The sequence below is a fragment of the Gaiella sp. genome, assembly GCF_035710885.1.
Taxonomy (GTDB): domain Bacteria; phylum Actinomycetota; class Thermoleophilia; order Gaiellales; family Gaiellaceae; genus Gaiella.
The window spans coordinates 1-112755 of record NZ_DASTCS010000048.1 but is presented as its reverse complement, the minus strand read 5'-3'; the positions used below and the strand labels follow the sequence as shown (position 1 = coordinate 112755).

Annotated in this window: 113 protein-coding genes, 7 tRNA genes, 1 pseudogene and 1 riboswitch (1 of these 122 only partly in view); of the genes and pseudogenes, 84 read left to right on the top strand and 37 right to left on the bottom strand. The window is 72.0% G+C overall.

The genetic code is table 11. From position 1 onward, the window contains the following. Positions 1-332: the beginning of a DMT family transporter gene (locus VFO26_RS12065; protein WP_325115237.1), read on the bottom strand. The gene continues 559 nt to the left of window position 1, outside the view; 332 of the gene's 891 nt are visible here — the first part of the coding sequence; its start codon is at positions 330-332; its stop codon lies off the left edge, out of view. Positions 333-375: 43 nt separating this feature from the next. On the opposite strand from VFO26_RS12065, the gene VFO26_RS12060 reads away from it, so the two are divergent. The 6 genes from VFO26_RS12060 (at position 376) to VFO26_RS12035 (ending at position 4208) form a co-directional block, all read left to right on the top strand. Beyond that, complete coding sequence (locus tag VFO26_RS12060; RefSeq protein WP_325115236.1) at positions 376-651, top strand: hypothetical protein; 276 nt, start codon at positions 376-378, stop codon at positions 649-651. Then, positions 648-1385: an SDR family oxidoreductase gene (locus tag VFO26_RS12055; protein ID WP_325115235.1), complete on the top strand. Its 738-nt coding sequence runs from the start codon at positions 648-650 to the stop codon at positions 1383-1385. The genes VFO26_RS12060 and VFO26_RS12055 overlap by 4 nt, the downstream gene beginning before the upstream one ends. Before the next feature lie 143 nt (positions 1386-1528). Continuing rightward, the gene (locus VFO26_RS12050; RefSeq protein ID WP_325115234.1) at positions 1529-2137 is read left to right on the top strand and encodes a haloacid dehalogenase-like hydrolase; all 609 of its coding nucleotides are present in this window, start codon (positions 1529-1531) and stop codon (positions 2135-2137) included. 121 nt (positions 2138-2258) lie between these two features. Beyond that, positions 2259-3245 (top strand): GNAT family N-acetyltransferase, encoded by a 987-nt coding sequence (locus tag VFO26_RS12045; protein ID WP_325115233.1) that lies wholly within the window; start codon positions 2259-2261, stop codon positions 3243-3245. 10 nt (positions 3246-3255) lie between these two features. After that, on the top strand, positions 3256-3840 hold the full coding sequence (locus VFO26_RS12040) for a glutathione S-transferase family protein (RefSeq protein ID WP_325115232.1): 585 nt from the start codon (positions 3256-3258) through the stop codon (positions 3838-3840). Next, positions 3837-4208, top strand: coding sequence for a sulfurtransferase (locus VFO26_RS12035; protein WP_325115231.1), 372 nt, complete (start codon positions 3837-3839; stop codon positions 4206-4208). Before VFO26_RS12040 ends, VFO26_RS12035 begins: the two co-directional genes overlap by 4 nt. A gap of 164 nt (positions 4209-4372) precedes the next feature. Here the strand turns inward: VFO26_RS12035 and VFO26_RS12030 are convergent, their stop codons facing one another. From VFO26_RS12030 to VFO26_RS12010, 5 genes are all read right to left on the bottom strand, one after another. Further along, positions 4373-5089, bottom strand: coding sequence for a type 1 glutamine amidotransferase (locus tag VFO26_RS12030; protein WP_325115230.1), 717 nt, complete (start codon positions 5087-5089; stop codon positions 4373-4375). 223 nt (positions 5090-5312) lie between these two features. Beyond that, positions 5313-6176: a DUF72 domain-containing protein gene (locus VFO26_RS12025; protein WP_325115229.1), complete on the bottom strand. Its 864-nt coding sequence runs from the start codon at positions 6174-6176 to the stop codon at positions 5313-5315. 63 nt (positions 6177-6239) lie between these two features. Then, positions 6240-7247 (bottom strand): hypothetical protein, encoded by a 1008-nt coding sequence (locus tag VFO26_RS12020; RefSeq protein ID WP_325115228.1) that lies wholly within the window; start codon positions 7245-7247, stop codon positions 6240-6242. 73 nt (positions 7248-7320) lie between these two features. Continuing rightward, entirely contained in the window at positions 7321-8526 is a 1206-nt protein-coding gene (locus tag VFO26_RS12015; RefSeq protein WP_325115227.1) for an ABC transporter substrate-binding protein, read from the bottom strand. Beyond that, entirely contained in the window at positions 8523-9962 is a 1440-nt protein-coding gene (locus VFO26_RS12010) for a CocE/NonD family hydrolase (RefSeq protein WP_325115226.1), read from the bottom strand. Before VFO26_RS12010 ends, VFO26_RS12015 begins: the two co-directional genes overlap by 4 nt. Positions 9963-10020: 58 nt before the next feature. Between VFO26_RS12010 and murI the strand changes: the two genes are divergently transcribed. The 3 genes from murI to VFO26_RS11995 all read left to right on the top strand — a co-directional run bounded on the left by murI (position 10021) and on the right by VFO26_RS11995 (position 12210). After that, a complete protein-coding gene (gene murI / locus VFO26_RS12005; RefSeq protein ID WP_325115225.1) occupies positions 10021-10842 on the top strand; it encodes a glutamate racemase in 822 nt (273 codons plus the stop codon). 83 nt (positions 10843-10925) lie between these two features. Next, positions 10926-11642 (top strand): ribonuclease PH, encoded by a 717-nt coding sequence (rph, locus tag VFO26_RS12000; RefSeq protein WP_325115224.1) that lies wholly within the window; start codon positions 10926-10928, stop codon positions 11640-11642. Between the two features lie 4 nt (positions 11643-11646). After that, positions 11647-12210: a non-canonical purine NTP pyrophosphatase gene (locus VFO26_RS11995; protein ID WP_325115223.1), complete on the top strand. Its 564-nt coding sequence runs from the start codon at positions 11647-11649 to the stop codon at positions 12208-12210. A 23-nt stretch (positions 12211-12233) separates the two neighbouring features. Here VFO26_RS11995 and VFO26_RS11990 read toward each other — a convergent pair whose 3' ends face one another. Then, on the bottom strand, positions 12234-13082 hold the full coding sequence (locus VFO26_RS11990) for a YihY/virulence factor BrkB family protein (protein ID WP_325115222.1): 849 nt from the start codon (positions 13080-13082) through the stop codon (positions 12234-12236). A gap of 32 nt (positions 13083-13114) precedes the next feature. On the opposite strand from VFO26_RS11990, the gene VFO26_RS11985 reads away from it, so the two are divergent. The 10 genes from VFO26_RS11985 to guaA all read left to right on the top strand — a co-directional run bounded on the left by VFO26_RS11985 (position 13115) and on the right by guaA (position 22737). Further along, the gene (locus VFO26_RS11985) at positions 13115-13459 is read left to right on the top strand and encodes a hypothetical protein (RefSeq protein WP_325115221.1); all 345 of its coding nucleotides are present in this window, start codon (positions 13115-13117) and stop codon (positions 13457-13459) included. Continuing rightward, complete coding sequence (locus tag VFO26_RS11980) at positions 13456-13635, top strand: hypothetical protein (protein ID WP_325115220.1); 180 nt, start codon at positions 13456-13458, stop codon at positions 13633-13635. Before VFO26_RS11985 ends, VFO26_RS11980 begins: the two co-directional genes overlap by 4 nt. Then, entirely contained in the window at positions 13632-14192 is a 561-nt protein-coding gene (gene pyrE, locus VFO26_RS11975; RefSeq protein ID WP_325115219.1) for an orotate phosphoribosyltransferase, read from the top strand. Before VFO26_RS11980 ends, pyrE begins: the two co-directional genes overlap by 4 nt. Before the next feature lie 69 nt (positions 14193-14261). Beyond that, a complete protein-coding gene (locus tag VFO26_RS11970) occupies positions 14262-14534 on the top strand; it encodes an HU family DNA-binding protein (RefSeq protein ID WP_325115217.1) in 273 nt (90 codons plus the stop codon). Positions 14535-14775: 241 nt separating this feature from the next. Beyond that, the gene (locus VFO26_RS11965) at positions 14776-16437 is read left to right on the top strand and encodes an exonuclease domain-containing protein (RefSeq protein WP_325115216.1); all 1662 of its coding nucleotides are present in this window, start codon (positions 14776-14778) and stop codon (positions 16435-16437) included. Continuing rightward, positions 16434-17354 (top strand): orotidine-5'-phosphate decarboxylase, encoded by a 921-nt coding sequence (gene pyrF / locus VFO26_RS11960; protein WP_325115215.1) that lies wholly within the window; start codon positions 16434-16436, stop codon positions 17352-17354. The genes VFO26_RS11965 and pyrF overlap by 4 nt, the downstream gene beginning before the upstream one ends. Positions 17355-17470: 116 nt before the next feature. Then, positions 17471-18586 carry a D-alanyl-D-alanine carboxypeptidase family protein gene (locus VFO26_RS11955; protein ID WP_325115272.1) on the top strand — a complete coding sequence of 372 codons (1116 nt, stop codon included), beginning with the start codon at positions 17471-17473 and terminating at the stop codon, positions 18584-18586. Positions 18587-18602: 16 nt separating this feature from the next. Beyond that, positions 18603-19553, top strand: coding sequence for a hexose kinase (locus VFO26_RS11950; RefSeq protein ID WP_325115213.1), 951 nt, complete (start codon positions 18603-18605; stop codon positions 19551-19553). Between the two features lie 129 nt (positions 19554-19682). After that, positions 19683-21158 carry an IMP dehydrogenase gene (guaB, locus tag VFO26_RS11945; RefSeq protein ID WP_325115212.1) on the top strand — a complete coding sequence of 492 codons (1476 nt, stop codon included), beginning with the start codon at positions 19683-19685 and terminating at the stop codon, positions 21156-21158. A 10-nt stretch (positions 21159-21168) separates the two neighbouring features. Next, entirely contained in the window at positions 21169-22737 is a 1569-nt protein-coding gene (gene guaA, locus VFO26_RS11940) for a glutamine-hydrolyzing GMP synthase (RefSeq protein WP_349259079.1), read from the top strand. Positions 22738-22770: 33 nt separating this feature from the next. On the opposite strand, the gene VFO26_RS11935 is transcribed toward guaA, so the two are convergent. The 7 genes from VFO26_RS11935 to VFO26_RS11905 form a co-directional block, all read right to left on the bottom strand. Next, positions 22771-23772, bottom strand: coding sequence for an ABC transporter ATP-binding protein (locus tag VFO26_RS11935; protein ID WP_325115210.1), 1002 nt, complete (start codon positions 23770-23772; stop codon positions 22771-22773). Then, complete coding sequence (locus tag VFO26_RS11930; protein WP_325115209.1) at positions 23769-25355, bottom strand: iron ABC transporter permease; 1587 nt, start codon at positions 25353-25355, stop codon at positions 23769-23771. Before VFO26_RS11930 ends, VFO26_RS11935 begins: the two co-directional genes overlap by 4 nt. After that, the gene (locus tag VFO26_RS11925; protein WP_325115208.1) at positions 25331-26392 is read right to left on the bottom strand and encodes a thiamine ABC transporter substrate-binding protein; all 1062 of its coding nucleotides are present in this window, start codon (positions 26390-26392) and stop codon (positions 25331-25333) included. Before VFO26_RS11925 ends, VFO26_RS11930 begins: the two co-directional genes overlap by 25 nt. Beyond that, positions 26389-27039, bottom strand: a complete 651-nt coding sequence (locus VFO26_RS11920) for a thiamine diphosphokinase (RefSeq protein WP_325115207.1) — start codon at positions 27037-27039, stop codon at positions 26389-26391. The genes VFO26_RS11925 and VFO26_RS11920 overlap by 4 nt, the downstream gene beginning before the upstream one ends. Beyond that, a riboswitch (TPP riboswitch) is annotated at positions 27023-27136 on the bottom strand. (Overlaps the previous gene by 17 nt.) Positions 27137-27211: 75 nt before the next feature. Beyond that, complete coding sequence (locus tag VFO26_RS11915; RefSeq protein ID WP_325115206.1) at positions 27212-27493, bottom strand: acylphosphatase; 282 nt, start codon at positions 27491-27493, stop codon at positions 27212-27214. Positions 27494-27511: 18 nt separating this feature from the next. After that, positions 27512-28099 (bottom strand): PIN domain-containing protein, encoded by a 588-nt coding sequence (locus VFO26_RS11910; RefSeq protein WP_325115205.1) that lies wholly within the window; start codon positions 28097-28099, stop codon positions 27512-27514. Between the two features lie 3 nt (positions 28100-28102). Further along, positions 28103-28363 (bottom strand): type II toxin-antitoxin system prevent-host-death family antitoxin, encoded by a 261-nt coding sequence (locus VFO26_RS11905; protein ID WP_325115204.1) that lies wholly within the window; start codon positions 28361-28363, stop codon positions 28103-28105. Positions 28364-28658: 295 nt separating this feature from the next. On the opposite strand from VFO26_RS11905, the gene rplM reads away from it, so the two are divergent. The 11 genes from rplM to VFO26_RS11850 all read left to right on the top strand — a co-directional run bounded on the left by rplM (position 28659) and on the right by VFO26_RS11850 (position 42743). Further along, the gene (gene rplM, locus VFO26_RS11900; RefSeq protein ID WP_325115203.1) at positions 28659-29087 is read left to right on the top strand and encodes a 50S ribosomal protein L13; all 429 of its coding nucleotides are present in this window, start codon (positions 28659-28661) and stop codon (positions 29085-29087) included. Further along, complete coding sequence (gene rpsI / locus VFO26_RS11895; RefSeq protein WP_325115202.1) at positions 29087-29482, top strand: 30S ribosomal protein S9; 396 nt, start codon at positions 29087-29089, stop codon at positions 29480-29482. The genes rplM and rpsI overlap by 1 nt, the downstream gene beginning before the upstream one ends. A gap of 73 nt (positions 29483-29555) precedes the next feature. Continuing rightward, a complete protein-coding gene (locus tag VFO26_RS11890) occupies positions 29556-30854 on the top strand; it encodes a phosphoglucosamine mutase (protein ID WP_414653089.1) in 1299 nt (432 codons plus the stop codon). Positions 30855-30914: 60 nt separating this feature from the next. Then, a complete protein-coding gene (gene glmS / locus VFO26_RS11885) occupies positions 30915-32747 on the top strand; it encodes a glutamine--fructose-6-phosphate transaminase (isomerizing) (RefSeq protein ID WP_325115199.1) in 1833 nt (610 codons plus the stop codon). A gap of 98 nt (positions 32748-32845) precedes the next feature. Further along, positions 32846-33043: a hypothetical protein gene (locus VFO26_RS11880; protein WP_325115198.1), complete on the top strand. Its 198-nt coding sequence runs from the start codon at positions 32846-32848 to the stop codon at positions 33041-33043. A gap of 163 nt (positions 33044-33206) precedes the next feature. Next, positions 33207-35819: an Ig-like domain-containing protein gene (locus VFO26_RS11875; RefSeq protein ID WP_325115197.1), complete on the top strand. Its 2613-nt coding sequence runs from the start codon at positions 33207-33209 to the stop codon at positions 35817-35819. A gap of 141 nt (positions 35820-35960) precedes the next feature. After that, positions 35961-36740 (top strand): formate dehydrogenase accessory sulfurtransferase FdhD, encoded by a 780-nt coding sequence (gene fdhD, locus VFO26_RS11870; RefSeq protein WP_325115196.1) that lies wholly within the window; start codon positions 35961-35963, stop codon positions 36738-36740. Beyond that, complete coding sequence (locus tag VFO26_RS11865; protein WP_325115195.1) at positions 36737-37765, top strand: NTP transferase domain-containing protein; 1029 nt, start codon at positions 36737-36739, stop codon at positions 37763-37765. Before fdhD ends, VFO26_RS11865 begins: the two co-directional genes overlap by 4 nt. 86 nt (positions 37766-37851) lie before the next feature. Continuing rightward, positions 37852-39801 (top strand): molybdopterin oxidoreductase family protein, encoded by a 1950-nt coding sequence (locus VFO26_RS11860; protein ID WP_325115194.1) that lies wholly within the window; start codon positions 37852-37854, stop codon positions 39799-39801. Between the two features lie 168 nt (positions 39802-39969). Next, on the top strand, positions 39970-41832 hold the full coding sequence (locus VFO26_RS11855) for an NAD(P)H-dependent oxidoreductase subunit E (RefSeq protein ID WP_325115193.1): 1863 nt from the start codon (positions 39970-39972) through the stop codon (positions 41830-41832). Next, a complete protein-coding gene (locus VFO26_RS11850; RefSeq protein WP_325115192.1) occupies positions 41829-42743 on the top strand; it encodes a 2Fe-2S iron-sulfur cluster-binding protein in 915 nt (304 codons plus the stop codon). Before VFO26_RS11855 ends, VFO26_RS11850 begins: the two co-directional genes overlap by 4 nt. Before the next feature lie 18 nt (positions 42744-42761). On the opposite strand, the gene VFO26_RS11845 is transcribed toward VFO26_RS11850, so the two are convergent. Both VFO26_RS11845 and arfB read right to left on the bottom strand, forming a co-directional pair. Beyond that, positions 42762-43523, bottom strand: coding sequence for a biotin--[acetyl-CoA-carboxylase] ligase (locus VFO26_RS11845; protein WP_325115191.1), 762 nt, complete (start codon positions 43521-43523; stop codon positions 42762-42764). A 7-nt stretch (positions 43524-43530) separates the two neighbouring features. Continuing rightward, a complete protein-coding gene (gene arfB, locus VFO26_RS11840; RefSeq protein WP_325115190.1) occupies positions 43531-43944 on the bottom strand; it encodes an alternative ribosome rescue aminoacyl-tRNA hydrolase ArfB in 414 nt (137 codons plus the stop codon). On the opposite strand from arfB, the gene VFO26_RS11835 reads away from it, so the two are divergent. From VFO26_RS11835 to VFO26_RS11810, 6 genes are all read left to right on the top strand, one after another. Next, positions 43943-44719, top strand: coding sequence for a TIGR01458 family HAD-type hydrolase (locus tag VFO26_RS11835; protein WP_325115189.1), 777 nt, complete (start codon positions 43943-43945; stop codon positions 44717-44719). The genes arfB and VFO26_RS11835 overlap by 2 nt on opposite strands. A 4-nt stretch (positions 44720-44723) precedes the next feature. Next, positions 44724-45113 carry a holo-ACP synthase gene (locus VFO26_RS11830; protein WP_325115188.1) on the top strand — a complete coding sequence of 130 codons (390 nt, stop codon included), beginning with the start codon at positions 44724-44726 and terminating at the stop codon, positions 45111-45113. Further along, entirely contained in the window at positions 45113-46468 is a 1356-nt protein-coding gene (locus tag VFO26_RS11825) for an NAD(P)H-hydrate dehydratase (RefSeq protein WP_325115187.1), read from the top strand. The genes VFO26_RS11830 and VFO26_RS11825 overlap by 1 nt, the downstream gene beginning before the upstream one ends. Beyond that, positions 46465-47532 (top strand): alanine racemase, encoded by a 1068-nt coding sequence (gene alr / locus VFO26_RS11820; RefSeq protein WP_325115186.1) that lies wholly within the window; start codon positions 46465-46467, stop codon positions 47530-47532. Before VFO26_RS11825 ends, alr begins: the two co-directional genes overlap by 4 nt. Further along, positions 47529-48203 (top strand): class I SAM-dependent methyltransferase, encoded by a 675-nt coding sequence (locus VFO26_RS11815; protein WP_325115185.1) that lies wholly within the window; start codon positions 47529-47531, stop codon positions 48201-48203. The genes alr and VFO26_RS11815 overlap by 4 nt, the downstream gene beginning before the upstream one ends. A gap of 69 nt (positions 48204-48272) precedes the next feature. Continuing rightward, a complete protein-coding gene (locus VFO26_RS11810) occupies positions 48273-49436 on the top strand; it encodes a hypothetical protein (RefSeq protein ID WP_325115184.1) in 1164 nt (387 codons plus the stop codon). Here VFO26_RS11810 and VFO26_RS11805 read toward each other — a convergent pair. Both VFO26_RS11805 and VFO26_RS11800 read right to left on the bottom strand, forming a co-directional pair. Beyond that, positions 49415-50233, bottom strand: a complete 819-nt coding sequence (locus tag VFO26_RS11805; RefSeq protein WP_325115183.1) for an SDR family oxidoreductase — start codon at positions 50231-50233, stop codon at positions 49415-49417. The genes VFO26_RS11810 and VFO26_RS11805 overlap by 22 nt on opposite strands. An 11-nt stretch (positions 50234-50244) precedes the next feature. Further along, positions 50245-51123, bottom strand: a complete 879-nt coding sequence (locus VFO26_RS11800; RefSeq protein WP_325115182.1) for a histone deacetylase — start codon at positions 51121-51123, stop codon at positions 50245-50247. Positions 51124-51159: 36 nt separating this feature from the next. Here VFO26_RS11800 and VFO26_RS11795 point away from each other — a divergent pair, with 36 nt between their 5' ends. Next, a complete protein-coding gene (locus VFO26_RS11795; RefSeq protein WP_325115181.1) occupies positions 51160-51939 on the top strand; it encodes an enoyl-ACP reductase in 780 nt (259 codons plus the stop codon). A 235-nt stretch (positions 51940-52174) separates the two neighbouring features. Here VFO26_RS11795 and VFO26_RS11790 read toward each other — a convergent pair whose 3' ends face one another. Further along, positions 52175-52702, bottom strand: coding sequence for a hypothetical protein (locus VFO26_RS11790; RefSeq protein WP_325115180.1), 528 nt, complete (start codon positions 52700-52702; stop codon positions 52175-52177). Between the two features lie 81 nt (positions 52703-52783). Here VFO26_RS11790 and VFO26_RS11785 point away from each other — a divergent pair, with 81 nt between their 5' ends. Continuing rightward, complete coding sequence (locus VFO26_RS11785; protein WP_325115179.1) at positions 52784-54376, top strand: BTAD domain-containing putative transcriptional regulator; 1593 nt, start codon at positions 52784-52786, stop codon at positions 54374-54376. On the opposite strand, the gene VFO26_RS11780 is transcribed toward VFO26_RS11785, so the two are convergent. Continuing rightward, a complete protein-coding gene (locus tag VFO26_RS11780; RefSeq protein WP_325115178.1) occupies positions 54377-55870 on the bottom strand; it encodes a serine/threonine-protein kinase in 1494 nt (497 codons plus the stop codon). Between the two features lie 97 nt (positions 55871-55967). On the opposite strand from VFO26_RS11780, the gene ade reads away from it, so the two are divergent. Next, a complete protein-coding gene (gene ade, locus VFO26_RS11775) occupies positions 55968-57686 on the top strand; it encodes an adenine deaminase (protein ID WP_325115177.1) in 1719 nt (572 codons plus the stop codon). A gap of 10 nt (positions 57687-57696) precedes the next feature. Here ade and VFO26_RS11770 read toward each other — a convergent pair whose 3' ends face one another. After that, positions 57697-58386, bottom strand: a complete 690-nt coding sequence (locus VFO26_RS11770; protein ID WP_325115176.1) for a hypothetical protein — start codon at positions 58384-58386, stop codon at positions 57697-57699. 73 nt (positions 58387-58459) lie between these two features. Between VFO26_RS11770 and VFO26_RS11765 the strand changes: the two genes are divergently transcribed. Continuing rightward, a complete protein-coding gene (locus tag VFO26_RS11765) occupies positions 58460-59071 on the top strand; it encodes a hypothetical protein (protein ID WP_325115175.1) in 612 nt (203 codons plus the stop codon). Here VFO26_RS11765 and VFO26_RS11760 read toward each other — a convergent pair. The 4 genes from VFO26_RS11760 to VFO26_RS11745 are packed head-to-tail and all read right to left on the bottom strand — an operon-like array spanning position 59061 to position 62688. Next, a complete protein-coding gene (locus VFO26_RS11760) occupies positions 59061-60668 on the bottom strand; it encodes a hypothetical protein (protein ID WP_325115173.1) in 1608 nt (535 codons plus the stop codon). The genes VFO26_RS11765 and VFO26_RS11760 overlap by 11 nt on opposite strands. Next, a complete protein-coding gene (locus VFO26_RS11755) occupies positions 60605-61066 on the bottom strand; it encodes a redoxin domain-containing protein (protein ID WP_325115172.1) in 462 nt (153 codons plus the stop codon). Before VFO26_RS11755 ends, VFO26_RS11760 begins: the two co-directional genes overlap by 64 nt. A gap of 33 nt (positions 61067-61099) precedes the next feature. Further along, entirely contained in the window at positions 61100-62311 is a 1212-nt protein-coding gene (locus tag VFO26_RS11750) for a glutamate--cysteine ligase (RefSeq protein WP_325115171.1), read from the bottom strand. Beyond that, positions 62308-62688, bottom strand: coding sequence for a RidA family protein (locus VFO26_RS11745; protein ID WP_325115170.1), 381 nt, complete (start codon positions 62686-62688; stop codon positions 62308-62310). The genes VFO26_RS11750 and VFO26_RS11745 overlap by 4 nt, the downstream gene beginning before the upstream one ends. A gap of 21 nt (positions 62689-62709) precedes the next feature. On the opposite strand from VFO26_RS11745, the gene VFO26_RS11740 reads away from it, so the two are divergent. Continuing rightward, the gene (locus tag VFO26_RS11740) at positions 62710-63516 is read left to right on the top strand and encodes a serine hydrolase domain-containing protein (protein WP_325115169.1); all 807 of its coding nucleotides are present in this window, start codon (positions 62710-62712) and stop codon (positions 63514-63516) included. Between the two features lie 57 nt (positions 63517-63573). After that, a complete protein-coding gene (locus VFO26_RS11735) occupies positions 63574-64218 on the top strand; it encodes a glutathione S-transferase family protein (RefSeq protein WP_325115168.1) in 645 nt (214 codons plus the stop codon). Here VFO26_RS11735 and VFO26_RS11730 read toward each other — a convergent pair whose 3' ends face one another. Next, on the bottom strand, positions 64219-64596 hold the full coding sequence (locus VFO26_RS11730; RefSeq protein ID WP_325115167.1) for a cyclic nucleotide-binding domain-containing protein: 378 nt from the start codon (positions 64594-64596) through the stop codon (positions 64219-64221). A gap of 20 nt (positions 64597-64616) precedes the next feature. Here VFO26_RS11730 and VFO26_RS11725 point away from each other — a divergent pair, with 20 nt between their 5' ends. Then, positions 64617-65153 carry an NUDIX hydrolase gene (locus VFO26_RS11725; protein ID WP_325115166.1) on the top strand — a complete coding sequence of 179 codons (537 nt, stop codon included), beginning with the start codon at positions 64617-64619 and terminating at the stop codon, positions 65151-65153. 176 nt (positions 65154-65329) lie between these two features. Here the strand turns inward: VFO26_RS11725 and trxA are convergent, their stop codons facing one another. Further along, positions 65330-65698 (bottom strand): thioredoxin, encoded by a 369-nt coding sequence (trxA, locus tag VFO26_RS11720; RefSeq protein ID WP_414653086.1) that lies wholly within the window; start codon positions 65696-65698, stop codon positions 65330-65332. A 54-nt stretch (positions 65699-65752) separates the two neighbouring features. Between trxA and ileS the strand changes: the two genes are divergently transcribed. Next, the gene (ileS, locus tag VFO26_RS11715) at positions 65753-68857 is read left to right on the top strand and encodes an isoleucine--tRNA ligase (protein ID WP_325115163.1); all 3105 of its coding nucleotides are present in this window, start codon (positions 65753-65755) and stop codon (positions 68855-68857) included. Between the two features lie 55 nt (positions 68858-68912). On the opposite strand, the gene VFO26_RS11710 is transcribed toward ileS, so the two are convergent. Both VFO26_RS11710 and VFO26_RS11705 read right to left on the bottom strand, forming a co-directional pair. Next, entirely contained in the window at positions 68913-69872 is a 960-nt protein-coding gene (locus VFO26_RS11710; protein ID WP_349259078.1) for a 4-hydroxy-3-methylbut-2-enyl diphosphate reductase, read from the bottom strand. A gap of 30 nt (positions 69873-69902) precedes the next feature. Next, on the bottom strand, positions 69903-70853 hold the full coding sequence (locus VFO26_RS11705; RefSeq protein ID WP_325115161.1) for an EamA family transporter: 951 nt from the start codon (positions 70851-70853) through the stop codon (positions 69903-69905). 79 nt (positions 70854-70932) lie between these two features. Between VFO26_RS11705 and VFO26_RS11700 the strand changes: the two genes are divergently transcribed. The 6 genes from VFO26_RS11700 (at position 70933) to VFO26_RS11675 (ending at position 76435) form a co-directional block, all read left to right on the top strand. After that, the gene (locus tag VFO26_RS11700; protein ID WP_325115160.1) at positions 70933-71628 is read left to right on the top strand and encodes a (Fe-S)-binding protein; all 696 of its coding nucleotides are present in this window, start codon (positions 70933-70935) and stop codon (positions 71626-71628) included. Beyond that, a complete protein-coding gene (locus tag VFO26_RS11695; RefSeq protein WP_325115159.1) occupies positions 71625-73049 on the top strand; it encodes a lactate utilization protein B in 1425 nt (474 codons plus the stop codon). Before VFO26_RS11700 ends, VFO26_RS11695 begins: the two co-directional genes overlap by 4 nt. Continuing rightward, a complete protein-coding gene (locus VFO26_RS11690) occupies positions 73033-73656 on the top strand; it encodes a LutC/YkgG family protein (protein WP_325115158.1) in 624 nt (207 codons plus the stop codon). Before VFO26_RS11695 ends, VFO26_RS11690 begins: the two co-directional genes overlap by 17 nt. Before the next feature lie 35 nt (positions 73657-73691). Then, positions 73692-73767: transfer RNA gene (locus tag VFO26_RS11685), tRNA-Pro, on the top strand. Between the two features lie 5 nt (positions 73768-73772). Next, positions 73773-74438, top strand: coding sequence for a M15 family metallopeptidase (locus tag VFO26_RS11680; RefSeq protein ID WP_325115157.1), 666 nt, complete (start codon positions 73773-73775; stop codon positions 74436-74438). Continuing rightward, positions 74378-76435 (top strand): hypothetical protein, encoded by a 2058-nt coding sequence (locus VFO26_RS11675; RefSeq protein WP_325115156.1) that lies wholly within the window; start codon positions 74378-74380, stop codon positions 76433-76435. The genes VFO26_RS11680 and VFO26_RS11675 overlap by 61 nt, the downstream gene beginning before the upstream one ends. A 31-nt stretch (positions 76436-76466) precedes the next feature. Here VFO26_RS11675 and VFO26_RS11670 read toward each other — a convergent pair. Next, positions 76467-76539, bottom strand: a tRNA-Gly gene (locus VFO26_RS11670). Between the two features lie 19 nt (positions 76540-76558). Here VFO26_RS11670 and VFO26_RS11665 point away from each other — a divergent pair. The 6 genes from VFO26_RS11665 (at position 76559) to VFO26_RS11640 (ending at position 82475) form a co-directional block, all read left to right on the top strand. Beyond that, positions 76559-77305 carry a cytochrome c oxidase assembly protein gene (locus tag VFO26_RS11665; RefSeq protein WP_325115155.1) on the top strand — a complete coding sequence of 249 codons (747 nt, stop codon included), beginning with the start codon at positions 76559-76561 and terminating at the stop codon, positions 77303-77305. 5 nt (positions 77306-77310) lie between these two features. Next, positions 77311-78840, top strand: coding sequence for an alkaline phosphatase D family protein (locus tag VFO26_RS11660; RefSeq protein ID WP_325115154.1), 1530 nt, complete (start codon positions 77311-77313; stop codon positions 78838-78840). A gap of 22 nt (positions 78841-78862) precedes the next feature. Beyond that, positions 78863-80101, top strand: a complete 1239-nt coding sequence (locus tag VFO26_RS11655; protein WP_325115153.1) for an MFS transporter — start codon at positions 78863-78865, stop codon at positions 80099-80101. A 146-nt stretch (positions 80102-80247) separates the two neighbouring features. After that, positions 80248-80320, top strand: a tRNA-Arg gene (locus VFO26_RS11650). 287 nt (positions 80321-80607) lie between these two features. Continuing rightward, positions 80608-81342: a class I SAM-dependent methyltransferase gene (locus VFO26_RS11645; protein WP_325115152.1), complete on the top strand. Its 735-nt coding sequence runs from the start codon at positions 80608-80610 to the stop codon at positions 81340-81342. Positions 81343-81578: 236 nt separating this feature from the next. Next, complete coding sequence (locus VFO26_RS11640) at positions 81579-82475, top strand: NAD(P)-dependent oxidoreductase (RefSeq protein ID WP_325115151.1); 897 nt, start codon at positions 81579-81581, stop codon at positions 82473-82475. Here VFO26_RS11640 and VFO26_RS11635 read toward each other — a convergent pair. Further along, a complete protein-coding gene (locus tag VFO26_RS11635; RefSeq protein WP_325115150.1) occupies positions 82420-83805 on the bottom strand; it encodes an FAD-dependent oxidoreductase in 1386 nt (461 codons plus the stop codon). The two genes, VFO26_RS11640 and VFO26_RS11635, sit on opposite strands and share 56 nt — an antisense overlap. A 99-nt stretch (positions 83806-83904) precedes the next feature. On the opposite strand from VFO26_RS11635, the gene VFO26_RS11630 reads away from it, so the two are divergent. Continuing rightward, positions 83905-83977: transfer RNA gene (locus tag VFO26_RS11630), tRNA-His, on the top strand. Between the two features lie 33 nt (positions 83978-84010). Beyond that, positions 84011-84082: transfer RNA gene (locus VFO26_RS11625), tRNA-Arg, on the top strand. A gap of 410 nt (positions 84083-84492) precedes the next feature. Here the strand turns inward: VFO26_RS11625 and VFO26_RS11620 are convergent. The 4 genes from VFO26_RS11620 to VFO26_RS11605 all read right to left on the bottom strand — a co-directional run bounded on the left by VFO26_RS11620 (position 84493) and on the right by VFO26_RS11605 (position 86662). Further along, positions 84493-84969, bottom strand: coding sequence for an SRPBCC domain-containing protein (locus VFO26_RS11620; protein ID WP_325115148.1), 477 nt, complete (start codon positions 84967-84969; stop codon positions 84493-84495). Next, positions 84966-85319, bottom strand: coding sequence for a metalloregulator ArsR/SmtB family transcription factor (locus VFO26_RS11615; RefSeq protein WP_325115147.1), 354 nt, complete (start codon positions 85317-85319; stop codon positions 84966-84968). Before VFO26_RS11615 ends, VFO26_RS11620 begins: the two co-directional genes overlap by 4 nt. Positions 85320-85892: 573 nt before the next feature. Further along, complete coding sequence (locus VFO26_RS11610) at positions 85893-86285, bottom strand: nuclear transport factor 2 family protein (RefSeq protein WP_325115146.1); 393 nt, start codon at positions 86283-86285, stop codon at positions 85893-85895. A 185-nt stretch (positions 86286-86470) separates the two neighbouring features. After that, positions 86471-86662 (bottom strand): hypothetical protein, encoded by a 192-nt coding sequence (locus tag VFO26_RS11605; protein ID WP_325115145.1) that lies wholly within the window; start codon positions 86660-86662, stop codon positions 86471-86473. 77 nt (positions 86663-86739) lie between these two features. On the opposite strand from VFO26_RS11605, the gene VFO26_RS11600 reads away from it, so the two are divergent. Further along, positions 86740-86973, top strand: coding sequence for a hypothetical protein (locus VFO26_RS11600; RefSeq protein ID WP_325115144.1), 234 nt, complete (start codon positions 86740-86742; stop codon positions 86971-86973). 121 nt (positions 86974-87094) lie between these two features. Here the strand turns inward: VFO26_RS11600 and VFO26_RS11595 are convergent. Then, positions 87095-87178 (bottom strand) — tRNA-Leu (locus VFO26_RS11595). A gap of 231 nt (positions 87179-87409) precedes the next feature. Between VFO26_RS11595 and tig the strand changes: the two genes are divergently transcribed. From tig to VFO26_RS11475, 25 genes and pseudogenes are all read left to right on the top strand, one after another. Then, on the top strand, positions 87410-88765 hold the full coding sequence (gene tig, locus VFO26_RS11590) for a trigger factor (protein ID WP_325115143.1): 1356 nt from the start codon (positions 87410-87412) through the stop codon (positions 88763-88765). An 86-nt stretch (positions 88766-88851) separates the two neighbouring features. Beyond that, the gene (gene clpP, locus VFO26_RS11585; RefSeq protein ID WP_325115142.1) at positions 88852-89436 is read left to right on the top strand and encodes an ATP-dependent Clp endopeptidase proteolytic subunit ClpP; all 585 of its coding nucleotides are present in this window, start codon (positions 88852-88854) and stop codon (positions 89434-89436) included. A gap of 59 nt (positions 89437-89495) precedes the next feature. Next, the gene (gene clpX / locus VFO26_RS11580; protein WP_325115141.1) at positions 89496-90770 is read left to right on the top strand and encodes an ATP-dependent Clp protease ATP-binding subunit ClpX; all 1275 of its coding nucleotides are present in this window, start codon (positions 89496-89498) and stop codon (positions 90768-90770) included. A 67-nt stretch (positions 90771-90837) separates the two neighbouring features. Further along, positions 90838-91266: a PaaI family thioesterase gene (locus VFO26_RS11575; RefSeq protein ID WP_325115140.1), complete on the top strand. Its 429-nt coding sequence runs from the start codon at positions 90838-90840 to the stop codon at positions 91264-91266. A gap of 291 nt (positions 91267-91557) precedes the next feature. Beyond that, a complete protein-coding gene (locus VFO26_RS11570) occupies positions 91558-93972 on the top strand; it encodes a valine--tRNA ligase (RefSeq protein ID WP_325115139.1) in 2415 nt (804 codons plus the stop codon). Positions 93973-94012: 40 nt separating this feature from the next. Further along, positions 94013-95107: a bifunctional folylpolyglutamate synthase/dihydrofolate synthase gene (locus VFO26_RS11565; protein WP_325115138.1), complete on the top strand. Its 1095-nt coding sequence runs from the start codon at positions 94013-94015 to the stop codon at positions 95105-95107. Between the two features lie 123 nt (positions 95108-95230). Further along, positions 95231-95743, top strand: a complete 513-nt coding sequence (locus VFO26_RS11560) for a zinc ribbon domain-containing protein (protein WP_325115137.1) — start codon at positions 95231-95233, stop codon at positions 95741-95743. 25 nt (positions 95744-95768) lie between these two features. Then, on the top strand, positions 95769-96185 hold the full coding sequence (ndk, locus tag VFO26_RS11555; RefSeq protein WP_325115136.1) for a nucleoside-diphosphate kinase: 417 nt from the start codon (positions 95769-95771) through the stop codon (positions 96183-96185). 90 nt (positions 96186-96275) lie between these two features. Next, on the top strand, positions 96276-97043 hold the full coding sequence (locus VFO26_RS11550) for a class I SAM-dependent methyltransferase (protein ID WP_325115135.1): 768 nt from the start codon (positions 96276-96278) through the stop codon (positions 97041-97043). Then, positions 97040-97615, top strand: a complete 576-nt coding sequence (locus VFO26_RS11545) for a nucleoside triphosphate pyrophosphatase (protein WP_325115134.1) — start codon at positions 97040-97042, stop codon at positions 97613-97615. The genes VFO26_RS11550 and VFO26_RS11545 overlap by 4 nt, the downstream gene beginning before the upstream one ends. Before the next feature lie 157 nt (positions 97616-97772). After that, on the top strand, positions 97773-98825 hold the full coding sequence (locus tag VFO26_RS11540; protein ID WP_325115133.1) for a rod shape-determining protein: 1053 nt from the start codon (positions 97773-97775) through the stop codon (positions 98823-98825). Positions 98826-98927: 102 nt separating this feature from the next. After that, the gene (gene mreC, locus VFO26_RS11535) at positions 98928-99866 is read left to right on the top strand and encodes a rod shape-determining protein MreC (protein ID WP_325115132.1); all 939 of its coding nucleotides are present in this window, start codon (positions 98928-98930) and stop codon (positions 99864-99866) included. Beyond that, the gene (gene mreD, locus VFO26_RS11530; protein WP_325115131.1) at positions 99863-100378 is read left to right on the top strand and encodes a rod shape-determining protein MreD; all 516 of its coding nucleotides are present in this window, start codon (positions 99863-99865) and stop codon (positions 100376-100378) included. Before mreC ends, mreD begins: the two co-directional genes overlap by 4 nt. Next, complete coding sequence (gene mrdA, locus VFO26_RS11525) at positions 100375-102387, top strand: penicillin-binding protein 2 (RefSeq protein ID WP_325115130.1); 2013 nt, start codon at positions 100375-100377, stop codon at positions 102385-102387. The genes mreD and mrdA overlap by 4 nt, the downstream gene beginning before the upstream one ends. Positions 102388-102421: 34 nt before the next feature. Continuing rightward, positions 102422-103606 carry a rod shape-determining protein RodA gene (gene rodA, locus VFO26_RS11520; protein WP_325115129.1) on the top strand — a complete coding sequence of 395 codons (1185 nt, stop codon included), beginning with the start codon at positions 102422-102424 and terminating at the stop codon, positions 103604-103606. Beyond that, positions 103603-104373, top strand: a complete 771-nt coding sequence (locus VFO26_RS11515; RefSeq protein WP_325115128.1) for a hypothetical protein — start codon at positions 103603-103605, stop codon at positions 104371-104373. Before rodA ends, VFO26_RS11515 begins: the two co-directional genes overlap by 4 nt. A gap of 70 nt (positions 104374-104443) precedes the next feature. Beyond that, a complete protein-coding gene (locus VFO26_RS11510; RefSeq protein WP_325115127.1) occupies positions 104444-104638 on the top strand; it encodes a hypothetical protein in 195 nt (64 codons plus the stop codon). A gap of 159 nt (positions 104639-104797) precedes the next feature. After that, positions 104798-107659: an Rne/Rng family ribonuclease gene (locus VFO26_RS11505; RefSeq protein ID WP_325115126.1), complete on the top strand. Its 2862-nt coding sequence runs from the start codon at positions 104798-104800 to the stop codon at positions 107657-107659. An 82-nt stretch (positions 107660-107741) separates the two neighbouring features. Then, complete coding sequence (gene rplU / locus VFO26_RS11500; protein ID WP_325115125.1) at positions 107742-108272, top strand: 50S ribosomal protein L21; 531 nt, start codon at positions 107742-107744, stop codon at positions 108270-108272. Continuing rightward, a complete protein-coding gene (rpmA, locus tag VFO26_RS11495; protein WP_325115124.1) occupies positions 108272-108535 on the top strand; it encodes a 50S ribosomal protein L27 in 264 nt (87 codons plus the stop codon). Before rplU ends, rpmA begins: the two co-directional genes overlap by 1 nt. A gap of 39 nt (positions 108536-108574) precedes the next feature. Further along, a complete protein-coding gene (gene obgE, locus VFO26_RS11490) occupies positions 108575-109768 on the top strand; it encodes a GTPase ObgE (RefSeq protein WP_325115123.1) in 1194 nt (397 codons plus the stop codon). Beyond that, positions 109756-110391, top strand: a complete 636-nt coding sequence (locus tag VFO26_RS11485) for a nicotinate-nicotinamide nucleotide adenylyltransferase (protein WP_325115122.1) — start codon at positions 109756-109758, stop codon at positions 110389-110391. The genes obgE and VFO26_RS11485 overlap by 13 nt, the downstream gene beginning before the upstream one ends. Beyond that, positions 110388-110738, top strand: a complete 351-nt coding sequence (rsfS, locus tag VFO26_RS11480) for a ribosome silencing factor (protein WP_325115271.1) — start codon at positions 110388-110390, stop codon at positions 110736-110738. The genes VFO26_RS11485 and rsfS overlap by 4 nt, the downstream gene beginning before the upstream one ends. A 13-nt stretch (positions 110739-110751) precedes the next feature. Then, positions 110752-111210 (top strand): annotated as a pseudogene (locus tag VFO26_RS17995) (group I intron-associated PD-(D/E)XK endonuclease); the annotation flags it as partial. Between the two features lie 36 nt (positions 111211-111246). Beyond that, positions 111247-111319: transfer RNA gene (locus VFO26_RS11475), tRNA-Ala, on the top strand. A gap of 145 nt (positions 111320-111464) precedes the next feature. Here VFO26_RS11475 and VFO26_RS11470 read toward each other — a convergent pair. Further along, a partial coding sequence (locus VFO26_RS11470; protein ID WP_325115121.1) for a cellulase family glycosylhydrolase occupies positions 111465-112755 on the bottom strand: 1291 nt, incomplete at its 5' end.

The window sequence follows — 112755 nt, the reverse complement described above, 5'->3', positions numbered from 1 at the left end:
GCGAGCGCGGCGAAGATCGGGGTCGCCCCGAGGATCAACCCGAGCACCGAGGCCGACGACTTCTCGAGCGCGTAGACGAACCCGATCTGGTTCACGTAGACGAGCGCGGCCGCGGCGGCCACCAGCCCCAGGTCGCGCGACTCGATCCGGACCGATCGCTCCAGCGTCAGTGCGAGCGCGACGATGACGACGACGGCCAGGCCGTACCGGCCGGCCGCGTACGCAAGCGGCTGGAAGCCGTGCGTGAGGATGTACCGGCTGACGGTGAGGTTGAGCGACCAGAGCCCGATCGTCGTGAGCAGCATCAGCTCGACGGTCGAGAGGCGGCGCATCGGGCCGACGCTACAGGCGGGGCGCCGTTAGGCTTCGCGCCCGATGACGGCGCCGACCATCGAGGACATCGACGCGCTGGTGGGGCCCGCCACCCCGCACTTCGCCTACCAGATCCGGGCCCGCGTGCGCGAGACGATCGCGGGCCTGCCCGAGGACGATCCCGTGCGCCGCTACGCGGAGGAGAAGATCGAGCTGCTCGACCGGCTGGGGCACGCGTCCACCAAGGCGGAGAACTCCGAGCCCGAGTCCCGCGAGCGCATCGGCTGGGAGACGATCCCCTCGTCCGCGCCCGAGTGGGCCCCGCTCCCGCGCCGGTGAGCGCCGCCGGCCGTCGCGTCTTCGTCACCGGAGGATCGCGCGGCATCGGCAGGTCGATCGCGCTTCGCCTCGCGCGCGACGGGGCCTCGACGGTGGCGATCGGCTACTTCCGCTCGGACAGCGCCGCCGAGGAGGCTGCCGAGGAGATCCGCGCGCTCGGCGCGGAGCCCGTCCTCGTCCGGGGAAACGTCACGTCGTCCCGTGTCGCCGAGCAGGTGCAGGCGCTCGGCCCGCTCGACGTCCTCGTCCACAACGCCGCGACGGGGGTGATCCGGCCTGCCCTCGAGACCGAGGACAAGCACTGGGACTGGACGCTCAACGCGAACGCGCGCGCCCTGCTCGGGCTCGTCCGCGTCGCCGCGCCGGCGATGCCCCAGGGCGCCTCGGTCGTCGCCCTCTCCAGCCTCGGCTCGGTGCGCGTGCTCCCGAACTACACGCTCGTGGGCGTTTCGAAGGCGGCGCTGGAGGCGCTCGTCCGGTACCTCGCCGTCGAGCTCGCCCCGCGCGGGATCCGCGTCAATGCGGTCTCCGCGGGCGTCGTGGAGACGGAAGCGCTCGAGCACTTCCCGAACCGGGAGGAGATGCTCGCCTCCGGTGCGGGCAACCCGGCCGGCAGACTTGTCACGCCGGACGACGTCGCGGGAGTCGTCTCGTTCCTGTGCTCCCCCGACGCCGAGATGATCCGCGGGCAGACGCTGGTGATCGACGGCGGCTGGTCGCTGCCCGCCGACTGATGCCTGACGATCGTGCGCGTCTGCACCAGCGAGGCAGTTGCGTCCGCGACAGCGGACGCCTTCGGGGATCTGCCCCGCCGCAGGCGGGGATCGAGCCGCGAGATTCGGCTCCGGCCGAATCCCGCCTGGCGAAGCAGGCATTGGTGCTCGACTGGGACGGGACGGCCACCGAAGTCGACACCCTGCACATGGCGATCGAGCGGTTCGGTGACCTCGCGGTGTTCCATGCGCTCGAGGACGAGCTGGACCGGCGGCTGACGCTCGACGAGGTGATCGCCGCCGAGATGGCGACGATCCGGGCCCCGCTCGAGGTCGTCGTGCGCTGGCTCCTCGAGCACGTGCGGATCCGACGTGGCCTCGCCGAGCTCGTCGAGGCCCACGACCCGCTGATCGTGTCGGCCGGCTTCCACGAGCTGATCGACCCGATCCTCGAGCGGGAGGGCATCGCGGCCCGTGTCTCGGCGAATCACCTCACGCCGGACCCGGACGGCTGGCAGACGGCTTTCCCCGCCGGTCCCCTGTGCGAGGTCTGCGGGGAGCGGTGTAAGCGGGCGGCCGTCGCCGGCCTCGGGCGGTTCGCGTTCGTAGGGGACGGCATCTCCGACCGGTGCGTCTCGCTCGCGGCGGAGCGGCGGTTCGCGCGCGCCGGTCTCGCCCGCTGGCTCGACGAGCAGGGCATCGCCTACGAGCCGTTCGACGACCTCCGCGACGTGCTCGGCGCCCTGGAGGTGCCGTCGCCACGCCGAGCCTGAGCGCGCGTGCCGCGTCCTCGAGAGGAGGTGCCGGCGACGGCCGAGGGGGATGACCGCCGCCGGGCTCCACAAAGCATAGATCCAGTGAGGCGTCTGCGGTAGACCGGGGTAGCATCCCCCCGTGAGCGTCCGCGCCGCCACGCCCGCCGACGCCGCGACCCTGGAGGAGCTCTGGCGCGCGTTCGAGCGCGAGGTGCCACCCCCGCCGCACGTCGACCACGATCCGGGGCAGGAGCTCGAGGAGATCCGCGAGATCGTAGGCTCGGGCCTCGCGTTCCTCGCGGAGGACGAGCAGGGCGACCCGGTCGGGTTCGCGCTGGCCCGGCGTACGGGCTCTCGGCTCGCCCGGCTGACGGATCTCTACGTCGAGCCTCCTGCCCGGCGGAGCGGCGTGGCCGCGGCGCTCGTGCACGCCGTCGCGGACGCGCTCGCCGTCCAGGGCGTCGAGCACCTCGACCTCGAGGTCGGGTCGTCCAACGCCGGCGCCCGGACCGTCTACCACCGCTGGGGCTTCAGCGAGGACCTCGTCGTCCTCGTCGCCCCCGTGGCGGGCCTTCGAGAGCGCCTCGAGCCGGGAAGGCACGCCGAGTCGTTCGCCTCGATCCACGTCCAGACGGACGCCGTTGTGGACGTCGAGCGTGCAGTGCGCGACTTCGCCCCGCGGATCGGCTCGCGCGGGTTCCGGATCACGGATCCGCGCAACGGCTGGGTCACCGTGTACGACGAGGTCGCGGATCACGATCCCACGGCGCGCGCCCGCCTCGCGCGCGAGATCTCGTCGCGCATGGGAGCGATCGTGGTGTCGCTCTCACTGGAGGTCGACCAGGTCGTGCGGATGGTCGCCCTCGACCGAGGCGGCATCGTGGACGAGTACCTCTCGATCCCGGAGTTCTACGGCCCGCTCCCGCCCGGCGACGTGATCGGGCTGGCCGCCAACCCCACGGTCCTGGCGCGCCTGACCGGCGCGGACCCGCAGCGGGTGAAGGACATCGCCCGCACCGGCGTGTCGCCCGCCGACCTGCCGCCGGCGAAGGTGATCCTCGCGGCTCTCGCCGAGGCGCTGGGGCTCGAGGGGGCGCTGCACGGCTACTCGACCTCCGAGGGGTAGCCTCAGCATCGTGCTGACGCTCTACGACGCCCCGCGCTGCCCGTACTGCGCGCGCACGAGGATCGTGCTCGCGGAGAAGTCGGTGCCGTACGAGACCGTCACCGTCGACCTCACGCGTAGGCCGGCGTGGCTGCTCGAGCACAACCCGCCCAACGGGCGCGTCCCGGTGCTCGAGGAGGACGGCTGGGTGCTCCCGGAGTCCGCCGTGATCGACGAGTACCTCGACGAGCGCTTCCCGGAGCCGCCGCTCCTGCCCGCCGACCCGGGCGAGCGCGCCGCCGCCCGGCTCATCGTCTTCCGCTTCGACGATCTCGGCAAGCCGTACTACGCGCTGCGCCGGGAGGAGCCCGGCGCCGAGGAGCGTCTCGCGGCGGCGCTGGCGAGGCTCGACGTCCTGCTCGGGGCGACGCCGTTTCTCACCGGCCGGGCGTTCGGGCTCGCGGACGTCGCGTACGTGCCGTGGCTGCTGCGTCTACGCCATCTGATGGGGGTCTCGCTGCGGGAGTACCCGGCGGTCGTCCGCTGGCTCGAGACGTGCTGCGAGCGGCCCTCGGTCGCCGCCGAGGTCGAGACAGTCGCGTCGCTCGCCGCATGACCGTCGTCACCACCGGCGAGCTGGCCGGGCGGCTGGGCGAGCCGGGGCTCGTCCTGCTCGACGTGAGGCACGCCGACGAGTTCAGCGGTGCTCTCGTCGCGCCGTGCGACCCGCGGCCCGGGCGCATCCCCAGCGCGAGGAACCTCGACCTCGCCGACCTGCTCGAGGCCGGAGGGGCAGAGGGTGTTCGCGCGCTCGTGGGCGCGCCGGAGGGCGCCGAGGTGATCGCGTACTGCCACTCCGGGAGCCGCTCGGCGATGGCGGTCCACGTGCTCGCCGCGGCGGGGTACGCGGCTCGGAACTACGAGGGCTCGTGGCACGAGTGGTCGCGCGACCCCGCGCTGCCCGCGGAGACCGGCCCCCCGTAGGACGCGTCTGGCGGCTTGACGTGGGTAAGGGGCACGCGCGGTTGGGGGCCAGCGCGCGGCGCATCGCCCGTCTCGCTGCTCACCGATCTCTTCGGGTATCGGCGAGCACGGATACGACCACGCTGCTTGGCGTATGCCTCCCCGCCGCGCACCCCTGACCCACATCACGCCTCGTAGGACGACGTGACGCGCGCCGCCTCCTCGAGGAACGCGAGGCAGAGCGCGCGGCCCTGCTCGTTCCACGCGGGGAGGTAGCGGTCGGTCTCCGCCACGATCTCCTCGAGCGGCTTCGGCAGCTCCGACGCGCCCTCGACGAACCAGCTGTCGAGCATCCGGCGGTCGACCTCGGCGTGGAACTGGATGCCCCACGCGCGGTCGCCGAGCCGGTAGGCCTGTCGCGCGGCTGCGCTCGCGGCGAGCTCGACGGCTCCGTCCGGGAGGTCGAAGGTGTAGTAGTGCCACTCGAACGCGTCGACGCGGCGCGGAAGGGCCCCGAGCACACGATCGGCGGCCCCCTCGTCGTTCAGGTCGACCGGGAACCAGCCGACCTCGGCCCGGGCCGCCGGCCCCACCCACGCTCCTCGTGCACGAGCCACGAGCTGCGCGCCGAGGCAGACGCCGAGCGTCGGCACGCCGGTCGCCAGAGCCCGCTCGATGAACGCCACCTCGCCCGCGAGCCACGGATGCTCGGCGTCCTGGTCGGGGTGCATCGCCCCGCCGAAGACCATGATCGCGTCCCAGCGCCGCGGATCGTCGGGGGCCGCGTCGCCCTCGGCGACGACCCAGCGGTCGAGGTGGTCACCTCGCTCGACGATCGCGCGCTCGAACAGCCCGCCCCCGCCCGTGGCGTCGGGGTGGTGGACGACGGAGAGGACGCGCATCGCGCGACAGTATCGGCCGCCTCGCTGTGCCTGGGCGAAAGCCCGGTGTCTGACACCGCTCGGTCCGCGCGGAGGGACGGAACCACGAGAACGCCCGGTGGTTCCAGGGAGATCCTCGACCGACCCTCTGACAGAAGTCGACAAGGTGTCAGACACCGATTCCTGTCAAGAGGGCCGCTCGGGCCGTGTCCGTTACCGGCGCCGCCCACCGCCCGTGCGCGCGTCAGAACAGCGTCAGCTCGGTGGGCGGCGGCTCGACCGCGCCGGACGCCGGCACCCCCGCCTCGTCGAGCAGGCCGCGAAGGATCTGCGCGCTGCGCGGCGCGAAGTCGTCGCGGTTGTTGTTGAACATCGCGTAGACCTCGCCCGACTCGTCCGCGAGACGGGCGAGCGGCTCGACCCACTCGGCCAGCTCCTCGGGCGTGTACAGCCAGTCGAACCGATCGGCCGCGATCCCGCCGCGGATGTTCCACGTCTGCGCGTTCCGGCCGTGGAACCGCACATAGGAAACGCTGTGCGTGGAGGCGGCGATCGTGGGTGACACGTTCGACGCCCGGGTGCGTGGGCTGTCGAGCGAGACGAACGCGAGCCCGTTCGCCTCGAGGAACGCCAGCGTGTCCGCCCGCTCGTTCTCCTCGGTCCACGAGCGGTGGCGGAACTCGACGAGCGGCACGAGCGGCTCCAGGCGCCCGCGCGCGCGGGCGAGCTCGGCCTTCGCCTCGTCCGACTTCTTGAACCTCGGGTGGTACTGGAGGAGCACCCCGCGGAGCTTCCCGGACAGCTCGAGCGGCTCCAGCGCTGCACGGAACAGCCGGAAGTCCTCGTCGGTCGGCTCGGCCTCGTGCCAGGTCATCGCGGCCGAGGCCTTCACGTGGAACGTGAAGCCGTCGGGAGTCCGCCGCGCCCAGCGCTCGGTGACCGCCGGGTCCGGGAGCGCGTAGTACGGAGAGTCCACCTCGACGACGTCGAACCGCTCCCCGTAGTAGCGCAATCGCTTCTCGGCCGTCGAGACGCCACGTGGGTACCAGGCCTTGAGGAGACCCTCGTCGGCCCACGAGCACGTCCCGATCCGCACGGTTGCGGCCATGGGGCTGTTCTAGTGGAAGGGGCGCCCCGCAGGGCGCCCCTTCCGGCCTCGGTGAGTGCGCCGCTAGCGGATCCGGACGGTCCCGGACGTGGCGGTGAAGCCGCTCACGGTCGGGTTGACGCACGGGACGCCCAGCGAGGAGAACTGACCGCACACGGAAGCGGCGTCCCGGCCGGCGACGACCGCGCGCGCGCGGAACGTCGTCGCCCTGGACCTCCTCGGCACTGCGTAGGTGAACGACCCGTTCGTCCTCGCGGACACGGTGGCGATGCGCCGCGCCCCGGCCAGGATGGATACGCGCGTAGCGACGCCGGCGCCGCCCTGCGTGACGCGCCCGGTGAGGCGCTTGACGCCTCTGACCTTCCGGCCGGAGAGGGTGATCCCGCCGGGCGCGATCGCGGCCGGCGAGGCGACGGTGGCCGCCTGGTTGGCGGTCCCGACTCCGGGGTTCCACGGCGTCCAGAGAGCCACCCAGGCACCCTGCACGACCGGCCCGAAGACCCCGGTCAGGGTGAGGTCGGCCCGGAGGAACTTCGAGCCGAAGGTGGCGCCGACCGGAGCAGGGAGATCGGGCGGCGGGAGGCAGAACACGAGCTGCGCCGAGCCCAGAGCCGTCTGGGCGCCGCTCGTCGGGAGGACGTAGGCGGGCAGTGGAATCGTCTGGCCGGCCGCCTGGAGTACGAGCAGCAATGTCAGCTGCGGCGTCGCGCCCAGGGTGCACTGCGCCTGTGCGACCGGTGTGACGGCGCCCGGAGGCGCGACGACGATGTCGCCCGCGAGCGGAAGCAGGGCGCCTCCGAGCTGGAGCGCGCTCACCTGCGCCCTGGCCGTGCCGACCTTCGTCCCGGGTGCCGCGGTGGCCGTGACGGCCGTTCCGTTGGGGATCACGATCGCCGCTCGCGCGGTCGCATCGTCCCCGACGGCGGCTGACGCGACGAGCCTCGTGACGTTGCCGGCCGCGTACGACACCGACAGCTTCGGCGTCGTGTACGCCGCCGTGGCGGCGGCCGTGACCGCGAGCGCGGCAAGCGCCGCGAGCGCGACGAGGGCCGTGCGTGTCCGCTTTCTCATCGTTTCTCTCTCCTCTTCGTCGAGTGCTCGTGGGTGAGACGTGCCGGGCTGCGGCGAGTTGGAGCGACCCGGCTCAGCGCGCGGCGAAGGGCCCGGCGGTGCGGACCCACTGCCGGTTGTCGTAGCGGTACAGGTACACCGTGTCGACCGAGAACGCGTCTGCCGCCGACGTGCGCAGGCGGGTTCCCGGCAGCAGGAACGGGTTGGCGGTCGTGCTCAGGCTCCTGGCCGCGCGCAGCACGCCGGCCCGAGTGAGGCTCTTCCCCGCACGCCGCAGCGTGTCGACCATCGTCCAGGCGACCGTCATCCCGTACCAGTGGTAGACGTCCGTCGGCTTCGCGCCCGGCGCGAACCGCTTCAGGATCGAGCGGTAGAGCGCGACCGTGGGATCCTTGCGCCACACGGGATCGCTCGGGTTCTTCACGAACGCGATCGCTCGAGCGCCGCGGGTCAGCCCGGGCGCATTGGCTCGCGCGATCGCCATGATCGTCGGCTCGATCGACACGGACGCGAGGTAGAGCTGCGGCTTCCAGGCGAGCTTCTGCGCGGCGACGATCGCCTGGATCACGAACTTCGGCGTGGCGAAGAGCATCAGCGTGTCGGCCCCGGACGCCTTCAGGCGTGCAATCTGGGCGACGACGTCGGTCGACGTCAGCTCGTAGGGCTCCGAGGCGACCACCCTCGGCCCCCGGCCGGCGAGCGCGCGCGAGAGGCCACGCGTCATGTCCTTGCCGAGCTCCGTGTTCTCGAGCAGCACCGCGACCTTCGCCCGCGGCCGGCCGGCGGCGATGTCGCGCCCCAGCACCGCGCCCTCCCCCCGGTAGCTCGGCAGGAAGCCGACCGTCCAGGGGTATCGGGCAGACGCGCCGCCGAGGGCCTGCGAGCCGTCGCCGACGAAGAGCTGCGGGACCTTCTGCGCGTTCAGGTAGTCGCGGATCGCGAGGTTGTTCGCCGTGCCCACCGCGTTGAAGATCGCGAAGACCCTGTCCTGCTCGACGAGGCGCCGCGTCAGCTGCACGCTCTGGGCCGGGTTGTAGGCGTCGTCGTAGTAGCGGTACTCGATCTTCCTGCCGTTGACCCCGCCCTTCGAGTTGACGTAGTCGAAGTAGGCCTTCGCGCCCGGGCCGACGGTGCCGAACGCCGCCGCCTCCCCGGAGAGGGGGACGGTGCCGCCGAGCAGGACCGTCGTCCCCGACACGCCCGGCTCTTCGAGCGCCCCCGCGGCGGCGATACCCGTCGTGACGAGCGCGGCGAGAGCCAGAACGAGCAGCCGTCTCATCCGGAGATCGGGGTCGACAGCTCGGGGATCCGCAGCTTGCCCGTCGTGACGCGGAGCCTGGCGGTCGACGGGAACGGCAGGTCGAGGTAGAGGAGGTTGCCGGCGCTCTGGGCGAGTGACGAGGAGCCGATGGTCAGCGTCAGGCGCGAGCCCCTGGGCAGGAACGTCGCCTGGTCGGAGAGCGCGATCCGGTACGTCCGCGTGCCCGACCGCGCCGGGACGCCGCCGCCCGCGACGACGATCTCCCTGCCGGCGGGCGTGCGCGCGCTGAGCACGGCCACGATGCGCGACCACCCGCCCGAGGTCGTCGCGGTCACCTCGACGGTGGGCGAGCCGAAGACCTCCATCGCGCGCGTCCTGGCGGGCAGCGGGAAGCTGTAGCGGCCGGACTGGGCGATGCTGCGCCCGGCAGGGATCGTCACGTGGCCGAACGCCACCGGCCTGCGGACGACCACCTTCGGAAGCCCGGCGAAGCGCCGCGGCCGGCCGCGCCAGCGCTCCGGCGCGACGGCGACGGGGCGGGTGAGCTGCGCGGCGGTGTCGCCGCGCAGGAAACGGTCGAACCAGCGCGTTCCCTCGCTGAGCATCGCCGGGGTGTCCGCGGCCGCCGCCGAGGAGGGGGCATGGCCGTGGAGGCCGACCCAGAGCTTCTTCGGGCCGGCAAGGGCCGCGTACGCGCGCTTCGCCTGGTCGAGGCCGAAGGCGAAGTCGCGGCGGCCCTGCATCAGGAAGACCGGGGTCCTCACGCCTTTCAGCGCGGAGATCGAGGAGCGGGCGGCCGCGAATGGCCGCACCCCCGAGAGGTCTCCCCGGAACGCCGCGTCCCGGATCGCGACGACCTCGGGGTCGACGCGCTTCGGGTCGAGCCCGGACAGGAACCCGGTGATCACCCCGGTCTTGGCGAGGCCCTGCGGCGCGAGCGCGTGGAGGAGGTCGGTCCACGAGATCGAGATCTCGAGGGCGGCCCACGGCACTCCGGCGGCCAGCGAGTTCCAGGCGGCCCCGCCGCCGTAGGAGACGCCCCAGCCGCCGATCCGCGCGCCGGCGACATCGGGCCGGTCGCGCAGCCAGCCGAACACGGCCCGCACGTCGGCGATCTCCTTCGGCCCGTCGATCCCCACGAGGCCGCCCGAGTCGCCGTGGCCCCGCGCGTCGTACGCGAGCACGGCGTAACGCTCGCCCATGATTCCCATGGACTGCGCGACCGAGAGCATCCCCGCGCGGTTGCCGCCGAGGCCGTGCATGTAGACGACGGCCGGCCAGCCGCCCGGAGGGGGAGGCCCGTCCGGCAGTGCGAGCGTGGCGGCGAGCTGGGTCCCGTCGGCCGAGGTGATCGTCGCCTCCTGCCGCGAGAACGCGCCGGCGGGCGCGGAGGCGAGCAGCGCCGCGGCGAACGCGAGCACGGCGAGCAGCGCCCCTCTCGAGAACCCCGACACTGCGGCAAGGGTAGCCCACACCTGTGAGCGCTCTGGGGCCGTCCGTATCATCCGCGCGATGGACGGACGGCCGATCGGCGTCTTCGACTCCGGGGTGGGCGGTCTCACGGTCCTCCACGAGTTGCTCGTCACGCTCCCGCACGAGGATGCGGTCTATCTCGGCGACAACGCACGCCTGCCGTACGGGCCCCGCCCGCTCGCAGAGGTGAGGCGCTTCGCACTCGAGGTCGGTCGCCATCTCGAGCGCGAGGGCGTGAAGCTCGTCGTGGTGGCGTGCAACTCGGCGACCGCCGCGGGGCTGCCCGACCTGCAGCGGGCGCTGGAGGTCCCCGTGGTGGGCGTGCTCGAGCCCGAGGCTCATGCGGCCGCCCTCACGACGCGCAACCGCCGCGTCGGGCTGCTTGCGACGGAGGCGACCGTCGCGAGCGGGCGGTACGAGGAGCTCGTCCGCGCGCACGACGCCGGGGTCGAGGTGATCGCGGTCCCGTGCCCGCGCCTCGTCACCCTGATCGAGGGCCCGGACCCGTTCGCCGAGGAGACGACGGAGGCGGTGCGCGAGGTCGCCGCGCCGCTCAAGGAGGCCGGGGTCGACACGGTGATCCTCGGCTGCACGCACTATCCGATCCTGCGACCCGTCTTCCAGCGGGTCTTCGGCCGCTCCGTCACGCTCGTCTTCTCGGCGGAGGAGACGGCGCGCGAGGTCGCCGAGACGCTCGAGCGCAAGGGAATCGCGAACGGCGAGGACCGCGAGGGCTCGTACCGGTTCCTGACGACCGGCGACCCCGCCGCCTTCCGGGAGATGGGGAAGCGATTCCTGCAGCTGCCGATCCGCGACGTCGAGCACGTGACGCTCGCCGCAGCCGCCCCCGCGGCGGCCTGACGCGCACCACTTGACGGCGCACGCGGAGCGGGGGCGAGATATATCTCGCCCGCGACAGCGCATCGCGACCGCGAAGGGATGAGATGAAACGCCACGACGGACGCAGGCCCGATGAGCTGAGGGAGCTCGACCTCCAGCCGGACTTCCTGGAGCAGCCGCACGGCTCGGTGCTCTACGCGCAGGGGAGGACGGTCGTGCTGTGCACCGCGACCGTCGAGGACGAGGTGCCGCGCTGGCTGCGCGGGAAGGGCAAGGGCTGGATGACGGCCGAGTACTCGCTGCTTCCCGCCTCGACGGGGGAGCGGACGCAGCGTGCGGTCTCACGCGGGCGGCCCGACGGCCGCACGGTCGAGATCCAGCGCCTGATCGGCCGCGCGCTCCGCAGCGTCTGCGACTTCCAGGCGCTCGGAGAGCGCACTCTCTGGCTCGACTGCGACGTGCTCCAGGCGGACGGCGGGACGCGCTGCGCGGCGATCACCGGCGCCTACGTCGCCGCCTTCCGCGCCCTCGACCGGTTCGCGCTGACCAAGGCGCTGCCGTCGTCGGTTGCCGCGGTCTCGGTCGGCGTCGTCGACGGGGAGCCCGTGCTCGACCTCGACTACGTCGAGGACTCCGCCGCGGAGACCGACATGAACGTCGTGCAGGCCGCGGACGGGCGCCTCGTGGAGGTGCAGGCGACGGCCGAGCGGGAGCCCTTCTCGCGCGAGCTCCTCGACCGTCTCCTCGACCTCGCCTCGGGCGGGATCGCCGAGCTCGAGGCCGCCCAGCGCGCCGCGTGCGAGGCGCCGTCGCTGCTCTGACCCCGTGACCGCGCCCCGGACGCTCGCCCTCGCCTCCCGCAACCCGCACAAGCTCGAGGAGCTGCTGCGCGCCCTGCCCGGCTGGGAGATCGCGCTCGTGGGCCGTGACGACCCGCCGCCCGAGAACGGCGCCACGTTCGAGGACAACGCCCGCATCAAGGCGCGCTGGGGTCGTTTGCACGCGCCGCCGGGCTCGTGGGCGGCCGGTGAGGACTCGGGGATCGAGGCGACGGCGCTCGGCGGCGCGCCGGGCGTCCACTCCGCCCGGTGGGCCGCCGGCGACCCGGTCGGGCGCATGCTCGAGGCGCTCGCCGGAGAGGAGGAGCGTGGCGTGCGCTACGTCTGCGTGGTCGTGGCGGTCGGCCCCGACGGTGGGGAGGTCGTCGCCCGGGGGACGCTCGAGGGCACGATCGCCCGCGAGGCAGCGGGGAGCGCGGGGTTCGGGTTCGACCCGATCTTCGTGCCGGTGGGGGAGACCCGCACCGTCGCCCAGCTGGGAGACGACTGGAAGCGGACGCATTCGCACCGAGCGCAGGCTGCGGCTGCGCTCGCGCTCGCCGTCTCGTGAGCGCGGCGCCCGGCGGCTACGCGCTACGCCGCCGGAGGGACCCGGGCGAGCGGGGCCGACCGCTTGGGCTGCACCTGCCGGCCGGTGACGCCGTAGGCGAGGACGTAGTTCAGCGCGGCGCCGAAGACGATCACGTTGGCCATCACGTAGAGCCACACCAGGAGGAGGAACGTCGTCCCGAGCGCCTGCAGGGCGACGACCTCCGACGAGAGGAAGACGAAGAGCGGCAGCGACTGGAGGGTGGCGACGAGCACGATGGCGCCGACGATCGCCCCCGGCAGCACCTCGCGCCGCGTGAGGCGGGCGTTCGGGAGCCGGTGGTAGGCGGAGACGAGGAAGGCGAACACCGCAGCGCCCGACGTGAGGATGGTCAGCGCGAGCGCCACCCACCGGTTCGAGACGACGTCGCTGGCGTAGCGGCGGAGGAGGTCGTAGCCCAACGTCCCGACGGTCAGGCCCGCGAACAGGACGACGAGCGCGCCGCTCATGTAGACGACCGCGAGCCCCTTCCCGCGCAGGAACGGCCGGTTCGGGCGGCCGTAGAGGATGTTGAAGGCCGACTCGAGCGCCGAGAAGAGCGAGAGCGAGCTCCAGAGCAACGCGATGCCGCCGACCACCGAGAGGGTCGCCGCGTTCTTCTGCACGGCATCCACGACCTTGACGATCGAGTCCACGGACTGGTCGGGGAAGACGTCCTCGAGATACGAGACGAGCGCGCTCGACGAGTCGGCCTGGTCGAGGAAGCCGAGCACGGACAGCGCGAGGAAGATCAGCGGCACGAAGGAGGCGAGCGCGAAGTAGGCGACCATCGCGGCGAGGTGGGTGCCGCGCTCCGTGAAGAAGCGGTCGAAGGTGGCCCGGATGGCTCGCATGAACCGGCAGTTTGCTAGCTTCGAGCGCCGGCATGGACGCCTCCGCCGCTCTCTCCGAGCTCGTCGGGCTCTCGACACAGGTGGTCGAAGCCGTGATCACGGGCACCGACGGGAAGGTCGAGGCCGCTCACGCGGCGGGCGACGATCGCTCACGCGAGCTCGCGGCGGCCGGGGCGGAGCTGCTCTCTGCGGCCGCCTCGATCCGCCCGGGCACGCCCGTGGAGCGTGTGCACGTCGACCTCGAGCGGGGCTCGCTGGTCGCGGTCCGCGACCCCGAGCGGACGATCGTGGCCACGACCGTGCCCGAGCCGACGGCGGGGCTCGTCGCCTTCGACCTCCGCACCGCCCTCGGCCGCCTGCGAGGTGACGCGGGGTGAAGCTCCTCCTGCTCGTCGCCGCCGGTGTCCTCGGTCTGTGGCTCACCCGTCGGGGCGGTCGTGCGAACGGACGCCGCGTAGCGGTCGCGTGGGAGGACGGCTCCGAGCTCGAGCTGGGCGCAGGCTCGGCGGAGGGCGAGCGGCTCGTGGGGATCGCCGGGAAAGTGCTCCGGTGACGGTCGTCGACGAGCTCGGGCACCGACTCCTCGACGTCGCCCTGCTCGAGGGAGAGTTCACGCTCCGCTCGGGCAAGACGTCGCGCTGGTACCTCGACAAGTACCGCTTCGAGACCGACCCGGTCCTCCTGCGGGAGATCGGGGAGCGTCTGGCGTCCGCGATCCACGATGTCGAGCCGGATTCCGTCCGGCTCGCCGGGCCTGCGCTCGGGGCAGTCGCGCTCGCGGCTTCGGCCGCCATGGCGTCCGGGCTGCCCTTCATCATCGTGCGCGGTGAAACCAAGGGATACGGCACCGGGAACCGCATCGAAGGACCGCACGAGCCGGGCGAGCTCGTGTGTCTCGTCGAGGACGTCGTCACGTCGGGCGGCGCCCTCTGCGAGGCGGTGGAGGCCGTTCGCACGGCCGGGCTCGTCGTCCGGCATGCCGTGTGTGTCGTCGATCGTGAGGAGGGCGGCGCAGACGCCCTCGCACGGCTCGGCGTGCGACTCGCCTCGCTCTATCGTGCGGGCGACTTGCTTGCGGCGCAGAGGCACGAGATGAACCCGCATGGTTGAGCCGAAACCGTCCGGGCTATAGGCTCGGGCGGGGTTCGACAAGAGACCAACGACCAGGGAGGATCGAACGTGACCAAGCAGGAGTTCGTGGATGCCGTCGCCGACAAGGCCGGCCTGACCAAGCGGGACGCCGGCACCGCAGTCGACGCGGCCCTCGGCGTGATCGAGAGCACGCTCCGAAACGGCGATTCCATCACGTTCACCGGCTTCGGCAAGTTCCACGTCACCCGACGCGCCGCCCGCCAGGGCGTGAACCCGCGCACGGGCGCGCCGGTGCAGATCGCCGCGGCCAACGTCCCGAAGTTCTCGGCCGGCTCGCAGCTCAAGAAGGCTGTGAACTGAACGGTTAGTCCGCGGGACGGAGATCCGCCGAGCGGATTTCCGTCCCGCCGGTCGACATCGCCCGCGAAGCAGGAATCCGCCGAGCGGATTCCTGCCGCGGGGATCCCCGCCTTCGCGGGGCAGATCCCTGAAGGCCTCGGCTTCGCCGCCGCAACCGCTGCGTAGCGGCGAGTCGGCCCTGAACGAGCGGCGGCAGAGCCCCGACTGGCGTGCGAACGTATGTTCGCCTAGGATGTGCTCGATGCAGCTGTCCTTCGATGCGGCGGACCGGCTCGTCGAGCTCGTCGAGGCGAGGCGCGGGCCGGTGGCCGCTGAGGAGGCCGCGCGTGTCCTCTTCGCGCTCGCGAGCGCGCCGGCGGCGCTCGCCCGCTCGCTCCTCGACGACGTCGTCACCGGGGACGCACGACTCTCCTGGCGCGGGACGGCGGTCGGTCTCGCCGCGCCGCCGGGTGCAGACGTCCCGCTCGAGCACGCGCACTTCGTCGTCGTCGACCTCGAGACGACCGGCCTCACACCGCGCACCGATCGGATCTGCGAGATCGGCGCACAGCGCGTGCGCGAGCTGGAGCTCGTGGACGCCTTCGAGACGCTCGTCGACCCGGGCACGACACTCCCGCCTGCCGTGGCCTCGCTCACGGGGATCCGCCAGGACGCGCTGCGCGGCGCGCCGCGGCCGGACGTCGCGGTCCGTCGGCTGCTCGCGTTCTCGGGCGACGCCGCGATCGTCGCCCACAACGCGCGTTTCGACCTGGCGTTCCTCGACCGCGAGGTCGAGCGCCTCACCGGCCGGCGCATCGCGGCGCCGGTGGTGGACACCGTGTGGCTCGCCCGCAGGCTGCTCGGCGAGCGCACGCGGCGGGTCGGGCTCGCCACCCTCGCGCACTTCTTCGGCGTGCCCACCCAGCCGTGCCACCGCGCGCTGCCCGACGCGCGGGCGACCGCCGAGATCCTCGTGGTGCTCGTCGGCCTCGCGCAGGAGCGGGGGGCGAGGACGCTGGCGGATCTCGTCGAGCTCGCGGCGCCGCGCGCCCGCCGCCTCCACGTCAAGCGCTCCCTCGTCTCGGGCGCTCCGGCCCGGCCTGGCGTCTACGTCTTCCACGGGTCGGGCGGGCTCGTGCTCTACGTCGGCCGCGCCCGCGACCTCCGCGCCCGCCTCCGCTCGTACTTTGCGGGAGGGAGGCAGCGACCCGCGGTCGAGGCCGCGCTCGGCGCGCTCGAGCGCGTCGAGTGGCGCGAGACCGGCTCCGAGCTCGAGGCCGCGCTCGAGGAGCTCCGCCTGCTGCGCGAGCTGCGCCCGCCCGCCAACGCCCGCGGCACGCGGCCCGACCGCCACGTCTACCTCCGCCGCCGCGGCGGGAAGTGGGGTGTGGGCACCGAGCCCACGCCGTTCGGGCCCCTTCCCGGACGACGCCTCGCGAGCACGGCCGCGCGCGCCCTCGAGGGACACGAGTCCGACGACGTCGCGGCGGCGATCCCGATCGTCCGCGGGCGGCTCCGCCGCCTCGGGCAGCAGCTCCGCTTCGAGGACGCGGCCCGGCTGCGCGACCGGCTCCAGGCGCTCGAGACGGCTGTCGAGGCCCTCGCCGAGCTCGACCGTCTGCGCCGCCTCTCGGCCTGCGTCGTCGTACCGGCCAGGCAGCCGGGGTTCGTTCGCGCGCACGCGATCGCGTGCGGGCAGGTTGCCGCGGTTCGCCTCGTCCCGCGCGGGCCGGGAGCCGCGCACGAGGCCTCCTCGCTCGTCGCCGACGCCGAGCGCGCCTCCCGCTCGACCGCGCCCGAAGACGCCGACGAGCTCCGCCTCGTCGCTTCCTTCCTGCGGCGCCCACCCCCCGAGCTCCGCGTCACGCGGCTCGATGCGACAGCGATCTGCGCTCTGGTGGACGGGATACCCTTGGCCGCGTGACGAGCGACGCCGCAGGCGCTCCCACGCCCTTCGCCGATCGTCTCGCAGATGCGGTCGAGCGCAAGCGCTCGCAGCTCGTCGTCGGGCTCGACCCGGTCGTCGACCTGCTTCCTGTCGAGCTCCGTGGCGAAGCCGCCGCCGGGCGAGCCGCTGCGGCAGGAGCGGTCGAGAGGTTCTGCAAGGGGATCGTGGACGCGGTTGCCCCGTACGTCGTCGGGGTGAAGCCGCAGGTCGCGTTCTTCGAGGCGCTCGGCAGCGACGGCTGGCGGGCACTCGAGATCGTCTCGCGCCACGCGCGCGAGGCGGGGCTGCTGGTGATCGCCGATGCGAAGCGCTGCGACATCGGCTCGACCGCGCGCGCGTATGCCGCCGCCTTCGTCGAGTCGCGCGACGGCGAGCCGCCGCTCGCGGACGCCGTGACCGTCAGCCCCTACCTCGGCCGGGACTCGGTCGACCCCTTCCTCGCCGCATGCCGCCGTGACGGGGCCGGGCTGTTCCTCCTCGTCCGCACCTCGAACGCGGGCGCGGCAGAGCTCCAGGACGCGGTGCTCGCGGACGGGCGACCGGTGTGGCGCCACGTCGCGGAGCTGGTCGACCAGTGGGGCGAGGACTTCGTCGGCGCGCGAGGGCTGTCGAGCGTCGGCGCTGTCGTGGGTGCGACGGTTCCTCGCATCGTGGGCGAGGCGCGCCGCGAGATGCCGCGGGCGATCATCCTGCTGCCCGGCGTTGGCGCCCAGGGCGCCGGTCCAGCGGACGTCGCGCGCGCGTTCACGAGCGGCCCGTCGAGTGCACTCGTCAACGCGTCGCGATCGGTGATCTACGCGTACCGCGACGCCCCACCCGACGACTGGCGGACCGCCGCCGGCGCGGAGGCCGCGCGGCTCTCGGCCGCCGTGTGGTCGGCGGCCGGGTGGTGAGCCTGGACCGCGCGCGGATCGCGCGCGTCCCCACACGAGCCCCTGCGCGTCGCCCGGGGTATGCGCGTGCGCCCGGGATGAGACGGCATCAGGGGTCGCTACCCTGGGGCAGCGTGATGCGCCTCGGTCTCGCCGTCGCGGTCCTCCTGCTCGCGATCTGCGCACCCGCCAACGGGGCTGCACCCCCCGTCGAGGCCCGTGCCTACCTCGTCCAGAGCACCGTGGACGGGCACACCCTCGCCGCGCGGGACGCCGACGGCCCCCGTGCGATGGCGAGCATCACGAAGCTGATGACCGCGCTCGTCGCGGTCGAGCGGGTCTCCCTCGGTGATGTCGTCACGGTGCCCGCAGCGGCCGCCGGCGTCGGCGAGTCGACGCTCCACCTGCGGGCCGGTCAGCGGGTCACCGTGCGCGACCTGCTGATCGGCACGCTCGTCCCCAGCGCGAACGACGCGGCCACCGCGCTCGCCGTCGCCACCGCCGGGACGGTCCCGCGGTTCGTCGCACTGATGAACGCCAGGGCGAAGGAGCTCGGGCTCACGGGAACGCACTACCGTAACCCGCACGGGCTCGACGAGGCAGGGCATGTCTCGACCGCGCGCGATGCAGCCTCGCTCCTCCGCGCCGCTCTTCGTGTCCCGGCGATCCGCCGGTACGCAGGTGCGTCGCGGGCGACGCTCTCGAACGGCCGGGTGGTCGAGTCGACCGACAACCTGATCGGTCGGCTGCCCGGGTTCGTCGGCGGCAAGACCGGTCACACGACGCTCGCGGGCTGGTCGCAGGTCGCGTTCGCGCGCGTGGGCCAGGTCGGCGTCACGGTCGCCGTCCTCGGCGCCCCCACGGAGGCGCAGCGCGACCGCGATCTCACGGCCTTGCTCCGGTTCGGGCTCGAGAGCTACCGCACAGCGCGGGTCGTCGACCCGTCGCGGACCTACGCGAGGGTGCCGGTGGGCTGGGGAGAGAAGCCGGTCCGGCTCGTGGCGCCGCGCGCCGTCGACCGGCCGACCTCGACACACCGGCCGCTCTCCGAGCGCGTGGTCGTGCCCGCCGTCGCCGCGCTGCCGATCGCGTCCGGGCAGCGCCTGGGCACGCTGGTCGTGAGGGACGGCCCGCGGGTGGTCGCGCGCTCTCCGCTCGTCGCCGACCGCGCGCGCCCCGCGCCCGGGCTCGGCGCCAGGGCCGGCTGGGTCGCCCGACGCACCGTCCATCATCTCGTGGGGCTGCTTCCTTGAGCCCGCGGAGGGTCGCATGATCGTCACCGTCACGCTCAACACCGCGCTCGACCGCTCGCTCACGGTCCCGACCCTGCAGCTCGGCCAGCGCCACCGCGCGAGCGCGGTGCTCACGCTCGCCGGGGGCAAGGGGATCAACGTCGCCCGCGCGCTCAAGCGCCTGGAGGTCCCCGTCGTCGCCACCGGCCTCGCGGGCGGCCGCACAGGCACGCGGATCGTGGAGGAGCTGACCGGAGAGGCGATCCTCAACGACTTCGTCCGCATCCGGGACGAGTCGCGGACGTCGACGCTGCTGGTCGACCCGACGTCCGGGAGGCAGACGGAGATCAACGAGTGGGGGCCGAAGGTCACGGAATCCGAGCTCGGGATCCTGATGGACAAGCTCCGCTACCTGTCCCGCGGCGCCGACGCCGTCGTCTTCGCCGGCTCGCTTCCCCGGGGGGTTGCCGAGGCCTTCTACTTCGAGGCGGCACGCGAGCTCGCGCGGCGGAGTGTCCGGGTGGCGCTCGACACCGAGGGTGAGCCGCTGCGGCTCGGCCTCGACGCGGAGCCCTGGCTCGTCTCTCCGAACCAGCACGAGGCGGAGCAGCTCGTCGGGCAGGAGCTCTTCGACGAGGAGGACTTCGTGATGGCCCTCGACGCGATCGCGGAGCTCGGTGCCCGCAACGTGCTCGTCACGCTGGAGGACGGCGCCTTCGCCCTCATCCGCGAGGACCGGCGGGTGCGCCGGTACCGCGCGGTCGTGCCGCGGCTGGAGCCGGTGTCGGGCGTGGGAGCCGGGGACGCGTTCCTGGCGCAGTGGCTCACGTGCCGTCTCGACGGCGTCGAGGCCGAGGAGGCCCTGCGTCTCGCCGCCGCCGCGGGAGCCGCGTCGGTGCTCGACGTCGGCGCGGGCCGCTTCGACCCGGCCGAGGCGCGCCGCGTGGCGAGTGCGGTCGAGGTGCACGAGCTCCAGGCGGTCGGTTAGTCCCGCCGCGGTACGCCCGCCTTCGGCGGGGCCGATCGCTGAAGGCGGGCGCTTCCGCGGCCGCGAGTACCTCGAAGCCGGTGCCCGTGCGACGGGCCCCGCCGGACGGGTTGGTAAGCTCGCTCGCACTTGGGTGACACGCAGGAAAAGTTCGCGAAGGAGGGCCTCACCTTCGACGACGTCCTGCTCCTGCCGGCCGAGTCGGCCGTGCTGCCCAACGACGTCGCCACCGCGAGCCGGCTGACGCGCACGGTCGCGCTGGAAGTGCCCCTCGTCTCGGCCGCGATGGACACGGTCACCGAGGCGCGGATGGCGATCGCGCTCGCGCGGCTCGGCGGGATCGGAGTCCTGCACCGGAACCTCTCCATCGCCGATCAGGTGGCCGAGGTGGACAAGGTGAAGCGCTCCGAGGCGGGGATGATCGTCGAGCCCGTCACGCTCTCGCCGGATGCGCTCGTCGGGGACGCGCTCGACCTGATGCAGCGCTACCGGATCTCCGGGATCCCGATCACGGACGCCGACGGCCGGCTCGTCGGGATCCTCACGAACCGCGACCTTCGCTTCGGTGTGCCCTCGACGATGCGCGTGTCCGACGCGATGACGCGCGAGGGCCTGGTCACCGCCCCGGTGGGCACGACGCTCGAGGAGGCGCAGGCGATCCTGGGCCGCCACCGGATCGAGAAGCTCCCGATCGTCGACCTCGACGGGCGCCTCAAGGGGCTGATCACCGTCAAGGACATCTCGAAGCGGGAGGCGTATCCGCTCGCCACGAAGGACGAGCGGGGTCGGCTGCGCGTCGCGGCCGCGGTCGGGGTGGGCACGGACGCGCTGGAGCGCGCAGAGGCACTGGTCGACGCCGGGGTCGACGCGCTCGTCGTCGACACCGCGCACGGCCACTCCCTGGGCGTGGTCGAGATCGTGCGGGCGGTCAAGGACACGCACGACGTCGACGTCGTGGCAGGGAACATCTCGACCGCCGAGGCGGCCGACGCACTCATCGACGCAGGGGCCGACGCACTCAAGGTCGGCCAGGGCCCTGGATCGATCTGCACGACCAGGGTCGTCGCGGGCGTCGGGGTTCCGCAGGTCACGGCGGTCGCGGACGTCGTCTCCGTCGCGGCGGACCACGGCGTGCCCGTCATCGCGGACGGCGGGATCACGTCCTCCGGCGACGTCGCGAAGGCGATCGGCTCCGGGGCGGACACCGTGATGCTCGGCTCCATGCTCGCGGGCACGGACGAGGCACCGGGCGGGGTGATCGTCGTCCAGGGTGAGCGCTTCAAGGAGTACCGCGGCATGGGCTCGCTCGGCGCGATGAAGGCGCGCTCCTTCTCGAAGGACCGCTACTTCCAGGGAGACGTGGAGGACGTCGCGGAGCTGATCCCGGAGGGGATCGAAGGGCGCGTCCCGTACAAGGGGCCGCTCGGGCCGATCGTCCACCAGCTCGTGGGTGGGCTGCGGCAGGCGATGGGGTACTGCGGCGCTCCGACGATCGAGGCACTGCAGGACGCGCGCTTCGTCCGCATCACCGGTGCGGGCCTGCGCGAGAGCCACCCCCACGACGTCACGATCACGAAGGAAGCACCGAACTACCGCCGTGGCTGAGACCGCCGAGGTGATCGCGTTCCCCGGCGGTGAGCCGGCCCCCGAGGAGCGGCCGGTCCTCGTCCTCGACTTCGGCGGCCAGTACAGCCAGCTCATCGCCCGGCGCGTGCGCGAGGCGCGCGTCTACTCGGAGCTCGTCTCGCACCGGCTCGGAGCCGAGGAGCTCCGCCGGCGCAACCCGTCCGCGCTGATCCTCTCCGGCGGCCCGGCCTCCGTCTACGCGGAGGGCGCCCCCCTCGCCGACCCTGGCATCTTCGAGCTGGGCGTCCCGACACTCGGCATCTGCTACGGGATGCAGCTGATGGCCCGCGAGCTCGGGGGCACGGTCGAGGCGAACGACGTCTCGGAGTACGGCAAGGCGGACGTCGAGCTCGACGGGTCCGCAGCGCTGTTCCACGACCTTGCCACCGAGCAGGTCGTGTGGATGAGCCACCGCGACTCGGTCACCGCCGCGCCCGCCGGGGCGCGCGTCACCGCGTCGTCGGAGACGACGCCCATCGCTGCCTTCGAGGACCCCGGCCGCGGCCTGTACGGGGTCCAGTTCCACCCCGAGGTCGTGCACACGCCGCAGGGACAACGGATGCTGGAGAGCTTCCTCTACGACGTCGCGGGCACGCCGCCCGCGTGGACGCCCGCCGCCGTGATCGAGGAGCAGGTCGCGCGGATCCGCGCCCAGGTGGGCTCCGAGCGCGTCATCTGCGGGCTCTCCGGGGGCGTCGACTCGGCCGTCGCCGCGCTCCTCGTGCACAAGGCGGTGGGCGACCAGCTCACCTGCGTCTTCGTCGACCACGGTCTGCTGCGCGAGAACGAGGCCGAGCAGGTAGTGGAGACGTTCGGCCACCACTTCCACGTGCCGCTCGTCCACGTCGACGCGCGCGACCGCTTCCTGACGCGGCTCGAGGGTGTCAGCGAGCCGGAAGAGAAACGTGCGATCGTGGGCGAGGAGTTCATCCGTGTCTTCGAGGAGGAGGCCCGGAGGCTCGGTGACGTGCGGTTCCTCGTCCAGGGCACGCTGTACTCCGACGTGATCGAGTCCGGCGGCGACGTCGGCGTGGCCGCGAAGATCAAGTCGCATCACAACGTCGGCGGGCTCCCGGCCGACATGAGCATGGAGCTCGTCGAACCGTTGCGAGCGCTGTTCAAGGACGAGGTGCGCCGCGTCGGCGAGCAGCTGGGGCTCCCCGAGCGCATGGTGTGGCGCCATCCGTTCCCGGGGCCCGGCCTCGCGATCCGGATCATCGGCAACGTGACGCAGGAGCGCCTCGCGATCCTCCGTGCCGCAGACGCGGTGCTGCTCGAGGAGGTTCGCAGGGCCGGCCGCTACCGCGAGCTCTGGCAGTGCTTCGCGGTGCTCCCGGCGATCCGGTCGGTCGGCGTGCAGGGCGACGAGCGCACCTACGCCTATCCGATCGTGATCCGGGCGGTCACCTCCGAGGATGCGATGACGGCGGACTGGGCGCGGCTTCCCTATGACCTGCTCGACACGATCTCGAGCCGGATCGTGAACGAGGTGCCCGGCGTGAACCGCGTCGCGCTGGACCTGTCGTCGAAGCCCCCCGCCACGATCGAGTGGGAATGAGGGAGTAGGCGGAGCGCAACCTCGGCTCGCGGATCAGTAGCCTCGGGCCGGTGCGCCGTCGGGCGCGCGCTCCCGGCCCTCCGCCGGCCAGACGGAGACCTCGACGACGCCCGCGGGGTCGATCTCGACACCGACGTGCGAGCCGACGCGAGGCGTGCCCACTCCGACGACGACGGACTCGAGCGCCGTGCCGTCGTTGCGTCGCAGGCGGACCCGGACGACCGCTCCGTCGCGGTCGGCAGCGGTGACGACCGCGTCGTCGCCCTCGACGATGCGAACCGCCTCGGGTCGCGTCACCGTGGCGCGGTCCCCGTCGCGCACGACGTTGTGGATCCCGAGGAAGCGCGCGACCCAGTCGTCGGAGGGGCTCGCCCAGAGCTCGTCCGGCGCGGCCACCTGGGCGAGGCGACCCTCCCGCAGGATCGCGATGCGGTCGCCAAGGGCGAACGCCTCGCCCACGTCGTGCGTGACATGGACGACGGTGAGCCCCAGCCGCTCGAAGAGCGCTCGCAGGTCGGCCTGGAGGCGCTGCCTGAGCGGGCCGTCGAGCGCACCCAGCGGCTCGTCGAGCAGCAGCACACCCGGCCGGGGGGCGAGAGCCCTGGCGAGGGCGACGCGCTGGCCCTCTCCGCCCGAGAGCGTCGTCACGTCTCGGCGCTCCGTGCCCGCGAGACCTACGAGCTGGAGCGCCTCCGCCACCCGTGCGGCCTGCTCCGCGGCGGGGAGCCGGGCCACGCTGGGGGCGAACGCGACGTTCCCCGCCACGTCGCGGTGCGGGAAGAGGGCGGCGTCCTGAAACACGAGGCCGATCCCGCGGCGGTGCGGGGGGACGCCTGTGACGTCCGTCCCGTCGAGCAGCACGCGCCCGGCCGTCGGCGGCTGGAGGCCGGCGATCACGCGCAGCACCGTGGACTTGCCGGAGCCGCTGGGGCCGAGCAGCGCCAGGCGCTCTCCCGATCGGACGTCGAGCGAGACGTCCTCCACGATCGGGAGACCGTCGATCGTCACACCGACCTCCTCCAGGGTCACCCTCACCGCCTGCCTCCGAGCAGGAGCGATCGCTCCGAGAGGAGCGCCACGGCGGCGACGATCGCCATCAGGACGACGCACAGCGCCATCGCGGTGCCGACGTTCTCGGCGCCGGGGCGGCCGAGGAAGCGGAAGATCGCCACCGGCACGGTCGGCCAGTCCGCCCGTGCGACGAAGACGGTCGCGCCGAACTCGCCGAGCGAGACCGCGAAGGCGAGCCCCGCGGCGACCGCCAGCGGCCGCGCGAGGAGCGGGAGCTCGACGTGGCGTCGCACCTGCCCGGGCGTCGCGCCGAGCACGGCGGCCGCCTCACGCAGGCGGGCGTCGACCGCACGCAGCGCGGGGACGAGCGAGCGGACGACGAACGGCAGCGCGACCAGCGCCTGCGCCACCGGGACGATCGCGGGCGACGAGCGGAGGTCGAGCGGCGGGTCGTCGAACGCGAGCAGGAAGCCGAAGCCGAGCATCGCCGCCGATGCCCCCAGCGGAAGCATCAGAAGCGCGTCCAGGCCGCCGCGCCCGCGCGCCACCGCCACGGCAGCGGGGATCCCGACGGCGAGGGCGATCGCCGTCGCGCCCGTCGCGAAGAGGAGCGAGTTTGCGATCGCGTGCCAGGGCGCGACGAAGAGGGCCGGGGTCTCGTCCGCGAGCGACGTGAAATGGTCGATCCCGTAGCCGTCGCCGACGCTGAGCGAGCGGAGGACGAGCGCGAGCGGAGGAAGCGCGAGGAGCGCTAGCGATCCCGCCACGATCGCGCCCACGACGAGCCGCTCGCGCCCCACGGGCCGGGGAGCCGGCCGCCCTCGCGCGCGCCCGCCCCCGAGCCGCCGTTCCAGCCGTCCCGAGACCAACACGGTCGCAGCGACGGCGGCGAGTTGCAGCAGCGCGAGGGCCGCCGCGGTCCGGAGGTCGAACAGCCGCGCAGCCTGGTTGTAGATCTCCGACTCGAGAGTCGCGTAGCGCGGCCCGCCCAGCACGACGATCACGCCGAACGACGTGAAGCAGAAGAGGAACACGATCGACGCGGCGGAGGCGAGCGCCGGCCCGAGCAGCGGGAGGGTCAGGCGCAGCTGCCTGTCGACGGGCGGCGAGCCGAGCGTCGCGGCGGCCTCCCAGAGGCGCTCGTCGAGGCCGGCCCAGAACGCGCCGACGATCCGCACGACGACGGCCACGTTGAAGAAGACGTGCGCCAGGAGGATTGCCCAGACCGAGCGCTCGACCCCGTCGGGGAGCAGGGCGATGAACGCCGTGGCGACGACGACGGTCGGCAGGACGAACGGGACGAGGACGAGCGCCTCGACGGCCGACCGGCCCCGGAACCGGAACCGGGAGAGCGCCCAGGCGAGCGGCAGCCCCACGAGCAGCGTCAGCGCCGTCGAGACCGTTGCCTGCCAGAGCGTGAACCACGCGACCTCTCTCGTCAGGTCGCTGGTCAGGACGTCGAAGGGGAGATCGACACTCCCCTCGACGACGAGGCTCCGCTCGAGAATCGCGACGAGCGGCCAGAGGAAGAAGACGGCGAGGAACGCGACCGGAAGCGCGGCGGTCGCGGCGTGTCGCGCCCTCAGCGCACGACGAGCTCGGTCCACCGGTCGACCCAGCGGTCGCGGTTCCGGTCGATCCGCTCGGCGGGGAGCTGCAGCGGATCGGCGGGCGCGACCGCGTGCTCGACGAACGCCTCGGGAAGCTCGACCGCGTCTCGCACGGGGTAGACGAACATGGATCCCGGGACGTCCGACTGGAACCGCTCGGAGAGCATGAAATCGATCAGCTGCTTCCCTCCATCCTCGTTCCGCGCGCCGCGAAGGATGCCCGCGTACTCGACCTGGCGGTAGCAGCCGTCCTCGACGGCGGCCGTCGGGGAGGTCTGGAGGGGCTTCGACGCGAAGATCACCTCGGCGGCGGGGCTCGTCGCATACGAGACGACGATCGGCCGTTTGCCCGGGCTGCCGGCTGCGCCGGAGAACTGCTGCGTGTACGCCTCCTCCCAGCCGTCGACAGCGAGCACGCCGTTCGCCCGCAGATCGCGCCAGTACGCCTGCCAGCCCGGGTCGCCGAACGTCGCCACCGTCGCGAGGAGGAAGGCGAGCCCCGGCGAGGAGGTGGCGGGGTTCTCGACCACGAGCAGGTTGCGGTAGCGGGGCAGGCGCAGGTCGGCGAGGCTCGTCGGCGGGGCGATGCCGTGCTCGGCGAACCACGCCCGATCGACGTTGAGGCAGACCTCGCCGTGGTCGACGGGAGTGACGTGCGGGTCGGGCTCTTCGAAGTCGGGCTCGAGCGCCGCGAGCTCCGGGGAGACGTACTCCTCCAGCAGGTCGCCCTCGAGGGCGCGCGAGAGGACGGAGTCGTCGATCCCGAAGATCACGTCCCCCTGCGGATCGCCTGCCGTGAGGAGCGCGCGGTTGAGCGCCTCGTTCGCGTCACCCGCCTGGAGGATGCGAAGCGACAGGCCGCTCTCCTTCTCGAACGCCTGCCTGACGCCCTTCGAGACCGCGAAGGAGTCGTGCGTGACGAGCACGACCTCGGTCGGCGCGTCCCCGCCGCCGCACGCCGCTCCGACCAGCACTGCCGCTGCCACCACGGCCGCGCCGAGGGCGTTCGGGAGGAGACGCTCCACCAGACTCACCCCGAAGCACCCTTCGACCAGTCGGGACGCACCGCGAAGAGGACGCCGCTCACGACACTGACGGCCGCCTGCGCGCCTGTGAAGACGTTCGAGACGCCCCGCGTCGCGCCGGGCTGGAGCGTCTCGCCGGCGAGCGGGTACTCGAGGCCCGTGGTCGTCACGCCCGTTGCCGGGCCGGCGGGCGCGAGCAGGGTCACGATCTCGCCCGCTGCCCCGGTGAGCGTGCGTTGCCCCTGCACGACGTGCACCAGGGCCTCTCCGACGAGCGCGTCGACCTCGAGCTCCGCGTATCGCTCCGATCCGAGCAGCAGCAGGGAGGCGAGCAGGTGGTCGAGGCGGCCGTCGGCGCTGGCGACCACGAGGATCCGCCGCGCGCCCAGGAGGACGGCCTCGTCGAGGGCGAGCTCGAGGTCGGTTGCGTCCTTGGCGACCGGGTGACGCACGATGCGCGTGCCGACGTCCCCGGCCGCGGCCAGAGCGTCGGCCGAGACGGAGTCGAGGTCGCCGATCACGACGTCTACCTCGACCCCCAGCGCGAGCGCGCGATCGAGGCCGCCGTCGGCTGCGATCACGGTCGCAGCGTCGGGCAGCGGCAGCGAAGGCCCGGCCCCCGAGGCGATCACTACGACGTCCGGTTTCGTCAGCACGTTCCTCCGCTGGCATTACCCAGGTCAGGTTCTACGGGTCGGCGGCACGTGTAGCCGCCCTCTCAGCCCGGTCGCCCGAGCTCCCCGGTTCGCTCCCGACGATCCTACCGCGCCTCGTGACCGTGGCGCCAGCCTGCGGCGCGCCACACACCCGCCTTCCGGCGGCTCGGCGCTACCGCGACGGCGTGACCGCGAAACCGCTCTCGCCCGTCGGCGTCCGCTCGCCGACCTCGATCCCCTCGACGTGCGCGCCGGGCGGCCCGTGCCCGAACCAGGCGACGAGCGTCTCGACGTCCTCGAGCGGTCCCTCGAGCTCGGCCTCGACCGCCCCGTCGGCCCGGTTCCCGACCCATCCCGAGACGCCGAGCTCCATCGCCCGCCGGCGGGCGCTCTCGCGGAACCAGACCCCCTGCACGCGACCGCGCACGACGACGCGCCGGCGGACGACCTCCATTGGATCAGAACTCGTGTGTCAGCGGCCGAGGGTCGTCTCGTCCGCCGGGCGCGCGGCGCGCTCGGCGGCTGCACGGGCCCGCGCCTCGAGGCTCGGGACCACGCCGGGATGGCGAACGGTGCCGTCGCCTCCGCGCCACGCGAGCTCGTCTCCATTCGCCTCGGCACCCTCGGCGACCTCGTCCACGAGCGCATCGAAGTCGTCGGGCTCGAGCCAGTTCTCGATACGCAGGCCGGGCACCCGGTCGAACAGGCGTGCGCTGCCCGTCACGAGGGTCATGTCGCGCGCGAGCACGATCGAGGCGATCCGCAGGCTCGGCTCGTCCAGCCTGACACCGACCTGCTCGAGCTGCCCGCGCAAGGCGCCGTAGACCTCCGCCGCGTCCTCGTCGAAAGGGATCACCGTCTGCGCGGCGGCGATCAGCTCGCGAAGTCGGGGGATCGTCTCTCCGTCGCCGTTCCGGGCAGCGGCGTACGTGATCTCGGCGACCGTCACGGCCGTGGTGCACTGCTCGGATGCCGGCGTCCGCGCGAGCCGCCGGACGAGCTGCATCGGCGGTTCCCGGAGGAGGGCGGCGGCGAGGACGTCCGTGTCGAAGCAGTACACCGGCTACTCGACCTCCGGAGCCTCGCGCTCGCGGGCGACCGAGCGCGTCGCGACGACTCCTGCGACGACCTGGTCGAGCTCGTCCCGCCCCGCCAGCGCCCCCGCGAACGCGGCCAGTCCGAGCGGGGAATCCTCCTGGTCGGCCGGCACGGGCACGATCGCGGCAACCGGACGCCCGCGGCGCGAGACGATCACCTGCTCGCCCTCGCTGACGCGGTCGAGGATCTCGGCGAAGTTGCGTTTCGTGTCTGCGACTCCCGGCATCGAGATCATGATGACACCCGCCGCACTGGCTGGTTGTCAAGTCGGTGAGAAGCGCGGGCGTGCAGGCACGAGACCCCTGGGCGTCGACGCCTCCAGACCCCAAGGGGCTCCATCACCGGGGTATCCCTCCGCACGGCGCGCCCCAAACCCCTCCCCGCCGAGGATCGCCGGGCGGTCGTGACGCAGCAGCCCCTGCGAGCCGGGCACCTTTCCGCCAGCCTCCGCGGGTCACCGTCCCGGCGGAGGCTGCTACACTCCGCCGCCGGCGGTCACCTGACCGCCCTCTTTCCGAGCGATGACGACTTACACCGCCAAGCCGGGCGAGATCCAGCGCGACTGGTACGTCGTGGATGCCGAGGGCAAGACCCTCGGCCGCCTCGCCACTGAGATCGCCGACACGCTGCGCGGCAAGGGCAAGCCCCAGTACACGCCGCACGTCGACACGGGCGACTTCGTGATCGTCGTGAACGCCGAGAAGATCCACGTCACCGGCAAGAAGCTCGACGACAAGCTGGTGCGCTGGCACTCGGGCTACCCCGGCGGGCTCAAGGAGCGGACGCTACGGGAACAGCTCGAGCGGCGCCCCACCGAGGTCATCCGGAGAGCGGTGAAGGGAATGCTTCCGAAGAACAGGCTGGCCGCGGCGCAGCTCCGCAAGCTCAAGGTCTACGCAGGCCCGGAGCACCCGCACGCGGCGCAGTCACCGAAGGCTCTGGAGGTCTGATGGCCGAGCTCGCCTCGTACCGTGGCACCGGCAAGCGCAAGACGTCGGTCGCGCGCGTGATCCTCCGTCCCGGCGACGGGGCCACGTGGATCAACGGACGTTCGCTCGAGGACTACTTCCCGCGGGCCACGCACCGGACGCTCGCGCTCGCGCCGTTCAAGGTCGCCGACGCGGAGGGTCGCTACGACCTGCGCGTGCGCGTCCACGGCGGCGGGGTCAGCGGCCAGGCAGGCGCCGTGCGGCACGGGATCGCGCGGGCACTGGTCGAGGCGGATCCCGAGCTTCGCGTGCCGCTCAAGCGGGAGGGCTTCCTCACCCGGGATGCACGCCAGGTCGAGCGCAAGAAAGCCGGCCTGCACAAGGCGCGCAAGGCGCCCCAGTTCAGCAAGCGCTAGGTCTTTCGCTCCGTCGGGAGCGGCCGAGCGCGAAACACTCGCGGATCTCGACGTGTCGGACCACAATCTGCACATGGGAGGGGTCGTGGTGCGGGAAGGCGCTGCCGTCCGGCGCTGGTTCGGCACGGACGGCGTCCGGGGCATCGTCGGCAGCTCGCTGACCGAGGAGCTCGTGGAGCACGTCGGCCGTGCGGCGACCCTCTGGTCCGGGCGCGGGCGGGTGCTCGTCGGCCGCGACACGCGCGGCTCGGGGCCTGTCCTCGAGGCGGCGCTCACCCGGGGCATCGTCGAGGCCGGAGGGACAGCGGTGCTCGCCGGCGTCCTCCCGACCCCGGCCGTCGCGCTGCTCTCGCAGGACCTCGGCCTGGTGGTCTCCGCCTCGCACAACCCGCCCGAGTACAACGGCGTGAAGGTCTTCGACCGGGAGGGCCACAAGCTCACGGACGGCGACGAGCTCGAGATCGAGGCGTTGCTCGAGACACGGGGGCCCGGTGGAGGCGCGATCGAGCGCGCGGCCGACGCCGTGGGCGGCTACGTCGACCACGTCGTCGAGCACTTCGGCTCCGACCTCGCCGGTCTGCGGATCGCGGTCGACTGCGCGAACGGCGCGTTCTCCGCGATCGCCCCGGACGTCTTCGAGCGCCTCGGCGCGGAAGTCACGGCGCTCGCGGCAGCACCGGACGGCACGAACATCAACGCGGGCTGCGGCGCCACCGACCTGGCGATGCTCCAGTCGACGATCCGTGCCGGCCGCTACGACCTCGGGGTGGCCTTCGACGGTGACGGCGACCGGATGCTCGCCGTCGACGCCGACGGCGCGGTCGTCGACGGCGACCAGATCCTCGCGGTCTGCGCGCTGGCGCTGGGCGTCGAGCTCGTGGCGGTGACGACCATGACGAACCTCGGCTTCCATCGCCTGATGGAGGAGCGCGGCGTGCGCGTCGTGACCACGGACGTCGGCGACCGCTACGTGCTCGAGGCGCTCCGCCGAGAGGGTGGCGTCCTCGGGGGGGAGCAGTCCGGCCACCTCATCGTGCTCGACGGCCATGTCACCGGTGACGGGCTCGCGGCCGCGCTCACGCTCTGCCGTTCGCTCGCGGGCCGGTCGCTCGCCGAGGCGGTCGCGGTCATGCCGCGCTACGCCCAGGCGAAGGAGAACGTGCCGGTCGCGCGCCTCGAGGTTCCCGCGCGCGTCGTCGACGAGGTCGAACGCGTCAACGCCGAGCTCGACGGCCGCGGACGCGTGCTCGTCCGACCCTCCGGTACGGAGCCGCTCGTGCGCGTGCTCGCCGAGGCCGAGCGCGCGGAGGAGGCCGCGGAGCTCTGTGCTAGCATCGCCAATCTTGTCCGGCAGGAGGCCGGCGTCCGATAAAAGCCCTGCAAAGCGGGTGCATCCGCCAGGGCATGCGCGTCCGGGCGAAAAGGAGGCCAGATGTGCGGGATCATCGGATACGTCGGGCCGCGGGAGTGCAAGCCCCTTCTTCTCCACGGCCTGGAGCGCCTCGAGTACCGGGGCTATGACTCGGCCGGGATCGCGCTGCTCGAGGCGAACGGCCTCACTTACACGCGGGCGGTCGGGAACCTCCAGAACCTGAGGGAGCGTGCCGGGACGACAACGTCTCCTGCGACCACCGGGCTCGGTCACACGCGCTGGGCCACCCACGGGGGCGTCACTGAGGAGAATGCCCATCCTCTGGCGGCGGAGGAGGTCGAGAAGCTCGCCGTCGTCCTCAACGGGATCGTGGAGAACTACCGCGAGCTGCGGGAGGGCCTCACCGAGGAGGGCCACGTCTTCTCCTCCGAGACCGACGCCGAGACGGTCACCCACCTGATCGAGGACCACTACGACGGCGACCTCGTGGAGGCCGTCCGCCAGGCGTACTGCGAGCTCGAAGGGCACTACGCCTTCGTGGCGATCCATCGGGACCACCCGGGCCTCCTGGTCGGGGCCCGCCATCAGTGCCCGATGGTCGTCGGGCTCGCCGCCGGCGAGACCTACCTCGCGTCGAACGCCGCCGCGTTCCTGCGCGAGACGCGGGAGGTCCAGTTCCCGTCCGACGGCGAGATCGTCGCCGTCACCCCCGAGGGGTCGAGGTTCTTCCGGGCAGCCGACGGGTCGCCTGTCGAGCACGAGGTCGTCGAGCTGGACTGGGACGACGAGGGCGCCGAGAAGGCCGGCTTCGAGACCTTCATGCTGAAGGAGATCCACGAGCAGCCCGACGCGGTCGCCGAGACGATCGGCGACCGCCTCCGCAAGGGGAGGCTCCAGCTCGAGGGCCTCGGGATGGACGACGAGGAGCTCCGGACGCTGCGCCGCATCGTGATCCTCGCCGCCGGCACCGCCTACCACGCCGGCGTCGCGGCTCGGTACGCGATCGAGGAGTGGGGTCGCGTACCGGTCGAGCACGACATCGCTTCGGAATGGATCTATCGGAACCCGGTGCTCGACGCCGACACGCTCGTGATCGGCATCTCGCAGTCGGGCGAGACCCGCGACACGATCGAGGCGATGAAGCTGGCCCGCTCGATGGGGGCACACACCGTCGCGATCACGAACATGATGGGCTCGCAGATCACGCGCGAGGTCGACTCGGTGCTCTACACGCGCTGCGGGATCGAGATGGCCGTGGCCGCGTCGAAGACGTTCACGGCGCAGCTGAGCCTCCTGTTCCTCGTCGCGCTCAAGCTCGCGCAGGTACGGGAGACGCTTCCCGCCGGCGAGCTCGAGTACATCGTCAACGCCCTCTACGGCCTGCCGGCGAGGATCGCGCAGTTCCTCGAGGGCAACCATCCGATCGACGAGATCGCGCGCCGCTTCCACGACAGGCCGTTCTTCCTCTACCTGGGTCGCAACATCGGCCTCCCGGTCGCACTCGAGGGCGCGCTGAAGCTGAAGGAGCTCTCGTACATCCCGACCGAGGCGTATTCGGCGGGCGAGATGAAGCACGGGCCGATCGCTCTCCTCGACGAGTCGACGCCGGTCGTGGTGGTGGCGACCCGGATGGAGGTCGTCTACGACAAGCTCGTCTCGAACATCCAGGAAGTGCGTGCCCGTGGCGCGCACGTGATCGCGATCGCATCCGACGGGAACGAGGACATCCAGCACCATGCGGACGACGTGATCTACGTCCCGAAGGCGCCCGCGTTCCTCTCGGCGATCCTCGCGGTGATCCCGTTGCAGCTGCTCGCCTACCGCATCGCGCGGCTCCGCGGCCTCAATGTGGATCAACCGAGAAATCTTGCCAAGACGGTGACGGTCGAATGACCGTTGACGTCTCCGCCGAAAGTGCGTCGCGTGAGCGCGTCGCGCTGTCGGCGGCCGAGCCCCGGAACCTGGCCAAGACCGTGACCGTCGAGTAGCCGATGGACGACGAGACCATGCTCGATCCGTTCGCGGACGGCGTTCTGCAGCCCGAGGAGCTCCAGGGCGATCCGCCTCCGGAGCAGCCGTTCACCTGCGCCTCCTGCGGGCTCGGGATCGGTGACGAGGCCGAGACGACCTGCCCGGCCTGTGGCGCCGATCTCACCGCGCCGGGCGCGCTCGTGCCTGCGGGCGGCTGACGCCGCCACGCCGCGGTTGCTCCGGCCGGACGACCATCGGCCCGACGGCACCGGGCGGGCGCCCGCATCGGCGGCCGGGGATCCGCGCGAGTAGGATCCCGCGCGACCGTTGGCCGTCAGCCACCCAGGGGAGAGAACGATGCGACTGCGTCTCGTCATCGCCATGACCACGTTCGTCTGCGCGCTCGTCGGCGCGCCCGGGGCCTTCGCAGCCTCGAGCGACCTGTTCATCTCGGAGTACGTCGAGGGCTCGAGCAACAACAAGGCGCTCGAGATCTTCAACGACACCGGCGCAGCCGTGAATCTGGCGGCGCAGTCCTACAACATCCAGATGTTCTTCAACGGCAACCCCGTCTCGACCCTCACGATCAACCTGGCCGGCACGGTCGCCGACGACGACGTCTTCGTGCTCGCCCATGCGGACGCGGTGCTCCCGATCGTGCCCGACCAGACGAACGGCGCCGGGTGGTTCAACGGCGACGACGCCGTCGTCCTCCGCAAGGGCACGACCGTGCTCGACGTGATCGGGCAGATCGGCTTCGACCCTGGGACGGAGTGGGGTACCGGGCTCACGAGCACGGCCGACAACACGCTCCGTCGCAAGAGCACGATCGTCGCCGGTGACCCGACGGGCAGCGACGCGTTCGATCCCGCCGACCAGTGGGACGGCTTCGCCCAGAACGCTTTCGACGGGCTCGGAGGCCACACGGTCGTCGGCGACGCACCGTTCGTGGCGAGCGCGGTCCCCGCCAACGGAGCGACGGACGTGCCCGTGGGCGCGGACGTCGAGATCACGTTCAGCGAGCCGGTGACCGTCGCCGGCGCCACGTTCTCGATCTCGTGCGCCGCCAGCGGCGCCCACGCGTTCACACTCTCCGGGGGGCCGGCGACGTACACCCTCGATCCCGCTGCCGCCTTTGCGCTGGGCGAGCGGTGCGCCGTCACCGTGGACGACGCCGGGGTGTCCGACGTCGATATGGACGACCCGCCGGACACGATGGCGGCCGACCACGTGTTCAGCTTCACGACGGTGCCGCTCCCCGCGCGCATCTTCGAGATCCAGGGGGCGGCGCACCTCTCGCCGCTCGACGCGCGGGTCGTCTCCGGCGTCCCGGGCGTGGTCACCGTCGTTCGGCCGAACAGCTTCACGATGCAGGACGCCCTCGGTGACTCGAGCGACGCCACGTCTGACGCCATCCTCGTCTTCGGCACCGGCATCGGAGGGTCGGTCTCGGTCGGGCAGGCCGTCACCGTCGCCGGTGTCGTCAGCGAGTTCAGACCGGGCGGCGCGGCGACGAACCTGACGACGACGGAGATCGTCTCTCCCGTCGTCACGCCCGGTGGCCCGGGCGCGCCGATAACTCCGACCGTGCTCGGCCTGGGCGGCCGGACGCCGCCGACGACCGTGATCGACGACGACGCCACCGGAGACGTCGAGACGAGCGGCGCCTTCGACCCGGCGACGGACGGGATCGACTTCTACGAGAGCCTCGAGGCGACGCTGCTGCGGGTCGACGACCCGGTCGTCGTCGGGCCCACGAACGGCTTCGGCGAGCTCTGGGTGCTGGCCGACAACGGCTCCGGCGCCGGCGTCCGCACGATCCGCGAGGGCGTCGTCATCAGCCCGGGCGACTTCAATCCCGAGCGCATCCAGCTCGAGGACGACATCCTGGGGCCGGGCGCGACCCCGTCCGCCAACGTGGGCGACCGCTTCACGACGCCTGCCGTCGGCGTCCTCGACTACAACTTCGGCAACTTCGAGCTCCAGCTCACGTCCCCGCTCACGCGGGTCGACAAGGGCCTCGTGCGCGAGGCTGCGCGGGCGCAGCGCCCCGACGAGCTGGCGATCGCGACGTTCAACGTCGAGAACCTCTCGCCGGTCGATCCGCCCGAGAAGTTCGCACGGCTCGCCGGGCTGATCGTCGACAGCCTGCGGGCGCCCGACCTCGTGGCGCTCGAGGAGATCCAGGACAACGACGGGCCGAGCAACACCGAAGTCACGGATGCGTCGCTCACCCTCCAGCAGCTGATCGCGGCGATCCAGGCGGCCGGGGGCCCGACGTACCGGTTCCGCCAGATCGATCCGGTGGACGACCAGGACGGCGGTCAGCCCGGCGGGAACATCCGTGTCGGCTTCCTCTACCGCAGCGATCGCGGCCTCGAGTTCGTCGATCGGCCCGGGGCAACCTCCGTGACGCCGAACGCCGTCACGGGCACGAACAACAAGGTGCAACTCCGCTACAGCCCGGGCCGCATCGACCCGGCCAACGCGGCGTGGGCGGCGAGCCGCAAGCCGTTGGCTGCGGAGCTCCGCTTCCGCAACAAGACGATCTTCGTGATCGTGAACCACTTCAGCTCGAAGGGCGGCGACCAGCCCCTCTTCGGCCGGTTCCAGCCGCCCGCCAGGGTGACGGAGGCCCAGCGACACCAGCAAGCACAGGTCGTCAACGACTTCGTCGACGAGATCCTCGGCGCATTCAAGAACGCCAGAGTCGTCGTGCTCGGCGATCTCAACGACTTCGAGTTCTCCGAGACGCTGCAGATCCTCGAAGGAGGCGTGCTCACGAACCTCATGGACACCCTCCCGAAGGCCGAGCGGTACTCGTACGTGTTCGAGGGGAACTCACAGGTGCTCGACCAGGTGCTCGTGAGCCGCAAGCTCGACAAGCGGACGACGTCGTACGACGTCGTCCGCGTCAACGCGGAGTTCTTCGACCAGGCGAGCGACCACGATCCGCAGGTGGCTCGCTTCCTGTTCGACGACGAAGACGACTGACGTAGGGGACTGACCCCGTAGGGTCTGTCCCCCGCGGCGTTCTCGCCCGGCGAGTGCCTCGCGGGGGTCAGTCCCCTACGGAGACAGTCCCCGTGGTGATCTCGCCGAGCTCCGAGGAAGGCGGCCGTCTACGCTCACGCCGTGGAGGTGCCGCCGCACGCGACTCGACGCGCGCCCGTCCGTCGGATGCCCGGAGGCGCCAGCGAGGACGACCGTCTCGCGGTCGAGGAGCCGCTGGAGATCCGGATCAACGGCACCGCGGTGGCCGTCACGATGCGCACGCCCGGGCACGACGAGGAGCTCGCGCTCGGCTTCTGCCTGACAGAGGGCCTGCAGCCGGTCGCCGCCCACCCGCCCGAGGACCTCGCCGCGAACGTCGTCGAGGTGGAGGCGCCCGACGCCGACCTCGGCCGGGTCCAGCGGTCGTTCTACACGTCGTCGTCCTGTGGTGTCTGCGGGAAGGGCGCGCTCGAGGCGGTCGCGGTGGACGCGCCCCGGGTCGACAGCGACCTCGCGGTGCCGTTCGAGGTCGTCTCGACGTTGCCGGGGCTGCTCGGCGCGGCTCAGGCGACCTTCGCGCTCACCGGAGGCCTCCACGCGACGGGGCTCTTCTCCGCCGGCGGTGAGCTGCTCTGCGCCCGCGAGGACGTCGGCCGCCACAACGCGATGGACAAGGTCCTGGGCTGGGCCTTCGGGGAGGGGCTCCTGCCACTCTCGCGATCGATGCTCTGCGTCAGCGGGCGGCTCTCGTTCGAGCTGGTGCAGAAGGCAGCGGTCGCGGGCTGCCCCGTGCTGGTCGCGGTCGGCGCGCCCTCCTCGCTCGCCGTGGAGCTCGGCGCCGACCGGGGGATCACGCTCTGCGGGTTCGTGCGGGACGGCCGGGCCGGGGTGTACACCGAGCCCTCGCGCATCCTCGCGTGACGACCGCTCCGGACGGGCAGGGGCCCGGGAGCGTGCCGCTCAGCGGCGTCCTCCTGGTGGGCGGCGGCTCGACGCGGTTCGGCTCACCCAAGGCGCTCGCGCGTCTGCGGGGAGAGACGCTCGCGGAGCGGGGGCACAGGCTCCTCGCCGAGGCCTGCGACGAGGTGCTCGTGGTCGGCAAGGCCGGCGAGCTGGAGGGGCTGCCCTACCCGGTCGTCGACGACGGCGCCGCGGGGCGCGCGCCGGTGCACGGGGTCGTCGCGGGGATGCGTCGCGCGCGACACGACGTCGTCGTCGCGCTACCCGTCGACGTCCCGCTCGTCACGCCCGGGGCGCTGCGCGCGCTCGGGGACGCGCGCGCGGTTCCCGACGCGGACATCCCGCTGCCCGGTGCGTACCCCGGGGAGCTGCTCGGCGTGCTCGAGCAGCGCGTCGCCGCGGGGAAGCTCTCCCTGCGGGGGGTCAACCCGGTCACGCTTCCGCTCCCGGAAGGATTGCTGGCGGACGTCGACGTGCCGGAGCGGCTCGCAGAGCTGGAGCGGCCCGGGCACGCACTCGTCGTGGGGGCCACCGGGATGCTCGCAGGGCTCACCCGCGAGCTGGCGGCGCGCGGCCACCCGGTCACCTCGATCGCACGCCGCCCCGCCGGGCTGGGCACCGCCGTCACGTCGGTGCCGCTCGACTATCGCGACAGCGAGGCGCTTTCGGCGGCGCTCGCCCGGGCGGTGGAGGCCCGCGGGCCGCTCGAGCTGGCGGTCTGCTGGATCCACACCGACGCACCCGCCGCCCCGCAGCTGGTGGCGGCGGCGCTCGCGCCGGGGGCGCGGCTCGTGCAGGTGTTCGGCACGCGAGTCTGGCCGCTCGAGGATGTCCCGTTGCACGTCGCCTACCGCAAGGCCCTGCTGGGCTCCACGGAGGGGCGGTGGCTGACCCATGACGAGATCTCGGCCGGCGTGCTCGAGGCCGTCGACGCGGACCAGCCGACCCGGGTCGTGGGCGAGCGGGACGATCGAGTGGCCCACTGAGTCGGCATCGGCCCTGCTCGTGCCGCCTGCGGTAGCGGCGGGCACAGGGGTAGATTGGCAGCACCAGGGTCGGAAGGAGCCAAAGCATGCCCAAGCTTCAAGGTCGCCTCACCACGCCGCTCGTCCGTGACGGAGACGGGCTCCGTCCGGCGTCGTGGGACGCGGCGCTCGACACCGTCGCCGCCGCGTTCGCGCAGGCCCGCGAGACGGATGCGTTCACATCGTTCGGGATCTTCTCGTGCTCGAAGGCGACGAACGAGATGAACTTCCTGGCGCAGAAGCTCGCCCGTCAGGTGATGGGCTCGAACAACGTCGACTCGTGTAACCGCACCTGACACGCGCCCAGCGTCGTCGGTCTGGCGACGGTGTTCGGAGCGGGCGGCGGCACGTCGTCGTACCGCGAGATCGAGGAGACGGACGTGATCCTCCTATGGGGCTCGAACGCCCGGGAGACGCACCCGATCTTCTTCCACCACCTCCTCCGCGGGGTGCGGAACGGGGCGCGCCTGTTCGCGGTCGATCCACGCCGCACCAGCTCGGCGCAGTGGGCGGACCGGTGGCTCGGGCTCGACGTCGGCTCGGACATCGCGCTTTCGAACGCCATGGCGCGCGAGATCATCCGGGCCGGCCTGCACAACCGCGAATTCGTCGAGCGGGCGACCGAGGGGTTCGCCGAGTATGCGGCCTCGGTCGAGCCGTTCACGCTCGAGGAGGGGGAGCGCCTGACGGGCGTCCCTGCGGACGTGATCCGCGAGACGGCCCACGCCTATGCGCGGGCCGACCGGGCGATGATCTGCTGGACGCTCGGGATCACCGAGCACCACAACGCCGTCGACAACGTGCTGGCGCTCATCAACCTGGGCCTGTTGTGCGGCCACGTCGGACGCTACGGGTCGGGGCTCAACCCTCTGCGGGGGCAGAACAACGTCCAGGGCGGCGGCGACATGGGGGCGATCCCGAACAAGCTGCCGGGCTTCCAGGACATCGAGCGCGACGCCGAGGCCCGCGCCCGCTTCGAGGCCGCGTGGGGGACGCCGATCATCCCCAGGTACGGCTGGCACCTGACGCAGATGTTCCACGCGATGGAACGCGGCGAGCTCCGGACGCTCTACGTGATCGGCGAGAACCCAGCGCAGTCGGAGGCGGACGTCAACCACGCCCGCCGGCTCCTGGGCGCCCTGGACTTCCTCGTCGTGCAGGACATCGTCATGACGCGGACGGCCGAGATGGCCGACGTCGTCCTGCCGGGCACCGCGTCGTGGTGCGAGGCGGAGGGAACCGTGACGAACAGCGAGCGGCGCGTGCAGCGGGTGCGCAAGGCGCTCGACCCGCCCGGCGAGGCCCGCGACGACCAGTGGATCCTCGCGGAGCTGGCACGGCGGCTCGGGCACGACTGGGGGCACCCCACCTCGGAGGAGGTCTGGGACGAGCTCCGCTCGCTGTCGCCGATGCACCGCGGGATGCGCTACGACCGGCTGGACGCGCTCCGGGGGATCCAGTGGCCCTGCCCCGACGAGGATCACCCCGGATCGCTGTTCCTCCACGGGCGCCTCTGGGCCGAGCCGGTCGGGGGGCCGCTCGCTCCGTTCAGCCTCGTCGAGGCGCGGCCGCCGTTCGAGGCGCTGGACGCCGACTATCCCATCCGGCTGACGACGGGACGGCGTCTCGAGTCGTTCAACACCGGTGTCCAGTCGGGCCGGTACCGCTCGCCGCTCCACCGCGGCGAGTCGCTGGACCTCTCGCCGGAGGACGCCGAGCGGCTCGAGCTCTCCGAAGGCGAGGTGGTGCGCGTCTCGTCGCGGCGCGGCTCGGTCGAGGCGCCGGTGCGGGTCGATGCCTCGCTGCGCGCCGGGCTCGCGTTCATGACGCTGCACTTCCCCGACGAGGTCGATGTGAACCAGCTCACGATCGATGCCACCGACCCGAAGTCCGGCACTGCCGAGTTCAAGGCCGCGGCCATCCGGGTCGAGAAGCTGGAGCCGGCTCCGCTTTCGCTCGAGACCCATGCAGCTGAGCCGGTCGATGTCGTCTCGTAGGGGCCCGATGCAGGTCATCGGCACGCGCGCCCGGGTGCCCGCCCGCGGCGCATCGCGGCCGTCTCGCTGCTCACCGACACCGTCGTGGATCGGCGAGCACGGACGCGGCCACGCTGCCTGGCGCATGCCATCCCCGCCCCGCACCACCGACCGACGCCACGCCTCTCGATGGACCTGAAGCTCGTCCCTCACGCCGACGCGACCCCGGGCGAGCGTGCCGCGCTCGATGCGGCGCTCGGAGCGCCCGCGTCGGGGTGGGAGGGCGGCGCGCGGGAGGCCGGCGCCGCCGGCAACACCGCGGCGGGCGGCCACTCCGCCCGCGCCAGGCGCCACCTGCTGCTTCCGGCGCTGTGGGCGCTCCAGGAGCGGATCGGCTGGATCAGCCCGGGCGGCCTGAACGAGATCTGCCGAAGGCTGACCGTGCCGCCGGCGGACGCCTACGGCGTGGCGACGTTCTACGCCCTCTTCGCGCTCGAGCCCAGGCCGGCGCGGGTCGTGCACGTCTGCGAGGACATCGCCTGCAGGTGTTGGGGCTCGGAGGAGCTGATCGTCCGGCTCGAGGCCGGCTTCGGACCGGAGGGCGAGCTGTCGGAGGACGGGTCGGCCACGTGGCTTCGCAGCCCCTGCCTGGGCCAGTGCGACCGCGCACCCGCCGCGATGCTCGCGGTCGCGGGAGACGATCCCCTGGAGCGCGCCCAGGCGCCGGTCGACGCCGCCACTCTCCTCGAGCTCCTGGCGGGGGGCGAGCCGCGGCCGTCGCCGTCTGGTCCGCTCCCGCAGGCCGGTGATCCATCGCTCCGGCTCCTGCGCCGCGTCGGGTCGGTCGACCCCATCAGCCTCGACGGGTACCGGGCGCACGGCGGCTACGCCGCGCTCAGACGGGCCTTCGAGCTCGGGCCGGAGGGCGTTCTGCGCGAGGTGAGGGACTCGAAGCTCGTGGGCCGGGGCGGGGCGGCCTTCCCCACCGGTGTGAAGTGGGAGGCGGTCGCGCGCCAGCCCGTGCGGCCCCACTACCTGGTCTGCAACGCCGACGAGTCCGAGCCCGGCACGTTCAAGGACCGTGCGCTCATGGAGGGCGACCCGTTCGCGGTCGTCGAGGCGATGACCCTTGCCGCGTACGCGACCGGCTGCGAGCGGGGGTACGTCTACATCCGGGGCGAGTACCCGGAAGCGCGGCAGGCGCTCGAGGACGCCCTCGCCGAGGCTCGCCGGCGCGGGTTCCTCGGGGACGACGTGATGGGCGAGGGCTTCGCGTTCGACGCCGAGATCCGCCGAGGGGCGGGCGCCTACATCTGCGGCGAGGAGACGGCCATCTTCGAGTCGATCGAGGGGAAGCGAGGCGAGCCCCGCAACAAGCCTCCCTTCCCCGTCGACGTCGGCCTCTTCGGCAAGCCCACCGTCGTCAACAACGTCGAGACGCTCGTCAACGTCCTCGATGTCGTGCTCGGCTCGGGACCGTCCTTCGCCGAGATCGGGACCGAGGGCTCGACGGGGACGAAGCTGCTCTGCGTCTCCGGGCACGTCCTGCGGCCCGGCACCTACGAGGTGCCGTTCGGTGTGACCCTTCGCCACGTGCTCGACCTCGCGGGCGGCGTACCAGGAGGTCGAGCGCTGCAGGCCGTGCTGATGGGCGGCGCGGCGGGCGCGTTCCTCGGGCCGGACGAGCTCGACGTGCCGCTCACGTTCGAGGGGATGCGGGAGGCGGGCGCGACGCTCGGTTCCGGCGTCGTGCTCGTGCTCGACGAGACGGTCGACCTACCTCGGATCCTGATGCGCATCGCCGCCTTCTTCCGCGACGAGTCGTGCGGCCAGTGCGTCCCGTGCCGTGTCGGGACGGTACGCCAGGAGGAGGCGCTGGCCCGGCTCCTCTCCGGCGAGGCCCGGGGGGGAGTCGAGCGGGAGCTGGCTCTGATCGGCGAGCTCGGCCAGTGCATGCGCGACGCATCCATCTGCGGGCTCGGCCAGACGGCCTCGAGCGCCGTCGAGTCGGCGATCCGTCGGCTCCGCGTCTTCGAGGGGGAGCCGGCATGACCGAGCTGCTCGCGCCGCAGCGCATGATCGAGCTCGAGATCGACGGGGAGCCCGTCCGCGTGTTCGAGGGCTCGACCATCCTCGACGCCTGCACACGGCTCGGAATCGATACGCCGACGCTCTGCTACGGCGAGACCCTCGAGCCGGCGAACGTGTGTCGCGTCTGCGTCGTCGAGGTCGAGGGCTCTCGCGTGCTCGTGCCGTCCTGCTCGCGCAAGGCGGAGCCGGGGATGAAGGTGCACACCGACTCCGAGCGGGTGCGCCTCTCACGCAGGCTCGTGCTGGAGCTGCTCGCCTCGTCGGTCGACCTCTCGACCACGCCGGTCGCGCCCGGCTACCTGGGCCGCTATGGGGCCGCGCCGGAGCGCTTCGGCCCCCAGGCAGCACCCACCCACGACCGCGATCGCGCCCGAACGGGGCACCACGTCGAGCCGGACGGACGGACGGCGGCCACCGTCCACCAGCCGGTGAAGGTCGACAACGAGCTCTACGTCCGGGACTACTCCAAGTGCATCCTCTGTTACAAGTGCGTCGACGCCTGCGGCGAGCAGCACCAGAGCACGTTCGCGATCCACGTCGCGGGGCGCGGCTTCGACGCGCGGATCTCCACCGAGCTGGACACGCCGCTGCCGCAGTCGGCCTGCGTCTACTGCGGCAACTGCATCGCGGTCTGCCCGACGGGTGCGCTCATGTTCCGCTCGGAGCACGAGCTTCGGTCGGCGGGAGAGTGGCGTGAGGACGAGCAGGTCGTGACCGAGACGATCTGCCCGTACTGCGGCGTCGGGTGCTCGCTCGAGCTCCACGTGCAGGACAACCGGATCGTCAAGGTCACGAGCGCGGCCGACCACGACATCACGCTCGGCAACCTCTGCGTCAAGGGTCGCTTCGGCTTCCCTCACGTGGAGGGCTGACACAACGGATCGCCGTCCCTACGGGCCGCCGAGCTCCACCTCACCGCTCCCCACGAGCGTCGTCGATCCGTCCGGGCGGCGGAGCGTGAGCCGGCCGTCGGGAGCGATGCTCCCGGCCGTCCCGGCCTCCCCGGCGACCCGGACATCCCGTCCCCGGAGGACGTTGCGCGCCTCGAGCTCGTCGAGGAGCGGGGCGAGCCCCGATCGGCGCCACGCGTCGTAGCGGTGCTCGAGGATCTCGAGCAGCGACGCCAGCAGCGTCGCGCGGTCGAGCGCGCGACCCGAGGCGGTCAGCAGCGAGGCTGCCGGCAGGCGCGTCTGCGCCGGTAGCTCGGCCTCGGTCTGCAAGACGTTGACGCCGATCCCGCAGACGACGGCGCCCTCGGAGGCCTCGATCAGCACGCCGGCCACCTTGCGCCCGGACACCAGGACGTCGTTCGGCCACTTGATGCTCGCGGCGTCCCGGTCTTCCTCGACCGACTCGGCCACACAGAGCCCGGCCACGAGCGAGAGCTGCTCTGCGGCCGCACCGGGAGGGGGCCTCAGCAGGAGGGAGACGAGGAGCGATCGCCCGGGCGAGTCGTCCCAGCGGCGACCCTCTCGCCCGCGACCTCCGGTCTGGTGCTCCGTGACGGCGACGGCCCCCTCCGGCAGGTCGCTGCCACGCAGGACGTCCTGCGTGGAGGAACACGACTCGCTCCAGAGGTAGGGCTCTCCGAAGCGCCCCCGGAGCAGGGGGCGAACCGCGGCGGCCGTCAGTGGCGTGGATTGGATGGACACAAGCCCCCTAGTCTGGCGGCGGCGGCGCTCGGTGGCGCTTGAGCTGGGCCCGGCGGCGCTTCTCCGCCAGCCGCCGTTCGCGTGCTGCTCCCGTCGGCCGTGTCGGAACGCGCCGCCGCTCCAGCCTGAGGGCCGCGGCGAGCTTCCCGACGAGCCGTTCGACGGCGAGCTCGCGGTTCCGCGCCTGGCTCCGCTCGTCCTGGGCCACCGCGCGGAGCACGGGGCCCGCGCGGGACACCACGCGGCGCTTCTGAGCCGGGGTCAGGGACGGGGAGGCCTCGACGTCGAACACGGCCTCGACGCGGGTCTCCGCCTTGTTCGCGTGCTGCCCGCCCGGACCGGACGAGCGGGAGACCCGCAGCTCGATCTCGTCCGGATCGACGGAGACCGAGCGCGTGACACGAATAGACTCCCGCCCCATGGCGTGCATTCTCCTGGACGTCGACGGAGTGCTGCACGTCTCCGGGGAGGCGATCCCCGGCGCGGCGGCCGCGGTCGCCGCCCTCCGCGAGTCGGGGCACACCCTGCGCTTCGTGACGAACAACTCGACGATGCCGCGCGCGCAGCTCGCCGAGGAGCTTCGGGCGCTCGGGTTCGAGCTGGCCGACGACGAGTTGCAGACCACCGCCCGCACCGCGGCGCGGGAGCTCGCCGGCAAGCGCGTCTTCGCGCTCGTGATGGCGGGCGTCGTCCCGGATCTCGAGGGAATCGAGCTCGTGGGCGAGGGCGCGGAAGCGGTGCTCATCGGCGGCTGCGACGAGACCCTCGAGCCCAACCAGGTGTTCAGCTACATGAACCTCGCCCGCGCCTTCGCCGAGATCCAGATGGGGGCGGAGCTCTACTGCCTGCACAAGAACCGCTGGTGGCAGACGAGCCGGGGGCCGCTCCTCGACGCGGGCGCGTTCGTCGCAGGGCTCGAGTACGCGACGGGCGTCGAGGCCACCGTGCTCGGCAAGCCGAGCCCCGCGTACTTCGCGGCCGCCCTCGACGCCCTGGGCGCAGAGCCCGAGCTGACGTGGCTGGTCGGCGACGACGCGGAGGCCGACGTCCGTGCCGCGCAGCTCTTCGGCATGCGCACCGCGCTCGTCCGGACGGGCAAGTTCAGGCCGGACACGCTCGAGCAGCTCGACGTGACGCCCGACGTGGTGCTGAGCTCGGTCGCGGACCTGCCCGACTGGCTCGAGCGAACGCTCTGACGTGATGCCGGTCCGGATCGGGACGGATGTGATCGAGATCGAGCGGATCCGGCGGGCGCTCGAGCGGCCCGGGTTTCGCGACCGCTGCTTCACGCCCGACGAGCAGGCGTACTGCGAATCGCGTCGCAACCCCGCGGAGTCCTACGCCGCCCGGTTCTGCGGCAAGGAGGCGGTCGGCAAGGCGCTGGGCTGCGGCGTGCTCTTCACCTGGAAGGAGATCGAGATCGTCGGCCCGCCGAAACCCGGTGTGACACTCGCGGGCAAGACGCTGCGCTGGGCCGAGAAGGTCGGGATGCGCGAGATCGACGTCTCCCTCACGCACTCGCACACGATCGCCGCCGCCACGTGCGTCGCGGATCTCGAGTCGCCGCCCGTGCGCCGCCCGCGTCCGTGATGCACGAGCCGCTCTACACCGCCGCCGAGATGCGCGCCGCCGAGGAGCGATTTCCCGGCTACCCCGAGACCGCGGGCGAGCTGATGGAGCGCGCCGGCGCGGCGGTCGCGACCGAGGTGCTCCGCTCCTACCCCGACGCCCGCCGATTCGCGGTCGTGTGCGGCGGAGGGGCGAACGGCGGCGACGGCCGCATCGCGGCCCGGATCCTCCGCGTCGCGGGAAGGGACGCAGTCGAGACGGACGACCCGTCGGGGGCGGAGGTCGTGGTCGATGCGCTGTTCGGGACCGGCTTTCGCGGCGCGCCCCGGCCCGAGGCGGCGGCCATGATCGAGCGAATCGGGGCGAGCGGAGCCCCGGTCGTGGCGGTCGACCTGCCGTCCGGTGTCGACGCCTCCACCGGCGAGGTCGCCGGCGCGGCCGTCGAGGCCGACCTGACCGTCACCTTCCACGGGAGCAAGGTCGGGCTGGTCGTCTCGCCCGGCAGGTTCCACGCGGGGAGGGTCGCAGTCGCCGACATCGGGCTCGAGCCGGCCCCGACCGCGATCGTGCGGGCCACTCCCTCGATCCTCGACCGGGTCCCGCGGCGGAGCGAGCGCGACACGAAGTTCACCGCCGGGTCGCTTCTCGTGGTCGGGGGCGCACCGGGCACAACCGGCGCAGCCGTCCTCGCCGCGACGGGAGCGCTGCGTGCCGACGCGGGGTACGTCACCCTGGCAGTCCCCGCGCCGTGCCTGGGCATCGCGGAGAGCCTCGCCCTGGAGCCCGTCAAGCGCGGCTTCGAGTGGGCGACCGCCGTGGAGACCCTCGACCCCGAGCTCGAACGCGCGTCCGCCGTCGCCCTCGGGCCCGGCATCGGCCGCTCGGAGGAGGCCCGCGCGCTCGTCAGGGCGGTGCTGTTGCGAACGCCTCTTCCCGTGGTCGTCGACGCGGACGGCCTCTTCGGCCTGGAGCCGGTCGGTCGTCCGGGGCCGCTCGTGCTGACGCCCCACGCGGGCGAGCTCGCGCGCCTCCTGGACGAGAGCTCGGAGTGGGTGTCGGCGCACCGCCTGGAGGCAGCCGGCCGCTGCGCGGAGCGGTTCGACGCGGTCGTGCTGCTGAAGGGCCCAGACACGATCGTGCGGGCTCCCGACGGTCGGGCGATCGTGTGTGACACCGGCCCGCCCTCGCTCGCGACTGCCGGCACGGGCGACGTGCTCACCGGCGTCGTCGGCGCGTTCCTGGCGAAGGGCCTCGACCCGGTCGACGCGGCGGTCGCCGCAGCCGTCGCCCACGGTCGAGCTGCCGGAGCGGTGCCGCACCAGGCGGGGCTCGTCGCGTCGGACGTCGCCGCCGCACTACCGTCCGTGCTGACATGACGCTGACTCGGCCGCGTGTCGCCGAGCGTCGCGAGAATGGAGGCGTGGCCCGCTCGCTCGTCACCATCGACCTCGGCGCAATCCGTCACAACGCGCGCGTGCTCTGCGAGGCGGTCGCTCCCGCCGAGCTGTGGGCGGTCGTCAAGGCGGACGGCTACGGGCACGGTGCGCTCGACGTCGCCGGCGCCGCCCTCCAGGGCGGCGCCAGCGCGCTCTGCGTTGCCACCGTCGGCGAGGCTCTCCCGCTGCGCGATGCGCAGCCCGAGACCAGGATCCTGGTGCTCGGCCCGACCGATGAGGGTGACGTCGCGACCGCACGCGAGGCGGGCCTCGAGCTGGTCGTGTCCGACGAGCGACTGCCCGAGGGCGTCGCCGTCCACGTGAAGCTCGACACCGGCATGGGCCGATGGGGGCTCGGCGAGCTGCCCGAGCCGGGAGGCGCGGTGGTCGGCCTGATGACGCACCTCGCCACCGCGGACAGCGACCGGTCGTTCGCGATGGAGCAGCTCGAGCGGTTCCTCCGCGCGACCGAGCCCTACGCCTCCCGCTACGTCCGCCACGCGGCCAACAGCGCAGCGGCGCTGAACGCGCCCGAGACGCATCTGGACGCCGTCCGCTGCGGGATCGCGTTGTACGGGGTCGATCCGGAGGGAGTCGACGCCACGCGGTTCGGGCTGCGCCCCGCGCTGCGGTGGGAGTCGGAGCTCGCGCAGATACGACAGCTGGCGCCGGGTGACTCGACCGGGTACGGCCGGCGGTTCGTCGCGACGGAGGAGACCTGGATCGGGATCGTCCCCGTCGGATATGCCGACGGCTTCCGGCGGGACCTCACCGGGACGGAACTGGTGGTGGCAGGCGGCCGCGTCCCCGTCGTGGGGACGGTCTCGATGGACGCGCTCGCCGTCCGGCTGCCCGGTCCGGTCGACGCCGGTGAGCCCGTGACCCTCGTCGGCGACGGCGTGACGCTCGAGGCGCATGCGGTCGTCGCTGGCACGATCGGCTACGAGCTCGCGTGCGGGATCCGGGTGCCGCCCGGGCGAGGCGCGAGAGAGGTTGTGCGATGACCGGGCCGGTCGAGCATCGACGCGCTCTCCAGGCGGAGCGCCACGACGACCTCCAGGCGCGGCTGCGGAGGCTGCTCGCTCCGCTCGGAGGCGACGAGCGGGCGCTCGACGTCGGCTGCGGAACGGGCGCGCTCGCCTACGCTCTGGCGCCGCTCGTGGGCGAGGTCGTGGGTGTGGACTCCTCGGAGGAGCTCCTCGCCGCCGCCCGCGAGAACGCACCCGAGGGATGCACGTTCGTGCCGGGCGACGCGACGGCGCTCCCCTTCCCGTACGGCGACTTCGACCTCGTCGGGTGCATGCGCGTGCTCCACCACGTCCACCGGCCCGAGCTCGTCGTCGCCGAGATCGCACGCGTCACACAGCCCGGCGGCCGCATCCTGCTGGTCGACCAGCTCGGCGACGTGGACCCGATGCGAAGCCTCGAGCTCGACCGGTTCGAGCGCGCCCGCGACCCGTCGCACACCCGCCTCCTCCCCGACGCCGACATCCGCGGGTACCTCGAGGCGAACGACCTCGTCGTCACCGCCAACGAGATCGTGCGGGAGCGGAGGGAGATGGGCCGCTACCTCGATCTCGTGGGGCTGGAGGGAGAGGAGCGGGAGCGCGTGGCGAGGATGGCGCCCGACCCGCACGAGGTCGAGGTCGGCTGGTACGTCGCCCGCAAGGCCTGATCCGGCTTGCGCCTGACAGACTACGGATCAGTAGTCAGCATGACACCTTCGCGGTAGTCTGTGGGGCGCATGATCGAAGACGTCAACCCGTTCGTCTACTCGCACCCGGTCTCGCCGGAGGACGTCGTCGACCGTGAGGAGGAAGTCCGCGCGCTCCTGCGGAACGTCGTCGGAGGCCACTACGTCCGGCTCTACGCACCCCGCAAGTACGGGAAGACGAGCCTGCTCAAGCTCGCCCTCCACGAGGGTGAGCGGAACGAGGGGCTGATCCCGGTGCTCGTCGACCTGTACCGGGTGTCGTCGATCGCCGACGTCACGGTGCGCCTCGAGCGTGCATATGCGAAGCAGCTGAAGGGCGAGGTGAGGCGACGCGTCGAGGCATTCCTGCAGCGCACGGGCGTCGGCCTGTCGCTCGGCGCGTTCGGCATCAGCGCGCGGCTCCAGCTCGAGCCGACCCGGGACGTGCTCCCCGCGCTGCACGCGCTGCTCGAGCTGCCGCTCCGGCTCGAGGCAGCGGGCGGCTACCGCGCCTTCGTCGTATTCGACGAGTTCCAGGACATCGGGCGGATCGAGGGCCTGGACGGTCTTCTGCGCAGCCACATCCAGCACCACGGCGAGGTCGCGTCCTACGTCTTCGCCGGCTCCGAGCCCGGGCTCATGCGGCTCCTGTTCGAGACGAAGGACCGGCCGCTGTACGGCTCGGCCGTGCCGATGCGCCTCGGCCGCCTGGCCGACCCCGACATCGCCGCATACGTCGCCGCGCGGTTCGAGGCCACCCGACGGTCCGCGGGCGAGGCCCTCAACCCGTTGCTCGGGGCCGCGCAGGGCCACCCGCAGCGGACGATGCTCCTGGCACATCGCCTGTGGGAGGAGGTGCGACCGGCGGCGGACGCGACGCTCGCGGACTGGGAGGCGGCGGACGCGGCCGCGATGCGGGAGCTCGAGCCCGAGTTCGACGCCCAGTGGCGCGGGCTCGACACGTCGCAGCAGAAGACGCTGCGGGCGATCCTCCTCGGCTCGGGGTCGCCGTACCGCTCGGCGGCGCTGCGGCGGCTCGAGCTGACCAAGGACGTCGTGCGGCGGGCCCTGCCGCGTCTCGCGGCGACGGCCGAGATCGAGGAGCGCGAGGGGGGCGGCCACGCGATCGTCGACCCGCTGTTCGCCCGGTGGATCGAGCGGCTCAACGACCCGCCGGACGAGGCCGACGAGGGCTACACGGAGCCGGACCGGTAGTCGGACATTCCCGCGAAGCGCGCGATCAGGCCCGGCGCGAGAACCTGGACGACGGAGATCGGGCGGTACGGGAACCACGGCACCGTGATCTCCCGCTTGTCCTTCTCGACGGCCCCGACGACCGCTTCCGCGACCCTCGGCGGCTGGATCACGAATCGCCCCAGGAGGCGGCTCTTGAGGACTCCCTTCTGCGGGAACCCCTCGGTCTCGACGAAGCCGGGCATCACCGAGTGGACGCTGATCCCGGTTCCCCGCAGCGCGTACGCGAGCGAGCGCGAGAAGGCGAGCTGCGCGTGCTTGGAGGACGCGTACGCGCCCGACGGCGCGAATGCGACCGTCCCTCCGACGGAGATGATGTTGACGACGTGCGCGCGGCGGTCGCCGGACGCCGCCGCCCACCGGAGCCCGGGGAGGAGCGCCCGGGTGCACCAGACCCCGCCCAGGTAGTTGACGTCCATCACGCGGCGGATCAGCTCCGGGTCGACCGTGAGGAACGTGCCCCGCGCCGGGATCCCCGCGCTGTTGACGAGGAGGTGGATCGCCGGATGGCGCTCGAGGACGCCGGCCGCCATCGCCTCGACGGCCTCCCGGTCGCTCACGTCACAGACCTCGACCTCGCCGCCGAGCTCCTCGGCGAGCGTGCGGAGTCGATCCTCCCGCCGCGCAACGAGGACGCAGTGCCAGCCCTTCTGGCCGAGCAGGCGCGCGATCGCCTCACCGAGCCCGGAGGACGCGCCCGTCACGACGGCGATCCGGCCGCCCGAGGCGGCCGGATCGGTGGCGGGCGTATCGCTCATCTCGGAGCACCCTAAGCGAACACGCGCAAGGTGTTCACGTTGATCTCGACCGTGTCGCGGACGTCATTCGCGTACCCACCGGCGAGCGTCACGCAGATGGGCACGCCGCCGGCCGCGAGCATGTCCCGGACGAGGAGGTCACGCTCGCGCAGACCGGCCTTCGTGAGCGACAGCCGGCCCAGCCGGTCGCCCTCGTACGGGTCAGCCCCTGCGAGCACGAAGCAGAGCTCCGGACGCGCCCGCCGCAGCGCGGCCGGGAGCACCTGCGTGAGCTCCGTGAGGTACCGCTCGTCGCCGGTGCCGTCGGGGAGATCGACCTCGATGTCGCCCGGCACGCGTCGGAACGGGTAGTTGCGCCATCCGTTCACGGAGAGGGTGAACGCATCCGCGTCGGCGGCGAGCAGAGCATGCGTGCCGTCCCCCTGGTGGACGTCGACGTCGACGATCAGCGCGCGCCGCACCAGGCCAGAGGTCCGGAGCTCGCGGAGCGCCGTCACCACGTCGTTGAAGACGCAGAAGCCGCGACCGGCGTGCGCGAACGCGTGGTGCGTCCCGCCGCCGAGGTTCGCCGCGACACCGTCCTCGAGGGCCGCGTGCGCCGCCATGATCGTCGCCCCGGTCGAGCGGCGGGAGCGCTCGACGAGCTCCGGCGACCACGGGAGCCCGAGCGCCAGCTCCTCGCGCCGTGCGAGGAGGCCGTCGCGCACCCGCTCGACCCAGTCCTCGTCGTGCGTGCGGCGCAGCTGATCCCAGCCCGCCGCCTCGGCCTCCTGCACCTCGACGGACGCGAGCTCCTCCGCTGCCTCGCGCACGAGGCGGTACTTGTCGAGCGGGAACCGGTGCCCGGCCGGCAGCGGGTACGTGAACAGGTCATGGGCGAACGCACGCACGACGGGACCGTAACGACGCGCAGTAGGATCGCCGCCATGCCGGGGCGGTTCGAGGGCAAGCAGGCGCTCGTGCTCGGGGTCGCCAACCGGCGCTCGATCGCCTGGGCGATCTCCGAGCGGCTCGCCTCCGAGGGTGCCCAGCTCGCCTTCACGTACCAGGGGGAGCGGATCGAGAAGTCGGTCCGGGACCTGGCCGCCACCGTGGACGCGAAGCTGGTGACGCCGTGCGACGTCCGCTCCGACGACGACCTCGACCGCGTGTTCGACGAGACCGCGGAGGCGTTCGGCGGCGGGCTCGACGTGCTCGTCCACTCCGTGGCGTTCGCCGCGGCGGAGGACCTCGAGGGCCGCTTCACGGACACCCCGCGCGACCGGTTCTGGATGGCGGTCGACATCAGCGCCTACTCGCTCGTCGCCTGCGCCAGGCGGGCCGAGCCCCTGATGGCGGCGCGCGGAGGCGGCTCGATCGTGACGATGACGTACCTCGGCGGCGTCCGCGCGGTGCCCCACTACAACGTGATGGGCGTCGCGAAGGCGACGCTCGACGCGTCGATGCGCTACCTGGCGTGGGACCTCGGCCAGAAGCAGATCCGGATCAACGCGATCTCCGCCGGACCGGTGCGAACGCTCGCCGCCCGCTCGATCGCGGGGTTCACCACGATGGAGGAGCTGTTCGAGCAGCGTGCCCCGCTGCATCGCACCATCGACTCGACGGACTGCGGGGCTGCGGCCGCGTACCTCCTCTCGGAGGACGCACGGAACGTCTCCGGCACGACGCTCTACGTCGACGCGGGGTACCACGCGATGGGCATGTAGGCGTCAAAGCGCACCAGGCTCCCTCGCTCGGATCACCCGGCCCCCCCGCGCGGGCTGAGTCACGATGAGCGAGCCCGCTGCTGCCGACGCGCTATCGAGCGGCGCCACGGTCCGCCAGAGCCGCTCCCTTTGCCGGCGAACCGGCATTCCGCTCCAGAGACGAGGGCCACATCTCGAGAAGGCCCACTCTGCGTGGGCCTTCTCGAAGAAGTACCGGGTCCCGGATGGGAGCCCCCTAGACGGCCGTGATCTCGCAGACTTGGAGGAACACGTCGCCGGCAGCGACGTGGAACGGGCCGAAGCCGATCAGCCCGACCGGCGTGAACACGATCTGGATCGGCCCGGTGAACTCGGTGAGACTTCCGACGCCGACCACCTCGCCCGCTGCCAGCGCCTCGAGCTCGATGTTCGGCAGGCGTGTCACCCAACCTTGAGCCGGACCGTCCCCGATCTGTTCAGGGTTCGACCACTCGTCAGTCACGTCGACAAGCGTCGGCGTGCCACCAGCCGGTCGCGCGACGCCCTGCATCGTTTCTTGCTTGAGTAGGAAGTTCTGCATCAGGCCGTACGTCCCGGTCACGAAGGCGAAGTTCTGCACGCTGATCGGAGCGCCGGCGGGAACCGTCGCCTGACCGTTGTTGCGCGCGCACTCCTGAACGTCGACGACGTACGGGTCGACTGCCCAGGCCGCAGGCGCAACCGTCCCAGCAAACACTCCGAGACTGAGTACGACGAGCGCTGCGACGAGATTCCGACTCCTCATGTGCGCCTCCCTTCCTCTCGACTGGCTCGAGGATCGAACCGCCGGCTACCGAAGCGCTATCGACCGACTACCGTCCGCCCGGTGCTCGAATTCCGCATCCTGGGGCCGCTCGAGGTCGTGGGAGACGACGGCCCCATCTCGCTCGGCGGGCCGAAGCAGCGCGCGACCCTGGCGATCCTGCTCCTAGACGCAAACCGCGTCGTCTCGGTCGACCGAGTCGCGGACGACCTGTACGCGGGAGCGACTCCCGTCACCGCCGTGACGCAGGTGCAGCGGCACATCTCCGAGCTCCGCAAAGCGCTTGGCGCGTCGACTATCGAGACCCGTTCGCCCGGATACGCCATCCGACTCACGCCCGAGCAGCTCGACTTGAAACGTTTCGAGCGCCGTGCCGAGGAGGCAGGCAGAGCTCGCGCACAGGGAGACGCGCGAGCGGCTGCAGGCCTCTTTGCAGAGGCACTCGACCTCTGGCGCGGTGCGCCGCTCGCCGACCTCGCTCACGAGCCGTTCGCACAACTCTCGATCGAGCGGCTCGAGGAGATCCGACTGGCCGCGCTCGAGCAGCGGATCGCAGCCGAGTTGGCGCTCGGAAGCCATTCGCAGCTCATCGGAGAGCTTGAAGAACTGGTCGCCGAACATCCACTCCGTGAGCGCTTCCGTGGACAGCTGATGCTCGCGCTCTATCGGTCGGGCAGACAAGCGGAGGCGCTCAGCGTCTACCGCGAGACACGAGAAGAGCTGGTCGAGGAGTTCGGCATCGAGCCAACGCCGGCGCTTCGCGAGCTCGAGCGAGCGATCCTGACGCAGGATCCGTCCCTCGACCTCGAGCGCACCGTCCCGCAAGTATCCGCAGCAGGGGCGGTTCTCGTCCTTCCCTCGACGCTGGCCGGAGTCGACGCGCTCCTGGCCATCGCCGAGCCGCTTGCGGGCCGTGACGCCCGCGAGGTGATCGTCACCCGCCTTCTGACTGCCGTGGAAGGGCTTAGGGACGAGACGGCGGCGTTGAATGCGCGGCGCGAGTCCATTTCCGTCCCCTCGCGTGTTGCCGCATTCACCACTCGGGACGCAGTTGGCGATCTGGTGCGGCTCGCCGCTACACACCACGTCGAGCTCGTCCTCATGGACGCTCCGCCGGGGATCGAGAAGCAGCCGCTCGCCGATGAGGTGACCGCGATCCTCGACCGCTCTCCGGCGGTGGTTGCGCTGTTAGCGGGCTCTGCGATCGATCTCACGACAGGATCTGGAGTGTTCGTCCCATTCGGGGGCGCCGAGCACGATTGGACTGCGCTCGAGTTGGGAGCCTGGCTCGCCTCGGCTGCCGCCGTGCCGCTCACGCTCGTCGGGACGCACGAAGTTCCGCGCCACGCAAGACGCGACGCCAGCCGTTTGCTAGCGGACGCGTCGCTCGCCGTGCAACGCGTGGTTGGTGTCGAGACGACGCCGCTCCTCGCAGGGGCGAGCAGCGAGTCGCTCGTCGCGGCGGTCGAGACCGCCAGCGCCGTCGTCGTGGGCATCTCACCGCGCTGGCGTCGGGAGGGAGTCGGCGCTGCGCGGCGTGCGCTCCTCGGCCGCTGCAACGTGCCTGTCCTACTCGTCCACCGAGGCCTGCGGCCGGGCGGTCTCGCGCCGCATGAGAGTCGCACGCGGTTCAGTTGGTCGATCGAGGCGAGCTGACTACGGCGTGCACTGAGGCGTCTGGTTGCCCGTGACGAAGCCGGCAAACGGGCGTCCGCCGAAACTCTCATCCGCCCCCGGAGCGCTGCCGTCGAACAGCCCCACGGCCGAGACGTACGTCGCCGGGACAGGCCGTTCGCCCGGTGGCGGAGGTGGCCCGGACGCCGCGAAGAGGAGGTTCTTGCCGACGTCGTACATGAAGTGCTTCCTTCCGATCGTGCCGTAGTAGTCGGGTTGCACTCGGTCGCCGTAGGCTGCTTTCAGTTCCTCGATCGTGGAGCACGGACCGATGCCCTCCGTGGTCGTGTACTCCTCGTTCCAGGTGACGATGATGGTCGCGGTGCCCTCGGGTCCGTCGGGGAAGAAGGCCCAGACCTTGTCCTCGAACGCGAGCGTCGCGTACTCGCTGCTGGGCGCACCCGGAATGTCCGGCGGCTGATTCACAGGAATCGCATGGCCCAGGATCTTCTCGTACTCAGCGCGATGAAGACCGAGCCGTGCCCCTGCGATCGATGTCTGCGTGATCGCGGGTGGCCGCGGCGGCGAAGCGCTCCGCACCAGCAGGGTGCCTCCGACCGCGGCTCCTGCCGCGACGATCCCCGCGACGGCCACCGCCAGTCGCCTCCTGCGGCGCCGCCGGGGTGCCAGCGTCCGTCCCTGCAGCGCGGCGCGCGCGGCCTCGACCAGCTCGGCGCACGTCGAGTACCTCGCGGCGGGCGACTTCGCGAGCGCGTTGGCGAACACGCCGTCGAATGCCGCGGGGAGCTCGGGCGCGAGATCGGAGAGACGTGGCGGCGGCTCGTTCAGGTGCGCGAAGACGACCGAGAGCTCGCTCTCGCGGTCGAACGGCCGACTCCCGGCCAGGCATTCGAAGAGGACGCAGCCGAGCGAGTAGACGTCGGCTCGGCCGTCGATGTCGCCGCCCTCGATCTGCTCCGGTGCGATGTAGTCGATCGTGCCCACGAGACCACGGTCCGTTGTGAGGCTGCTGGCGGCTGAGAGGTGACGAGCGAGCCCGAAGTCGCACACGTATGCGTGCTCTCTGTCGGGCCCGTCCTGGATGAGGATGTTGGCGGGCTTCACGTCCCGGTGCACGAGCCCCGCCGCGTGCGCATCGTCGAGGGCCTCGGCGACCTGCCCCACGAGGTCGATCGCGCGCTCCGGATCCAGTCGGCCTTCCCGCCGGAGACGCTCGCGCAGGTCGACCCCCGCCACGTGGTCCATCGCGAGGTAGAGGACGCCGCCTTCCTCGCCCGCGTCGATGATCCGAACGACGTGGGGGTGATCGAGACTCGCCGCGAGCTTGGACTCCCGCAGGAAGCGCCGTCGAAAGCGCTCGTCCTCTGCGAGATCGACGGCAAGCACCTTCAGGGCGATGCTCCCCCCTCGCCTCGTATCCTCCGCCATGAAGACGCGTCCCATGGCGCCTTCCCCAATCAGTGACTCCACGCGGAAGTCGGCGACGACCGAGCCGGTGGCGACGGGCGGCGACATCCCTTGTGAAAGCTTGGCAAGCGAACACGCGAGTCTCAAGCTCCCCCAAGCCGGCGATAGGCATCTAGCTGCTCGCGCTGTGGTTAAGGTCCACGGGATGCCCGGGCTCGCCCGCCGTCTCGCCGTCGCTCGCGGGGACGAGCCCGCCGACCTCGTCGTGCGCGGCGGCCGTGTCCTGTCGGCCTTCACCCGCGAATGGCTCGACGTCGACATCGCCGTCGTCGACGGCGTGATCGCCGGCCTCGGCTCCTACGAGGGCTGGGAGACCGCCGACGCCGACGGCCGGTACGTCGTCCCCGGCTTCATCGACGCGCACATGCACATCGAGTCGGTGAAGCTCCTCCCGGACGAGTTCGCGCGCCTCGTCCTGCCGCTCGGCACGACCGCGGTGGTCGCGGATCCGCACGAGATCGCGAACGTCCTCGGCTCGGACGGCGTCCACTGGCTGCTCGACGCGACCTCGGGCCTTCAGCTGGAGGTGTTCTTCACGGCGCCATCGTGCGTGCCGGCGTCCTCGTTCGAGTCACCCCGGCGGCCGCTCGCGCTCGGCGACCTCGAGGCGCTGATGCGGCGCCGGCGGGTCATCGGGCTCGCCGAGATGATGAACTTCCCGGGGGTCATCGCCGGAGCCCCGGAGGAGCTCGAGAAGCTCGCGCTGGACGGCGCCGCGCACGTGGACGGCCACGCGCCGGGGGTGCTCGGGAAGGAGCTTCAGGCCTACGTCGCGGCCGGCATCCGCTCGGACCACGAGGCGTTGACGGTGGAGGAGGGTCGCGAGCGGCTGCGCGCGGGGATGTGGCTGCTCGTCAGGGAGGCGTCGATGGCACGCAACCTCGAGGCGCTCCTCCCGCTCGTCGCCGAGTACGGCCCGGGCAGGATCGCGTTCTGCACCGACGACCGCGACCCCGAGGACATCGTCGACCGCGGCCACGTCAACGGGATGGTGCGCGACGCGGTCGCGGCGGGGATCGAGCCCGCGGACGCCGTGCTCATGGCCTCGCTGCACCCCGCGCAATGGCACGGGCTCGCACGGCACGGTGCGATCGCGCCGGGCTACGTCGCCGACCTCCTGGTGCTCCCCGACCTCGAGCGGTTCGTGCCCGACGTGGTCCTGAAGCGCGGGCGGCCGCTCGAGGACGTGCCGCGGAGAGAGGTGCCCGACTGGGTCCGGCAGACGGTCCGCGTGAAGGCGGTCACACCCTTGGACTTCGCGATCCCGTGGGAGGGCGGTGCCGCCCGTACGATCGGGCTCGTCGCGGATCAGGTCCTGACCGAGTCGCTCGAGCGCGAGCCGGCCGTGGTCGACGGGCTGGCGGTCTCCGACCCGGAGCAGGACCTCGTCAAGCTCGCCGTCGTCGAGCGGCATCTGGCGACAGGGCGGATCGGGCTCGGCCTCCTCTCCGGCTCCGGGATCATCCGTGGAGCCCTCGCGTCGACCGTCGCCCACGACGCCCACAACCTCGTGGTCGTCGGCGTGGGTGACGAGGACATGGCGTTCGCGGTGCAGCGGCTCGCCGAGATCGGCGGAGGGATCGTCGCGGTGGACGGTGGCGAGGTCGTCGCCGAGTGCCCGTTGCCGGTGGCAGGGCTCCTGTCCGACCAGCCGCTCGACGTCGTCGTCGCACAGAGCCGTGCCTGCAACGACGCGGCGCACGAGCTCGGCTGGACGGGCCACACGCCGTTCCTCACGCTCGCCTTCCTCGCGCTCTCGGTGATCCCGTCGCTCAAGCTGACCGACCGCGGGCTCGTGGACGTCGACGCCTTCGAGCTCGTGTCACTCGAGGCGGGGGAGCCGAGCGGGCTCCCCCGCCGCTAGACGATCGCGGTTACCTCAGGCTCTTCTGCTTGGCGATCGCGCCGGAGAGCAGGTCGCCCGTCATGAACATGTGGGCATAGGCGGCGCGGTAGGTGTCGGCGGCCTTCGCGTAGTTCCCGCTCGCGTACGCGTCGAGCTGGTTCTTCAGCTCGAGAACGTGACCGAGGAGGTCGTTGCGCACCGCCAGCTTCGGGAGCCCGGTCGCACCGGCGAGGAAGTCACCGTGCCTCACCGTGTACGTCTTGAGGTTCGCGACTGCCCTGTTCTGGCCGGTCGCGTCCTTCTTCGCGAGAGCCACCGTATAGTCGACGAAGAACTTGACGTGAGCCCGCCACTGGAAAGGGCCGTCGAGGAACGTCTTCGCGGCCTTGGCGCCGTAGATCGAGCCGATCGCCTGCGACAGCGCGACCGAGTTCCGGTCGAGCGCCTTGGCTGCGGCCGGGAAGCTCTTCGAGCCGGTGACACCGAGATTGGTCGCGTTCATCGCGAGCACGGCGTGCTCGCCCAGCAGCCGGTTCAGGGTGTTGCGCAGATCGGACGCGGTGAGAGTCGTCGCGGTCGCGGCGCCTGTCGAGTGCGTCCGGTGCGGCGCCTGGGACATCGTCTCGCCTCCCGTCCCGCCGTTCCCCGCGGTGGCGGCGATCACGCCGACCACGGCGGCCGCGGCGGACGTCGCGATGACGAGGGTCGTGCGGCGCATGGGGTCTCCTTCCGTCGAGGTCGCCGCTTGTTCGTCGTGTGTGCCCGGTCGGTTCGGCGTGCAAGGATGAGCTGTGGCCGAGTCGGCGGAGGAGCTCTACGCTCGTGCCCTCGAGGCGGCCGACGACGAGCGCCGCTTACCGGTGCCTCCGCTCTCGGAGTGGGAGACCTTTCCCTTCGAGGGAGAGATCCGCGTCCGGCCGCTACGCCCACCCGGCGACGAGCCGTCGCGACTCGGGGAGGACGCGACCGATTGCTGGCGATGCCGCCAGGGCGAGGAGGACGCGATCTGGAGCGACGAGCGCTGGCTCCTGACGCCGCTCCAGAAGCCGAGCGGGATGCCGGTGATCGTGCTGCTCCAACCGCGTGAGCACTGCGATCTCGGCGACATGCCCTCTCATCTCGCCGCCGAGCTCGGGCCGTTGATGGTCCGGGTCGAGCGCGCCGTCGACCGAGTCGGCGAGATCGGGCGGGTGCATGTCGGCCGCTGGGGCGACGGCAGCGCGCACCTCCACTTCTGGTTCATCGCCCGCCCCGCGCGGATGCCGCAGCTGCGGACGAGCTTCGCCGCGATCTGGGACGACATCCTGCCGCCGCTCCCCGAGGCGCTCTGGCGGGCGAACCTCGCGGTGGTGGCGCGCGCCCTGGCAGAGGGCGGCGGTCGCACGCACTTCCCTATCGGCTGAAGGTCGCTATCGGGCCGTCGCGCGCGAGCAGCCGCCAGCCCTCCTTGCGGAGCCTCGACTCCGCCCGGCCCGCGCAGCCCCGCGCGAAGAAGGCGCTCTGCGCATACAGGCCGCGGTGGACGGTGACGAAGCGCACTCCGATGTCCGGCGGGACCGTCCCTCGCCCGCACGAGAGCCCGCGCAGCCGCCTCGCGAGCCGGTCCGCGGCTGGAGGAGCGAGCGTGGAGTAGCCCTGCGGTCGCTCCCTCGGGCTCTGGCGCGCATAGCCGAGGTACGCGCTCCCGAAGTGGACGTCCGGGCGGAACACCGGGAGCTCGAGCAGGCGACCGTCGCCGCGGATCGCGGCATACGCGGAGCTCGGGGCATCCGCCGCGACGGCGCCGAACACGGGCACGCGCAAGTCGATCGCCAGCACGACGACCGCGATGACCGCTGCGAGCGGCGACACCAGCTCGTGTCGATTCGACACGAGCCCCGAGAGGGCCTCGAAGCCGAACGCCGCGAGAGCGGCGATCGCGAGGCAGGCGATCGGCATCAGGCGCTCGGGGACCCGGGTGGCATCGAGCCCAGGGATGCGGTGCCAGAGCGTCTCGTACCCGGGAAGGTTGACGCCCAGCGCCAGGAGGCACGGGACGAGCGCTGCCACCCCGAGCAGGACCGCCAGCCCTCGCTGCGGTCGGCTGGCCAGGAGCCAGAGCCCGGCCAGTGCGACGATCGGTGTGAGCCAGCCGACGAACACGAGCTCCTCGATTCCGCTTCCCACGCCGCGCGTGACGAGGTCGGCGAGCTCGGCCGAGTAGCGCTCGACCTGCGCGAAGGAACGGCCGGTGCCGATCGAGCCTGCGACCGCCCAGCGCTCGACGGCGATCCCCGCCAGGACAGCTGCCGCAGCTCCGGCACCCGCCTTCCACCAGTCGGCGCGCGGCAGCCGTGCCCAGGCGTAACCCAGTGCGAGCGGGATCGCCCCGAGCGTCAGGTGGAGCTGTCCCGAGAGCGGCAGGGCCGCCAGAGCGACCCCCGCGAGCACGAAGCGGCGCCGTTCGAGTGCGAGGAGCAGAGCGGGAAGGAGGAACGCGACGAGCCCGAGGAGGTGCCCTGTCGACTGGCCGACGCGGTACGGCATCAGGCAGAAGACCGCCCCCCCGACGAGCGCCGCGGGCGCGGATGCACCGAGCGAGCGCAGCCACCAGCACGCGGCCCCGCCCGCCAGCACGAACGTGAGCAGCACGATCAGGTTGTAGGCCCAGACGTCGTCGAGCACGGAGCGAAGCGGCCAGTACGGCAGGCCGAGCAGCCACCCCTGGAGGCTGGGCGGCGCCTCGGCCTCGGGCCGGAACGAGTAGGGGTCCGAGATCGGGGACGCGCCGCGACCGAGCTGGTGCCCGACGAGCCAGAAGGCCCAGCCGAGCTGGAGATGGTCGCCGGCGGCCGCCTGGCCGTGACCGGCCGCGGGACGCGCGAGATAGTGGCCGTCGGCGTGTCGGACCGCGGGCCACGCGGCCAACAGCGCGCACGCGGTGTAGAGGGCGAGCGCTAGGAGGACGAGGCCGAGTCGAGGATGGCGGCGACGTCCGGCAGCTCGCTCCCCAGGCTCCACGACGCGACGACCGTATCGCCCCGGACGAGGAACGCGCTCCGCTCCGCCCGCGGCAGGCCGTTCCACTCGGACAGCACCCCGAACCCGCGCGAGGCCTCGGCGAGTCGGTCTGAGATGAGCGTCACCGTCTCGCCCAGGCCGAGCGCCTCGGCGAAGGCCCGCTGCGACCACGGCCCGTCGAGAGACACGCCGAACGCGCGGATACCCGCAGCGTCCAGGGCGTCGTGTCGATCGTGCAGCAGCCGTAGCTCGCTCGTGCACGTCGGCGACCAGTCGAACGGGTAGAAGCAGAGTAGGGCGTCGCGGTCGCCCGAGATCGCCCGCACGAGGGGCACAGGCCCCTCGCGCGCGTCGGTCCACACCCTCGCGGCGGGGATCGCGTCTCCAGGCCCGAGCATCACCCTGCAGCCTACGGCCGGCTGCTCCGGCGGTCAGCCGGTGGAGGGGCCCGTGTGGGCGGGCAGGGCCTCGGTCGCGTCCGCGATCGCCCGCACGACCTCGACGATGTCCCGGTTCGCGTTGAAGACCCGCAGCTGGCCCGTCGCCGAGTTGCCACGCGCGAGCAGGTCCTCGATTCCCTCCAGCTCCCGCTCGGAGCCGAGCTCGCGCGCGTGCGGCTCGAGCTCGCGCAGCGTCCGCCGGAGGAGCTTGGAGACGGGGACGCGGATCCGCCGGCCGGTGTCGAGGTCCATCACGGGGGCCTCGAGCCCGTACCGCGCCGCGAGCCACTTGTTCTCGCTCGTGAGGATCCGGTGGTGGGTGGGGATCTCCTCGCCCGCGTCGTAGCGCTCGCTCAGCTGCTTCACGAGCGCCTGGCAGTAGGCGGCGATCGCGACCGCGTCCTCGATGCGGGTGACGGCGTCGCAGATCCGCACCTCGATCGTGCCCCACTTGGGGTGGGGGCGGATGTCCCACCAGATGTGCGTGTAGTCCGCGATGCATCCGGTGCGCTCGAGCTGACCGACCACGGACGCGTAGTCGGCGTAGTCACGGAAGCGCGGCGGTGGCCCCGAGCGGGGGAAAGCCGAGAACACGATCTGGCGGCTCGACGCGAGCCCGGTCGGCTCCCCGCGCCAGAAAGGTGAGCTCGCGGAGAGTGCGAGGAGCGGCGCGAGGTGCGGGAGGAGCCCGTTGACGACCTGGATCGCCTTGTCGGGGTCGTCCACCGCGACGTGGATGTGCATCCCGAAGATCAGCTCGCGCCGCGCGACGTACTGCAGCTGGTCGATCAGCGCGTGGTAGCGGTCCTTCGCCGTGATCCGCTGGCGCTCGAAGAGGCTGAACGGGTGTGTCCCGGCGGAGCCGACCCGGAGCCCCTGGTCGCGCGCGACGTCGCGGACGTACCCGCGCAGGGTGGCGAGCTCGTGCATCACGTCGCCGGCGGTCTGGCACACGGGTGTCGCGATCTCGAGCACGGACTGCATGAGCTCCGAGTTGAGCCGGTGCGCCAGCTCGTCCCCCTGGATCGCGTCGAGCACGGTCTCGATGTGCTGCACGAGGTCGAGGCTCGTCGGGTCGAGGAGCATGTACTCCTCCTCGACACCGAGCGTGTACGGATCGCTGGCGCCGAAGTTGTGGTCGAGCACGCTTGCTGCGAGCACACCGGCGAGCCCGGTGATCGACTCGGGGAGGACCTGTTTCACGGGATGACCGCCTCCGCCTCGATCTCGACCTTCCATGCGGGGTCGAGCAGCTGTGCGACGACGCAGGTGGCCGCCGGCCGGACGTCGCCGAACGCCTCGCCGTGGGCGCGCGCGACGCCGGCCCAGTGGGCGGCGTCGGTCACGTAGATGTTCGTCCGCACGACGTGCGCGAGGCCCGAGCCTGCGCGCTGCAGCGCCTCGCCGATGATCTCGAGGCAGAGCGCTGCCTGCTCGTACGCCCCGTCGGGCGGGGACGATCCGTCCGGGGGGATCGGCGCCGTCCCCGCGACGTGGACACGATCGCCCACGACGACCGCGCGCGAGAAGCCTGCGACTCCCTCGAACGGCGAGTGCCCCGTGATCAGCGTCCGTTCCATGGGGGCTTAGTATCGCCCCCCGTGCGTGCCCTGCACCAGATCGACGCCTGGGCGGTCCCGTTCGCGGCGGCAGGAGTGACCCGTGCGGACGGTGTCGTCGCCACCCACGGAGACAGCCGCCGAGCCCTGCGGCTGGCCTCCGTGTCGAAGCCGGTCGCGGCGCTCGCGGCGCTCGTCGCCGCCGAGGAGGGCGTGCTCGACCTCGACGAGGCGGCGGGGCCGCCGGGCTCGACGGTGCGCCACCTGCTCGCCCACGCCTCCGGGCTCCCGTTCGAGGGCGAATCGCCGATCGCGCGTCCCGGGCGGAGGCGGATCTACTCGAACGAGGGCTACCGCGTCCTCGGGGGCCACCTCGCCCGTCGCGCGGAGATGCCGTTCGCCGACTACGTTCGCGCCGCGGTCGTGGAACCGCTCGATCTCGACCTCGACCCGAGCGGCCATCCCGGCGCGGGGATGCACGGCTCCCTGGACGACCTGCTCACGCTCGGGCGCGAGCTGCTCGAGCCGCGGCTCGTCGCGCCGGAGACGCACGCGGAGATGGTGAGCGTCCAGTTCCCGGGGCTCGACGGCGTCCTCCCGGACTTCGGTCGCTTCAGCCCGCTCGACTGGGGCCTCGGCGTGGAGCTCAAGGGCGCGAAGGCGGGGCACTGGTCGGGAACGCTGACCTCCCCGCGGACCTTCGGCCACTTCGGCGGAAGCGGCACGTTCCTCTGGGTCGACCCGGACCGCGCGGTCGCCTGCGCTGCGCTGACCACGAGGCCGTTCGGCGAGTGGGCGAAGGCGGCTTGGCCGAGGCTCTGCGACGCCGTCCTCGAGGAGCTCGGGTGATCTCACGGGCCGGAGCTCCACGCCGTTTCACTCGTCGTGGAAGGTGAGGATTCGCGCGTGAGGCTCTACGACTATGCGGCGTCGGCGAACTGCCTGAAGGTGCGCATCCTCCTGCGCCAGCTGAACGTGCCCTACGAGCGGATCGACGTCGACATCTTCGCCGGCGACACGCTCACGCCGGCGTACGCCGACGTCAACCCACTCCGGACGACGCCCGTGCTCGAGCTGGACGACGGACGCCGGCTCCCCGAGTCGAACGCGATCCTGCTCTACCTCGCCGGGGGGACGCCGTTCTTGCCGGAGGACCGGTACGACGTCTCCCGCGTCGTGGGCTGGCTGCTCTTCGAGCAGACGGACGTGATGATGACGATGGGCGGGCTGAGGTTCCGCCTCGCGACCGGGAGGCTCGCCGCCGACGACCCTGACGCGCTGAGGAGACGCCACGGCGCAGAGGAGGCGCTGCGCTTCCTCGACGACCACCTCCGGTCACGGGAGTTCCTCGTCGGCGAGCAATACACGATCGCGGACATCGCCGTGTACGGGTATGCGCACGTCGCGCACGAGGCCGGCCTGGGCATGGACGGCTACCCGTCGGTGGCGCGATGGCTGGCGCGTGTCGCCGCGCAACCGGGGCACGTGAACGACCTCGCTCCGTACCCGCCGAACGCGCGGCCGGGCGCCGGGGCCTCGATCTACGACTGATCACTCGTCGTCGGCGAACAGCGGGCGCAGCAGCTCGTCGAACGTCTCCCGGTCGCAGCTCGCGACGACCGAGGGGAGCATCGTCGTGATCGTGGCCGTGCGGGGAACGCCCATCGCCAGCGCGACCTCGCCGAAGGTCTCGCCCGGGCGCAGCATCGAGCGGGCACCGCGGCTCACCTGCGTCACGGAGGCGAGCCCCGAGAGGAGCACGTAGAAGCGGTCGCCCTCCGTCCCCTCTTCGACGATCGTGCTTCCGCCGGGGACCTCCTCGCGCGTCATCCTCTCCGCGAGCCGGGCGAGCGTCTCTCCCGGGAGCGACGAGAGCAGGCCGACGCGCGACAGCTCGGTCACGGACGCCGGGACGTGCCGCGGGCTCACGGCGATACCGTAGCCCGTGCATGGCGATCCTCCACGGCTGGCGCACCTGCCCCCGTTGCGCGGGCTCGCTCGTCAATCACGGCGCGCGGGCGGTCTGCACGGCGTGCGGCTCGGTCTACTACGCCAACTCCGCGCCCTGCGTCAGCGCACTCGTCGAGGACGAGGCCGGGCGGGTGCTGCTGTCGCGGCGCGCCGTCGAGCCGTTCCTCGGGCTGTGGGACGCGCCCGGAGGCTTTCTCGAGGAGGGCGAGCACCCCGCCGACGGGTTGCGGCGCGAGCTCCTCGAGGAGACGGGGCTCGCCGGGGAGCCGGACAGCTTCATCGGGATGTGGATGGACGTGTACGGCGATGCGCCGGACGCCGCTGCGACGCTGAACCTCTACTGGACCATGCGCGTCGGCGCAGGAGAGCCGGAGGCGGCAGACGACGTCGCCGAGCTCCGCTGGTTCGGGCCCGACGAGCTGCCCGCGTCAGACGAGCTCGCCTTCACCACGGTGAAGGACGCGCTCGCTGCCTGGCGCTTGGGGACTGGCCCTGCAGGGGCCTGTCCACCGTGACGCTCCCGCCGGCGATCCGGCAGCTCCGGCAAAGCCCTGGCGCACCTCGGTGAAGCGGGGCCGGGTCAGTCCCACCGGGGACAGACCCAGCCCAGGGGTCAGTCCCCTGGCGGGACAGACCCGCGAAGAGCCGGCGTTCACCGGCTCTCCGCGGGGAGGGATCGTGAGGAGAGTCTCTAGACCGCGAGACCGAGCGAGCGCTCGATCGCGCCCTTCGGCTGTGCGCCGATCACGGACGCGGACGGCTCGCCGTCCTTGAACAGGATGAGCGTCGGGATCGAGGCGACCCCGTAGCGCTGCTGGAGCTCTTGCTCCACGTCGATGTTGACCTTCACGAGCTTCAGCTCGGTCTCCCGCTCCGCCGCGATGCGGTCGAGCACGGGGGCGACGGCGTGGCAGGGGCCACACCATTCGGCCCAGAAATCCACGAGGACGGGCTTGTCGCTCTTGATGACCTCCTGCTCGAAGGTCTCGGTCGTCACGTCGAGTGCCATGTTTCCTTCCGTTTCGATGTTGCTCGTATCGCCGTTGTCGAGCAACGGCATACCCCGTTATCTACAACGACATGCCCCGGAAAACCCTTCCCTAGAATCGACCGCATGTTCGCACCCCTCCCGGACAAGCCGGATCATGACACGCTCGAGCAGGGCATCCTCGACCTATGGGAGCGCGAGCAGACCTTCTCACGGCTCCGGGCGCTGAACGCGGACGGCCCCCGCTTCAGCTTCGTCGACGGACCCGTGACCGCGAACAAGACGCTCGCCGTGCACACCGCGTGGGGGCGGACGCTGAAGGACGTCTTCCAGCGTTACAAGGCGATGCGCGGATACCACCAGCGCTACCAGAACGGCTTCGACTGCCAGGGGCTCTGGATCGAGGTCGGCGTGGAGCGCGAGCTCGGCCTGAACTCCAAGCGCGAGATCGAGGAGTTCGGCTTGGCGGAGTTCGCCCGGCGATGCAGGGAGAAGGTGATCTGGTCCGCCACCGAGCTGACCAAGGGGTCGAGGCGGCTCGGCCAGTGGATGGACTGGGGCGCCGACTACTTCACGTTCAGCGACACGAACATCGAGTACATCTGGAAGTTCCTCGAGCTCATGCACGAGCACGGTCGCGTCTTCGTCGGCCATCGCTCGACGGAGTGGTGCCCGCGCTGCGGGACCTCGCTCTCACAGCACGAGCTCTCGCAGTCCGGCGTCTACCAGGAGCGCTCCGACCCGTCGCTCTACGTCAGGCTCCCGCTCCGCGACCGCCGGGGCGAGTCGCTCGTGATCTGGACGACGACGCCCTGGACGCTGCCCGCGAACGTCGCCGCCGCGGTTCACCCCGAGGCCGAGTACGGTCTCCGCCCGAACGGCGAGTGGGTGATGGTCGCCCGCTTCCCCGAGGAGCCCTTCACGAGGACGGTGCCCGGCAGCGAGCTCGTCGGGCTTCGTTACGACGGGCCGTTCGACATGCTGGCCCCGGCGTCCGGTGTCGAGCACCGCGTGATCCCCTGGGACGAGGTGTCCGCCGAGGAGGGAACCGGCGTCGTGCACATCGCACCCGGCTGCGGCGCGGAGGACTTCGAGCTCTCGCGCACGCACGGGCTCCCTGTGCTCACGCCCGTGGACGAGTCCGGCCGCTTCTACGACGAGTACGGCTGGCTACACGGCCTCTCGACCGGTGACGCCGCAGACCAGATCGTCGGCGACCTTGCGGAGCGTGGGCTGCTCGTCCACGCGGGCCTGTACGAGCACCGCTACCCGCATTGCTGGCGCTGCGACACGCCGCTCATCTTCCGCATCTCGGACGACTGGTTCCTCGCCGTCGACGACCTCCGGCAGCCCCTGCTCGACGCGAACGCGACGGTCGAGTGGACCCCTGCCTACATGGGCAAGCGCATGGACGACTGGCTCAGGAACATGGGGGACTGGAACATCTCGCGGCGCCGTTACTACGGCCTGCCGCTCCCGTTCTACCCCTGCGCGTGCGGGCACCTGACGGTGATCGGCTCGAAGGCGGAGCTCGCGGAGCGCGCCACGGGACCGGTCGACGGGCTGGAGGAGCTGAGGCGACCATGGGTCGACGAGATCCGGATCCGCTGCGAGGCCTGCGGTGAGGAGGTCGAGCGGGTCACGGAGGTGGGTGACGTCTGGCTCGACGCGGGGATCGTCCCGTTCTCGACGCTCGGCTGGGAGAGCCCGGTGTACGTCCCGGAGGGATACGCGACCGGCGCCGCGAGGGGGCTGACTCGCGCAGACCTCCCGGACCACGCCTACTGGGAGGAGTGGTTCCCGGCCGACTGGGTCTCGGAGATGCGCGAGCAGATCCGGCTCTGGTTCTACTCGCAGCTCTTCATGTCGGTCGCGCTGACGGGCCGCGCGCCGTTCCGCCGGGTACTCGGCTACGAGAAGATGCTCGACGAGACGGGCCGCGAGATGCACGGCTCGTGGGGGAACATGATCGACGCGCAGGACGCGTTCGCGCGCATGGGCGCGGACGTGATGCGCTGGCAGTACTGCGCCCAGCCGCCAGACCGGAACCTGCTGTTCGGCTTCGGGCCCGCGCACGAGGTCCAGCGGAAGCTGCTGACCCTCTGGAACTCGGTCACGTTCCTCGTGCAGTACGGCAACGTCGAGTCCTTCACGCCTCGCTCCGAGGACCTGGAGGGCCCCGGCGGCGAGCTCGCGCCGCTCGACCGCTGGCTCGTGGAGCGCACGCGGCAGCTCGTCGCAGAGGCGACCGAGGCGTACGAGCGCTGGCTGACCGTCGACGTGATCCGGTCGTTCGAGTCGTTCCTGGACGACCTCTCCAACTGGTACATCCGCTGCTCACGCCGCCGGTTCTGGGAGGGCGACGAGTCCGCGCTGCGCGTGCTCTGGCACGCCTTGGCGCAGTCGCTCCGAGTGATCGGGCCCGTGCTCCCGTTCCTCGCGGAGCACCTCTGGCAGGTGCTCGTCCGGAAGCCCTGCGAGGGCGCTTCCGACTCGGTGTTCCTCACGGGCTGGCCTTCGCCGAGCGAGCCCGACGTGGCCGTGCTCGGGGCGATGGCCGACGCGCGCCGGATCGTCGACCTTGGCCGTGCGGCGCGGTCGGCGTCCGGCGTCAAGCTCCGTCAGCCGCTCCCCCGCCTCGTCGTCGAGGGGGTCGAGCCGCCCGAGGAGCTCGTCGCCGTCGTGCGCGACGAGCTCCGGGTGAGGGCGGTCGAGCTCGGGCACGTCGAGGCCGCGCTCGTGGTCAAGCCGAATCTCCCCGTGCTGGGGCCGAAGCTCGGCAAGGAGCTCGGCGGGGTGCGGGCAGCGCTCGCCGCCGGCGAGTTCGAGGACCTGGGTGACGGCCGCTTCAGGGCGGCCGGCCACGAGCTCTCGCCGGACGAGGTGCTCGTCGAGCGTTCCGGGCGCGACGGATGGGCGATCGCCTCCGCAGACGGAGTGACCGTCGCCCTCGACACGTCGCTCGACGAGGCGCTGCTCCGGGAGGGCCGGGTCTACGAGCTGATCCACCTCGTCAACTCGATGCGCAGGGAATCCGGTCTCGCGCTCACGGACCGGATCTCGCTCACGATCCCCGCGCACGCCGCCGACCTGCTCGAGCACGCCGAGTGGATCAAGGCGGAGACGCTCGCCGTCTCGCTCGAGGTCGAGGGCGACCAGGTGGCCTTTGCCAAGGCGCAGTCTGTCCCCACGGAAACCGTCCCCACGGGGTCTGTCCCCGAAGGGGAGTGACCCCCGCGAGCGTCACGGCGGACAGACCCCTGCGAGCGTCACAGACCCCTGCGGGTCAGTCCCCGGGTTGGGGCTCCGCCAGCGCGAGCTCGCGCCGGAGCTCGACCGGGAGCCTGAACGTCACGTCCTCGTCGACCATCCGGTGCGATTCGATCCGCTCGACGCCGCGGGCCCTGAACCAGTCGCACACGCGCGTCACGAGGTGCTCGGGCGCGGACGCCCCGGACGTGATCCCGACCGTCTCGACCCCGTCGAGCCAGGCCGCGTCGATCTCCGCCTCGTCGTCGATCAGGTGCGAGGGGACATCGGCAGCGCGGGCGACGTCGACCAGCCGGTTCGAGTTCGACGAGTTGCGCGAGCCGATCACGAGCAGGAGGTCGATCTCGCCGAGCATGTCCTTCACGGCCCACTGGCGGTTGGACGTCGCGTAGCAGATGTCCTCCTTCTTGGGGCCGACGATCTCCGGGAAGCGCCGCCGCAGCGTGCCGATGATCTCGGCGGTCTCGTCCACCGAGAGCGTTGTCTGCGTGACGTACGCGACCGGGGTGTCCTCGGCCAGCTCCAGCGTCTCGGCCTCGGCGACGTCCTGGACGAGGATCGTCGCATCGGGTGCCTCGCCCATCGTGCCGACGACCTCCTCGTGGCCCTCGTGGCCGATCAGCAGCACCGTGTAGCCCGCGGCCGCATACCGCTTCGCCTGCACGTGCACCTTCGTCACGAGCGGGCAGGTGGCGTCGATCACGTCGTGCTCGAGCGTCCGCGAGTGCTCGTGCACCGAGGGGGCGACGCCGTGCGCCGAGTACACGACCGTCGCGCCGTGCGGGACGTCGGTCTCCTCCTCCACGAAGATCGCGCCCCGCGCCTCGAGGTCGCGCACGACGTGGATGTTGTGGACGATCTGCTTGCGCACGTACACCGGCGCGCCGTAGTGCTCCAGCGCACGCTCCACCGTTTCGACGGCGCGCTCGACCCCGGCGCAGTAGCCCCGGGGCGAGGCGAGCAGCACGCGCTTCACGCTCATCGACCGACAGGGTACTGCCGTCCGTCAGCGCGAGGTCTGCGCGAGGACGACGCCGAGCAGGACGATGACGCCGCCGGCGAGCTGCGCTGCGGAGAGGGTCTCCCCGAGCCAGGCCCACGCGACGATCGACGCGAGCAGCACCTCGAGCATCGACACCGTCGCGACCCGGGTCGCGGGAAGGTGGTGGAGCGCGCCCAGCGAGAGGGCGAACGGCAGGATCGTGCCGGGGACGACCACCCAGAGACAGAGCGCCCACACGGGTGCGCTCGCCGACTCCAGCGGTCCGTCGAGCGGGACCGTCGCTCCGAGCTCGTCGAAGGGAAAGCTCCACCACGGCTGGAGCACGGCCCAGAAGACGGCCGCCACCCCGAGCGAGAGGCAGGTGAGCGAGAGGGCGTCGCGTCGCGCCGTCTGGTGCTCCCCCGCGAGGTAGTAGGTGGCGAGCGCGCCGGCCGCGAGCAGCCCTGCCACGACGCCGACGGTGTCGAGGCGGAAGTCCTGCCACACCTCCGCCACTCCCACCAGGCCGACGAACGCGAGGGCCAGCGCGGCCCACACCCTCCTGCGCACCGGCTCGTGCCACACGAGCCGGGCCCAGAGCGCCACCAACACGGGGGCCGTGAACTCGAGCAGGAGGCCGATGCCGATCGGCAGCCGCTCGATCGAGACGAGGTAGAGCCACTGCACGAGCGCGAACCCGACGATGCCGTAGAAGACCAGCAGCGCCAGCTCGTCACGGGGGACCCGTAGGCGCCCCGGGGCGGTGACCGCCAGCACCGCGGCGAGCCCGAGGAACGCGCCCGTGGCGCGGAGCTCGGTCAGCCGCACGCTCGTGACGCCGCTCTGGGTGAGGATCACCTTGGACACCGTCCCGTTCACCGCGAACAGGGCGGAGGCGGTGGTGACCATCGCGTACCCGAGCCGCGGGTGCGGTCGCCCGGCCGGTCGCGCGCCGTGGAGGACGATCTCCGTCACGGCGGCAGGCTAGTGACGCCGATGCCCGGTGCGGTGGGGTAACGGCCCCAATGATCGATGATCGATTACGCTCGCCGCAATGACCGTTGCGCTGTTCGTGACCTGCCTGGCGGACACGCTGTATCCGGCGGTCGGCAGTGCGACGGTGAGGCTGCTGGAGCGGCTGGGGGTGGGGCTCGAGTTCCCGCGGGCGCAGACGTGTTGTGGCCAGCTGCACCTGAACGCGGGCTTTCCGGACGTGGCCGCCACGCTGGCACGACGGTTCGTGGACGTGTTCGACCGCTACGAGGCGGTGGTCTCGCCGTCGGGGTCGTGCGCCGCGCACGTGCGCGTCCATGTGCCCGAGCTGGCAGTGGACTCCGGGGGCGTCGCCGCGCGCACGTGGGAGCTGTCGGAGTTCCTCGTCGACCGTCTGGGGGTGAGCGACGTTGGTTCGGCGTTCGTGGGCTCGCTCACGTACCACCCGACCTGTCACTCGCTTCGGCTGCTGGAGGTTGGGGAGCGGCCGGAGACCCTGCTGCGGGCGGTGCCCGGTGTCGAGCTGCGCCCGCTGGCGGAGGCGACGGAGTGCTGCGGCTTCGGCGGGACGTTCGCGATCAAGAACGCGCATGTCTCGTCGGCGATGCTGGTCGACAAGCTGCGACGCGTGGAGGAGACGGGCGCGGACGCGGTGTGCGCGTGCGACGCGTCGTGCCTCTTGCACATCCGCGGCGGGCTCGAGCGGCGGGGAAGCCCCGTGCGTGCGGTGCACCTCGCGGAGGTGCTCGCCTCGTGAGCGCCGCCGCGAGCCGCTCTGCGGTGCCGGTCCCGTTCGAGGAGGCGGCCTCGGCCGCGCTGGAGGACGCGCAGACGCGCGGGAACGTGCTGCGCGCGACGACCTCGATCCGCGCCAGGCGGGCGGTGGTCGTGTCCGAGGTGCCGGACTGGGCGGAGCTGCGCCTGGCGGGGGAGGCGATCCGCGACTCCGCGCTGGCGCGACTCGACGAGCTGCTGGTCGCGCTGGAGGCGGCGGTGGCGAACGCCGGTGGGGAGGTGCACTGGGCAGCCGATGCGCGCGAGGCGAACGAGATCGTCGTGCGTCTCGTATCTGCCACCGGTGCGCGCGAGCTGGTGAAGGTGAAGTCGCTGACGACCGACGAGATCGGGCTCAACGACGCGCTCGCCGCCGCCGGGATCACGCCGCTCGAGACCGACCTGGCCGAGCTGATCGTGCAACTCGCCGGGGAGCGGCCCTCGCACCTGCTCGTGCCGGCGCTGCACCGCAGCCGACGCGAGATCGCGGAGCTGCTGCGCGAGGCGCTCGACCGGCCCGACCTCCCCGCCGACCCGCCCGCGCTGACCGCGGCGGCGCGCGAATACCTCAGGGCCGCGTTCCTGCGCGCGCGGGTCGCGGTCTCGGGTGCCAACTTCGCGGTCGCCGAGACGGGCACCGTCTGCGTGGTCGAGTCGGAGGGCAACGGTCGGATGTGCACCACCCTCCCGGACGTGCTCGTCACGGTGATGGGCATCGAGAAGGTGATCGCCGAGTGGCGCGACCTGGCGGTGTTGCTGCAGCTGCTGCCGCGCTCGGCGACCGGCGAGCGGATGAACCCCTACACGTCGCTGTGGACCGGGGTGCGCCGCGGCGACGGCCCCTCGGCCTTCCATCTCGTGCTGCTCGACGCCGGCCGCACCCGCGCGCTCGCCGACCCGGAAGGCAGGCCCGCGCTGCGCTGCATCCGCTGCTCGGCCTGCGTGAACGTGTGCCCGGTCTACCGCCAGACCGGCGGGCACGCCTATCCCACGGTCTACGCCGGCCCGATCGGGGCGATCCTGCAGCCGCAGCTCGACGGCGAACGCGGAATCAGCGCGTCGCTGCCCTACGCCTCCAGCCTCTGCGGCGCCTGCGCGGACGTCTGCCCCGTCCGCATCGACATCCCCCGGATCCTCGTCCACGAGCGTGCGAAGGTCGTCCGCGGCTCGAAGCCGGGGCTCGAGGGCCGCGCGTTGCGCCTTCTCGCCCGCGCGTTCACCAGCGCCGAGCGCTACGAGCGGGCCCAGGGGGTTGCGCGCGCGCTCCAGCGGCCCGCCCTCCGCGACGGCCGCCTGCGCTGGCTCCCCGGGCCGCTCGCGGGCTGGGGCCGCTCCCGCACCCTGCCCGGGGTCGCGGAGCAGACCTTCCGAGAATGGTGGGAGGCACGTGGACAGCGGACGTGACACCGTCCTCGGGCGGATCCGGGACGCGCTCGCAGACCAGCCCCCGGCCCCCGAGATCCCACGCGGCTACCGCACCACCGGGCACCGCTCGCCGACCGAGGTCGTCGAGCTCTTCGTCGAGCGGGTCGCAGAGACCGGCGCGGTCGTCATGCACGCCGCCGACCCCGCCGCGGCGGCGGCCGGCGCGCTGGCCGAGCGCGGAGCATCGCGCGTGACGGTCGCGCCCGACCTCGACGCCTCGCTCCGGCCCGCCGGCTTGGAGGTCGTCGAGGACCACGACCTCCCACCCGCCGAGCTCGACGCGCTCGACGGCGCCGTGACGACGTGCGCAGCCGCCTGCGCGGAGACCGGCACGATCGCCTTCGACGGCGGAGAGGGCCAGGGCCGCCGGGCGATCACGCTGGTGCCCGACCTGCACGTCTGCATCGTCCGCCCCGCCCAGATCGTGGAGACCGTGCCGGAGCTGTTCGACGGCCTCGCGGCGTCCGCCCGCGAGGGCCGGCCGGTCGTGCTCGTCTCAGGCCCCTCCGCCACCTCCGACATCGAGCTCGAGCGGGTGGAGGGTGTTCACGGGCCGAGGCAGCTCGTCGTCGTCCTGCAGGTGTGATGCGGGCCGCCGGCGGCCGTAGACTTGTCCAGGCACGGGGTGTAGCTCAGCCTGGTAGAGCGCCCGGTTTGGGGCCGGGAGGTTTCGTCGGTTCGAATCCGACCACCCCGACTCGGATGGGTCGTGCTCTCCCCGTGCTGGTGACGGCCGTCGTTGCGGCGCTCGCCACCACCGCGATCGGGTCTGCCGCGTCCGCGCGCGAGCCGTCCTTTCGCGGGACGGTCGCGCCGCTGCCGGCCGCGCTGCGCGCCTCGATGACCGGCGTGTCCTGGCGACCCGGCTGCCCGGTGGGGCTCGACGACCTTCGGCTCGTACGCGCGAGTCACTGGGGCTTCGGGGGTCGGGTGAAGACCGGGCGCATCGTCGTCCACCGTGACGTCTCCCGCGACGTGGTCGCGGTGTTGCAGCGCCTCTACGCCGCCGGGTTCCCGATCCGGCGCATGGTTCCCGTCGACGCGTACGGCGGCAGCGACTTCCGCTCCATCGAGGCGGACAACACCTCCGCCTTCAACTGCCGCTACGTCGACGGCACGACGAGCTGGTCGGAGCATGCCTACGGCCGGGCGATCGACCTCAACCCGATCGAGAACCCGTACGTCACGTCCGGCGGCACGACCTCGCACCGCGCGAGCGCCCGGTTTCTCCGGCGCACCCCCTACCGCGCAGGGATGGCCGTCGAGGGCGGTGTCGTCGTGCGCGCCTTCGCAGCGGTGGGCTGGTCGTGGGGCGGTCGCTGGTCGGGCGCCAGGGACTACCAGCACTTCTCCGCGAGCGGACGGTGATCGGCGCCCTCGCGCTCGGCGCCGGGGCGATGCTCCTGGCGGTCGGAGCCGTGCGCCTGTCGGCCCTGTTGCGGCCGAACGGCACCGCCTCCTTTCTCCTGGGGGCGTATGTCGCGGCCTGGCTGCAGCTCGTCGTCGTCCTGTGGGCGCTGTCCGTCTTCGGCTGGGTGACGAGGTGGGGCCTGCTCGCCGGCCTTGCGCTCGTGTGCGGCGCGCTCCTGCTCGACACACGGGGATGGAGCGACGTCGGCGTCCGTCTGCGGGACGGAGCGGGCGCGCTGCGCGGCGCTCTCGCGGACCCCGCCTGCGCGCTCCTGGGCGTCGCCGTCGTCGCCGGGCTCGGCTACGCGGTCGCGCTCGGCCTCGGCACGCCGCAGAACGACTTCGACACGATCTTCGACCACCTGTGGCGTGCGGGGCTGTGGCGGCAGAACCAGGCGGTCGGGTACCCGGAGTGCGCATGCGCGCCGTACGTCAACGCGTATCCACCCCACGGCGAGATGGGCGTTCTGGCGACGATGGTGCTCGGCGGCTCGGACCGCTACGTGGGCCTCGTCCAGGCGTCCGCGTTCGTCGCGCTCGCGATCGGCGTGATCGGGGCCGGGCGCGCGATCGGGCTGGGCCGCTCCGAGGCGCTTCTCGGCGGGCTCCTCGTGGCGACGCTTCCCGTGATCGCGCTGCAGGCGTCCACGGCGCAGAACGACCTCGTCGCCGCGTCGTTCCTCGTCGCGGCGGTCGTCCTGCTCATCGACCGCGGGCGCGCGATGCCCTGGCTCGCCGGCGCCGCGACGGCGCTCGCCGTGGGGACGAAGGTGACCGCCGTGATCGGGATCCCCGTACTGGTCGTCGTCGCGCTCCTCGCCTCACCCACGCGCCGCGGCCAAAGGCTCGCAGCGGTGCTGGTGGGCGCGGCAGCGGGTGCGTACTGGTACGTCGGCAACTGGTGGCAGGCGGGAAGCTGGGACGCCGGGTTCCCCTACGAGACCGTCGAGCCGGGGGTCGTGGCGGCCGTCGCCCGCGGGCTGCGGTCCGCTGCTCAGCTCGTGGAGCTCCCCGGCGCGGTGGGCCGCGACCGCTGGCTCTACGGCGTCAGCGCCGCGCTGCTGCTCGCCGGCCTCGTGGCGGTCGTGTCGCGTCGGCGCGGCCGTCCCGCGCTCGGGCTCGGTGCGCTCGCGGCGCTGATCGCCGTTCTGCCCGTGCTCACCCCGGACGTGCGCCGCTATGTCGACGAGGCGTACCTCGAGCTCTGGCGGGCCGTCGGGCGGGACGACCTCGCCGTCTCGATCGGGCGGGACATCACCCGCTCCGCCTCGAACGTCACGTGGTACGGCCCCCTCGGCGCGCTCCTGCTCGTGGCGGGGCTCGTCGGCGCGGCGGTCGCGGCCCGGCGCGGCGCGATCCACCCGTTGGGAGTGGTGTTCGCCCTCGCGCCGGTGTACTGGATCGCGGCGCTCGCCGTCGTCCTCTTCTACCAGGACGCGGCGGGCCGGTTCCTGATGGCCCCGGTGGCGCTCGCCGGCGCGACGTGGGGACTGGCGGCGCGTGCGCGGCCCCTCGCGTGGGGGCTCGTCGGTATCGCGGTGACGGCGCTCGTGCTGGCGGTGCTGAACGACACGAAGCGGCCGTCGGGCCTGCCGCTGCTCGAGCGGCCGGCGCCCGCGAGCCACTGGTCGACCCCGCGGTGGCAGGCGCAGGGGAGCGAGGTGCACGTCCCCGACCTGATCCGCTTCGTCGACGAGCGCGTGCCCGAGAACGCGCGCATCGGCTTGGCGATCACGCCGAGCGACCCCGGCTACGTCTTCTTCGGGCCGGCGCTCGACCGGAGGCTCGACCTGCTCCGCGCGGGCGCTCGCGATGCTCCGAGCGCGGCGTGGGCCTTCGTGAGCCCGGCCGGGAGGTCCTCGCTCGCGCCGCGGCTATGCCCGGCATGGCAGCGCGAGGCCGCGCGGCCGTCCGGCTGGGAGGTGTACCGGCGCGCCCCTGGGCGCTCCTGCTGAAGCAGATCGGAGGCGGGACGCCGAGTGGTGAAGCGGGCGACCGGGCTCGAACCGGCGACATTCAGCTTGGAAGGCTGACGCTCTACCAACTGAGCTACACCCGCGTGGAAGTAGCGTAGCGCCGTGCCACCCGACGCATGGTCGTGGAGCGCGGAAGCTCTGGTGCCGGTCGCGCTCGCCGCCGTCTACCTCACCGCGACGCGTCGGTCCCGCCGACCCTGGCGGACAGCGGCGTCCGTCGCCGGTTGCGGCCTGCTCGTGGCGGTGCTCGTCACGCCGCTCGACACGCTGGCGCGCGAGTACCTCGTCTGGGCGCATCTGCTCCAGAACGTGGTGCTCGCGGAATGGGCCCCGCTCCTGCTCGTGCTCGGCATTCCCCCCGACCTCGCCGGGCGGCTCTCTCGCCGTCGTGCCGTCGCGCTCCTGACGCACCCGCTCGTGGCGCTTCCGCTCTGGGTGGCGACCTACGCCGCCTGGCACGTGCCGGCGCTCTACGACGCCGCGCTCCGCCACCAGCACAGCCTCCTGCCCCTCGAGCACGCGACCTACGTCGTCTCCGGAATCCTCTTCTGGTGGTGCGTCTGGCAGGACGCACCGCACAGGCTCTCGTCCCCCGCCCGGGCCGGATACGTCTTCGCGGCGTTCCTCCTCTCGGCGCCCCTGGGGCTGGTGCTCGCGCTCGTCCCCAGCCCTTTGTACGAGTTCTATGCCGATGCAGCCGAGCGTGTCTGGGGGCTCTCGCGCCTCGAGGACCAACAGCTCGGCGGGATGACGATGGCGGGAGAGCAGTCGATCGTCTTCTTCGTCGTCTTCGCGCTGTGGTTCACGCGCTTCCTCTCCGAGCAGGAGCGTCTCGAGGAAGTAGCGTGAGCGGGGTGAGCGTGCATCGCGGTTCGGCTGCCCTCGCAGCCCTCGCACTCGCCGCCGCGGCGGCCGCCGTCGCGACCGCCGCGGCGCCGCCGGGATTCCGCTACGGAGTCGCAGCGGGCGAGATGACGTCGAGGTCGGCACGGCTCTGGACACGCGCTCCGCGAGCGGGAGCCGTTCTCCTCACGGTCGCCGTGGCCGACGGCTCGAGCGCAAGAGCCAGAGCGTTCGTCGTCCGCGCCACCGCGGCGCGCGACCTCACGGTGCAGCGCACCGTCGCTGGGCTGCGCCCCGGGACGGTGTACCGCTACCGCTTCTCCCAGCGTGACCGGGCGAGCCCGATCGGCTTCTTCCGGACTGCTCCCGCACCGGGGGCCTCGGCGACGGTCCGATTCGCGATCACGGGTGACGCGGACGCCACACCCGGCCCGAACGGGAAGCCCGGGTTCAACGGCTTCGAGACGTACCGCGCGATGGCGCGGGCGCACAACGACTTCAACATCAACTTCGGCGACACCATCTACTCCGACTCCGAGATCGGCGGCGCTCCGATCGCGCGCACGGTCGCACGGAAACGCGCCAAGTACCTGCTCGGGCTCGCCCTTGCCCCGCTCCGTCAGCTGCGTGCGTCGGCGGGCCTGTACAGCGGTTGGGACGATCACGAGTTCGTCAACGACTTCTCGCGCGCGGAGCACGGCACCGCGATCTACCGCGCCGGCGCGCGTGCGTTCCTCGAGTACACGCCCGCCTCGTACACGGCCCGAACGGGCCTCTACAGGAGCTTCCGGTGGGGCAGGAACCTCGAGCTCTTCTTTCTCGACGGGCGGAGCTTCCGAAGCGCAAAAGCCACGGCCGTCTGCGGCGGGGACATCGCGCCTACGGCGCCCACGGCCGTTCGCCAGGCGTTCGCGACGCTCGCCCCGACGCTGGCGCGGCCGGTCCCACAGGCGTGCCTCGACTCTCTCGCCTCGCCGCAGCGGACCCTGCTGGGCGCGGCCCAGCTCGACGCGTTCACGAAGGCGCTCCGGGCGTCGACCGCGACGTTCAAGGTGGTCGTCAACCCCGAGCCGCTGATGCAGCTCTACGCGCTCCCGTACGACCGCTGGGAGGGGTATGCGGCCGACCGGGCCCGCGTCCTCGACGCGCTGCAGGCGGTGCGGAACGTCGTCGTCCTGACGACCGACACGCACGCCCACCTGGTCGGGGAGATCAGGCGGGAGACCTTCGGCCCGCAGGGGCCCCAGGGGACGGGGATCTGGGAGGTGGTCACAGGCCCCGTGGCGACGAACACGTACGCGAAGGAGATCGACTCGTTCCTCGGCGCGCCCGGCTTCGGCGCCGTCGTGACGGGCGCGTTCTTCAAGCCGGCACCGCCACGCGGGCTCGGGCTTCTCTGCGCGCAGACGGACCAGTACGGGTACGCGCAGGTCACGGTGACGCGGGCGACGCTCACCGTGCAGCCGAGGACCGCCTCCGGTGGCGTCGTGGTCGACGCGTCCGGGGGCCGCTGCGCCCCGCTCGTCGTCCGCGCGTCGTGAGCACGGGCCCGAGACAGGCGCGGTGAGCGGGAGGAAGCACTTCAGGGAGCTGCTCGGGCTCCCGCACGCGAAGGCGATGGTCGCCTGGTCGCTCCTCGGCCGGCTTCCGCTCGGGATGACGCCGATCGCGCTGCTCTTCCTCGTCCGCGGAGAGGGTCACGGATACGGCGCTGCGGGGATCGTCGTCGCCCTGCACGCCGTCGCGGTGGGGATCGGCGCGCCGATCGCCGGACGACACGTCGACCGGGCCGGCCCGGCCCCGGTACTGCGCATGCGCGCGATCGCCTATCCCGCGCTCATCGGCGCCGTCGTCGTTCTCGCCGTGCTGGACGCGAGCATCGTCGCCGTCGGCGCCGCTGCGGCCCTTGCCGGACTGGCGCTCCCGCCCCTCTCGTCGACGGTACGGATCGTGTGGCCGCGGATCGCACCGGGCGGCCTCCGCTCGAGCGCCTACGCGCTCGAGGCCTCGCTCCAGGAAATCTTCTTCGTCGGCGGTCCGCTGCTCGCCGCCGGCCTGGCAGCGGTCGAGCCTGCGGCGGCCGTCGCGGCGGTGGGCATCGCCAGCTGCGTCGGCACCAGCGCGACCGCGCGTCTCCCGCCCGTCCGGACCACGCCGGCCTCCCGTGCGACCGGCGCGGGCCTGCTCGGCGCTCTCGGGTCGCCCGGGGTCCGGACCGTCGTGCTCTACGCGGCTGCGATCGGCGTCGGGTTCGGCGCGGTCGAGCTCGCGATGCCGGCCTTCGCGGAAGACCGCGGCGCGCGCGAGCTGGGCGGCATCGCGCTCGCGTGCTTCTCGGCGGGAAGCCTCCTGGGCGGCCTCGCGGCGGGGATGCGTCCGCCGCGCAGCGACCTGCGCCGGTTCATCGGGGGTGGGGTCGTGCTCGCCGCTGCGCTGCTCGGGCTGCAGCTCGCAGTCTCGATGCCGACGCTCTACGTCCTCTCGTTCCTGGCCGGGCTGCCGATCGCCCCCACGATCGGAGCCCTCTACGCGCTCATCGACCGCTCCGCGAGGGCGGGGACGGCGGCGGAGGCGTTCGCCTGGTTCGGCACGGCAGTATCGATGGGGATTGCCACGGGCTCGGCGACGGGAGGCGCGCTCGTCGACGAGCGCGGCGTGCGCTGGGCGTTCGGCTTCGGCGCGGCGGCCGCCTTCGCCGGCGCGTTTCTCGCATGGGTCCGGCGCGGCACGCTGCGGGCATCGTCTCCGGTGGGTGCCGAGGAAGCCGAACCGGCATCGACGCTGCTCACCGAGCGCACGTAGAGGGAACCCTGGTTGCCCGGTGCGCTCCGTCCGCCGGCGGCGACGCGCAGCGCGCGTTGTCGGGCGGCCGGGGAATTGAATCGCCCTCCGGCCGCCGGTCTCGCGTGTCCACCGAGGGCCCGAACCAGTGTCTACGCTCCCTCCGAGCGCCCGTAGCTCAGGGGACAGAGCGGCGGACTTCTAATCCGCGGGTCGGAGGTTCGAATCCTCCCGGGCGCATCCGGATCCATCGGACTGGGGAGCCCTTTTCCCGCGCGCATGGCGGCGGCAACCGAGACGCGCAACAAGCGCGTTCGAGCGCTTCCGGACTGCGCCGACATCCCTGGGCGCGAGCTTCGACGACCTGGAGTGCCCGCGTGAGGACGTGACCTGCCTCACCCCCCAAACGGCTCGGCGCCCTGCATCTGCAGCCTTGGGCCGACGGGTGCTCTCCGCGCTTGGAACAACGCTCACGGGGTGATATGCCACGCATCGCGGCGGCGTCCGGCCTCCGTCGGGAATCGGTGATGGCAGACGATCCGTACTACCGGCGTGATCTCGCCCTCGTCCACCACCTCGGTTTCGGGTTCCACGCCGACGCATGTGCGCCCGGCATCCTGGCGTTGCTCGAGCCGGTGCGCACGCGAGGCGGTGTGGTCGTCGAGCTCGGGTGCGGGAGCGGGCTGCTCACGCGCCACCTCGTCGACGCCGGGCATCACGTGATCGCGACCGATGCGTCTCCGGCAATGCTCGCCCTCGCGCGGCAGACCGCCCCCGATGCGCATTCCGTGCTGCAGGTCGTCTTGCCCGACGATCCGATTCCCGACGCTGATGCGATCGTCGGTGTCGGCCACGTGCTCAACTACCTCCCCGACGAAGCATCGGTGGATCGAGCGCTGGTCGACATCGCGGGCGCGTTGCACCCCGGCGGCGTGCTGGCAATCGACCTCTGCGACCTCCACTGGGGTGAGGCGCGGCGCGACGCGGCCGGCGCGGGGAGGATGGGCGACGGCTGGGCGATCGTCACCGAGTTCTCCGTGCCCCGTCGCGACCGGTTCGTGCGGCAGATCGCGACGTTCTTGCGAAACGCCGACGGCTCGTGGCGTCGCGACGACGAACGGCACGACAACGTGTTGATCGACACGGCACGCGTCCCGGGCCTTCTCGCGGAGCATGGCGTCGAGGCGACGGTCGACGCGTCGTTCGGCAGCGAGCGACTCCCCGCCGGTCTCTACGCAATCAAAGGACGCCGTGCGGCTTGAAGGCGGCCGTCGGGTCGGTGAGGTCCGGACGAGTGCAGTTCGCTCGGTTGTCGTGCGACCACCGCTGAAAGGGGGACGGTGGTGATGTCGGGCTGACCTAGGGGATCCTGACCCCCCGAGGTCGAGACGTCTCGGCGTCGGCGAGTTCTACGAGAGGCTGCCGGCGGCGAGATCATCCTCACCCGACCGGTACCCGCCGCCGGACGCGCGGTCGAGTGCCGAAGTACGCTCGTGCCGTGCTCGTCGGCCTGGTCGGATCCGGTGCGATGGGGAGCGCGCTCGGCGCCCGGCTCCGTCAGGGTGGGGCGCGCGCCCTCGTCGCGCTCGACGGAAGGAGCGAACGCTCGAGGCAGCTCGCACGCGACGCCGGGCTGGAGAACGTTGGCACGCTCGTGGCGCTCCTCTCCCGGGCGGACGTCGTGCTCTCCGTCGTGCCGCCGAAGTCGGCCGAGGAGGTCGCCGCCCGCATCGCGGAGGCGACCGGGGATGCGCAGCCGCTCATCGCAGACCTCAACGCGATCGCGCCCGCCGCCGCCCGACGCGTCGCTGCAGTGCTCGCCGAGGGCGGGCTCGACATGGTCGACGGATCGATCTCGGGGCCGCCGCCGCGCGCGTCAGGGACGACGCGGGTCTACCTCTCCGGCCCGCGAGCCGCGGAGATCGCGGCGCTGCCCTTCGACGGGGTGGATCGGGTCGTGGTGAGCGACGTCGTCGGTGCCGCCTCGGCCGTGAAGATGTGCACGGCGTCGGTCTACAAGGGCCATGTCGCCCTCCTCACGCAGGCACTACGAGCCGCCGAGGCGCACGGTGTCGTCGACCACGTGCTGGGCGATCTGGCCGGGACGGGGCTGGCCGATCCGACCCGCACGGGCGCGACGCTCGCCAGGGCGTCGGCGAAGGCATGGCGATACGTCGCCGAGATGGAGGAGATTGCCGACACGCAGGCGGCCGCCGGCCTCACCCCCGAGCTCTTCCGCGCGCTCGCGTCCGTCTACGCCGAGCTGGCGGGGCGAGCCGTCGCGGCCGCGCCGGAGGACGTGCCTGACGACATGCCGCTCGTGGACGTCCTCCGGCGTCTCAGCGAGGAAGCCGAAGGCCCAGCCGGCGCGGCATTCCCGCCACGAGCCGGATGAGAAAGGAGGCGCGGCCCCCGGCATCGTCCGCGCGATCGGAGCGGACGAGGGCGGACCTGATCAGCGAGCCTCCCGCCCAGCGGAACGGCTCGGGCGGCATGAGCTTGCGCTCCGGCTCGACGAGCGCGAGCCGCGTGAGCCCGTCCCGACGGTCGAGCGCGAGCCGCGCGAGGATCTCTCCGCCGAGGTAGGACGGCCCCACGCCGTTCCCGGTGAAGCCGAAGCCGTGGTGTACGCGACCGCGGGTGCCGAAGATCGGCACGTGGGTGGGGGAGACGTCGATCGGGCCGCCCCACGCGTGGGTGACGCGGCGCCCGCGGAGCTGCGGGAAGAACCGGTAGAGGTCGTCGCGCGCCGTCCTGACGGCGTCGGGGTCCATCTCCAGGCGCGACAGGCGGCGACCCCCGAAACCCATCCGCCCGCCGCCCCAGCCGAACGCGATCCGCCCGTCGCGCGTCGTGCGCGTGTAGTGGAGCAGCGTGCGCCCGTCCGCGATCGGCTCGCCGCCCGTCCAGCCGAGCTCGTCGATGACCTCCGGCACGGGCTCCGTCACGACCATGTGACTCGACGCAACGGCGTGCGCGAGCCGGAAGCCCGGGAAGCCGGCGGTCGCGCTGTTCACCGCGAGCACGGCAGTGCCCGCGCGAACCGAGCCGCCGGGGGTCGTGGCGACGGCCTCGGCCGTGAGGCGGCGCGCCGTCGTCCGTTCGAAGAGGCGCACACCGACGTCCAGGGAACGTGCACGGAGCCCGAGCGAGAGACGTGCGGGATGGACGGTGGCGGAGGTCCGCAGGACAGCACCTCCGAGGAAGCCGGCGTCGCAGCGTGCGCGGACCTCTTCGGCCGACGCTGGACGCACCTCGTCCGGGACACCGAGCGCTGCACAGGCCTCGATCGCATCGTCGAACGAGTGGAGCTGCGCCTCGCTCGTCGCGACGTAGATCGTCGGCGCGGCCCGGTACCACGCGTCGACGTCCTCGTTCTCGCACCACTCTCCGATCCCGCGCACGCCGCGCTCGGAGGCTCGCGCGACCTCGAGCGCTCGCGGAGCTCCAACCCGGTCGCGCAGGATCGGCAGGTCGTCCCAGAGCGTCGAGACGAAGCCACCGTTCCGTCCGCTCGGCCCGTGCCCGGCGAGACCTGCCTCGAGCACGACCACGTCGATCCCCGGCTCGAGCGCCTTCAGGTGCCAGGCTGTCCAGAGGCCGAGGTAGCCCGCGCCGACGACGACCACGTCCGCCGTCGTGTCACCCTCGAGCGGCCTGGTCGCCTCGACCGGCCCGGCCTCCTCGAGCCACCAGCCGTAGCGCGTGTGCCGCACCCCTTCCACCACGCGCGAGCGTAGTGCAGGCAGAAGCCCGCCTCGGCATGGAGGCCGGCCGCGGCCGGTGTGCCCCCGGGCAAGCGGCTATCCTGCGTCTCCCGCGCGGTGGCGGTAGCTCAGCTGGTAGAGCCCCGGGTTGTGGTCCCGGTGGTCGCGGGTTCGAGTCCCGTCCGCCACCTCTCCGACGCTCGCGTCTACGATCGAACCCACCGGCCCCGTAGCTCAGCGGATAGAGCGGCAGGCTTCGAACCTGCGTGCGGAGGTTCGACTCCTCCCGGGGCCATTTCGCCCAGTGTCCATCCGCCACCCGCATGGCGCCCAGGGTCATTCGTCCGAGAAGTGCGGAAATCGCGGTTCCGTGCGGCCCCCGGTGCGGCCCTCGGAACGAGCCACCCGAGCGGCCTGGCTCCCGGAGCTGCCTGACCCTTCGGGACATCTCGACAAGGCGACGATCCGGTGCGAGCGTTTAGCTCGGGCCGGGCGTCCCGCGAAGCGTCGGCGCGTGACGGCGTTCGGATCGTCCGCCCGGCCCGCGCAGCTCCCGCGCCGCCAGTATGACCCGTAGTCGGACGCTCCATCGGGCGTTTGCACGTTCGGCAACCTCGAGACCGACCATGTAGACATGGCGATTGACTGGGCCAAGATCCAGCCCAGCTCGATGGCCACCGCCGCCGCGCCCCTGTTCCGGCTGAGCTAGAGCAGGGCGTCCATCTGGCCGACGGCCTGGCGCAGGCCCTCCTCCATGCCCATCTTCAGCATCTCCTCCATCTGCTCGAGGGAGGGGAACTGGTCGAACAGCTCCATGCGCGTGCCGCCCTCGTGCTCGAACAGACGCATCCGCAACTGCCCGGTCTTGTCGGTGAGCGGCTTCCCGTCGGCGTCGCCGAAGCCGTCCTCGATCGTCAACCCGCGCGGGGCGTCGACCGTGCCGATGCGCCACCAGCCATGGTGCTTGTCCCCCTCGGGGCTGGTCATGTAGTACGTGACCAGCGCTCCCGGGGTGAGATCGTGCTCGACGAACGTCGCCGGGTACCCCGGCGGGCCCCACCAGCGCTCGAGCTTGCGCGGGTCCGCCCACAGCTCCCAGACCGCCTCGACCGGCGCGGCGAAGTCGGCAGTGAGGGTGAGGGTGAGCGCCTCGGTGTCCTTTTCGATGGTGGTGACGGTCATCGGGGATCTCCTTGGGTGTTCGGGGTGTCCAACAGGTCGGCCATGCGGTCGGCACGCTCGCGCCAGGTGGCCTCGAGCGCGTCCAACGCCCGCCGGGCGCGAGCGACGGCGACGGGATCGGTGCGGACGAGCTGCTCGCGGCCGTTGCGCGCCTTCGTCACGAGACCGGCGCGTTCGAGCACCGCCACGTGCTTCTGCACGGCGGCGAAGCTCATGTCGTAGCCGTCGGCCAGGCGCGAGACCGACAGCTGGCCATCGGCCGCGCGGCGCAGCAGGTCGCGGCGCGTGGCGTCGGCCAGGGCGTGGAACACGCGGTCGATCTCAGCCTCGATCAGCTCATCTACAACCATCTGGTTGTACGTTAGCACGCCGAGCTAGATTCGTCCACGCCATGTGTGGGATCGCCGCCATCGTGCGAGCCTACGTTGCCAAAGTAGAATCCAGAGTGAAGCCATGCCGTACACACGCAGGAGGCGGTCGCCCGAGCCAGCACCGCGTGTCCCGGCGACGACGGCGATGCTGACCGCCGAGGCGTTCGAGACATGCGTTCGTCGGTTGGGCCAGTGAACGTCTCCAGGCACGCAGCCCGAGGTCGCACCGTGGCCGTCGCGGCCCTGAGGCCCGTTCGAGATCGCTGAGCGATGAGTACGACACGAACGTCAAGTCCAACAGTTCACGTAGCCGAGCGACACAGACCAAAGGAGACTCGAACATGCCGCGCTACCTGATCTCGTTCGACGACGGATCGATGGACCACATCCCCGAGGAGGACTGGCCGATGGTCGGTGAGGCGTCGCACGCAGTGGTCCGGGAGATCAAGCAGGCGGGGGCGTGGATCTTCGGCGCCCGGAGGCAGCCGGTGGGTCGCCGGGAGTCGTGCCGGATGTCGCACGCAGCCTCGCGCGGAGGCGCGACGCGTGTCTCTACTCGGCCAGCGCTTCCATCAGCGGCGACGGGTCGTAGTACACGTCGATCGCAGTTATGGAGCCGTCGGCGCCGATCCGCCAGCTGTCGATGCCGTCACAGCTCGCCGTGTTGCCTGCGTGTGTTTCGGCAGTGAAGGTCCATCGAGCCCCGACGCCGTGGTCGGTCTCGAACACCTCGCGTGTCGTGAACTCCATGCTCTTGAGCGCAGAGAAGACCTGGGAGAGAGAGGCGCGGAAGGTGTCGGGCGACATCGGCGGCTGCCCTGGGTAGTGGACGACGGCGTCGGGCGAGAGGCGCGACAACGCACGCTCGGCATCGAGACTCCTGAGGCCCTCCAGATACGTGGCGACCGCGTCCTGCGTCGTGGACCGTTGGATCGTCTGGGACATGCCCGTCTCCTTTCTGGCTGTCAGCCGTATGGAGCGTGGCACGGAAGGGAGGTTGTGTCATGAGGAGAATCACCCATTTGCGCGCAGAAGTTCCGGGGGCCAGGCCTGACCCACGCCTGGCTGGGTCGGATCCACGTCAGTGCCGCCGCGCGAAACGCCGCTTACCGGGAAGCCGATGACCCTGCTCAGTCGGGCGACCGCATCAGAGCCGCGAGGTAGGCGATCGCCGCCGCGACTGCGAGCGACACCTGGAGGGTCCGCCAGCCGGTGCTCGCGGGCGCGAGGAAGCCGGTCGCGGCCGAGGCGACGACGAGCGCCACCGCGACGCGGCCGAGCACGCCCAGGCGACGGCGGTACCAGGGCACCCGCTCGCGCATGCCCCGCAGCCTGCCAGGACAGCCGAACGAGGTCATCGGGCGTGATGTCCGTCCGGACCGGGTCCTACGCTCCGGCCATGACCGTGGGAATCGTCGTCTTCGGGCTCGTGTTCCTCGCCGGGCTCGCGATCGGGACGAGGACACGCCGCCCTCTGGCCGTCGCCTGCGTCGTGGTCGGCGCGTTCTGTGCGCTGCTCGTGATCCAGTCGAACGAGCCGTTCGTCGCCTTCGCGTCGTTCGCGCTCATCGTGCTCTCGGGGCTGGTCGTCGACTCGGTTCGCGAGACGGTGGGGCTCTTGCTCGGCCGCTAGCCGCGTCAGCGCTGGGGTCGATTCAGGCCGCGGAAGGGGCCGCCTCGGTGGTCTGCCCGCCGGAGGCTGATCTGCCGTGATCGCGATCTGCCCATGCGGACCCGCTTCCGCGGAGGGACAGTGCGGGCGAGAGGGATCGAACCTCCAAGGGCCGAAGCCCACCGGGACCTAAACCCGGCGCGTCTGCCAATTCCGCCACGCCCGCGCGCTCGGAGCGTAGCGCCGCATGGGGATGGGGTTGCGGCGGCTCGCCGCTGCCTGCAGGGGGTGGCCCCGCCGGGAGGCGGGGGATCCGCCTTGCTGAGAGTGGAGCACCGAACCTCACCGGCAAACCCGGAGCGTCTGCCGTGCCGCCACGCCCGCGCCGACCGAGCGTAGCGCTACGACGGGTGCGCATCCCGGCGGCGTCCCGCACGTCAACTGCTTGAATCAGGACATGGCCCAGGTGGAGGAGCTCGGCGGCAACCGCGTCCGCCTCACGGTCGACGTCTCGCCGCACGAGCTCGAGCACGCCGTCGAGCACGCCGCCTCCGACCTCGCCGGCTCGGTCAAGATCCCCGGCTTCCGCAAGGGAAAGGTGCCGCGGCAGGTGCTGCTCGCCAACGTCGGCCGCGACCGCCTCTGGGTCGAGGCCGTCGAGTCGCACATCGGCGGCTGGTTCTGGAACGCCGCCGCGCAGTCGCGCCTGCGGCCGGTCGCGACGCCCGAGTACGACTTCGAGCTTCCCGCGAACGAGAAGGAGCCGTGGAAGTTCAGCGCGACGGTCGAGGTGCAACCGACGCCGGAGATCGTCGACTGGACGACCCTCGAGGTGCCCCGGGCGGAGGCCGTCGTGCCCGAGGAGCTCGTCCAGGCGGAGCTGGATGCGCTGAGAAGCTCCATCGCGGAGCTCGTGCCCGCCGACCACCGTCCCGCCAGTGAGGGCGACACGGTCGTGGTCGACCTGGCCGGCGCCGACGGCGAGGGCCAGTCGGACACCGTCGTCGAGCTCGGCACCGGCCGGCTCGTCCCGGAGATCGAGTCCGCGATCGTCGGCGCGAGCATCGGTGACAAGCGAACGGTGCGCTACGAGCTCCAGGACGGGTCCGAGACGACCGTCGACGTGACCGTCAAGCACGTCAACGAGAAGGTGCTCCCGGAGGCCGACGACGAACTGGCCCGATCGGCCAGCGAGTTCGACACGCTCGCCGACCTGCGAGCCGATATCGAGGGGCGGGTGCGGGCCGCCGTCGAGGAGCAGATCGACAGCGCGTTCCGAGCCGCGGCGGTGGACGAGCTGGTGCGCGCCTCCAACGTCCAGGGCGCAGGCCCGCTCGTCGAGGCGCGAGCCCGCGAGCTCCTGAACGGCTTCGTTCGCTCGCTTGCGAACAGGGGCGTCTCCCCCGAGGCGTACTTCGAGGCCACGGGTCAGTCGCCCGAGCTGCTCACGGCGCAGATCCGCGCCGAGGCGTCGCAGTCCGTAGCGCGGGAGCTGGCGCTCGAGGCGGTCGCGCAGAAGGCGGGCATCGTGGTCTCCGACGACGAGGTCAAGGACCTGATTCGCGAGCAGGCCGCGGCCTCCGGGGACGACCCGGAGGACGTGATCGAGGACATCTGGGCGCACGGGCACCAGGAATCGCTCCGTGAGGACCTCCGGCTGCGCGCCGCGCTCGACCGGCTCGCCTCCGAGGTGAAGCCGATCGCGCCGGAGGCCCATGCCGCGCGCGAGGCGATCTGGACGCCGGACAAGGAGAAGCCCGCCGGCGAGACGAAGTTGTGGACCCCCGGCGATCCCGTTCCGCAGGATCGCTGACGAAGGAGACCGAGAAAGGACGCGATGGTCGCGACGGAACGATTGAGCTCCTCCAGCCGGTGCCCGACCGGAGGGCGGGAAACGGCATGAGCCCCCTGATCCCGATGGTGATCGAGCAGACGTCCCGCGGAGAGCGGTCGTTCGACATCTACTCACGCCTGCTCAACGAGCGGATCATCTTCCTCGGCACACAGGTGGACGACCAGATCGCGAACCTCATCATCGCCCAGCTCCTGCATCTCGAGTCCGAGGACCCGGACAAGGACATCAACATCTACATCAACTCCCCCGGAGGGTCGGTCTACTCGGGGCTCGCGATCTACGACACGATCCAGTTCATCAAGCCCGACGTCGCGACGACGTGCGTCGGGATCGCGATGAGCATGGGCGCGCTGCTTCTCGCGGGCGGCGCCGAAGGGAAGCGGACGGCGCTGCCGAACTCGAAGATCCTCATCCACCAGGTGTGGGGCGGCTACCAGGGCCAGGCAAGCGACATCGAGATCCATGCAAGGGAGACAATCGCTCTCAAGCGCAAGCTGGAGGAGATCATGGCCCACCACACGGGCCAGGACGTCGACAAGGTGCGCACGGACATGGACCGCGACTACTTCATGACCGCCGAGGAAGCGACCGAGTACGGGATCATCGACCGCGTGATCGTCCACCGCTGAGCCCGGCAGCGTCCGACCGGGTAGCCGAACTCGCAAAATCGGAGTAAAAGAGGAGACCAGTGGCCCGAGCGAGCGAGGGGAACGAGCAGCTGCTCTGCAGCTTCTGCGGGAAGAGCCAGCGTCAGGTGAAGAAGCTGATCGCGGGTCCCGGCGTCTACATCTGCGACGAGTGCATCGATCTCTGCAACGAGATCATCGACGAGGAGCTCACCACTCCCGCGACGCTCGACCTCGACAACCTTCCGCGGCCCCGGGACATCTACTCGGTGCTCAACGACTACGTCGTCTCCCAGGAGGAGGCCAAGCGGACGCTCGCGGTGGCGGTCTACAACCACTACAAGCGCGTCCGCATGGGCCAGACCGACGAGGCCGACGTCGAGCTGCAGAAGTCGAACATCCTGCTCCTCGGGCCGACCGGCTGCGGCAAGACGCTGCTTGCGCAGACGCTCGCGCGGATCCTCAATGTCCCCTTCGCGATCGCGGACGCGACCGCGCTCACCGAGGCCGGCTACGTCGGCGAGGACGTCGAGAACATCCTCCTCAAGCTGATCCAGGCCGCCGATTTCGACATCAAGAAGGCCGAGACGGGGATCATCTACATCGACGAGGTCGACAAGATCGCGCGCAAGGCGGACAACCCGTCGATCACGCGCGACGTGTCGGGCGAGGGCGTCCAGCAGGCCCTCCTGAAGATCCTCGAGGGGACGGTCGCGTCGGTGCCGCCCCAGGGCGGGCGCAAGCACCCGCACCAGGAGTTCCTCACGATCGACACGACGAACGTCCTCTTCATCTGCGGAGGCGCGTTCGCCGGGCTCGACAAGATCATCGCCCGGAGGATCGGGAAGAACGCCGTCGGCTTCGGCGCCGAGGTGCGCTCGAAGCATGCGGAGGAGTCGGCCGAGATGCTGTCGCAGGTGATGCCGGAGGACCTGATGAACTTCGGCCTGATCCCGGAGTTCATCGGCCGACTGCCCGTCGTGTCGGCCGTCCACCAGCTTCGGCGCGACGACCTCGTCCGGATCCTCACCGAGCCGAAGAACGCGCTCGTGCGCCAGTACCAGCGGTTCTTCGGCTACGACACGATCGAGCTCGTGTTCACCGACGACGCGCTGTGGGAGATCGCCGACCGCGCGCTCGAGCGCGAGACCGGCGCGCGCGGGCTTCGCTCGATCATCGAGGGCGCGCTGCTCGACGTGATGTTCGAGCTCCCGTCCCGGCGCGACGTGTCGAAGTGCGTGATCACGCGCGAGACGATCTCGCGGGGCCTCAACCCGACGCTCGTGACGCACGGTGTCCCCGACGAGCTCGGGGCAGTCGCCGACGGAACCGCCTGAGCTCCACTCCGTGACGGAGTCGCGGTCTCGCACCTTCACGTGGTCCGATCCGGGCGAGGCGCTGGCCATGGCGGCCGGGCTCCCGGGGCTCGAGTTCCTGCGGCGCATGCTCTCCGGCGAGATTCCGTATCCGCCGATCGCCGAGCTGATGGGGATGCGGCTCGTCGAGGTCGAGAAGAGCCGTGTGGTCTGGGAGGCGGTGCCGGGCGAGGAGCATTACAACCCGATCGGGACCGTGCACGCGGGCTTTGCGACCACCCTGCTGGACTCCGCGATGGGGACGGCGTTCGTGTCGCTGTCCGAGGCCGGCAAGCGCTGGACGACGCTCGAGCTGAAGGCGAACTTCACGCGGTCGATCACCGCCGAGACCGGGCCCGTGCGCTGCACTGCCACGGTCGTGCACGGCGGTCGGACCGTGGTGACCACCGAGGCCCGCCTCGAGGACCGCCAGGGGAGGCTGCTCGCCCATGCCACGAGCACGATCCTCGTCCTCTAGCGGTGGGGGACATGTTTCGCCCACCAGCCCCCTTCTTCAGCGAAGTTCACTGGCGATCCGAGCGTGGCCTCTCGGCCGGCAAAGCCGGCCTTCGGCCGCAACAGCTTGCGCATGCGTGGACCCTCCAAACCCCGGTGTCGGACTTCAGTCCGACAGCTGCTTCGTTGGCTAGCCTGAGGCGATGACCGCGGCGCCGAGGAGACCCCGCTCGTTCCCCGTAGCCGGGCGGCGCACGCGCGGGCGCTAGCCGAGCCCGAAGCGCCGCGTCGAGCCTCCTTACACTCCGCCGCGATGGACTCGCTCTACAACCCCACGGCCGTCGAGAGCCGCTGGCAGGAGACCTGGGAGGCGGAGGGCCTCTACGCGGCCGGCGCGGGCCGCCGGCGAGACGACTCGTTCGTGATCTGCGTGCCGCCCCCGAACGTCACGGGCGAGCTCCACATGGGGCACGCGCTGAACGGCTCGATCCAGGACGTGCTGATCCGCTGGCACCGCATGCGTGGCTTCGACACGCTGTGGCAGCCCGGGTACGACCATGCCGGCATCTCCACGCAGAACGTGATCGAGAAGCAGCTCGTGGCCGAGGGCACCTCGCGCCGGGAGATCGGCCGCGAGGCGTTCCTCGAGCGAACGTGGCGCTGGCTCGACGAGACGGGCAAGACGATCATGGGGCAGTACCGCCGTCTCGGCGCTTCGCTCGACTATGCGCGCGAGCGCTTCACGATGGACGACGGGTACGTCGAGGCGGTCATGACGTTCTTCGTCCGCCTCTGGGACGCGGGCTGGATCTACCGCGAGAACCGGATCGTCAACTGGTGCCCGCACCACCAGACGGCGATCTCGGATCTCGAGGTCGAGCACGTGGAGATGGACGACACGCTCGTGACCGTCCGCTACCCGTTCGCCGAGGGGGAGGGCGGGATCTCGGTCGCGACCGTGCGCCCGGCGACGATCCTCGCCGACGTCGCGGTTGCGGTCCACCCCGACGACCCTCGCTACCGGGATGCGGTCGGGCGCGAGGTCGTCGTGCCGGTGGTCGAGCGCCGCGTGCCCGTGATCGCGGACGCGCGCGTCGATCCGGAGTTCGGCACGGGTGCGCTCAAGATCACGCCCGGCCACGACCCCACGGACTTCGAGATCGGCCGCGACCACGGGCTGGAGGTGCTCACGGTGATCGGCCCGGACGGGCTCATGACCGCCCCCGGCTTCGAGGGCCTCGATCAGCGCGCCGCGGACGCCCGGGTCGTCGAGTGGCTCGAGGAACGCGCGCAGCTCGAGGGGCACGAGCCGTACCGCCATTCCGTGGGGACCTGCGAGCGTTGCCACTCCCGCATCGAGCCGCTCGTCTCGCCGCAGTGGTGGTGCCGGATGGACGAGCTGGGCCGGCCTGCGATCGAGGCGCTCCGCGAGCGCAAGGTTCGCTTCCACCCGGAGAGCCAGCACCGCTTCGCGATCGAGTCGCTCGAGCAGGCGCCGGACTGGTGTGTCTCCCGCCAGCTCTGGTGGGGCCACCAGATCCCGATCTGGACGTGCCCGGACGGCCACCGCACCTGCACGTGGCCGCCCCCCGACGCATGCTCGGAGTGCGGGTCCGGCCGCCTCGAGCGCGACCCCGACGTGCTGGACACCTGGTTCAGCTCCGCGCTCTGGCCGTTCGCGACGCTCGGCTGGCCGGGGCCGACCGACGAGCTGGAGCGGTACTACCCGGGTGACGTCAACGTCACCGCCCGCGAGATCATCCGGCTCTGGGAGAACCGGATGATCTTCTCGGGCCTGTTCCTCCTGGGTGAGATCCCGTTCACCGACGTGATCATCACCTCGACCGTTCTCGCTGCCGACGGGCGCCGGATGTCCAAGAGCCTGGGCACCGGGGTCGACCCGATGGAGCCCATCGAGGGTCACGGCGCGGACGCCACCCGCTACGGCCTGCTCAAGATCTCCTCCACCCAGGACGTGCGCTACTCGCTCGGTGCCATCGAGGAAGGGCGCAAGCTCGCCAACAAGCTGTGGAACGTCGCGCGCCTGATCCTCCAGCAGACGGAGGGCTCGACCCCGGAGGCCCGGCCGAGGACGCTCGAGGAGCGATGGATCCTCGCGCGGCTCGACGCGGCCCGGGCCGAGGTGGAGGACGACTGGGCGCGCTTCGACTTCTCGGCCGCGACGGGCGTCCTCTATCACCTCACCTTCGACGACTTCTGCGACTGGTACGCCGAGGCGGTCAAGCCACCCCTCTACGACGGTGACGCCGACTGCCGGGCGACGGCGCTCCGGGCGCTCGAGCTCCTCCTCGCTCTCCTCCATCCGCTGCTGCCCCACGTGACGGAGGAGATCTGGTCGCACCTGCCGGCCCGCGAGGGCCGCCTGATCGTCTCCGCCTGGCCGGAGCCCGACCCGACCGAGGCGGAGGCCCTGGACGCGCTCGACCGCGTGCAGGAGGCGGCCCAGGTCTTCCGCCGGAGTGGTGTGCAGGTCGAGCTCGAAAGCGACGAGGAGCGGCGCATCTTCGCCGCCGTCGTCCGCCCCGAGCGCGCCCGGGCCGCCGGCGACGTCGAGTCGGAGCTCGCGCGGCTCCGGAAGGAGATCGAGCGAGCCGAGCGGATGCTCGCGAACGAGCGGTTCGTCGCGAACGCCCCGCCCGAGGTCGTCGACGGTGAGCGGGCGAAGCTCGAGCGCTACCGACGCGAGCTGGAGCTCCTGGGCGCCTAGTGCGTCCTCCGGCCGCACTCGGCGCCTAGAACGGCGGCCCATGACGAACGTCGACTGGCTCGAGAGCCTTTCGCCCTGGCCCCGGGAAGGATTCGGCACCGACCGTATGCGCGCGCTCCTCGCGCAGCTCCGCGATCCCCAGGCGGGCCTCCCGGCCGTGCACGTCGTCGGCACGAACGGCAAGTCGACGACGACGCGGATGGTCGAGGAGCTGCTCACGGCCGGCGGCGTGCGAGCGGGGGCATACCTGTCGCCGCACGTCCGCTCGTGGGCGGAGCGCGTCCGGGTGGCCGGTGCCGAGGCCGACCTCGAGGCTGCCCTCCACGTCGTCCGCCCGCCCGCCGAGCGGCTCGAGGCGACGCAGTTCGAGGTGCTCACCGCTGCCGCGTTCGTCGCGTTCCGGGACGCCGCTGTCGAGGCGGCGGCGGTCGAAGCCGGTCTCGGGGGCCGACACGACGCGACGAACGTCCTCGACGCGACGCGGGTCGTGGTGCTCACGAACGTCTCGCTCGAGCACACGGACGTGCTGGGCGCGACGCGGGAGGCGATCGCCGCCGAGAAGCTCGCGGTCGTCCGCCCAGGGTGCACGGTCGTCGTCGGCGAGCCCGAATGGGAGGGTCCCGCGCGGGCGGCAGGCGCCGGAGAGGTGATCGTCGAGCCCGGCGGCTCACCCGCGCTCGCGGTCGCCGCCGCGCGCGCGTTCCTGGGGAGGGAGCCCGATGCGTCCGCGCTCGAGGGCGTGTCGCTGGCGGGACGGCTGGAGCGGCGATCGGGCGAGATCCGTGACGGGGCGCACAACCCCGAAGGCGTCCGGTGGCTCGTGGAGCATCTGCCCCGCGACGACTATACGGTCATGGCGTCGATCCTCGCCGACAAGGACGTGGACGGGATGCTCGAGGGGCTCGCAGGCGTGGGGAGGCGGTTCGTTGCGTGCCGTTCATCGAGCCCGCGCGCGCTGCCGCCGTCCGAGCTCGGCGATCGCGCCCGCCCGCTGTTCGACGTGGTCGAGGTGCGGGACGACCCCCACGACGCGCTGGCCGTCGCGCATGCGCTCGGCGAGCCCGTGCTGGTCACGGGGTCGCTCTACCTGCTCACCGACCTCGAGGCCGGCTCCGGCGCGGGGGGGCGACCGTGACCAGGGCCGGCGAGCGGTTGACGGTGCTCGCCTTCGCCGCCGTCGTCCTGCTCCTGATCGTGGGAACCGCGTTTGCCGTCGGGTATATCCTCGGAAAGCTCCTCCTCTGACGTAGGGGTTGCCGTGTTCTTCGCCGCAGACAGCTTCTTCGACTCGGACGCGTGGAACGTCGCGCAGAACCTCGGGTTGTTCCTCGGCCTCGTGTTCTGGGCCGCGACGGTCTACTGGGTCTACAAGGACGCCCGCCGCCGCATCGAGGATCCGTGGCTGGTGGCGATCGCGACCCTGCTCGGCGCGATCCCGCCGTTCCTCGGCCCGTTGATCTACATGCTGTTCCGGCCGCCCGAGTACCTCGAGGACGTCCGTGAGCGCGAGCTCGAGATCCTCGCGATCGAGGAGCAGCTGGCGGAGCGGGATCTCCGCTGCCCCGTCTGCCGCGGCACGGTCGATCCCTCGTTCCTCGTCTGCCCCGTCTGCACGACGCGCCTCAAGCAGGCGTGCGAGGCGTGCGGCTCGCCCCTCGAGCCGATCTGGCAGGTCTGCCCGTACTGCGCCACGCCGGTACCGCCCGGCATCGTGACGGGCGAGGAGGTCCTCCAGCCGCTGCGCCTCCGCCGCTCCCGCCGCGCCGACTGAGCGGCGCCGTCTACGCTTCCCCGCCATGGCGGTCGAGACCACGCTCGTGCTCGTGAAGCCGGACGGCGTCCGGCGGGGCCTGTGCGGCGAGATCGTCGCGCGCTTCGAGCGACGCGGCTACGAGCTGCGGGCGGCCCGCCTCCTCAGGGTCTCGAAGCCCCTTGCGCGCGAGCACTACGCGGAGCACCGCGGCAAGCCCTTCTTCGCCGACCTCGTCGACTTCATCACCTCGGGGGCCGTCCTCGCGCTCGCCGTGCGCGGGGAGGACGCGATCGCCGGTGTCCGCGGGCTGATGGGCGCCACGAACCCCGCCGACTCTGCCCCGGGGACGATCCGCGGGGATCTCGCGACGCTCCTCTCGGAGAACGTCGTGCACGGCTCCGACTCGCGGAAGAGCGCGCGTCGCGAGCTCCAGCTGTTCTTCCCCGACGGGCTCGTCTGACGCCGGAGCGTGCGCGACGCGTCGGGCGGAGCCCGGCCTCGACGCGCGCTCGGACGCCGGCCGCCGATTCCCGCTCACTACGATCTCGATGTGAGCGGCCTCTCGGACGACGCCCTGCGCAACCGCGACGGCTGGACGAAGGCGAACGTGGACTACACCGACGCCCAGGCGAGCGAGGCGTGGTCGCGGGTGGAGATCACGTGGGGCGTCTTCGGCGTGCCGGAGGCCTCCCTCGCGAGCCTGGGTGAGGTGGACGGCCTCGACGTCGTGGAGCTCGGCTGTGGGACCGCCTACGTCTCCGCCTGGCTCGCGCGCCGGGGCGCAAGACCGGTCGGCGTGGACGTCACACCCGCGCAGCTCGAGACGGCCCGTCGGTGCCAGGCGGAGCACGGTCTTGCCTTCCCACTCGTGGAGGCGAGCGCGGAGGACGTGCCCCTTCCGTCGGAGAGCTTCGATCTCGCGGTCTCCGAGTACGGCGCGAGCATCTGGTGCGACCCACACCGATGGTTGCCGGAGGCGCATCGGCTGCTCCGTCCCGGCGGTCGCCTGTGGTTCCTCCGGAACAGCACGCTCTCGATCCTCTGCATGCCCGACGATGGGCCGCCGGGCGAGAAGCTGCTTCGCCCGCAGCGCGGGCTCGGGCGCCTGGCGTGGCCGGGCGACGAAGGCGTCGAATGGCAACTTCCCCACGGGGAGCTCTTCCGGCTCCTCCGCAGAACCGGCTTCGACGTGGTCGACCTCGTGGAGCTCTACCCGCCCGACGACGCCGTGGCCCACGAGTACTACGACGCGTTCTCGCTCGAGTGGTCGCGACGGTGGCCGTCGGAGGAGATCTGGGTCGCGACGAAGAGCCGGTGAGGCCGACGCTGGTCCTCGCCTCGACGTCGCCGCAGCGGCGGACGATCCTCGAGCAGCTCCGGATCCCCTTCGTCGTCGAGGCGCCGGTCTACGAGGAGCACGACCCGCCGGACGCGGACCCGGTCGACCTCGTGCGGGCGCACGCCGTCGGTAAGGCCCGCTCCGTGCACCAGATGGGCAACATGACACTCGGAATCGACACGACCGTGCACTCCGGGGGCCGCGTCTACGGCAAGGCGGCCGATGCCGAGCAAGCGGGCGCGATGCTGCGTGAGCTCTCGGGCCGCACGCACACCGTCCTCTCCGGCATCTGCCTGATCACACCGGAGGACGAGGCGGTGGAGCACGCCGAGACGCTCGTCACGTTCCGGTCGCTGGACGAGGCTCTTGTCGCCGGGTACCTCACCGGCGGCGAGTGGCGGGGCCGCGCCGGTGCGTACGCGATCCAGGGCCTCGGCGGCCGCTTCGTGGAGCGGATCGAGGGCGACTACCTGAACGTCGTCGGCCTCCCGGGCGCCCTCCTCGTCGCGATGCTCGAACGGTTGGCACCGACGCTTCTTCGCAACACGTAGCACCGGCCTCGCCCGACCTCGTCGTCGGAAAGGTGAGCCGTCGCGGCGAACGGCGATCGGTCGGCCTGCAGGCCAGGATCGCTGCGACGTTAAACCGAAGGAGGAACTCGCGGGAGACCAGGGGTTCCCGCACGCCGAAGCTACACTCAGCCGACCGATGGGCGTCTTTCGTTCGATGACGGGCTTCGGCGGCCGAGACATGGCCGTGGACCTGGGCACGGCCAACACGCTGGTGTACGTCCGCGGCCGCGGGATCGTGCTCTCCGAGCCGTCGGTCGTCGCGATCGACCAGCGGACCGGCGACGTGCACGCGGTGGGCGTCGAGGCGAAGCGGATGCTGGGCCGGACACCCGGCTCGATCTCCGCGATCCGCCCCCTGAAGGACGGCGTCATCGCGGACTTCGACGTCACGGAGCAGATGCTGCGCCACTTCATCCAGAAGGTGCACCAGCACCGGTTCGCGCACCCGCGGGTCGTCGTCTGCGTCCCCTCCGGCGTCACCGGTGTCGAGAAGCGCGCGGTCGAGGAGGCGACGCTCTCCGCCGGCGCGCGCCAGGCCTACCTGATCGAGGAGCCGATGGCCGCCGCGATCGGAGCCGGCCTCCCGGTCGCGGAGCCCACCGGGAACATGATCGTGGACATCGGCGGCGGCACGACCGAGGTGGCCGTCATCTCGCTCGGAGGGATCGTCGTCTCGCAGTCGCTGAGGGTGGGCGGGGACGAGATGGACGAGGCGATCGTCAACCACATCAAGAAGGACTACAAGCTGCTCGTCGGCCAGCAGACCGCCGAGGAGATCAAGCTCGAGATCGGCTCGGCGCACCCGATGGCCGAGGAGATCCAGGCCGAGGTGAGAGGGCGCGACATGCTGACCGGTCTCCCGAAGACCGTGATCATCACCTCGGAGGAGATCCGGCGCGCGCTCGACGAGCCCGTCTCGCAGATCGTCGACGCGATCAAGTCGACGCTCGACAAGACACCGCCCGAGCTCGCGGCCGACATCATGGACCGCGGCATCGTGCTCGCCGGCGGCGGGGCGTTGCTGCAAGGCCTCGACCAGCGGCTCCGACACGAGACGCAGATGCCCGTGCACCTCGCCGAGAGCCCGCTCACGTGCGTCGCGGTCGGCTCGGGCAGGAGCCTCGAGGAGTTCGAGGCGATCCACCGCTTGAACCGCAGTCGCGCCAGGCGCAACGGCAGCAGACGGTAGCGGCTTCGCTCGCGCCGTCGCGGCGACCGCGGCCGGTCGGCCCCGGGCCGCCGAAGGCGGGATGAGGCGGAGGCCCTCCCAACCGGCGGGTACCATCCGCGGGTGCCCCGGAACCGCACCGCACGGACGGCGGTGCTGGGCGTGAGCGTCCGGCGCCCCGCGGAAGGCAAGCCCTCGACACGAACCACCGCCGCCCTCCGGCGCAGGCTCGTCGTGGGGGGCCTCGTGCTGCTGTCGCTCGTGCTCGTCACCGTCTCCTTCCGCGAGGACGGCGACGGCCCCGTGGCGAGCGTGCAGGAGGGCGCGGCCGCCGTGCTGCGGCCGTTGCAGGTCGCGGCCGACCGGGTCGCCGAGCCCTTCCGCGACGCGTACGGATGGGTCGACAGCCTCTTCGGCGCACGCTCCGAGGCCGCGCGCCTCGAGAAGGAGAACGAGCTGCTGCGCCAGGAGATCGCCGAGCGTCGGCTTGCCGTCCGCGAGAACGCGCGCCTGCGCCGGCTGCTCGCCTACCGCAACGGGCCGCGCTTCCCCGAGGGCTACAGCGGGCTCGCGACGGCGGTGATCAACCGGCCGGCGGGGGCGTACGCGCAGGCCATCACCGTGGCGGCCGGCCGCAGCGACGGGGTCAGGGTCGACGACCCGGTCGTGACACAGGACGGTCTCGTGGGCAAGGTCAGCCGGGTCAGCTCGCGCACCGCGCGCGTGACCCTTCTCACCGACGAGCAGAGCGCGGCGTCGGCCCTAGACATCGAGACCGACGCCTCCGGCATCGTCCGGCCCGGGCAAGGACCGCGCGCTCCGCTTCGCCTCGATCGTGTTCCCAAGGAGGCCGTCGTCCGCGTGGGCGACACGATCGTCAGCTCGGGCTGGAGCTCCCCGCGCCTCTCGTCCCTCTACCCGAGAGGGATTCGCATCGGCAGGGTCACGAGCGTGGGCCGCACGGACACCGACCTCTACACCCAGGTGCAGGTGACGCCCTTCGCCGACCTCGGCGCGCTCGAGGCCGTGCTCGTCCTGATCCCGGAGGACCGCGCCCGGTGAGCGTCGCCCTGCGCGCCGCCCCGCTCGTGCTCGTCGCGGCCGTCGTCCAGGTGACGACTATCAGCGGCACCCGGTTGCTCGGCGCGGAGCCGGATCTGCTCCTCGTGACGATCGTCTGCCTCGCGCTCGTGTCCGGCTCGATCCCCGGCGCGGTCGCGGGGTTCGCGGGCGGGCTGCTCGTCGACGTCATGACCCTCGGCACGCTCGGCACGTCCTCCATCCTCCTCACGCTGGCGGGCTACTGGGCGGGCCGGTACGGCGAGACGACCGGTCGCGGCCGCGCCTACGCGCCGGCGCTCGCGGCGTTCGCCATCTCGCTCGCGGCCACGATCGGTGGGGTGACGCTGCACTTCCTGCTCGGCCAGCCCGTCTCGGCCCGCGACGCCCTCATCACCGCGTTGCCGAGCGCGCTCCTGGCCGCCGTGCTCGCCCTCGGCGTGATTCGCATCTGTCGTGCCGTGCTCGCCGAGCCGCCGGGGTTCGAGCGCTCGCGTCAGGTGGAGCTGGTGTGAGCTCGCACGCGCCGTACGGAGAGCCGCGCGCATCCTCCACGCGCTTCCTCCCGCCGGACCCCGGTGTCGAGGCGCCCTACCGGCTGACGCCCGGGCTCGCGTTTCGCGTGGGGATCCTCGGGATCGTCGCGCTGGCGGTGTTCGCGGTGCTCTTCTTCCGGCTCTGGTCGCTGCAGGTCCTCTCCGGGGACACGTACCTCGCCGCCGCCCAGGGCAACCAGCTGCGGACGATCCGAATCGAGGCGCCGCGAGGCACGATCCTCGACCGCCGCGGCCGGGTGATCGTCGACAACATCGCCGGGACGGCCGTGAAGCTCTGGGTCGGCGACCTGCCGGCCAACGGCCGCTACGACGTGATCAAGCGCCTCGCTGCGGTCCTGAACGTCCCGACCGCGCGGCTCGCCAAGGAGGTCGACGCCCGCATCGCCGATCCTCTGAACCCGATCACGGTGAAGACCGCGGTCGGCGAGGACCAGGTCGCGTACCTCTACGAGCACCAGTCGGAGTTCCCGGGCGTCCAGATCCAGCAGACGTACCTGCGCCACTACCCGTACCAGTCGCTCGGGGCGCAGATGCTGGGGTACGTCGGAGAGGTGTCGCAGGGGGAGCTCGACCGGCGGCCCAAGCTCTACCGCCCGGGGGACAAGGTGGGCAAGGCCGGCGTCGAGGCGAGGCTCGACGAGTACCTCCGCGGCGAGGCCGGCCAGGCCCAGATCAGGGTCGACTCCATGGGGCGCCCGCAGGGGCCGCTCGAACCGCGCCGCGAGGCCCGGCCGGGGAACGCGGTGCGCCTGACGATCGACATCGGGCTCCAGCGGGCCGCGGAGCGGGCCTTGCGCCACGGGATCCAGACGGCGCGAGCGAACGAGTCGTACTACGCGAACGGCGGCGCCCTCGTCGCCCTCGACCCGCGCGACGGCGCCGTGCTCGCGATGGCCTCGACGCCCACCTACAAGCCGTCCGTGTACGTCGGGCGCGTCGATCCCAAGAAGATCCAGCCGCTCCTGGATGCCGAGGCCGCGAAGGACGCGAACTACCCCGGCATCAACCGCGTCACGAGCGGCGAGTACCCGCCCGGCTCGACGTGGAAGCCCGTCACCGCGCTCGCGGCGATGCAGGAGCACATGCTCGAGCCCTACCAGTCGCTCCAGTGCACGCCGACCGCGACCTACGGGCTCGACGAGCAGGAGTTCCGCAACTGGGACCCCTACGTGAACCACCCGATGATGCTCCCCGAGGCGCTCGCGCGGTCCTGCGACACCTACTTCTACCAGGTCGGCTACCAGTTCTACCTCGGGGGAGACAGCGGCCGGACACGGATGCAGCAGTGGGCGCGCCGCTTCGGCTTCGGCGCTCCTGCGGGCATCGACGTCGGGTCGGAGGAGGCCGGTCTGCTCCCCACGCCGGCGTGGCGGAAGCAGACGTTCAAGAGCGACTGGGATCGCGCGTGGAACCCGGGTGACTCGATCCAGCTCGCGATCGGCCAGAAGGACGTCTCGGTGACCCCGCTCCAGATGGCCCGCTTCTACGCCATGATCGCGAACGGCGGCAACCTCGTCACGCCGTACGTCGTCTCGCAGGTCGAGACCGCGGCTCCGAACGGCCAGGCCCCGGTCGTCCTCCGCCGCTGGGCCCCGGACCCGCCGGAGCCGGTCGGGGTCGATCCGGCGGCGCTGCAGGTGATCAGGGACGGGCTCTACTCGGCGACCCATTCGTCCTTCGGCACGTCGTCCGGCGTGTTCTCGAGCTTCCCCATCCCCGTCGCCGGCAAGACCGGCACCGCGGAGAAGGTCGTCCCGATCCCGGGCTACCCGCCGGGGCATCTGGAGGACCAGTCGTGGTGGTGCGGCTTCGGGCCTGCCCAGACCGAGGTCGCGCGCATCGTCGTCTGCGCGGTGATCGAGAACGGCGGCCACGGCTCCACCGCCGCCGCGCCCGCCGCGCTGCGCGTGTTCGAGAAGTTCTTCGGGGTGAAGGGCGGCTACCAGACCCTGGTGGAGACGGACTAGTGCCCATTCGGGCAACGCACTCGATGGGGCGCAGATGATCGTCGAGGCGGGACGCCAGAGGATCCCGGTCCGGCGTCGGGAGGCCGTCGATCTCGCCGCGGTCGTGCGCCGGCTCGATCTCGTGCTGCTGCTCGCGGTGGCCGCGCTCGTGGGCTACGGCCTCTGGGCCGTCGCGGGGATCACCCGCTTCGACGTCCCGGGCGACCCCGACTACTACGTCGTGCGGCAGGCGATGGCCGCGGCGCTCGGAGGTGTCGGGCTCGTCGTCGCGACGATCGTCCCTCCGTCCCTCTACCGGCGCCACTGGCGTACCGTCTACGTCGTCGCGATCGCCGGCATGGTCTTCGTCTTCGCCTTCGCGGAGGCGATCCGCGGCTCGAAGCGCTGGATCGAGCTCGGGCCGATCCAGTTCCAGCCGTCGGAGTTCGGCAAGGGGCTGTTCGTGCTCGCGGTCGCCGGCTTCCTCGTCGAGCGCCAGCACGACCTCGGCCGGCTGCGAACCGTCGCGACCGCGATCGCGCTCGGCACGGCCCCCATGCTCCTGGTCTTCCTGCAGCCCGACCTCGGCACCGCCCTCGTCTATGCGGCCGCGCTCGCGGCAGTCCTCTTCGTGGCGGGTGTCCGCTGGCTCCACCTCGCGCTCCTCGGCGGGCTGGCGGCCACCCTGGTGCTCGGGATCCTCTGGTTCCTGCCCTCGGCGGGCATCGAGGTGCTCAAGCCGTACCAGACCGCTCGGCTCACGGGCTTCGCGAATCCCGACGCCGATCCGAGCGGGCTGACGTACAACGTCACGCAGTCGATCACCGCGGTCGGCTCCGGCGGGATCGACGGCCGCGGGGTGGTGGAGGCGAGCCAGACGCGCTTCGACTACCTCCCCGAGCATGCGACCGACTTCGTCTTCGCCTCCTTCGCCGAGCAACGAGGGTTCTTCGGCGCCGCGATCCTGCTGCTTCTCTACCTGCTGGTGGTGTGGCGGGGCCTCCGGGTGATCACCGTGGCCGGAGACCTCTACGGCGCCGTCGTGGCGGGTGGGATCGTGTTCGCGTTCCTCTTCCAGGTGTTCGTCAACGTCGGCATGACGATGGGCGTCGCGCCGGTGACGGGGATCCCGCTCCCGTTCGTGACCGTCGGCGGATCCTCCATGGTCGCGAACCTCTTCGCCGTCGGGATCCTGCAGGCGATCCACGCCCGCGGGCGGACCGGGGACATGCTCCGGTGACGCCGCTCGGCTTCCGGGCAGGCGATGTCCTCAAGCTCGCGCGAGAGGCGCAGAGCTCCTCGCCGCGGGGCCCGCTGCTCGTGACCGGAGTCCTCGCCGAGCGGCTCGCGCGGGAGCTCTCGGTCGGCGGAGATCCGGCGCTCGTGCGCACGGAGGGGGATCCGGCGGAGGCTTCCGCACTCGTCCGCGTCGTCGCGGGGGCGGCGACGGCCGAGGACGAGCGCGCCCTGCGCGCCGCGACGCGGGCGCTGGTCCCGGTCGTCGCGGTTCAGCTCGGCGACCCCGACGTGAGGCTGCCGTACGTGCTCGCCACCGACGTCGTCGTGTGCGAGGCGGGCAAGGGCTTTCCCGTGGGCGAGATCACGCGCGTGCTGGCGGGTGCGCTCGGGCGGGACGGAGCCGCCCTCGCGTCCTCGCTCCCGGTCCTCCGCGACGCGGTGCAGGAGCGACGCGTCGCGGACGGCGCGCTGACGGCGGGAGCCCTCGCGATGACCGGAGGCGACGCTCCCCGCCTGCCCGCGCTGGCGCTCGCCCAGTCGCGCACGCTCTCCGATCTCGCCGTCGCCGGCGGCGCGGCCGCTCCGGGCGAACCGCGTGCGGCCGCACAGGCAGTGGCGCCTGCGCTGGGCGTGGCCGTCGCCACCGGGCTTGCCGCCCGGGCGCTCGTCCGCCGTCTTCCGATCCGGAACCGGCTGCTCGAAGGTGCCGTCGCGGCGGGGGCCACGTACGTGCTCGCGATGGTCTTCCGCCGCATCCCCCGCGGGTAGCTCGGCGCCGCTCCGTCCGGCCCGGGTCCTAGGATCGCAGCCGATCACGGTCCCAACGCGGAGGTCGACGGTGCCTGACACCGAGCTCGCAGAGGAACTGCTTCAGATCGAAGAGGCGGACGCCTGGTTCGAGTATCTCGAGTCGACCCGGGGGCAGGGGGAGGGGCGTTACCGGGAGCTCGAGCCCTGGGCATGGGCCCGGCTCACCCAGCGGCTGCGGGCAGTTCGCGCGCGCCGGGCGCGTCTGCGCCCCGCTGCCGCCTAGACTGTCGCCCCGCGAGACGACAGCGCCCGTGCCGTGGCCGGGCGCGCTGCTAGCCTTGCAGCAGGCCGATGGCCGCTGATTTTCACACCCGACGCTGCGCGAGGCGCTCCGCACGAGCGGTCGTGCGCCCGCGCGCGCTTACACGAGGAGACTTGAGGATTGCCCTGGTTTCGGTTTCGACGACGCAAGGACGAGGAACAGGCGGCCGAGGCCGCCGCAGCCCTGGAGGAAGCGCCCGCTCCGGCTGAGGAGCCGGCCGCCGACGAGCCGGAGGAGGACACTCCGGCGACCGATGCGGCCGCCGCGCGAAAGCGCCGCCGCCGCGGAAGCCGCGGTGGCCGCGGCCGCCGCAAGCCCGGCGCGGGCGCGGAGACGCCCGAGAAGCCCGACGAGCCGACAACGGTGCGGGAGGCGGCGCCCGCGGCGAAGCAGAGGGGGCCGGAGCGCAGCTCGCGCAAGACCACCACGCAGCGCTCGGGCGGCCGTGAGCGGCGACGCCAGCCGGCACGGCGGGCACCCCTCCCCGAGGCGAAGCGCGAGCTCTTGATCTCGGTCGACGTCGGCGAGCAACGCGTCGCGCTGCTCGAGGACGACCGCGTCACGGAGGTGTACCTCGAGCGGCCCGAGCGCCGCTCGATCGCCGGGAACATCTACCTCGGCACCGTCGACAACGTGCTCCCGGGGATGGAGGCCGCGTTCGTCGAGATCGGGCTCGAGAAGAACGGCTTCCTGTTCGTGGACGAGATCGTCGTCCCCGAGCTCGAGGGGAAGCGGCACGGGAAGAAGATCACCGACCTCATCCAGCGGGGCCAGCAGGTGCTGGTGCAGGCCGTGAAGGACCCGATGAAGACCAAGGGCGCGCGGCTCACGACGGAGATCTCGTTGCCCGGGCGGTTCCTCGTGTACGTGCCGAACGGCGAGGGCCTCGGCGTCTCCCGCCGGATCGAGGATGCGGAGCGGACGAGGCTGAAGGAGATCCTCAAGGGGATCGCCCCCGCCACCGGCGGCGTGATCGTCCGCACCGCCGCGGACGGAGCATCCGCAGAGGACATCGAGCGCGACCTCGTCTTCCTCCAGCGCCTCTGGAAGACGATCCAGGCGCGAGCGAAGGTCGCGTCGCCCCCCGAGCTCGTCTACGAGGAGGCGGAGCTCCCCCTCCGCATCGTCCGTGACCTCTTCGCCGGCGACTTCGTCGCCGCGCACGTCGACTCCGACCGCGCCTACAAGCGCATCGTCGGATACCTGAAGAAGACGTCGCCGCACATGGTCGAGCGCGTGCACCGAACGAAGGAGAAGGAGCCGCTGTTCGAGCGATTCGGCGTCGAGCAGGAGATCGCGTCGACGCTCAACCGACGTGTCGACCTGCCCTCCGGCGGTTACCTCATCTTCGACTACGCCGAGGCGTTCACGGTCATCGACGTGAACACCGGCAGCTTCGTCGGCTCCCGGTCGAAGAGCTCGACCCAGCGACTCGAGGACACGATCGTCAAGAACAACCTCGAGGCGGTGAAGGAGGTCGTCCGCCAGCTCCGACTGCGGGACATCGGAGGGATCATCGTCATCGACTTCATCGACATGGCGAACCCCAAGAACCGGCAGGCGGTCGAGGAGGCGCTCCGGACCGAGCTCGAGCGCGACCGGACGAAGACGTTCGTCGTCGAGATCTCGCCGCTCGGGCTCGTCGAGATGACCCGGCAGAAGGTCACCGACGGCCCTCGCGAGGTGATGACCCGGAAGTGCCCCACGTGCGCAGGTGACGGCATCGTCGTCTCCGACGCGACGGTCGCCATCCAGGTCGAGCGACGGCTGCGCTCGCTCGCGGCGGCCGGTGCCGGCTCACGCGTACAGGCATACCGCATCGAGCTCCACCCCAGGACGGTCTCGCTCCTCGCCGGCCCGGGCGGCGCCAGGCTCGCGGCCCTCGAGGAGGCGACGAGGCGGCGTTTCTACCTCGTCCCCGCCGAGGGCCACGTCCACAACGACCACTTCGAGGTCCTCGCCGAGGGCCGCAGGGACGATCTCGCGCCCGCGGCGTCTCTCGAGCAGGGGGCCGAGGTCGAGCTGAAGCTCGTGGAGATCGACCTCCACGACGCCACCTCGGCCGTCGGCAAGCTCGACGGCCACGACGTCGTGGTCGCCGACGCGGCAAGGCTGGTGGGCAAGAAGGCGACCGTGCGGATCGGTCTCGTGCTCGACGGGCGGGCGTTCGCGACGCTCGTGGCCGCCGCGCCGGTCAGCGCGCCGATCACGTTCGAGAGCGAGGCGGAGAAGCCGACCCGCGCGCCGGCCCGCCGCAAGGCCGACGAGCCCGCGATCGAGCAGGCCGACGACGAGGCCCCGGAGCGGGACGATGCGGCGGCGGAGGGCGACGCCGCCGAGGAGGATGCCGTCGAGGTCGAGGCGGACGCGGAAGCGCCCGAGGAAGGCGCGGCCGAGGCACCCAAGAAGAGGTCTCGCCGAGGATCGCGTGGCGGCAAGCGGCGCAGGAAGCCCGCCGGCGCCTCAGCCGAGGCGGCGGCGGAGGACGCGGAGCACGACCTGGCCGAGCCCGAGGCTGCTGCGCCGACCGACGAGCCCGAGCCCGAGGCGCCTGCCGCTCCGCCCGCGCGGCCGCGCCGGCGGAAGCCGAGGATCCACGTTCCCGACGACGGTACCGGGGTGACGGCATCGGCGACAGCCGAGGCCACGGAGCCCGCCGCCGTCGACGGAGCCGTCTCGGAGCCGCAGCCGGAGGAGGAGGCCCTCGACGCCGGGGCCGACACGGAGCAGCAGGCGGGTGGCGACGGCGCCGTGCCACGCAAGCGGACACGGCGGGGCTCGCGCGGCGGGCGGAACCGCAAGAAGAAGCCTGCGGCCGTGAACGGCGACGGCGCGGCTCCGGAGACGGGCGCGGACGGGCCCGAGGGCGAGCCGGCCGAGGCTGTCGTCGCCGTGCCGGCACCCGAGGCCCCCGAGGCCGACGGCGACGCGGGCTACGTGCCGATGTCCGAGTGGATCGAGGACTTCGACCGCCGGAAATGACCGTGCCCGAGGCCTCGTCGTTCGCTACAATCCGCCGGCTCGCGGGCGCTGCCCGCGTTTTCCACGTCAGGTGGCCCTGAGCATGAGCTACGCGATCATCTCCGTCGGCGGTAAGCAGTACCGCGTCCGCGAAGGCGAGCGCCTGCTCGTCGATCGTCTCGCGCTCGAGGACGGCGCGTCGTTCACGCCGACCGTCCTTCTGGCCGGAGGCGACGGGGAGCCCAAGCTCGCGCCGGCCGACGTGGTCGTCACCGCGAAGGTCGTCGCGCAGGCGAAGGGGCCAAAGATCAGGATCGGCAAGTACAAACAGCGCACGGGCTACAAGCGCCATACGGGTTTTCGCGCGTCTCTGACGCAGATCCAGATCGAGTCGATCGGCGGTGGCAAGAAGGAGAAGCAGGAGCGTGCGAGCCGGCCGGAGGCCGTCGAGGACAGCGCTCCCGCAGGCCTGCCCGATGGATACGGCGATCTCACGATCGCCGAGCTGAAGGACGCGGCGCCGAGCTGGGACGCCGCAGCACTGTCCGCGGCGCTCGAGTACGAGCGTGGGCACGCCAAGCGCAAGGGGGCGATCGCCGCCCTCGAGTCTGCGATCACGGAGGCCGGTAGCTGATGGCACACAAGAAGGGGCTCGGCTCCTCGAAGAACGGACGCGACTCCGAGAGCAAGCGCCTCGGGGTCAAGATCTTCGCCGGCCAGGAGGTCAAGGCGGGGATGATCATCGTGCGCCAGCGCGGGACGCGCTTCCGCCCGGGGCCCGGTGTCGGGATCGGCCGCGACGACACGCTCTTCGCGCTGCGCGAGGGCGTCGTCGAGTTCCATCGGAGCGGCGAGCGGCGCTCGGTCTCCGTCGCGGCTCCCGCCCAGACGGCGTAGCGGCGCCGCGCCGCGCAGCCGGGCGCTTCGGGCCTCGCCGTGTTCCACGATCGCGCTCGCATCCTCGTCCGGTCGGGCCGCGGTGGCGACGGCGCCCTGAGCTTCAGACGCGAGAAGTACGTCCCCAGGGGGGGTCCGGACGGCGGCGACGGAGGACGTGGCGGAGACGTGGTTCTCTTCGCCGACCCGTCGCTGCGCGACCTCTCGTCCCTGCGTGGGCGGCGGGTCTTCGCCGCGGAGCGCGGCGGGCACGGTCGGGGCGCCAGGAAGCACGGCGCCGACGGCGCGTCCGTCGAGCTCGCGGTGCCCGTCGGCACCCAGGTCACCACCGAGGATGGCCGCCTCGTCGCCGACCTCGCGCGGCCCGGCGAGCGGATCGTCGTCGCCGGTGGCGGCGCCGGAGGACGTGGGAACGCCCGCTTCGCGACACCGACACGGCAGGCGCCGCGCTTCGCCGAGACCGGGCTTCCGGGCGTCGAGCACGCGCTCGAGCTCCGTCTCAAGCTGGTCGCCGACGCGGCTCTCGCGGGCCTCCCGAACGCGGGCAAGTCGTCGCTCCTGCGCCGCATCTCGAACGCGACGCCGAAGGTCGCGGACTACCCGTTCACGACCCTCCAGCCGGTGCTCGGGACCGTCGAGTCACCGGACGGCGCCCAGCTGACCGTCGCGGACGTGCCGGGGCTGATCGAGGGTGCGAGCGAAGGCGTCGGGCTGGGTCACGAGTTCCTCGCGCATCTCGAGCGCGCCCGGCTGCTCGTCCACGTGATCGACGGCTCCGAGGGGGACGCGGACGAGCGCTTCGAGACGATCGACCGCGAGCTCGCGCTCTACGGCGCCGGGCTCGACCAGCGGCCCCAGATCGTCGTCCTCAACAAGTCCGACCTGACGCCCGAGCCGGCGCCGTTCGCCGTCGACGACCCCCGGGTTCTCGCCGTTCACCGCGTCTCGTGCGCGACGGGCGCCGGGATCGCAGAGCTGAAGCGGGTCCTCTTCGCGCTCTGTCCCGCCGCACCGGCCCCGGAGGAGGGCGACGTGGCCATCCCGGAGTTCCTCGACTATCGCCCGGCGCCGCCGCCCCGCCGCGCGTTCAGGGTGCTCCGCACCGATCGAGGGTTCCGCGTCGTCGGGGAGGCGCCGGAGGCCGAGGAGCTCGAGGAGGCTCTGCGGGGGGCAGGAGTGCGTCCCGGCGCCCTCGTCGAGATCGGGGACGAGGAGCTCGAGTGGCAGCCGTGAGCGTCGGCGTGCTCGGGGGAGCATTCGATCCTCCTCACAACGGTCACGTCGCGCTCGCCCGCGGGGGAATCGCGACGTTCGAGCTCGGCAGGCTGCTCGTGCGGGTCGTCCGGGATCCCGGGCACAAGGACGTCGGCACGCCGCCCGGGCTGCGCCTGCTCCTGGCGCAGCTGGCCTTCGATCCGGTCGCCGTGGCCGAGGTCACTCTCGACCCCTTCGCGCGGACGGTGGACTCGCTGGAAGCGCTCGAACTGGACGACCCGGTCTTCCTCGTGGGCGCGGACGAGTTCGCCGACTTCCTCTCCTGGAAGGAGCCGGAGCGCGTCCTGGAGCTCGCACGCCTCGGCGTCGCGACCCGGCCGGGAGTCGACCGCGCCCGCGTCGACGCCGTCCTCGCCCGTCTCGAGCGCCCCGACCGGGTCGCGCTCTTCGAGATCGAGCCGCTGCCCGTGTCCTCGACGGAGATCCGGGCCTGCGTAGCGGCAGGGGCGCCGATCGCCGGCCTCGTGCCTCCGGCTGTGGAGGCGGAGATCGCCCGGCTCGGGCTGTACGCCCATGTGGGAAAACCGGGTGGCGGGGGTATGCTTGGAGAGGATCCGAGCGAAGGGACGACACCGACCTGACATCTCTCGAGCACGCACGCCGCATCGCCGCCCTCTGCGAAGAGAAGCTGGCGACGGACGTGGCGATCCTCGACATGCGCTCGGTGTGCGACTACACCGACTTCTTCGTGATCGCGACGGGGAAGAATTCCCGCCAGACGAAGGCGATCCACGACGAGGTCAACGCGGCACTGAAGCGCGACGCCAAGCTCACGCCGCGCTCGTCGAGCGGCCTCCCCGAGGCGACCTGGATCGTGGACGACTACCTCGACGTCGTCCTGCACGTCTTCACGCCGGAGACCCGTGGCTACTACCGCCTCGAGGAGTTGTGGGACGACGTCCCCAAGCTCGAGGCAGCGACCGCCTAACGCCTCCTGCACCATGCCGTTCTCCGATCGGGCGACAGATGTCCTCCGAGTCGTTCTCTATCCTGAGAACATGGAGCTGGAGCTGTCGACCGACCAGAAGGGGGCGATCGCCGAGTCGGCGATCGTCCTCGCAGCGGCCAAGCTGGGAATCGGCGTCTACCTGCCGTTCTCGGACGGCGAGCGCTACGACCTGATCTTCGATCTGGGACGGAGCCTCGTTCGGGTTCAGTGCAAGTGGGCGCCTCTGCAAGGAGATGTGGTTCTCGTTCGGGCGTACTCGTCCCGCCGCACCGCCGACGGCCTGCGCCGGCGCGGCTACGAGGCAGATGAGATCGATGCCATCGCTGCGTACTGCCCCGAGCTCGACCGATGCTACTACCTGCCGGGGGCACGCGTCGTCGGCCGAATCCAGCTTCAGCTTCGAGTCGCGCCGAGCCGCAACAACCAGGCAAGAGGCGTGAACTGGGCCGAGGATTTCGCGTTCGAGCGGCTACGATTCGGGCTCCCTGGGGCCGTAGCTCAGCTGGGAGAGCGTCCGGATGGCATCCGGAAGGTCAGGGGTTCGATCCCCCTCGGCTCCACTCCTTCGCCGGAGCGTCTTGGCCCACCCTGCGCTCTGAGCTCCCTCGCGAGAACCGGAAGGCGGCGACGCCCGTCGGCAGACCTGTCCGAGTCGGAGAGGGGCGGGCCCCTGAAGGGCCCGCCCCGTAGTCCAGCCGGCGGCGCCTAGGCGCCGACGACGGTGATCGTGCGCGTGATCTCGGCCGTCGTCAGGGTGTTGGCAGCCACCGTGACGCGGTAGGACTTCTTCTTCGCGACCGTGAGGCCGGTGACCCGGAGCGGCACCGTGCAGTCCATGCCGAGCTTGCCCGCGCCCTGGTTGACCTCGACGAGCTTGCCGGCGAGGAAGGCGCGGACGGTGTAGCCGACTGTCGTGCCCACCGGGTTGTTCGCGCAGTACTCGCGGAGGTACACGGTGATCTTCGGGTTCTTCGTGCCTCCGCGCACGGTCACCTTGCCGTTCACCGGGTTCACCGGTCCCGCGGAGCGCGCGAAGCGCGGCTGTGCTCGCTTCGGCGACGCGTCGCCGCGGTAGATGCCGCTCTGCCAGAGGCTTCCCTGCGAGTCCTGCATCACGAACCAGATGAACATCTGGACGCGCCTGTCCTTCCGCGCCATCGCAATCGCCTGCGGGAGGTACGCGGCCTGCTGTGCCTCGGTGACGCCCTTCGGCTCGCCCGGCTTGGTCTCGTTGCCGTATTCCGTGATCCAGATCGGGATGTTCTTGCGACCGAACCACTTGTCGAGGTCCTGCTCGAACCGCTTCATCGTGCTGAAAGCGACGTTCGGGTAGCGCACCTTCTGCGCCGGGCCCTGGTTCACCGGCACGGGATACGGGTGCTGCGCCCACGCGTCGAAGCGGAGCTTCTTGTTCGCCTGCGCCAGGAGCTTCGCGAACGTGCCTGGCGTGGTGGAGTCGGTCGCACCCTGCTTGGGCTTGTCCTTGCCGTTCGAGGACGTCTCCCCGATCGCGACCAGCGCCTTCGGGCTGCCCGCCTTGAGCCCTGCGTAGCCGGCCGAGGCCAGTTTCGCGTAGGCGGCCGGGCTGACGATCTTGCCGTTCTTGTCGAACTGCGGAGCGAGGAAGTTGCCGAGGTTCGACTCGTTCCAGATTCCGTAGAAGCGGACGAACGGATAGCCGGCGCGGCGGCCGTTGTAGCGCGTCGCGAGCGCGCGCGCGAAGTTCCGGAAGTCGGCCATCTTGGTCGGCAGGTACGCGGGGCCCTTGCCGCCGTTCGCCCACTTCGGCGTGCCCCAGATCGTCATCAGCACTTCCATCCCGCGCTGCTGCGCGTTGCGGACGAACTCGTCCAGGTCGGCGAAGCGGTAGGCGGGGTCGAACGAGTTCGTGGCGCTCCGCGGCCTGGTCGGTGCGACGCTGCGCCACTCGACGAGCGTCCGCACGATCGTCGCGTTCGCCGCCCGAACCGCGTCGAGCTCGGCCTGCCGGTCGTCG

Excerpts from the sequence above, each read along its gene's own strand:
- VFO26_RS12060 (WP_325115236.1), top strand. The coding sequence starts at position 376 with ATGACGGCGCCGACCATCGAGGACATCGACGCGCTGGTGGGGCCCGCC.
- VFO26_RS12035 (WP_325115231.1), top strand. The coding sequence starts at position 3,837 with ATGACCGTCGTCACCACCGGCGAGCTGGCCGGGCGGCTGGGCGAGCCG.
- VFO26_RS12030 (WP_325115230.1), bottom strand. The coding sequence starts at position 5,089 with ATGCGCGTCCTCTCCGTCGTCCACCACCCCGACGCCACGGGCGGGGGC.
- VFO26_RS12025 (WP_325115229.1), bottom strand. The coding sequence starts at position 6,176 with ATGGCCGCAACCGTGCGGATCGGGACGTGCTCGTGGGCCGACGAGGGT.
- VFO26_RS12020 (WP_325115228.1), bottom strand. The coding sequence starts at position 7,247 with ATGAGAAAGCGGACACGCACGGCCCTCGTCGCGCTCGCGGCGCTTGCC.
- VFO26_RS12015 (WP_325115227.1), bottom strand. The coding sequence starts at position 8,526 with ATGAGACGGCTGCTCGTTCTGGCTCTCGCCGCGCTCGTCACGACGGGT.
- murI (WP_325115225.1), top strand. The coding sequence starts at position 10,021 with ATGGACGGACGGCCGATCGGCGTCTTCGACTCCGGGGTGGGCGGTCTC.
- rph (WP_325115224.1), top strand. The coding sequence starts at position 10,926 with ATGAAACGCCACGACGGACGCAGGCCCGATGAGCTGAGGGAGCTCGAC.
- VFO26_RS11990 (WP_325115222.1), bottom strand. The coding sequence starts at position 13,082 with ATGCGAGCCATCCGGGCCACCTTCGACCGCTTCTTCACGGAGCGCGGC.
- VFO26_RS11985 (WP_325115221.1), top strand. The coding sequence starts at position 13,115 with ATGGACGCCTCCGCCGCTCTCTCCGAGCTCGTCGGGCTCTCGACACAG.
- VFO26_RS11965 (WP_325115216.1), top strand. The coding sequence starts at position 14,776 with ATGCAGCTGTCCTTCGATGCGGCGGACCGGCTCGTCGAGCTCGTCGAG.
- VFO26_RS11955 (WP_325115272.1), top strand. The coding sequence starts at position 17,471 with ATGCGCCTCGGTCTCGCCGTCGCGGTCCTCCTGCTCGCGATCTGCGCA.
- VFO26_RS11950 (WP_325115213.1), top strand. The coding sequence starts at position 18,603 with ATGATCGTCACCGTCACGCTCAACACCGCGCTCGACCGCTCGCTCACG.
- VFO26_RS11915 (WP_325115206.1), bottom strand. The coding sequence starts at position 27,493 with ATGGAGGTCGTCCGCCGGCGCGTCGTCGTGCGCGGTCGCGTGCAGGGG.
- VFO26_RS11905 (WP_325115204.1), bottom strand. The coding sequence starts at position 28,363 with ATGCCGGGAGTCGCAGACACGAAACGCAACTTCGCCGAGATCCTCGAC.
- rplM (WP_325115203.1), top strand. The coding sequence starts at position 28,659 with ATGACGACTTACACCGCCAAGCCGGGCGAGATCCAGCGCGACTGGTAC.
- rpsI (WP_325115202.1), top strand. The coding sequence starts at position 29,087 with ATGGCCGAGCTCGCCTCGTACCGTGGCACCGGCAAGCGCAAGACGTCG.
- VFO26_RS11890 (WP_414653089.1), top strand. The coding sequence starts at position 29,556 with ATGGGAGGGGTCGTGGTGCGGGAAGGCGCTGCCGTCCGGCGCTGGTTC.
- glmS (WP_325115199.1), top strand. The coding sequence starts at position 30,915 with ATGTGCGGGATCATCGGATACGTCGGGCCGCGGGAGTGCAAGCCCCTT.
- VFO26_RS11880 (WP_325115198.1), top strand. The coding sequence starts at position 32,846 with ATGGACGACGAGACCATGCTCGATCCGTTCGCGGACGGCGTTCTGCAG.
- VFO26_RS11875 (WP_325115197.1), top strand. The coding sequence starts at position 33,207 with ATGACCACGTTCGTCTGCGCGCTCGTCGGCGCGCCCGGGGCCTTCGCA.
- VFO26_RS11855 (WP_325115193.1), top strand. The coding sequence starts at position 39,970 with ATGGACCTGAAGCTCGTCCCTCACGCCGACGCGACCCCGGGCGAGCGT.
- VFO26_RS11850 (WP_325115192.1), top strand. The coding sequence starts at position 41,829 with ATGACCGAGCTGCTCGCGCCGCAGCGCATGATCGAGCTCGAGATCGAC.
- VFO26_RS11835 (WP_325115189.1), top strand. The coding sequence starts at position 43,943 with ATGGCGTGCATTCTCCTGGACGTCGACGGAGTGCTGCACGTCTCCGGG.
- arfB (WP_325115190.1), bottom strand. The coding sequence starts at position 43,944 with ATGGGGCGGGAGTCTATTCGTGTCACGCGCTCGGTCTCCGTCGATCCG.
- VFO26_RS11830 (WP_325115188.1), top strand. The coding sequence starts at position 44,724 with ATGCCGGTCCGGATCGGGACGGATGTGATCGAGATCGAGCGGATCCGG.
- VFO26_RS11825 (WP_325115187.1), top strand. The coding sequence starts at position 45,113 with ATGCACGAGCCGCTCTACACCGCCGCCGAGATGCGCGCCGCCGAGGAG.
- alr (WP_325115186.1), top strand. The coding sequence starts at position 46,465 with ATGACGCTGACTCGGCCGCGTGTCGCCGAGCGTCGCGAGAATGGAGGC.
- VFO26_RS11815 (WP_325115185.1), top strand. The coding sequence starts at position 47,529 with ATGACCGGGCCGGTCGAGCATCGACGCGCTCTCCAGGCGGAGCGCCAC.
- VFO26_RS11810 (WP_325115184.1), top strand. The coding sequence starts at position 48,273 with ATGATCGAAGACGTCAACCCGTTCGTCTACTCGCACCCGGTCTCGCCG.
- VFO26_RS11805 (WP_325115183.1), bottom strand. The coding sequence starts at position 50,233 with ATGAGCGATACGCCCGCCACCGATCCGGCCGCCTCGGGCGGCCGGATC.
- VFO26_RS11795 (WP_325115181.1), top strand. The coding sequence starts at position 51,160 with ATGCCGGGGCGGTTCGAGGGCAAGCAGGCGCTCGTGCTCGGGGTCGCC.
- VFO26_RS11790 (WP_325115180.1), bottom strand. The coding sequence starts at position 52,702 with ATGAGGAGTCGGAATCTCGTCGCAGCGCTCGTCGTACTCAGTCTCGGA.
- VFO26_RS11780 (WP_325115178.1), bottom strand. The coding sequence starts at position 55,870 with ATGTCGCCGCCCGTCGCCACCGGCTCGGTCGTCGCCGACTTCCGCGTG.
- ade (WP_325115177.1), top strand. The coding sequence starts at position 55,968 with ATGCCCGGGCTCGCCCGCCGTCTCGCCGTCGCTCGCGGGGACGAGCCC.
- VFO26_RS11770 (WP_325115176.1), bottom strand. The coding sequence starts at position 58,386 with ATGCGCCGCACGACCCTCGTCATCGCGACGTCCGCCGCGGCCGCCGTG.
- VFO26_RS11755 (WP_325115172.1), bottom strand. The coding sequence starts at position 61,066 with ATGCTCGGGCCTGGAGACGCGATCCCCGCCGCGAGGGTGTGGACCGAC.
- VFO26_RS11745 (WP_325115170.1), bottom strand. The coding sequence starts at position 62,688 with ATGGAACGGACGCTGATCACGGGGCACTCGCCGTTCGAGGGAGTCGCA.
- VFO26_RS11725 (WP_325115166.1), top strand. The coding sequence starts at position 64,617 with ATGGCGATCCTCCACGGCTGGCGCACCTGCCCCCGTTGCGCGGGCTCG.
- trxA (WP_414653086.1), bottom strand. The coding sequence starts at position 65,698 with ATGCCGTTGCTCGACAACGGCGATACGAGCAACATCGAAACGGAAGGA.
- ileS (WP_325115163.1), top strand. The coding sequence starts at position 65,753 with ATGTTCGCACCCCTCCCGGACAAGCCGGATCATGACACGCTCGAGCAG.
- VFO26_RS11700 (WP_325115160.1), top strand. The coding sequence starts at position 70,933 with ATGACCGTTGCGCTGTTCGTGACCTGCCTGGCGGACACGCTGTATCCG.
- VFO26_RS11680 (WP_325115157.1), top strand. The coding sequence starts at position 73,773 with ATGGGTCGTGCTCTCCCCGTGCTGGTGACGGCCGTCGTTGCGGCGCTC.
- VFO26_RS11645 (WP_325115152.1), top strand. The coding sequence starts at position 80,608 with ATGGCAGACGATCCGTACTACCGGCGTGATCTCGCCCTCGTCCACCAC.
- VFO26_RS11620 (WP_325115148.1), bottom strand. The coding sequence starts at position 84,969 with ATGACCGTCACCACCATCGAAAAGGACACCGAGGCGCTCACCCTCACC.
- VFO26_RS11615 (WP_325115147.1), bottom strand. The coding sequence starts at position 85,319 with ATGGTTGTAGATGAGCTGATCGAGGCTGAGATCGACCGCGTGTTCCAC.
- VFO26_RS11610 (WP_325115146.1), bottom strand. The coding sequence starts at position 86,285 with ATGTCCCAGACGATCCAACGGTCCACGACGCAGGACGCGGTCGCCACG.
- VFO26_RS11605 (WP_325115145.1), bottom strand. The coding sequence starts at position 86,662 with ATGCGCGAGCGGGTGCCCTGGTACCGCCGTCGCCTGGGCGTGCTCGGC.
- VFO26_RS11600 (WP_325115144.1), top strand. The coding sequence starts at position 86,740 with ATGACCGTGGGAATCGTCGTCTTCGGGCTCGTGTTCCTCGCCGGGCTC.
- tig (WP_325115143.1), top strand. The coding sequence starts at position 87,410 with ATGGCCCAGGTGGAGGAGCTCGGCGGCAACCGCGTCCGCCTCACGGTC.
- clpP (WP_325115142.1), top strand. The coding sequence starts at position 88,852 with ATGAGCCCCCTGATCCCGATGGTGATCGAGCAGACGTCCCGCGGAGAG.
- VFO26_RS11575 (WP_325115140.1), top strand. The coding sequence starts at position 90,838 with ATGGCGGCCGGGCTCCCGGGGCTCGAGTTCCTGCGGCGCATGCTCTCC.
- VFO26_RS11570 (WP_325115139.1), top strand. The coding sequence starts at position 91,558 with ATGGACTCGCTCTACAACCCCACGGCCGTCGAGAGCCGCTGGCAGGAG.
- VFO26_RS11565 (WP_325115138.1), top strand. The coding sequence starts at position 94,013 with ATGACGAACGTCGACTGGCTCGAGAGCCTTTCGCCCTGGCCCCGGGAA.
- ndk (WP_325115136.1), top strand. The coding sequence starts at position 95,769 with ATGGCGGTCGAGACCACGCTCGTGCTCGTGAAGCCGGACGGCGTCCGG.
- VFO26_RS11540 (WP_325115133.1), top strand. The coding sequence starts at position 97,773 with ATGGGCGTCTTTCGTTCGATGACGGGCTTCGGCGGCCGAGACATGGCC.
- rodA (WP_325115129.1), top strand. The coding sequence starts at position 102,422 with ATGATCGTCGAGGCGGGACGCCAGAGGATCCCGGTCCGGCGTCGGGAG.
- rplU (WP_325115125.1), top strand. The coding sequence starts at position 107,742 with ATGAGCTACGCGATCATCTCCGTCGGCGGTAAGCAGTACCGCGTCCGC.
- rpmA (WP_325115124.1), top strand. The coding sequence starts at position 108,272 with ATGGCACACAAGAAGGGGCTCGGCTCCTCGAAGAACGGACGCGACTCC.